92 protein-coding genes and 2 riboswitches (1 of these 94 running past the window's edge) are annotated in these 115,343 nt (G+C 72.1%); of the genes, 62 read left to right on the forward strand and 30 right to left on the reverse strand.

Features of this window, described 5'->3' with window-relative positions; all coding sequences use genetic code 11:
- Positions 1-91: 91 nt before the first annotated feature.
- Both ACZ4VK_RS30040 and ACZ4VK_RS30045 read right to left on the reverse strand, forming a co-directional pair.
- Positions 92-1,039, reverse strand: a complete 948-nt coding sequence (locus ACZ4VK_RS30040; protein WP_468358856.1) for an aldo/keto reductase — start codon at positions 1,037-1,039, stop codon at positions 92-94.
- Positions 1,039-1,935, reverse strand: coding sequence for an NAD-dependent epimerase/dehydratase family protein (locus tag ACZ4VK_RS30045; RefSeq protein ID WP_468359497.1), 897 nt, complete (start codon positions 1,933-1,935; stop codon positions 1,039-1,041). Before ACZ4VK_RS30045 ends, ACZ4VK_RS30040 begins: the two co-directional genes overlap by 1 nt.
- 67 nt (positions 1,936-2,002) lie before the next feature.
- Here ACZ4VK_RS30045 and ACZ4VK_RS30050 point away from each other — a divergent pair, with 67 nt between their 5' ends.
- The 4 genes from ACZ4VK_RS30050 (at position 2,003) to ACZ4VK_RS30065 (ending at position 5,736) form a co-directional block, all read left to right on the forward strand.
- Positions 2,003-2,521, forward strand: a complete 519-nt coding sequence (locus tag ACZ4VK_RS30050; RefSeq protein WP_468358859.1) for an Lrp/AsnC family transcriptional regulator — start codon at positions 2,003-2,005, stop codon at positions 2,519-2,521.
- A gap of 56 nt (positions 2,522-2,577) precedes the next feature.
- A complete protein-coding gene (locus ACZ4VK_RS30055; RefSeq protein WP_468358862.1) occupies positions 2,578-2,988 on the forward strand; it encodes a MerR family transcriptional regulator in 411 nt (136 codons plus the stop codon).
- A gap of 5 nt (positions 2,989-2,993) precedes the next feature.
- Complete coding sequence (locus ACZ4VK_RS30060; RefSeq protein WP_468358865.1) at positions 2,994-3,332, forward strand: thioredoxin family protein; 339 nt, start codon at positions 2,994-2,996, stop codon at positions 3,330-3,332.
- A 154-nt stretch (positions 3,333-3,486) separates the two neighbouring features.
- Positions 3,487-5,736 carry a HelD family protein gene (locus tag ACZ4VK_RS30065; protein WP_468358867.1) on the forward strand — a complete coding sequence of 750 codons (2,250 nt, stop codon included), beginning with the start codon at positions 3,487-3,489 and terminating at the stop codon, positions 5,734-5,736.
- A gap of 58 nt (positions 5,737-5,794) precedes the next feature.
- On the opposite strand, the gene glgB is transcribed toward ACZ4VK_RS30065, so the two are convergent.
- The 5 genes from glgB to ACZ4VK_RS30090 form a co-directional block, all read right to left on the reverse strand.
- The gene (gene glgB, locus ACZ4VK_RS30070; RefSeq protein WP_468358870.1) at positions 5,795-8,044 is read right to left on the reverse strand and encodes a 1,4-alpha-glucan branching enzyme; all 2,250 of its coding nucleotides are present in this window, start codon (positions 8,042-8,044) and stop codon (positions 5,795-5,797) included.
- Positions 8,045-8,649: 605 nt separating this feature from the next.
- Positions 8,650-9,999, reverse strand: coding sequence for a maltokinase N-terminal cap-like domain-containing protein (locus tag ACZ4VK_RS30075; protein WP_468358873.1), 1,350 nt, complete (start codon positions 9,997-9,999; stop codon positions 8,650-8,652).
- A 245-nt stretch (positions 10,000-10,244) separates the two neighbouring features.
- Complete coding sequence (treS, locus tag ACZ4VK_RS30080; protein ID WP_468358876.1) at positions 10,245-11,939, reverse strand: maltose alpha-D-glucosyltransferase; 1,695 nt, start codon at positions 11,937-11,939, stop codon at positions 10,245-10,247.
- Positions 11,936-13,930, reverse strand: coding sequence for an alpha-1,4-glucan--maltose-1-phosphate maltosyltransferase (locus tag ACZ4VK_RS30085; protein ID WP_468358879.1), 1,995 nt, complete (start codon positions 13,928-13,930; stop codon positions 11,936-11,938). The genes treS and ACZ4VK_RS30085 overlap by 4 nt, the downstream gene beginning before the upstream one ends.
- Before the next feature lie 313 nt (positions 13,931-14,243).
- The gene (locus ACZ4VK_RS30090; RefSeq protein ID WP_468358882.1) at positions 14,244-15,185 is read right to left on the reverse strand and encodes an SDR family oxidoreductase; all 942 of its coding nucleotides are present in this window, start codon (positions 15,183-15,185) and stop codon (positions 14,244-14,246) included.
- Between the two features lie 117 nt (positions 15,186-15,302).
- Between ACZ4VK_RS30090 and ACZ4VK_RS30095 the strand changes: the two genes are divergently transcribed.
- The 6 genes from ACZ4VK_RS30095 to glgP all read left to right on the forward strand — a co-directional run bounded on the left by ACZ4VK_RS30095 (position 15,303) and on the right by glgP (position 24,635).
- A complete protein-coding gene (locus tag ACZ4VK_RS30095) occupies positions 15,303-16,313 on the forward strand; it encodes an AraC family transcriptional regulator (RefSeq protein ID WP_468358885.1) in 1,011 nt (336 codons plus the stop codon).
- A gap of 172 nt (positions 16,314-16,485) precedes the next feature.
- Positions 16,486-17,916: a 4-hydroxyphenylacetate 3-hydroxylase family protein gene (locus ACZ4VK_RS30100; protein ID WP_468358888.1), complete on the forward strand. Its 1,431-nt coding sequence runs from the start codon at positions 16,486-16,488 to the stop codon at positions 17,914-17,916.
- Positions 17,913-19,343 (forward strand): MFS transporter, encoded by a 1,431-nt coding sequence (locus ACZ4VK_RS30105; protein WP_468358891.1) that lies wholly within the window; start codon positions 17,913-17,915, stop codon positions 19,341-19,343. Before ACZ4VK_RS30100 ends, ACZ4VK_RS30105 begins: the two co-directional genes overlap by 4 nt.
- 94 nt (positions 19,344-19,437) lie before the next feature.
- Positions 19,438-20,544, forward strand: a complete 1,107-nt coding sequence (locus tag ACZ4VK_RS30110; protein WP_468358894.1) for a monodechloroaminopyrrolnitrin synthase PrnB family protein — start codon at positions 19,438-19,440, stop codon at positions 20,542-20,544.
- Positions 20,545-20,566: 22 nt separating this feature from the next.
- Positions 20,567-21,940 carry an FAD-dependent monooxygenase gene (locus ACZ4VK_RS30115; RefSeq protein ID WP_468358897.1) on the forward strand — a complete coding sequence of 458 codons (1,374 nt, stop codon included), beginning with the start codon at positions 20,567-20,569 and terminating at the stop codon, positions 21,938-21,940.
- Between the two features lie 133 nt (positions 21,941-22,073).
- Positions 22,074-24,635, forward strand: coding sequence for an alpha-glucan family phosphorylase (gene glgP, locus ACZ4VK_RS30120; protein WP_468358900.1), 2,562 nt, complete (start codon positions 22,074-22,076; stop codon positions 24,633-24,635).
- A 15-nt stretch (positions 24,636-24,650) separates the two neighbouring features.
- Here glgP and ACZ4VK_RS30125 read toward each other — a convergent pair whose 3' ends face one another.
- The 4 genes from ACZ4VK_RS30125 to ACZ4VK_RS30140 form a co-directional block, all read right to left on the reverse strand.
- A complete protein-coding gene (locus tag ACZ4VK_RS30125; protein ID WP_468358902.1) occupies positions 24,651-26,156 on the reverse strand; it encodes a sensor histidine kinase in 1,506 nt (501 codons plus the stop codon).
- Complete coding sequence (locus ACZ4VK_RS30130) at positions 26,149-26,805, reverse strand: response regulator (RefSeq protein ID WP_468358905.1); 657 nt, start codon at positions 26,803-26,805, stop codon at positions 26,149-26,151. The genes ACZ4VK_RS30125 and ACZ4VK_RS30130 overlap by 8 nt, the downstream gene beginning before the upstream one ends.
- Before the next feature lie 86 nt (positions 26,806-26,891).
- Positions 26,892-28,922, reverse strand: a complete 2,031-nt coding sequence (locus ACZ4VK_RS30135) for a M4 family metallopeptidase (RefSeq protein WP_468358909.1) — start codon at positions 28,920-28,922, stop codon at positions 26,892-26,894.
- 224 nt (positions 28,923-29,146) lie between these two features.
- Entirely contained in the window at positions 29,147-30,043 is an 897-nt protein-coding gene (locus ACZ4VK_RS30140; protein ID WP_468358912.1) for a TetR/AcrR family transcriptional regulator C-terminal domain-containing protein, read from the reverse strand.
- A gap of 126 nt (positions 30,044-30,169) precedes the next feature.
- Between ACZ4VK_RS30140 and ACZ4VK_RS30145 the strand changes: the two genes are divergently transcribed.
- Entirely contained in the window at positions 30,170-31,687 is a 1,518-nt protein-coding gene (locus tag ACZ4VK_RS30145; protein ID WP_468358915.1) for an MFS transporter, read from the forward strand.
- A gap of 17 nt (positions 31,688-31,704) precedes the next feature.
- Here ACZ4VK_RS30145 and ACZ4VK_RS30150 read toward each other — a convergent pair whose 3' ends face one another.
- From ACZ4VK_RS30150 to glgX, 3 genes are all read right to left on the reverse strand, one after another.
- Positions 31,705-33,558 carry an ABC transporter ATP-binding protein gene (locus ACZ4VK_RS30150; RefSeq protein WP_468358918.1) on the reverse strand — a complete coding sequence of 618 codons (1,854 nt, stop codon included), beginning with the start codon at positions 33,556-33,558 and terminating at the stop codon, positions 31,705-31,707.
- Positions 33,555-35,366 carry an ABC transporter ATP-binding protein gene (locus tag ACZ4VK_RS30155; RefSeq protein ID WP_468358921.1) on the reverse strand — a complete coding sequence of 604 codons (1,812 nt, stop codon included), beginning with the start codon at positions 35,364-35,366 and terminating at the stop codon, positions 33,555-33,557. Before ACZ4VK_RS30155 ends, ACZ4VK_RS30150 begins: the two co-directional genes overlap by 4 nt.
- 103 nt (positions 35,367-35,469) lie before the next feature.
- Positions 35,470-37,671: a glycogen debranching protein GlgX gene (gene glgX / locus ACZ4VK_RS30160; RefSeq protein WP_468358924.1), complete on the reverse strand. Its 2,202-nt coding sequence runs from the start codon at positions 37,669-37,671 to the stop codon at positions 35,470-35,472.
- A 214-nt stretch (positions 37,672-37,885) separates the two neighbouring features.
- On the opposite strand from glgX, the gene ACZ4VK_RS30165 reads away from it, so the two are divergent.
- The 8 genes from ACZ4VK_RS30165 (at position 37,886) to ACZ4VK_RS30200 (ending at position 45,658) form a co-directional block, all read left to right on the forward strand.
- Positions 37,886-39,052, forward strand: coding sequence for a L,D-transpeptidase (locus tag ACZ4VK_RS30165; protein WP_468359500.1), 1,167 nt, complete (start codon positions 37,886-37,888; stop codon positions 39,050-39,052).
- 221 nt (positions 39,053-39,273) lie between these two features.
- On the forward strand, positions 39,274-40,542 hold the full coding sequence (locus ACZ4VK_RS30170; RefSeq protein WP_468358927.1) for a L,D-transpeptidase: 1,269 nt from the start codon (positions 39,274-39,276) through the stop codon (positions 40,540-40,542).
- A gap of 110 nt (positions 40,543-40,652) precedes the next feature.
- On the forward strand, positions 40,653-41,420 hold the full coding sequence (locus ACZ4VK_RS30175; RefSeq protein WP_468358930.1) for an enoyl-CoA hydratase/isomerase family protein: 768 nt from the start codon (positions 40,653-40,655) through the stop codon (positions 41,418-41,420).
- A 70-nt stretch (positions 41,421-41,490) separates the two neighbouring features.
- On the forward strand, positions 41,491-41,994 hold the full coding sequence (locus ACZ4VK_RS30180) for an ATP-binding protein (RefSeq protein ID WP_468358933.1): 504 nt from the start codon (positions 41,491-41,493) through the stop codon (positions 41,992-41,994).
- A 390-nt stretch (positions 41,995-42,384) separates the two neighbouring features.
- A complete protein-coding gene (locus ACZ4VK_RS30185; RefSeq protein WP_468358936.1) occupies positions 42,385-43,173 on the forward strand; it encodes a polysaccharide deacetylase family protein in 789 nt (262 codons plus the stop codon).
- On the forward strand, positions 43,173-44,363 hold the full coding sequence (locus tag ACZ4VK_RS30190; protein WP_468358939.1) for a YncE family protein: 1,191 nt from the start codon (positions 43,173-43,175) through the stop codon (positions 44,361-44,363). Before ACZ4VK_RS30185 ends, ACZ4VK_RS30190 begins: the two co-directional genes overlap by 1 nt.
- 102 nt (positions 44,364-44,465) lie before the next feature.
- Positions 44,466-44,681, forward strand: a complete 216-nt coding sequence (locus ACZ4VK_RS30195) for an EF-hand domain-containing protein (RefSeq protein WP_468358941.1) — start codon at positions 44,466-44,468, stop codon at positions 44,679-44,681.
- A 68-nt stretch (positions 44,682-44,749) separates the two neighbouring features.
- On the forward strand, positions 44,750-45,658 hold the full coding sequence (locus tag ACZ4VK_RS30200) for a CopD family protein (protein ID WP_468358944.1): 909 nt from the start codon (positions 44,750-44,752) through the stop codon (positions 45,656-45,658).
- A gap of 186 nt (positions 45,659-45,844) precedes the next feature.
- Here ACZ4VK_RS30200 and ACZ4VK_RS30205 read toward each other — a convergent pair whose 3' ends face one another.
- The 4 genes from ACZ4VK_RS30205 to gcvT form a co-directional block, all read right to left on the reverse strand.
- Complete coding sequence (locus ACZ4VK_RS30205; protein WP_468358947.1) at positions 45,845-47,215, reverse strand: L-serine ammonia-lyase; 1,371 nt, start codon at positions 47,213-47,215, stop codon at positions 45,845-45,847.
- Positions 47,216-47,373: 158 nt separating this feature from the next.
- Positions 47,374-48,642, reverse strand: coding sequence for a serine hydroxymethyltransferase (locus ACZ4VK_RS30210; RefSeq protein ID WP_468358950.1), 1,269 nt, complete (start codon positions 48,640-48,642; stop codon positions 47,374-47,376).
- Between the two features lie 31 nt (positions 48,643-48,673).
- Complete coding sequence (gene gcvH, locus ACZ4VK_RS30215) at positions 48,674-49,051, reverse strand: glycine cleavage system protein GcvH (RefSeq protein WP_468358953.1); 378 nt, start codon at positions 49,049-49,051, stop codon at positions 48,674-48,676.
- A 77-nt stretch (positions 49,052-49,128) separates the two neighbouring features.
- Positions 49,129-50,262: a glycine cleavage system aminomethyltransferase GcvT gene (gene gcvT, locus ACZ4VK_RS30220; protein WP_468358956.1), complete on the reverse strand. Its 1,134-nt coding sequence runs from the start codon at positions 50,260-50,262 to the stop codon at positions 49,129-49,131.
- A gap of 59 nt (positions 50,263-50,321) precedes the next feature.
- A riboswitch (glycine riboswitch) is annotated at positions 50,322-50,433 on the reverse strand.
- A 1-nt stretch (position 50,434) separates the two neighbouring features.
- A riboswitch (glycine riboswitch) is annotated at positions 50,435-50,534 on the reverse strand.
- A 151-nt stretch (positions 50,535-50,685) separates the two neighbouring features.
- Between gcvT and ACZ4VK_RS30225 the strand changes: the two genes are divergently transcribed.
- From ACZ4VK_RS30225 to ACZ4VK_RS30275, 11 genes are all read left to right on the forward strand, one after another.
- Complete coding sequence (locus ACZ4VK_RS30225) at positions 50,686-51,348, forward strand: AAA family ATPase (protein ID WP_468358959.1); 663 nt, start codon at positions 50,686-50,688, stop codon at positions 51,346-51,348.
- A gap of 124 nt (positions 51,349-51,472) precedes the next feature.
- Positions 51,473-52,213, forward strand: coding sequence for an enhanced serine sensitivity protein SseB (locus ACZ4VK_RS30230; RefSeq protein ID WP_468358962.1), 741 nt, complete (start codon positions 51,473-51,475; stop codon positions 52,211-52,213).
- Between the two features lie 74 nt (positions 52,214-52,287).
- Positions 52,288-53,079 carry an enhanced serine sensitivity protein SseB C-terminal domain-containing protein gene (locus ACZ4VK_RS30235; RefSeq protein WP_468358965.1) on the forward strand — a complete coding sequence of 264 codons (792 nt, stop codon included), beginning with the start codon at positions 52,288-52,290 and terminating at the stop codon, positions 53,077-53,079.
- Positions 53,080-53,441: 362 nt separating this feature from the next.
- Entirely contained in the window at positions 53,442-54,470 is a 1,029-nt protein-coding gene (locus ACZ4VK_RS30240; RefSeq protein WP_468358968.1) for an ABC transporter permease, read from the forward strand.
- Positions 54,471-54,578: 108 nt separating this feature from the next.
- A complete protein-coding gene (locus ACZ4VK_RS30245; RefSeq protein WP_468358970.1) occupies positions 54,579-56,348 on the forward strand; it encodes an ABC transporter substrate-binding protein in 1,770 nt (589 codons plus the stop codon).
- Positions 56,349-56,462: 114 nt separating this feature from the next.
- Positions 56,463-57,461: an ABC transporter permease gene (locus ACZ4VK_RS30250; protein WP_468358972.1), complete on the forward strand. Its 999-nt coding sequence runs from the start codon at positions 56,463-56,465 to the stop codon at positions 57,459-57,461.
- Entirely contained in the window at positions 57,458-58,576 is a 1,119-nt protein-coding gene (locus ACZ4VK_RS30255; protein ID WP_468358974.1) for an ABC transporter ATP-binding protein, read from the forward strand. The genes ACZ4VK_RS30250 and ACZ4VK_RS30255 overlap by 4 nt, the downstream gene beginning before the upstream one ends.
- A gap of 8 nt (positions 58,577-58,584) precedes the next feature.
- The gene (locus tag ACZ4VK_RS30260) at positions 58,585-59,703 is read left to right on the forward strand and encodes an ABC transporter ATP-binding protein (protein ID WP_468358976.1); all 1,119 of its coding nucleotides are present in this window, start codon (positions 58,585-58,587) and stop codon (positions 59,701-59,703) included.
- A 268-nt stretch (positions 59,704-59,971) separates the two neighbouring features.
- Positions 59,972-60,646, forward strand: coding sequence for a trimeric intracellular cation channel family protein (locus ACZ4VK_RS30265; protein WP_468358978.1), 675 nt, complete (start codon positions 59,972-59,974; stop codon positions 60,644-60,646).
- A 26-nt stretch (positions 60,647-60,672) separates the two neighbouring features.
- On the forward strand, positions 60,673-61,530 hold the full coding sequence (locus tag ACZ4VK_RS30270; protein WP_468358981.1) for a thioesterase family protein: 858 nt from the start codon (positions 60,673-60,675) through the stop codon (positions 61,528-61,530).
- 117 nt (positions 61,531-61,647) lie between these two features.
- The gene (locus tag ACZ4VK_RS30275; protein ID WP_468358984.1) at positions 61,648-62,811 is read left to right on the forward strand and encodes a cysteine desulfurase family protein; all 1,164 of its coding nucleotides are present in this window, start codon (positions 61,648-61,650) and stop codon (positions 62,809-62,811) included.
- Between the two features lie 67 nt (positions 62,812-62,878).
- On the opposite strand, the gene ACZ4VK_RS30280 is transcribed toward ACZ4VK_RS30275, so the two are convergent.
- Positions 62,879-63,538: an N-acetylmuramoyl-L-alanine amidase gene (locus tag ACZ4VK_RS30280; RefSeq protein ID WP_468358987.1), complete on the reverse strand. Its 660-nt coding sequence runs from the start codon at positions 63,536-63,538 to the stop codon at positions 62,879-62,881.
- A 64-nt stretch (positions 63,539-63,602) separates the two neighbouring features.
- Here ACZ4VK_RS30280 and mnmA point away from each other — a divergent pair, with 64 nt between their 5' ends.
- The gene (mnmA, locus tag ACZ4VK_RS30285) at positions 63,603-64,754 is read left to right on the forward strand and encodes a tRNA 2-thiouridine(34) synthase MnmA (RefSeq protein WP_468358990.1); all 1,152 of its coding nucleotides are present in this window, start codon (positions 63,603-63,605) and stop codon (positions 64,752-64,754) included.
- 56 nt (positions 64,755-64,810) lie between these two features.
- On the opposite strand, the gene ACZ4VK_RS30290 is transcribed toward mnmA, so the two are convergent.
- The gene (locus ACZ4VK_RS30290) at positions 64,811-65,593 is read right to left on the reverse strand and encodes an alpha/beta fold hydrolase (RefSeq protein WP_468358993.1); all 783 of its coding nucleotides are present in this window, start codon (positions 65,591-65,593) and stop codon (positions 64,811-64,813) included.
- Between the two features lie 97 nt (positions 65,594-65,690).
- Here ACZ4VK_RS30290 and ACZ4VK_RS30295 point away from each other — a divergent pair, with 97 nt between their 5' ends.
- From ACZ4VK_RS30295 to ACZ4VK_RS30365, 15 genes are all read left to right on the forward strand, one after another.
- The gene (locus tag ACZ4VK_RS30295; RefSeq protein WP_468359503.1) at positions 65,691-66,230 is read left to right on the forward strand and encodes an LOG family protein; all 540 of its coding nucleotides are present in this window, start codon (positions 65,691-65,693) and stop codon (positions 66,228-66,230) included.
- Between the two features lie 7 nt (positions 66,231-66,237).
- Entirely contained in the window at positions 66,238-66,936 is a 699-nt protein-coding gene (locus ACZ4VK_RS30300; RefSeq protein WP_468358996.1) for an SDR family oxidoreductase, read from the forward strand.
- A gap of 2 nt (positions 66,937-66,938) precedes the next feature.
- Positions 66,939-67,946, forward strand: coding sequence for a methionine synthase (locus ACZ4VK_RS30305; RefSeq protein WP_468358999.1), 1,008 nt, complete (start codon positions 66,939-66,941; stop codon positions 67,944-67,946).
- Between the two features lie 32 nt (positions 67,947-67,978).
- Positions 67,979-70,159 carry an NAD-dependent DNA ligase LigA gene (gene ligA, locus ACZ4VK_RS30310; RefSeq protein WP_468359002.1) on the forward strand — a complete coding sequence of 727 codons (2,181 nt, stop codon included), beginning with the start codon at positions 67,979-67,981 and terminating at the stop codon, positions 70,157-70,159.
- Positions 70,160-70,480: 321 nt separating this feature from the next.
- Complete coding sequence (locus ACZ4VK_RS30315) at positions 70,481-72,649, forward strand: putative bifunctional diguanylate cyclase/phosphodiesterase (protein WP_468359005.1); 2,169 nt, start codon at positions 70,481-70,483, stop codon at positions 72,647-72,649.
- Between the two features lie 198 nt (positions 72,650-72,847).
- Complete coding sequence (gene gatC / locus ACZ4VK_RS30320) at positions 72,848-73,144, forward strand: Asp-tRNA(Asn)/Glu-tRNA(Gln) amidotransferase subunit GatC (RefSeq protein WP_188269648.1); 297 nt, start codon at positions 72,848-72,850, stop codon at positions 73,142-73,144.
- A 5-nt stretch (positions 73,145-73,149) separates the two neighbouring features.
- Positions 73,150-74,646: an Asp-tRNA(Asn)/Glu-tRNA(Gln) amidotransferase subunit GatA gene (gene gatA / locus ACZ4VK_RS30325; protein WP_468359009.1), complete on the forward strand. Its 1,497-nt coding sequence runs from the start codon at positions 73,150-73,152 to the stop codon at positions 74,644-74,646.
- A gap of 5 nt (positions 74,647-74,651) precedes the next feature.
- Positions 74,652-74,885, forward strand: a complete 234-nt coding sequence (locus ACZ4VK_RS30330) for a hypothetical protein (protein WP_352076400.1) — start codon at positions 74,652-74,654, stop codon at positions 74,883-74,885.
- 16 nt (positions 74,886-74,901) lie between these two features.
- Positions 74,902-76,413 (forward strand): Asp-tRNA(Asn)/Glu-tRNA(Gln) amidotransferase subunit GatB, encoded by a 1,512-nt coding sequence (gene gatB, locus ACZ4VK_RS30335; RefSeq protein ID WP_468359012.1) that lies wholly within the window; start codon positions 74,902-74,904, stop codon positions 76,411-76,413.
- 578 nt (positions 76,414-76,991) lie between these two features.
- Entirely contained in the window at positions 76,992-79,070 is a 2,079-nt protein-coding gene (locus ACZ4VK_RS30340; RefSeq protein WP_468359015.1) for a phosphocholine-specific phospholipase C, read from the forward strand.
- 187 nt (positions 79,071-79,257) lie between these two features.
- Positions 79,258-81,498: an MMPL family transporter gene (locus ACZ4VK_RS30345; protein ID WP_468359018.1), complete on the forward strand. Its 2,241-nt coding sequence runs from the start codon at positions 79,258-79,260 to the stop codon at positions 81,496-81,498.
- Positions 81,476-82,039, forward strand: a complete 564-nt coding sequence (locus ACZ4VK_RS30350) for a GNAT family N-acetyltransferase (RefSeq protein WP_468359020.1) — start codon at positions 81,476-81,478, stop codon at positions 82,037-82,039. The genes ACZ4VK_RS30345 and ACZ4VK_RS30350 overlap by 23 nt, the downstream gene beginning before the upstream one ends.
- Positions 82,040-82,065: 26 nt before the next feature.
- Positions 82,066-82,716 carry a hypothetical protein gene (locus ACZ4VK_RS30355; protein ID WP_468359023.1) on the forward strand — a complete coding sequence of 217 codons (651 nt, stop codon included), beginning with the start codon at positions 82,066-82,068 and terminating at the stop codon, positions 82,714-82,716.
- 146 nt (positions 82,717-82,862) lie between these two features.
- The gene (locus tag ACZ4VK_RS30360) at positions 82,863-83,060 is read left to right on the forward strand and encodes a hypothetical protein (RefSeq protein WP_468359026.1); all 198 of its coding nucleotides are present in this window, start codon (positions 82,863-82,865) and stop codon (positions 83,058-83,060) included.
- A gap of 7 nt (positions 83,061-83,067) precedes the next feature.
- Positions 83,068-86,127 carry a helix-turn-helix transcriptional regulator gene (locus ACZ4VK_RS30365; RefSeq protein ID WP_468359029.1) on the forward strand — a complete coding sequence of 1,020 codons (3,060 nt, stop codon included), beginning with the start codon at positions 83,068-83,070 and terminating at the stop codon, positions 86,125-86,127.
- Here ACZ4VK_RS30365 and ACZ4VK_RS30370 read toward each other — a convergent pair.
- The 3 genes from ACZ4VK_RS30370 to ACZ4VK_RS30380 all read right to left on the reverse strand — a co-directional run bounded on the left by ACZ4VK_RS30370 (position 86,008) and on the right by ACZ4VK_RS30380 (position 88,611).
- Positions 86,008-86,316 (reverse strand): DUF6191 domain-containing protein, encoded by a 309-nt coding sequence (locus tag ACZ4VK_RS30370; protein WP_468359506.1) that lies wholly within the window; start codon positions 86,314-86,316, stop codon positions 86,008-86,010. The genes ACZ4VK_RS30365 and ACZ4VK_RS30370 overlap by 120 nt on opposite strands.
- Positions 86,317-86,342: 26 nt before the next feature.
- On the reverse strand, positions 86,343-87,473 hold the full coding sequence (locus ACZ4VK_RS30375) for a PQQ-dependent sugar dehydrogenase (protein ID WP_468359032.1): 1,131 nt from the start codon (positions 87,471-87,473) through the stop codon (positions 86,343-86,345).
- A gap of 127 nt (positions 87,474-87,600) precedes the next feature.
- Entirely contained in the window at positions 87,601-88,611 is a 1,011-nt protein-coding gene (locus tag ACZ4VK_RS30380) for an aldo/keto reductase (RefSeq protein WP_468359035.1), read from the reverse strand.
- Between the two features lie 75 nt (positions 88,612-88,686).
- Between ACZ4VK_RS30380 and ACZ4VK_RS30385 the strand changes: the two genes are divergently transcribed.
- From ACZ4VK_RS30385 to ACZ4VK_RS30415, 7 genes are all read left to right on the forward strand, one after another.
- Positions 88,687-89,652 (forward strand): 2-hydroxyacid dehydrogenase, encoded by a 966-nt coding sequence (locus ACZ4VK_RS30385; RefSeq protein WP_468359038.1) that lies wholly within the window; start codon positions 88,687-88,689, stop codon positions 89,650-89,652.
- Positions 89,653-90,426: 774 nt separating this feature from the next.
- Positions 90,427-93,270 (forward strand): putative bifunctional diguanylate cyclase/phosphodiesterase, encoded by a 2,844-nt coding sequence (locus ACZ4VK_RS30390; RefSeq protein WP_468359509.1) that lies wholly within the window; start codon positions 90,427-90,429, stop codon positions 93,268-93,270.
- A gap of 228 nt (positions 93,271-93,498) precedes the next feature.
- Positions 93,499-95,349, forward strand: coding sequence for an acetolactate synthase large subunit (locus tag ACZ4VK_RS30395; RefSeq protein ID WP_468359041.1), 1,851 nt, complete (start codon positions 93,499-93,501; stop codon positions 95,347-95,349).
- A gap of 41 nt (positions 95,350-95,390) precedes the next feature.
- The gene (ilvN, locus tag ACZ4VK_RS30400) at positions 95,391-95,918 is read left to right on the forward strand and encodes an acetolactate synthase small subunit (RefSeq protein WP_389681865.1); all 528 of its coding nucleotides are present in this window, start codon (positions 95,391-95,393) and stop codon (positions 95,916-95,918) included.
- A 137-nt stretch (positions 95,919-96,055) separates the two neighbouring features.
- Positions 96,056-97,057, forward strand: a complete 1,002-nt coding sequence (gene ilvC, locus ACZ4VK_RS30405) for a ketol-acid reductoisomerase (RefSeq protein WP_389681864.1) — start codon at positions 96,056-96,058, stop codon at positions 97,055-97,057.
- A 238-nt stretch (positions 97,058-97,295) separates the two neighbouring features.
- A complete protein-coding gene (gene serA, locus ACZ4VK_RS30410) occupies positions 97,296-98,885 on the forward strand; it encodes a phosphoglycerate dehydrogenase (protein WP_468359045.1) in 1,590 nt (529 codons plus the stop codon).
- Positions 98,886-98,964: 79 nt separating this feature from the next.
- Positions 98,965-99,546: a TetR/AcrR family transcriptional regulator gene (locus ACZ4VK_RS30415; protein WP_468359048.1), complete on the forward strand. Its 582-nt coding sequence runs from the start codon at positions 98,965-98,967 to the stop codon at positions 99,544-99,546.
- A gap of 16 nt (positions 99,547-99,562) precedes the next feature.
- Here the strand turns inward: ACZ4VK_RS30415 and ACZ4VK_RS30420 are convergent, their stop codons facing one another.
- The 3 genes from ACZ4VK_RS30420 to ACZ4VK_RS30430 form a co-directional block, all read right to left on the reverse strand.
- Positions 99,563-100,735 carry a DUF1266 domain-containing protein gene (locus ACZ4VK_RS30420; RefSeq protein ID WP_468359051.1) on the reverse strand — a complete coding sequence of 391 codons (1,173 nt, stop codon included), beginning with the start codon at positions 100,733-100,735 and terminating at the stop codon, positions 99,563-99,565.
- The gene (locus ACZ4VK_RS30425; RefSeq protein ID WP_468359054.1) at positions 100,732-101,883 is read right to left on the reverse strand and encodes a DUF1266 domain-containing protein; all 1,152 of its coding nucleotides are present in this window, start codon (positions 101,881-101,883) and stop codon (positions 100,732-100,734) included. The genes ACZ4VK_RS30420 and ACZ4VK_RS30425 overlap by 4 nt, the downstream gene beginning before the upstream one ends.
- A 68-nt stretch (positions 101,884-101,951) precedes the next feature.
- The gene (locus ACZ4VK_RS30430; protein ID WP_468359057.1) at positions 101,952-103,064 is read right to left on the reverse strand and encodes a PucR family transcriptional regulator; all 1,113 of its coding nucleotides are present in this window, start codon (positions 103,062-103,064) and stop codon (positions 101,952-101,954) included.
- A gap of 182 nt (positions 103,065-103,246) precedes the next feature.
- Between ACZ4VK_RS30430 and ACZ4VK_RS30435 the strand changes: the two genes are divergently transcribed.
- From ACZ4VK_RS30435 to pruA, 3 genes are read left to right on the forward strand one after another with little or no spacing between them, the layout of a single operon-like run.
- Entirely contained in the window at positions 103,247-104,173 is a 927-nt protein-coding gene (locus ACZ4VK_RS30435; protein ID WP_468359060.1) for a proline dehydrogenase family protein, read from the forward strand.
- Between the two features lie 3 nt (positions 104,174-104,176).
- On the forward strand, positions 104,177-104,305 hold the full coding sequence (locus tag ACZ4VK_RS30440; RefSeq protein WP_468359536.1) for a hypothetical protein: 129 nt from the start codon (positions 104,177-104,179) through the stop codon (positions 104,303-104,305).
- A 33-nt stretch (positions 104,306-104,338) separates the two neighbouring features.
- Positions 104,339-105,970: an L-glutamate gamma-semialdehyde dehydrogenase gene (gene pruA, locus ACZ4VK_RS30445; protein WP_468359063.1), complete on the forward strand. Its 1,632-nt coding sequence runs from the start codon at positions 104,339-104,341 to the stop codon at positions 105,968-105,970.
- A gap of 67 nt (positions 105,971-106,037) precedes the next feature.
- Here pruA and ACZ4VK_RS30450 read toward each other — a convergent pair whose 3' ends face one another.
- Positions 106,038-106,919, reverse strand: coding sequence for an alpha/beta fold hydrolase (locus ACZ4VK_RS30450; protein ID WP_468359066.1), 882 nt, complete (start codon positions 106,917-106,919; stop codon positions 106,038-106,040).
- A gap of 118 nt (positions 106,920-107,037) precedes the next feature.
- Between ACZ4VK_RS30450 and ACZ4VK_RS30455 the strand changes: the two genes are divergently transcribed.
- Entirely contained in the window at positions 107,038-107,574 is a 537-nt protein-coding gene (locus ACZ4VK_RS30455) for a GNAT family N-acetyltransferase (protein WP_468359068.1), read from the forward strand.
- A gap of 7 nt (positions 107,575-107,581) precedes the next feature.
- Here the strand turns inward: ACZ4VK_RS30455 and ACZ4VK_RS30460 are convergent, their stop codons facing one another.
- Together ACZ4VK_RS30460 and ACZ4VK_RS30465 are read right to left on the reverse strand one after the other, a co-directional pair.
- Positions 107,582-108,316 (reverse strand): hypothetical protein, encoded by a 735-nt coding sequence (locus ACZ4VK_RS30460; protein WP_468359071.1) that lies wholly within the window; start codon positions 108,314-108,316, stop codon positions 107,582-107,584.
- A complete protein-coding gene (locus ACZ4VK_RS30465) occupies positions 108,313-108,654 on the reverse strand; it encodes a PadR family transcriptional regulator (protein WP_468359074.1) in 342 nt (113 codons plus the stop codon). The genes ACZ4VK_RS30460 and ACZ4VK_RS30465 overlap by 4 nt, the downstream gene beginning before the upstream one ends.
- A 331-nt stretch (positions 108,655-108,985) precedes the next feature.
- Here ACZ4VK_RS30465 and ACZ4VK_RS30470 point away from each other — a divergent pair, with 331 nt between their 5' ends.
- The 3 genes from ACZ4VK_RS30470 to ACZ4VK_RS30480 all read left to right on the forward strand — a co-directional run bounded on the left by ACZ4VK_RS30470 (position 108,986) and on the right by ACZ4VK_RS30480 (position 111,585).
- The gene (locus ACZ4VK_RS30470; RefSeq protein WP_468359077.1) at positions 108,986-109,117 is read left to right on the forward strand and encodes a hypothetical protein; all 132 of its coding nucleotides are present in this window, start codon (positions 108,986-108,988) and stop codon (positions 109,115-109,117) included.
- An 82-nt stretch (positions 109,118-109,199) separates the two neighbouring features.
- The gene (locus tag ACZ4VK_RS30475) at positions 109,200-110,240 is read left to right on the forward strand and encodes a 3-isopropylmalate dehydrogenase (protein WP_468359080.1); all 1,041 of its coding nucleotides are present in this window, start codon (positions 109,200-109,202) and stop codon (positions 110,238-110,240) included.
- Between the two features lie 256 nt (positions 110,241-110,496).
- The gene (locus ACZ4VK_RS30480; RefSeq protein ID WP_389681853.1) at positions 110,497-111,585 is read left to right on the forward strand and encodes a branched-chain amino acid aminotransferase; all 1,089 of its coding nucleotides are present in this window, start codon (positions 110,497-110,499) and stop codon (positions 111,583-111,585) included.
- A 3-nt stretch (positions 111,586-111,588) separates the two neighbouring features.
- On the opposite strand, the gene ACZ4VK_RS30485 is transcribed toward ACZ4VK_RS30480, so the two are convergent.
- Entirely contained in the window at positions 111,589-113,010 is a 1,422-nt protein-coding gene (locus ACZ4VK_RS30485) for a cytosine permease (protein WP_468359083.1), read from the reverse strand.
- Between the two features lie 133 nt (positions 113,011-113,143).
- Between ACZ4VK_RS30485 and ureA the strand changes: the two genes are divergently transcribed.
- Positions 113,144-113,830, forward strand: a complete 687-nt coding sequence (gene ureA, locus ACZ4VK_RS30490; RefSeq protein WP_468359087.1) for an urease subunit gamma — start codon at positions 113,144-113,146, stop codon at positions 113,828-113,830.
- Positions 113,830-115,343, forward strand: the 5' portion of a protein-coding gene (locus ACZ4VK_RS30495; protein WP_468359090.1) for an urease subunit alpha. Its footprint extends 169 nt past the window's final position; the window shows 1,514 of its 1,683 coding nt (coding positions 1-1,514); the start codon lies at positions 113,830-113,832; its stop codon lies off the right edge, out of view. The genes ureA and ACZ4VK_RS30495 overlap by 1 nt, the downstream gene beginning before the upstream one ends.

The following is a 115,343-nucleotide window of genomic DNA, read 5'->3' on the forward strand; positions in this document are numbered from 1 at the left end:
GGTGCCCCCACCGCGTTGCCTCCCTCCTCCGCCTTGCGAGGCACGGCACCAGACGCCGCTCCCTGATCCGGCCTGATCGACAAGACACCCCCTAGCGCCCCACGCGCACCCCCAGGCGCCACGCCCGGCCACCGCGTACCCCGGCGGCCGGCCGAGCTGACCGGCCGTTCAACTCCTCCAACTCCTCCGCCCCCAGGTCGAGATCGGCCGCCGCGGCCGAGTCCCGTACCGACGCGGGTCGGCTTGCCCCCGGGATCGGGACGACCGTCTTCGAGCGGGTCAGCAGCCAGGCGAGTGCCACCTGCTGCGGGCTGACCCCGCGGGACCGTGCCACCCGATGGAAGGCCCCGAAGTCGGGGTCCTCCTCCTGGCCGGAGGCGCCGTCCAGAGAGCTGCGCGAGATCCCGCCCAGGGGGCTCCACGGCAGGAAGGCGAGGCCCAGTTCGGCGCAGAGCCGTAGTTCGGGCTCGCTCTCCCGGACGGCGGGCGAGTAGCGGTTCTGTACGGAGACCAGCCGGTCGCCCAGGATCTCGCGGGCAAGGAGGATCTGCGTCGTGGAGACGTTGGAGATCCCGGCGAGCCGGACCGTGCCCGCGTCCAGCAACTCCCGTACCGCGCCCAGGGATTCGGCGTACGGGACGGCCGGGTCCGGCTTGTGCAGCTGGTACAGGCCGATCGGGGTCGACCCGAGCCGTCGCGCCGAGGCCTCCGCCGCCCGCCGCAGGTGCGCGGGCCGCCCGTCCACGGTCCAGCCGCCGTCCGCCGTACGGCCGCGCCCGCCCTTCGTGGCCACCAGGACGTCGTCCGTACGGCCGCCGTACGAGGCGAGGGCCCCGGCCACGAGCAGTTCGCCCTCGCCGGGCGCGCCGCCCGGCGGATGGTACGAGTCGGCGGTGTCGAGCAGGGTCACCCCCGCGTCGAGGGCGGCGTGCACGGTGGCGACGGCCCGTGCCGCGTCCGGCCGGCCCTCGATGGACAGCGGCATCGTGCCGAAGCCGACCGCCCCGACCCGTACGTCACCCAGCGTCCTGAACCGCATCAGCGCACCTCTCCGACCGTCTCGGCCACGGCCCGCGCGAGCCACTCGGAGGAGTGCGAGAAGGAGTAACCAAGGCTGGTGGCACGGGAGTTGTTCATCCCGTACGAGCGGGCGAAGGAGAGCGGCGAGACCTCGCCGACCTCCACCTCGTGGAAGACCGTCCGGCCGCCCACCCGCTTCTCGATCTCCGCGCAGAGGTCGGCGGTGGTGAGCGGGCCGTGGGAGTGGGCGTTCACCGGCCCGGTGAACGCGCCCTCGACCGCCCAGGCGAGGAACGCGGCGATCTCCTCCACGTACACATAGGTCGCCGGGCGGTTCCCCACGGGGACGGCGATCGGTTCGCCCGCCCGGACGCGCCGCGCGTAGTGGTCGAGCCGGCCGGTGAAGTCGTCCTCGCCGCCCAGGACATGGGCCACCCGCACCGACGTCCACGCGAAGGGCGGCTCCGCCGCGAAGACGGCCTCCGCCTGCCGCTTCCCCTCCCCGTAGTGCGTCTCGCGGAACGCGGGGTCGTCCCAGGCGAGGGCCGTGTCGACGGTGACCGCGCCCAGGTCGAGGACGTCCTCGGTGACCGGTGCGGCCGAGTCCTCGTGCTCGTACACCTCGACCGTCGAGGTCATCACATAGCGCCGGGTGCGCGTCCCGAAGACGCGCCGGGCGATCTCCGCCTGACGCGGGGTGTAGCAGACCTGGTCCACGACGACATCGAAGGAACGGCCAGCGAGGACGGATTCCAGAGCGGCCTCGTCGTCGCGGTCGGCGACGAGGTGCTCGATTCCTTCGGGGGCGCCGGAAGAACCCCGGTTGAGCAGGGTGACCCGGTGCCCGGATTCCCTCAGCAGCGCGACGAGCCGCTTTCCGAAATAGCGATTGCCGCCGATGACCAGAACGTCCATCACTTTCCCCTCCCTTGTCCCAGGGCCCCAGTGTTACGTTGATCCGCCGCCGTCTGAAGGGGAGAACATGGGAGTCCGGGCCGTCGCACCGAAGGAACCACGGCCTTCGCGCCCCGCCACCGTCGAAACCTCGGCGGCCGCTTTCGACCCCGTCGACCGGCAGATCCTGGACCTCCTGCAGGGCGACGGCCGGATCAAGCTCAGCGAGCTCGGCCGCCGCGTCCGTCTCAGCCCCGCGGCCGTCACCGAGCGGGTCCGCCGCCTGGAGGCGAGCGGCGCGGTCACCGGCTACGGCGCCCATGTCTCCCCGGCCCGGCTGGGCTACGGCATCCAGGCGTTCATCCGCGTGAACCCCCACGGCGGCTACACCCTGAAGCACCCGAGGACCCTGGAACTGACCGCGCGCCCGGAGATCCTGGAGGTCCACCACGTGGTCGGCGAGGACTGCTGGATCCTCAAGGTCGCCGTCACCGACACCCGCCACCTGGAAGAGATCCTGGAGCAGACCACGGCCCTCGGCAGGACCACGACCTCGATCGTCCTGTCGTCCCCGGTGGAACGGAAGCCCCTGCTGCCGCCCGGCTGAGCACCGCGGGAACGGCCCTTGCCTTGACGTCGGCGTCAAGGCTTACGGTCGTGGACATGCGCATCGGAGAGCTGGCCGAGCGGGCCGGGACCACCACGCGGACCCTGCGGTACTACGAGTCCCGTGGTCTCCTGACCGCCCGGCGTACGGAGCAGGGGTACCGCACGTACGACGAGGACGACCTGCGGCTCCTCCAGCAGATCAGGACCCTGCAGGACTTCGGGTTCGATCTGGAGGAGACGCGGCCGTTCGTCGACTGTCTCCGTGCCGGGCATCCGGCCGGGGACTCCTGCCCCGCGTCGATCGCCGTCTACCGGCGGAAGGTCGCCGAGCTCGACGGCCTGATCGAACAGCTCCAGGCGGTACGCGCCCAGGTGGGCGCCCAGCTGCTGCGGGCCGAGGCGGAGCTGCCGCACGGCCCGGAGCCCCGGTGCGCGCTCGACACGGACACGACGACGGAGGGGTGACGGGGATGACGACGTACACGGAGGGCGTGGCCGAGGTCACGGACGCGGACTTCGGCACGGAGGTGCTGGAGGCCGGGCTGCCGGTCCTGGTGAAGTTCACGGCGGAGTGGTGCGGCCCGTGCCGGCAGCTGAAGCCGGTGCTCGGCGCGATCGCCGCGGAGCAGGCGGGGCGGCTGCGGATCGTCGAGATCGACGTGGACCGCAACCCGGAGACCACGGTGAGGTACGGGGTGCTCGCGACCCCGACCATGATGGTCTTCCGGGACGGGGAGCCGGTGAAGTCGATCGTCGGCGCCCGCCCGAAGCGCCGTCTCCTCCAGGACCTGGAGGACGTACTCGCCTAGCGCGACGGCCGGCCGTTCCGCAGGGCATACGGAAATACCCCGACTAGAATTGACAGTCGGGGTATTTCCTCGCGTATATTGAGGGATTCGTGTCTGGAATCAACACAGGCACAAAGAAGTTCAATAAACGCACTGTATCGCGCCGGGAGTCGAATTGTCAACCGAGGAATTTCGGAACGAACAGCAATTCATCACCGATCTCTACGCACGCCTCGACGACCTGAGGGACGAGGCCGAGGCCGCCGTCGCGCGTGCCCTGCGCACCCCGGGCGTCGGCAGCAACCAGGGCCGGCTCGAACGGGACGTGATGGTCGCCGAACAGTCCGGACTGCTCGCCGCGCTCGACGCGGGCGAGAGCGGCCTCTGCTTCGGCCGTCTCGTCTTCCGCGACGGGCGCGACCACCACATCGGCCGGCTCGGCATCCGCGAGGACGACCCGAACCGCACCCCGCTCGTCGTCGACTGGCGCGCCGAGGTCGCCCGACCCTTCTACCTCGCCACCGGGTACGAGCCGATGGGGCTCTCCCGCCGGCGGCACATCAGCACCCGCGGCCGCACCGTGACCGCCCTCCACGACGAGGTGCTCGACCTCGCCGACGCCACCCGCACCGGCCACGAGAGCCGCGACGCCGACGAGGTGCTGCTCGCCGCGCTCGACGCCGCCCGCACCGGCCGCATGCACGACATCGTGCAGACCATCCAGGCCGAGCAGGACGCCATCATCCGCTCCCCGCACCGGGGCGTCCTCGTCGTCGAGGGCGGCCCCGGCACCGGCAAGACGGCCGTCGCCCTGCACCGCGCCGCGTACCTCCTCTACGCGCACCGCGAGCAGCTGGCCAAACGGGCCGTCCTCATCGTCGGACCCAACCCGGCCTTCCTCGGCTACATCGGCAACGTCCTGCCCTCCCTCGGCGAGACCGGCGTTCTCCTCGCCACCCCGGCCGAGCTCTTCCCCGGCGTCCGCGCCACCGGCACCGACACCGCCCGCGCCGCCGCCGTCAAGGGCTCCGCCGCCATGGCGGACGCCCTCGCCGCCGCCGTACGGGACCGCCAGCAGGTCCCCGAGCGCGGCGAACCGCTGATCGTCCCGCACGAGGACGGCGACCTGGTCATCGACTGGGACATGGCCCTGGAGGCCCGCCACAAGGCCCGCGAGACGGCCCTCCCGCACAACCTGGCCCGCCCCTACTTCGTCTTCCGGATCCTGGACGCGCTCGCCGAACAGCTCGCCGACCGCATCGGCGCCGACCCCTACGGCGGCCCCAACTTCCTCGGCCCCGACGACATCGCCCTGCTCGCCAAGGGCATCGCCGCCAACCCCGAGGTGCACGCCACGATCGAGACCCTCTGGCCCGCCCTCACCCCGCAGGAGTTCCTCGCCGGCTACCTGGCCGAGCCCACCCACCTCCCCGAGGCGGACGCCGCCGCGATCCGGCGCGAGGACGGGCCGTGGACCCCCGCCGACGTGCCCCTGCTCGACGAGGCCGCCGAACTCCTCGGCGAGGACGACTCCGCCGCCCGCGCCGCCGAGGAGGCCGAACGGCAGAAGCAGATCCAGTACGCGCAGGGCGTCCTCGACGTCTCCTACGCCTCCCGCACCTACGAGTTCGAGGACAAGGAGGAGCAGGACAAGGACGCGTCCGAGGTCCTCTCGGCCCACGACATCATCGACGCCGAACGCTTCGCCGAGCGCCACGAGGAGGCCGACCACCGCACCGCCGCCGAACGCGCCGCCGCCGACCGGACCTGGGCCTTCGGGCACATCATCGTCGACGAGGCCCAGGAGCTCTCCGCGATGGCCTGGCGGCTCCTCATGCGCCGCAGTCCCACCCGCTCCATGACCCTGGTCGGCGACCCCGCGCAGACCGGCGACCCGGCGGGCGTCGGCGCCTGGGACCGGATCCTCTCCCCGTACGTGCAGGACCGCTGGGAACTGGTGCGGCTCGGCGTCAACTACCGTACGCCCGCCGAGATCATGGCCGTCGCCGCCGAGGTGCGGCGGGCCGACGACCCCGGGTTCGAACCGCCGAGCTCCGTGCGCTCCACCGGCGTGGAGCCCTGGGACCGGACGGTCGACGACCCGGTCAAGGAGGCCGCCGACGCGGTGGCGGCCGAGCTGCGCGCCGAGGGCAGGATCGCCGTGATCGCCCCGCCGGAGCTGCACCCCGGTCTGATCGCGGCCCTCCCGGACGCCGCCCACGGCCCGGCCCCCGACCTCACCCGGCCGGTGGTCCTGCTCGACCCCCGGCAGGCGAAGGGCCTGGAGTTCGACACGGTCCTGGTCGTCGACCCCGACGCCGTCGTCGCGGGCGCCACACACGGGACCAACGACCTGTACGTGGCGCTCACCCGGGCGACGCAGCGGCTCGGGATCATCCGGACGGACGCGCGGCCCCGCCCGTGACCACGGACGCCCCCGCCCGGGGACGGCGGGGCGGGGGCGTCCGGACGCGGCCGCCGGTTCAGGCCGGCCGCAGCCAGACCGTCGCAAGCGGCGGGAGCGTCATGCGGATGCTCGCCGAGCGCCCGTGGTGCGGCACCGACTCGGTCTTCACCGGGTCGCGCCCCACCACGTCCCCGCCGCCGTACCGGCCGGCGTCCGTGTTCAGGACCTCCGTCCAGGCGACCACCGCGTCCGGCACACCGAGCCGGTAGTCGTGCCGGACGACCGGGGAGAAGTTGCAGACGGCGAGCAGCGGCGAACCGAACGCGTCGAAGCGCAGGAAGGCGAAGACGTTGTCCTCGGTGGCGTCCCCGACCACCCACTGGAAGCCCTCGGGAGCGGTGTCCCGCTCCCAGAGCGCGGGCGTCGCCGTGTACACCGTGTTCAGGTCGCGGACGAGATCCCGCACCCCCCGGTGGTCCGGCTCCGCCCCGTACGCCGGGTCGAGCAGCCACCAGTCCGGCCCGTGGTCCGCCGACCACTCCGCGCCCTGAGCGAACTCCTGCCCCATGTAGAGCAGTTGCTTGCCGGGGTGGGCCCACATGAAGCCGAGGTAGGCGCGGTGGTTGGCGCGCTGCTGCCACCAGTCGCCCGGCATCTTCGACACCAGGGCCCGCTTGCCGTGCACCACCTCGTCGTGGGAGATCGGCAGGATGTAGTTCTCGCTGTACGCGTACACCATCGAGAAGGTCATCTCGTGGTGGTGGTACTTGCGGTGCACCGGCTCCTTCCGCATGTACTCGAGCGAGTCGTGCATCCAGCCCATGTTCCACTTCATGCCGAAGCCCAGACCGCCGAAGCCGCCGGGACCCACCTGGTCCGTAGCCCGCGTCACCCCGTCCCAGGCCGTCGACTCCTCGGCGAACGTGATGATCCCCGGGCAGCGCCGGTACACGGTCGCGTTCATCTCCTGGAGGAACGCCACCGCGTCCAGGTTCTCCCGGCCGCCGAACTCGTTCGGCACCCACTCGCCGTGCTCCCGCGAGTAGTCCAGGTAGAGCATCGACGCCACCGCGTCCACCCGCAGACCGTCGATGTGGAACTCCTGGCACCAGTACACGGCGTTCGCCACCAGGAAGTTCCGCACCTCCTTGCGCCCGTAGTCGAACTCCAGGGTCCCCCAGTCCGGGTGGTGCGAGCGGCGCGGGTCCTCGTGCTCGTACAGCGGACGCCCGTCGAACTCCGCGAGGGCCCAGTCGTCCTTCGGGAAGTGCGCCGGGACCCAGTCCATCAGGACCCCGATCCCGGCCCGGTGCAGCGCGTCGACCAGGAACCGGAAGTCGTCGGGGGTGCCCATCCGGGCCGTCGGCGCGTAGAAGCCGGTGACCTGGTAGCCCCAGGAACCGCCGAAGGGGTGCTCGGTGACCGGCATCAGCTCCACATGCGTGAAACCGAGGTCGCGGACGTACGCCGGCAGCTGCTCGGCCAGCTGGCGGTACGTGAGCCCCGGCCGCCACGACGGCAGGTGCACCTCGTAGACCGAAAGCGGCGCCTCGTGGTGCGGGCGCGCCCCGCGCCGCGCCATCCACTCCGCGTCGTCCCAGGTGTAGTGCGAGGCCGTGACGATCGACGCGGTGTTCGGCGGGCACTCGGTACGGCGGGCCATCGGGTCCGCCCGGAGGGTGTGCGTCCCGTCGGGCCGCGTGATGTCGTACTTGTAGACCGCGCCCTCCCCGATCCCCGGCACGAACAGCTCCCACACGCCCGTCGCACCGAGCGAGCGCATCGGGAGCCCCGTGCCGTCCCAGTGCGTGAAGTCGCCGGTGACCCGCACCCCGCGCGCGTTCGGCGCCCAGACCGCGAAACGGGTGCCGGCCACGCCCTCGTGGGTCATCGGATGGGAGCCGAGCGCCGTCCACAGCTCCTCGTGCCGGCCCTCGCCGATGAGATGCAGGTCGAGCTCGCCCAGGGAGGGCAGGAAGCGGTACGGGTCCTGGACGGCGATCTCGTCCCCGTCGTAGCGGACCCGCAGCTCGTACGCGGGCACCTTGCGGAGCAGCGGAAGGAGCCCTGTGAAGAGGCCGTCGCCCTCGTCGTGCAGCGGGACGCGCTTGCCCTTGGCGAGGACGGTGACCTCCTTCGCCCACGGGCGCAACACCCGTACCACCACCCCGCCGCGCACCGGATGCGCGCCGAGCACGCCGTGCGGGTCGTGGTGCTCACCGGCGAGCAGCCGGGCCCGGTCACCCGGATGGAGCGGTGGCGCCTTGCGGGGCGCGGGGGACTTGGTGGTGCTGCGGGCCGTCTTGCCTGCGGGGCGGGCGGTCACCGGGGGTGCCTCCTAAGGGGTACGGGGTACGGATGCGCAACGGTGGGGTAGGGGGGCGGGACACTCGGCCGAACGGGGGCGGGGGGATTCGCCCAGGCGAGACGCCGCGCGCGCGGCCCCCGGATTGCTCCGAACGTGTCGCCCAACGGGCCAGCCCCCCGCGTTGTGGGCATTCGTTCCGCTGGGGCGGAACGGGTGGGCACAACGGACGGCGCCCCTTGCCGGGCCCAGGCTTCCGGGCCTGAACCCGCACCCGTTGTGCGGCGCGACTGGTGGTGCGGGTCCAGGCACAAGGGGCGGAGGCGCCGCCAAGGGCGCCGTCCCGTGTGCCCACCCGTCCCGCCCCAGCGGGACGATTGCCCACACGGGGGTGGGCGGCGGGAGCCGACGGGTCCCGTTCCGGTGGGACCGGCGACCACGTGGAAGCGGCAGCCACGCGGCGCCGGCAGCCAGGCGGCGCCGGCGGCCGCGCGGGCGGCGGCCGAGGCCCCGGAGCGGTGGGGGTGCCGGCCACGCGGGGGGCCCGGGCCGCGGTGGGGGTGGCGGACGCGCGGGGGGCCCGGGCCGCTGAGGTGGTGGGGCGCGGCGGGGCGGCGGGTGGCCGGTCATCGCGGGGTTGCCAGGCGTTCGATCGCGGACATCGGGACCGGCAGCCAGTCCGGCCGGTGCCGCGCCTCGTACACGACCTCGTACACCGCCTTGTCCGTCTCGTACGCGTGCAGCAGCGCCGGATCCGCACGGGGATCCGCCCCCGCCACCTCCGCGTACCCCGTGCAGTACGCCGCCCGGCACCGCGCCGCCCACTCCGCGTTCCACGGCCGGTGCGTGCGGGCCGCGTAGTCGAAGGAGCGGAGCATCCCGGCCACGTCGCGGACCGTCGGCTGGGGGCTGCGCCGTTCGTCCAGCGGCTTCGCCGGCTCGCCCTCGAAGTCGATGACGGCCCAGCCGCCGTCGGCCCCCCGCAGGGTCTGCCCCAGGTGCAGGTCGCCGTGGATGCGCTGGACCGTGTCGCCGCCGGCCGCGCCGCTCGCCGCCGCGAAGACGGCCCGCAGGCCCGGCACGTGCGGCAGGAGCGCGGGCACGGCCTGCGCCGCCGCGTGCAGCCGCCGGTCCATCGCGGCCGCCAGCTGCTCGGTCTCGGCACGGTCGAGCCGCCGGGTCGGCAGGGCCTGGGCGAGCGCGAGGTGCACCTCGGCGGTGGCCCGGCCGAGGTCGTGCGCCTCGGCGGTGAACTCCCGCCCGTCGGCGAGCGCGTCGAGCGCGAGCCGCCAGCCGTCCCGGGAGTCCCGCAGATAGGGCTGGAGGACTCCGAGGGTCGCGGCCCCCGACTCGAACCAGGCGACCGGCGCCGGGACCCGCGCGCAGCCGGCCCCGGCGAGGGCGAGCGGCAGCTCCAGGTCGGGGTTGGCGCCGGGACTGACCCGGCGGAAGATCTTGAGGATGAACGAATCTCCGTAGACGAGAGACGAGTTGGACTGCTCGGCGTCGAGGACTCGGGGTGCGAGCGCGGCGGGCAGGGCGGTGGTGGCGTGGAAGCGCAGGGGGCCGGTCCGGCCCGGGGTGCGCAGCCGCTCGTAGAGGAGGCCGGCGAGCCGCGGGTCGCGCAGCCCTTCGTAGACCGCGCGGCCGGCGAGCGGTCCCTGCCGGATCCGCCCGATCAGGGCGGGGGCGAGACGGGGCGGGAGCTGGCTCCGTACGCCCAGGAGCAGTTGGTAGCAGTCGGTGGGTGTGCCGGGCGGGCGGCTCGGCTGCTCGACCCGTACAAGCAGATGCAGAAGGCCGGGTCCCGCGCCGTCCAGGGGCAGCAGCTCGGTGGCCGCTTCCAGCGTGAATCCGGTGACCCGGCGGCCCTTGCCCGCGAACCAGCGCTGCCGTGGCAGCCATTCGTGGAGCAGGGGGGCGAGGGACGGAAGGAGGGCGTCCGGGGCCCGGGTGGTGGATGCGGTCTCCAGCATGGCATCGCGTCCTTTCCCCGGGGCGCGCAGTTGGCTGTCGTATGCGTTCAAATGCGCAGAGTGTCCCGGATGGCGGCTAGAGCTGTCCGGATGTGCGGGACGTGTCGGAGGGGAAGATCCGTATGGGCCCGGCAAGAAGGCCCGTATGGACCTGAATCGTGACGATGAACGTGTGTGGGTCACAGTGCCCAGAGTGGGACGGGGGAAACCGTCCCACGCCGGACGAGAACCGAACTGACCGGCGGTCAGCCCTTCTTGAGACGGAACCAGTAGAAGCCGTGTCCCGCAAGGGTCAGGAGGTACGGCAGCTGTCCGATGGCCGGGAACTTCACGCCGCCGATGAGTTCCACCGGGTGCGTGCCGTCGAAGCGGCGCAGGTCGAGTTCGGTCGGCTGCGCGAACCGCGAGAAGTTGTTCACGCAGAGGACCTGATCGTCGCCGTCCTCGCGGAGGAAGGCGAGCACCGCCGGGTTGGACGCCGGGAGTTCGGTGTACCGGCCGGTGCCGAACGCCCGGTACTGCTTACGGATCTCGATCATCCGCTTCGTCCAGTGCAGCAGCGAGGACGGTGAGGCCATGCCCGCCTCGACGTTGGTCACCTGGTAGCCGTGGACGGGGTCCATGATGGCCGGAAGGTAGAGCCGCCCCGGGTCGCAGGAGGAGAAGCCCGCGTTCCGGTCGGGCGTCCACTGCATCGGGGTGCGGACGCCGTCCCGGTCGCCCAGCCAGATGTTGTCGCCCATGCCGATCTCGTCGCCGTAGTACAGCACCGGCGAGCCGGGCAGCGAGAAGAGCAGGGCGGTGAAGAGCTCCATCTGGTTGCGGTCGTTGTCGAGGAGCGGGGCGAGCCGGCGCCGGATGCCGATGTTGGCCCGCATGCGCGGGTCCTTGGCGTACTCGGCGTACATGTAGTCGCGTTCCTCGTCCGTGACCATCTCGAGCGTGAGCTCGTCGTGGTTGCGCAGGAAGATGCCCCACTGGCAGCCGGAGGGGATCGCCGGGGTCTTGGCGAGGATCTCCGAGACCGGGTACCGCGACTCCCGCCGTACGGCCATGAAGATGCGCGGCATGACCGGGAAGTGGAACGCCATGTGGCACTCGTCGCCGCCCGAGCCGAAGTCGCCGAAGTAGTCGACGACGTCCTCCGGCCACTGGTTGGCCTCGGCGAGCAGCACCGTGTCCGGGTAGTGGTCGTCGATCTCCTTGCGGACCCGCTTGAGGAAGGCGTGGGTGGCGGGGAGGTTCTCGCAGTTGGTGCCCTCCTGCTGGTACAGGTACGGCACCGCGTCGAGCCGGAAGCCGTCGATCCCCAGGTCGAGCCAGAACTTCAGCGCGGAGAGGATCTCCTCCTGCACGGCCGGGTTCTCGTAGTTGAGGTCGGGCTGGTGCGAGAAGAACCGGTGCCAGTAGTACTGCTTGCGGACCGGGTCGAAGGTCCAGTTGGAGGACTCGGTGTCGACGAAGATGATCCGGGCGTCCGCGTACTGCTTGTCGTCGTCCGCCCAGACGTAGTAGTCGCCGTACGGTCCTTCCGGGTCGCGCCGCGACTCCTGGAACCAGGGGTGCTGGTCGCTCGTGTGGTTCATGACGAAGTCGATGACCACGCGCATTCCGCGCTGGTGGGCCGAGTCGACGAACTCGACGAAGTCGGCCAGGTCGCCGAACTCGGGCAGCACCGACGTGTAGTCGGCGACGTCGTAGCCGCCGTCCCGCAGCGGGGACTTGAAGAACGGCGGCAGCCAGAGGCAGTCCACGCCCAGCCACTGGAGGTAGTCCAGTTTGGACGTGATGCCCTTCAGGTCGCCGACGCCGTCCCCGTTGCTGTCCTGGAAGGACCGGACGAGGACCTCGTAGAAGACGGCCCGCTTGAACCAGTCGGGATCACGGTCCTTGGCGGGGGTGTCCTCGAAGGTGTCGGGGACGGGCTCGTTGACAGTCATGATGTGGGTGACCCTCCGGTCTGCGGGGACGGTCGCAGGACGAGGACGTGCGCGGGTGTGACACCCGGCTCTAGGCGCACGTAACTGGCCCTGCCCCAGTGATAGGTCTCGCCGGTGAGCTCGTCGCGCACCGGCACGGTCTCGTGCCAGTCGAGGCCGAGTACCGGCATGTTCAACGAGACCGTCGCCTCCTGGGTGTGGTGCGGGTCGAGGTTGACGACCACCAGAACGGTGTTCGAACCGGAGCGCTTGCTGTACGCGATCACCTGCGGGTTGTCGGTGTCGTGGAAGCTCAGGTTCCGCAGCCGGCGCAGGGCCGGGTGACGGCGCCTGATCCGGTTCAGGGCCGTGATCAGAGGGGTGATCGTCGCGCCCGACCGCTCCGCCGACTCCCAGTCGCGCGGCTTCAGTTGGTACTTCTCCGAGTCCAGGTACTCCTCGCTGCCGTCCCGCAGCGGGGTGTTCTCGCACAGCTCGTACCCGGCGTACACGCCCCAGGTCGGCGAGAGCGTCGCGGCCAGCACCGCCCGCACCTCGAACGCCGGACGCCCGCCCTCCTGGAGGTAGGCGTGCAGGATGTCCGGGGTGTTCACGAAGAAGTTCGGCCGCATCTGCGCCGCCGTCTCCCCGGACAGCTCCGTCAGGTACTCGGTGAGCTCCTCCTTCGTGTTCCGCCAGGTGAAGTACGTGTACGACTGCTGGAAGCCGATCGCGCCGAGCGTGCGCATCATCGCCGGCCGGGTGAAGGCCTCCGCCAGGAAGATCACGTCCGGGTCGGCCCGGTTGATCTCGCCGATCACCCGCTCCCAGAACACCACCGGCTTGGTGTGCGGGTTGTCGACGCGGAAGATCCGGATCCCGTGGTCCATCCAGTGCCGGAGGACCCGCACGGTCTCCGCGACGATCCCGTCCATGTTGTCGGGGGCCCTGTCGAACGCGATCGGATAGATGTCCTGGTACTTCTTCGGCGGGTTCTCCGCGTACGCGATCGAACCGTCCGGACGGTGGTGGAACCACTCCGGGTGCTTCTCCACCCACGGATGGTCCGGGGAGCACTGGAGCGCGAAGTCCAGGGCGATCTCCAGACGCAGCTCCCGCGCCCGCGCCACGAAGGCGTCGAAGTCCTCGAAGGTGCCCAGGTCCGGGTGGAGCGCGTCGTGCCCGCCCTCCGGGGAGCCGATCGCCCACGGCACGCCCACGTCGTTCGGCGACGCCGAGAGCGAGTTGTTGGGGCCCTTGCGGTGGGTCTCGCCGATCGGGTGCACCGGCGGCAGGTACACCACGTCGAAGCCCATCGCCGCGATCGCCGGAAGCCGCTCGGCCGCGGTACGGAAGTTCCCGGGAACCGTACGCCCCTTGACCTTCCGCACGCCCTCCGAGCGCGGGAAGAACTCGTACCACGAGCCGAACAGGGCACGCTCCCGCTCCACCCGCAGCGGCAACGCCGGGGACGAGGAGAGGAGTTCGCGCAGCGGATGGCGGTCGAGGGCCTCGACGACCCGGGGGCTGAGCGCCGCCGCGAGCCGCGCGGCGGCCGGCCGGGACACATCGCGCAGCGCGTCCGCGGCGGCGAGCACGGACTCCCGGCCGCCGCCCTTCTTCGGGACGCCCTTCGCGGCCCGCTCATGCAGCTCGGCGCCCTCGGCGAGGACCAGTTCGGAGTCGATCCCGGCCGGGATCTTGATCCTCGCCGTATGGCGCCAGGTGGCCACCGGATCGCTCCACGCCTCGACGGTGTACGTCCAGAGGCCCTCGGCGTTCGGGGTGACCTCGGCACCCCACCGGTCGGTGCCCGGCGCCAGTTCGCGCATCGGGGTCCAGGGGCCGGGGCGGCCCGAGGGGCCGCGCAGCACGACATTGGCGGCGACCGCGTCGTGGCCCTCGCGGAAGACGGTCGCCGTCACCTCGAAGGTCTCTCCGGCCACCGCCTTCGCGGGGCGCCGACCGCAGTCGACCAGCGGGCGGACGTCCAGTACGGGAATGCGTCCCATGAGCGGATTCACAGCATCACCTGACGGGTTACGGGGGTGCGGGTGGTGGTGCGCTCTTTCTAGCTCCGACGACGGCCGGCGGGTTGCGGGCATGGCCGCTCCTGTCCGCGTTCACTCGGATGGCGGGTCCACAGGGATGAAGAGGGGTACGGGCAGACGGGTTCGGGGGACGTACCGGAGGAGCCTTCCCCAGGTCCCCGGGTGGGCAATCCAGACGCTTTGTTAACTACTAGGGCGTAGCCCCACCGGCAAGCGCGGGACCCGGACAAGAAGACGGCCCCGCCCTTGTGGGGCGAGGCCTGATTCCGGTCCGTCAGGGGCGTGGCATGGCGTCCGGTTCGTCCGCGTCCGTCGACCAGATCTGCCACGGCTGGCGGGCCACCCACTCCTCCACGGGGGCCGGTTCGAGGGCCAGGACCTCCGTCGACACCCCGTCGTCGTCCGCCATCAGGAGCGGGTCGGCGCCGCTCGCCATGTAGTGGTAGATCCCGGCCACCCCGGCCGCCGTCTCCGGGCCGAGGAGCTGGGCGAGCCCGCGCTCGAAAGCGGCCGGATCCAGCTCCTCGTACCGCACCGCCCGGCCCAGACCCCGGCCGAACGCCGCCGCCAGCTCGCCGCCCGTCAGGGAGCGTTCGCCGCCGATGTCGAAGGTCCGCCCCTCCAGGCCCTCCCCGGTGAGCGCCGCGAGCGCCGCCTCCGCCAGACCCCGGTGCGAGAGCCACGCCGTCCGCGCGGACGCCGGCAGCGGATAGGCGAGCACGCCCTCCTCGACCAGGGCCGGGCCGTTCCACGGCGAGAACAGGTTGTCCAGGTACACCGGCGGCCGGATCACCACCAGCGGCACCCCGCTCTCCCGCAGCACGCTCTCCACGAGCCGCCGCGTCTCGAACGCGGCGACGTCCGTCGGGCCCAGCGGGATCCGGGTGTTGGCGTTGAAGACCAGACGGACCGTCCCCGCCTCCAGGGCCGCCTCCGCCACGTTCCGCGCGTACGCCTCGACCAGCTCGGCCTCGTACACCAGCGGCATCGTCACGAACGCGTGCGTCGTCCCCTCGAAGAGCCGCCGCACGTCCTCCGGCCGCCCCAGCTCACCGGCGAGGAAGTGGGCACCGGGCAGCGGCGGCCGGTCGGCCGCGGCGCGCCGGGTCAGGGCCCGCACCCGGTGGTGCCGCTCGGCGAGCAGGCGGGAGACCGCGCCGCCCTGGAACCCGGTCGCGCCCACGACCGCCACCCTCATCGGAATCTCATTGGACATGTCTCTCTGAGGCCCTTCGATAGACTTCGGCCGCTGCCGTGCCGGCGTCATCAAGGCTCGCCGCGGCGGCTTCGGCCGTTCAATTAACAAACCGGGGCGGAAGTTGAAGGATCGTCCATGGACACCGTGGGAACCGACCGTCACGCACATCTCGCCGTCCAGCACGGCACACCGCACGGCGAGCAGGAAGACGAGCAGGACGACCTGCTGAGCGAACTGCTCAAACCCCTCCGTCTCACCGGCGTCTTCGACAGCCGCTGGCACGTCCGCGCCCCCTGGGCCATCGAGGGCGACGCCGAGCGCAGCTGCGCCGTCCTCCACTACGTCGTCGAGGGCGAGTGCTGGATCACCACCGACGAGGAGACCCCCGTCGAACTGCACGCCGGAGACCTCGTCGTCTTCCCCACCGGCGCCGCACACCGCCTCTCCGACCGGCCCGAACGCCAGGGCGTCCCCCTCAAGGCCGTCCTGCCCGAACGGCAGCCCGGCACCTCCGGCGAGATCGTCATCGACGGCAGCGGGCCCGCGAGCCGGCTGCTCTGCGCCGGACTCCACTACGACGCCAGCGCCGCCACCGGCCTCTACACCTCGCTGCCCTGGGCGCTCGTCCTCGACGGCGCCCAGGTCGACCGCGAGCCGCTGCTCCGCGACACGCTCCGGCTGCTCGCCGCCCCCGACCGGCCCGTCGGCCCCGGCGACCGGCTCATCACCCTGCGCGCCTTCGAGATGGCCCTGGTCCTCGCGCTCCGCCCGCTGCTCCGCGAACTCGCCGTGAACCCGGCCTCCCTGCCGCTGCTCGGGCACCCGGCGATCAGCCGGGCCGTCGTCATGATGGCGACCCGCTTCGCCGAACCGTGGACCATCGACTCCCTCGCCCGGGAGGTCGGCATGTCCCGCTCCGCGTTCACCGCCGCCTTCCGCGACCTGGTCGGCGAGTCACCGGCCCGGTACCTCGCCGCCCGCCGGATGCAGGAGGCCGGCCGGCTGCTCACCGAGACCTCGCTCCCGCAGTCGGCCGTCCCCGCCCGCGTCGGCTACCAGAGCGCCGTCGGCTTCCACCTCGCCTTCCGCAAATGGTTCGGGGTGACCCCGGGGGAGTACCGCTCGGGAGTCGTCCGGGCGGCCTGAGCGGCGGTGGCCCGACCGGTCCGCACCCCGGCGGACCCGCCGACCTGACATCTTCGGGGGCCCCTGGACGGTTCTTAAGGACCCCTGGCCGGACGTTCATTGTCCGGCCGGGCCGCCCCGGACAGGCTCGGGACCGGCAGAGCCGTGACACCCGAGGAGAGGCGACACACCGGTGACGAGGTCCGGGCAGGAGTATCTGGAGGGGCTGCGCGACGGGCGCGCGATCTGGCTCGACGGGGAACGGGTCAAGGACGTCACCGCCCACCCCGCCTTCCGGTCCACCGCGGCCTCCTTCGCCGGGCTCTACGACCTCGCCGACGACCCCGTGCACCACCCCGTCCTCGTCCAGGGCGGGGTGCGCCGCGCCTACGCCGTGCCCCGCTCCTACGAGGACCTCGTCGCCCGCCGCCGCGCCTTCCGGACGACGGCCGAGGCGAGTTACGGCTTCCTCGGCCGCACCCCCGACTACATGGCCGCCGGAGCGGCCGGGTTCGCCGCCGCGCCCGCCGTCTTCACCGGCGAGACCTTCGACGGCGCCGAGCACGCCCTGGCCTTTCACCGCAGGCTCGCCGAGGGCGACCTGCACACCGCGTTCACCCTCACGAACCCCGGCCCCGGCCACGACGGCGACGACCTCACCCTGCGGGTCGTCGCCGAACGCGACGGCGGGATCGTCGTCAGCGGCGCCAAGACCATCGGCACCGGCGCGGTCTTCGCCGACGAGATCCTCGTCGGCACCATCGAACCGCTCGCGGCCGACGACACCGAGCACGCCCTGACCTTCTCCTTACGGCCCGACACCCCCGGCCTGAGACTGATCTCCCGCACCTCCTACGAGGAACGCTCCCGCTCCGTCTTCGACCATCCGCTCTCCAGCCGGTACGACGAGAACGACGCGATGCTCGTCTGCGAGGACGTCTTCGTGCCCTGGGAACGCGTCCTCACCTACCGCGACCCGGCCACCACCGGCGCCGTCTGGTGGCGGACCCCCGCCTATCTGAACTTCGTCCACCAGTCCGCGACCCGCTTCTGGACCAAGCTGGAGTTCCTCACCGGACTCGCGATCCTCATCACCCGCTCCCACGGCACCGAGAAGCTGCCGCCCGTCACCCAGGCCGTCGGCCGCCTCCTCGGCATGGTCGCCCAGGCCAAGGCCTTCGTCCTCGCCGCCGAGGCCTCGTACGAGGAGGTCGACGGCGGGCGCGGCGGCGTACGCCCCGGGCAGGACATCTCCTTCGCCCAGCGGATCATGGCCGGCGAGCTCTACCCGCGCGCCGTCCAGGACATCAAGCTCCTCGCCGGCGGCGCGCTCGTCCAGCTCCCCGCGAGCGGCCGGGACCTCCTCCACCCCGAACTCGGGCCGCTGGTCAGCCGTTACTTCGGGACCCCGGGGCACCCCGCCGAGGACCGCGTCAAACTCCTCAAACTCGCCTGGGACGCCCTCGGTTCGGAGTTCGCCGGCCGCCACGAGCAGTACGAGCGCTTCTACCACGGAGCCCCGCACGTCTACCTGACCATGCAGACCTGGGCCGGGGCCGCCGAGCGGTGCGAAAGCCTCGCCCAGGCCTGTCTCGACGGCTACGGCCTGGGGACGGCCCGGTGACGGCACCACCACCGGGGCCCCGCCGTGGGGCGCTCGCGCTGCTCGCCTCCACCCAGCTGCTGCTCATCATGGACACCGCGATCGTCAACGTCGCCTTGCCCTCCGTCGGCGAGGACCTCGGCTCCGGTTCCGCGGGCCTCTCCTGGGTCGCCAACGCCTACCTCATCACCTTCGGCGGACTGCTCCTCCTCGGCGGCCGGGTCGCCGACCTCCTCGGCCACCGGCGGGTCTTCCTCGGCGGCCTCGGCCTGCTCGCCGCCGCCTCCGCGCTCGGCGGCCTCGCCCCGGGCGCCGACGCCCTCGTCGCCGCCCGCGCCGTCCAGGGCGTCGGCGCCGCCCTCGCCGCGGCCGCCGCCTTCGCCCTGCTGCTCCTGCTCTTCCCCGACGGCCCCGCACGGCACAGGGCGCTCGGCGCGTTCGCCGCGATGGGCGGCCTCGGCGGAGTCCTCGGCACGGTCCTCGGCGGCGTCCTCACCGACCTCCTCGGCTGGCGCTCCACGTTCTGGCTGAACGTGCTGCTCGCCGCGGTGCTCGCCGTCCTCGCCCTCCGGGTCCTCGACGACCGCACCGGCCGCCTCCGCCACGCCGGATTCGACCTCGCCGGGGCGCTCACCGCGACCGCGGGACTCGGGCTCGTCGCCTACGCGCTCGTCGGCGCCGCGGAGGCCGGGTGGCTGTCCGCCCGCACCCTCGTCGCCGGGGGAGCGGGCGCCGTGCTGCTGCTCGCCTTCGCCGCCGTCGAGACCCGGGCCGCCGCGCCGCTCGTCCCGCTCACGGTGCTCGCCCGGCCGGCGCTCCGCCTGGCCAACGTCCTGGCCGCGCTCGCCCAGACGACGCTGTTCCCGATGTTCTTCCTGGTCAGCCTCCACCTCCAGAGCGTCCTCGGGTACGAACCGCTCGGCGGCGGCCTCGGACTGCTTCCGCTGTCGCTCGTCGTCGTCGCGGTCGCTCCGCAGACCGGCCGGATCATCTACCGGATCGGCCTGCACCGGACCATGACCCTCGGCTTCGTCCTGCTCTGTGCCGGCACCCTGTGGCTCGGCCTGGCGCTCAGCCCGGACGGCACGTTCGCGAGCACCGTCCTCGCCCCCAGCCTCCTGATCGGCGCCGCCCTGCCCCTCGTCATGGTCACCACCAACGTGGCGGCCACCGCGGAGGCCACGGCCGAGGAGACCGGCCTCGCCTCCGGACTCGTCAACACCAGCCAGCAGTTCGGCTCCGTCCTCGGCCTCGCCGTCCTGGTGGCCGTCGCCACCACCCGCACCGGGGCCATGGACGCGGCCCGCGCCGCCGCCGAGACGGCGGGCCACCGCGCCGCCCTGCTCACGGGCGCGGCCTTCGCCGCCGCGGCCGCCCTCCTCTCCCTCCGCCTCCACCTGCCGAGACAGGCCCCCGCCGCGGGCGACCGGGTCGCGCACCCGCTCTGACGCCCGGCCGGCACACCTCCCCACGATGCCCACCACCCCCGGCGAGCGAGCTGCGTCTCCGGCGCACCGAGCCCCGAACGAAAGGAGTGCCGTCGTGTTCGGCGACCGGCGCCATCGGACCGAAGAGATACGCGCCGCCGACCCGCTCGGCGCCGACGCCGTGCTCGCCGCGGTGCCCGCGATGAACGCGGCCGGCGACGTGGCCGCGCTGACCGTCGCCCTGCGCGCCCTGGTGCCCGACCTGGACCGGGCGGCCGAGTGGTGCGTCGGCGGCGCCCTCGCGGCGATGCGGGACCTCGGCATCCTCCTCGGTTCGCTGAAACGGCACGGCGTGCAGCCGCTCACCGTCGTACCCGAGGCGCTCCCCGTCCTCGAACTCCTGGGCCGCCGCACCGACATGGTGCCCCGCGACACCGTCCACCACTACACGACCTGGAACCCCGTCGGCGCCCGCCGCCGCTCGTACACCGGCCATCCGACGGAGGCGGTGCTCCAGGAAGCCGTACGGATGGTGTTCCCCGGCCTGGTCGCGGCACTCGACGACTGCGGCCGCGTCGCCCGCCTCGAACCGTACGACCCGGGCTTCGCCGCCGCCCTCGACCGGGTGGCCCGCCATGTGGCGGCGATCGTCGAATCGATCGACCTCACCGTGGCGCGGGTGTCACCCGAGTACTTCGCCGTGACCCTGCGTCCGTACTTCGAGGAGATCGAGGTCGGCGGCCGTGACTACCTCGGCCCGGCCGCCGCGCAGGTGCCGCTCTGGCTGGTCGACCTGACGCTCTGGCAGTGCGACCGCCCCGACCCCGCCTACGACGCCTTCCTCGACGAGTCGGTGCCGTACGCCCTGCCGTCCTGGCGCGCCTTCCGCGACCGGCACCGGGGCGGGGTGTCGGCGGTGAGCAAGCTGTCGGCCGCGGTGAGCTGGGAGGGCGCGGACCGGCTGCCGCCCTCGCTCACCGCCTCCGCGGAGGCGCTGGGCCGGGTGCTGCGCCTCCTCAAGACCTTCCGGGCCCGGCACCTCGGCATCGCCCGCAAGGCGTACAGCGAGGACGTGCGCCTGTACGAGGAGGGCAGCGGCGGGGCCCCCGTCGCGCTGCTGCGCTCGATCCTGGACCTGACCAGGGAGAACGAGACCATGGTGCGCCGCGCGACCGTGCGGCGCCGTCCCGCAGTGGCCCCTGTCGGGCCGTCGGCCGCGTAGCGGCGCCGAAGGAGCAGTCGAGATGTTCGCCCGCACCCCGTCCCCCCGTACCACCAGCCCGTACGGACCGGGCTTCACGCCCGGCTACGGGCAGAGCCCGCACGTGGTGATCGCCGGCGGCGGCATCGCCGGCCTCACCGCCGCCCTCGCCCTGCACGCCGCCGGATTCGAGCGGGTGACCGTCGTCGAGGCGGCACCCGCGATCCGCCCGGCGGGCGCCGGGCTCAACCTGATGCCGAACGCGGTCCGCGAACTGGACGCGCTCGGCCTGCTCGACGCCCTGGAGGCGGGCGCCCTGCGCACCCGCGAGCTGCGCTACTACCACCGCTCGGGCGGGCTGATATCGAGGGAGCCGCGCGGGATCGCCGCGGGCTACCGCTGGCCGCAGCTCTCGGTCCACCGCGGGCACCTCCAGCAGGTCCTCGCGGGGGCGGTACGGGCCAGGCTCGGTCCCGCGGCCCTCGTCACCGGGGTCCGGGTGACCGGTGTGGAGCCGCTGCCCGACGGGCGGCCGCGGCTCCGTCTCGAACACCGTGCGGGCGCCGTCCGCGGCCGGGCCTCGCTCGAACCGGACGTCCTCGTGGGCGCGGACGGCATCCGCTCGGTCGTGCGGGCGGCCCTCTCCCCGGGGGAGGGCGGGCCTCCGTGGAACGGGATGCTGGTGTGGCGGGGGGTGTCCCGGATGCCCGCGCGGGCGGTGGGCTCGTTCATGCTCATCGCGGGCGACGACCGGCAGAAGGCCGTCGTGTACCCGATGAGCCGGCCGACCGGCCAGAGCCGGGAGGTCCTGGTGAACTGGGCGCTCGCCCGGCCCGCGGAACCCACGTGCGCATCGCCGGAGGAGCGGCTCCGGGGCGACTGGGACCGGGCCGTCCCCGTGGAGACGTTCCTCCCGTTCTACGAGGGCTGGGAGTTCGACGGCGTCAGCGTCCCCGACGTCCTGCGCGCCGCCGACACCGCCCATGTGTACCCGATGGTCGACCGCGACCCCCTGGACCGCTGGACCCACGGCCGCACCACCCTCATCGGCGACGCCGCCCACGCCATGTACCCCATCGGCTCCAACGGGGCCACCCAGTCGATCGTCGACGCGCGCGCCCTCGCCCACGCCCTCGCCCGGCACCCCGACCCCGCCGAGGGCCTCGCCGCGTACGAGAGCGAACGCCGACCCGTCACCACCGCGCTCCAGCGCGCCAACCGGGAGCTCGGCCCCGAGGTCGTCATCGAACTCGCGCACGCGCGCGCCCCCCAGGGCTTCACCGACATCCACGAGGTCATCCCCGCAGAGGAACTCGCCGCCATCTCCGGCCGGTACGCCGCCACGGGCGCCTTCGACCCGACGACCGTCAACCAGGGCTCCCCGTACGAGGTGCCCCTCCCCGCCGTACCCCGGTGACGGCCCGCGCACCACGCCGCCCCCCGCGCGCCGTGGCCGCGCCGAGTCCCCTGCCCTAACGTCGGTGCGGAACGACGGACGCACAGCGTGGTGCGTCCACTCCGCTCCGTACTCGCCTGCCAAGGTGGACAGCGTGAAGGCAATCCGTCGATTCACCGTGCGTCCCGTCCTCCCCGACACCCTCCGACCCCTCGCCGACCTCGCGCACAACCTGCGCTGGTCCTGGCACGAGCCCACCCGAGCCCTCTTCGCCTCCCTCGAACCGGCCGGCCCGTCGGCGGCGGCCGGCACCGACCCCGTGCGGATCCTCGGCACCCTCGAAGCCTCCCGGCTCGCCGCGCTCGCCGCCGACCAGGAGTTCCTGGCCCGGCTGCGGGCCGCCGCCGACGACCTCGACACCTATCTGCACGCCCCCCGCTGGTACCAGCGGCAGTCCGGCGCCCCCGCGGCCCTCGCCTACTTCTCGCCCGAGTTCGGCGTCACCGCCGCCCTGCCCCAGTACTCCGGCGGCCTCGGCATCCTCGCCGGCGACCACCTCAAGTCCGCGAGCGACCTCGGCGTCCCCCTCATCGGCGTCGGCCTGCTCTACCGGCACGGCTACTTCCGGCAGTCCCTCGGCCGGGACGGCTGGCAGCAGGAGCAGTACCCCGTCCTCGACCCCGGCGAGCTGCCGGTCACCCTGCTCCGCGAGGCCGACGGCACCCCCGCCCGGATCACCCTCGCCCTGCCCGGCGGCCGCAGCCTCCACGCCCACCTCTGGATCGCCCGGGTCGGCCGGGTCCCGCTCCTCATGCTCGACTCCGACGTCGAGGAGAACGCCCCCGGCGAACGGAGCGTCACCGACCGGCTGTACGGCGGCGGCAGCGAGCACCGGCTCCTCCAGGAGATGCTGCTCGGCATCGGCGGCGTCCGCGCCGTCCGTACGTACACCCGGCTCACCGGCACCCCGGACCCCGAGGTCTTCCACACCAACGAGGGCCACGCCGGCTTCCTCGGCCTCGAACGCATCCGCGAACTCCAGCGCGAGGGGCTGGACTTCGACAGCGCCCTGGAGACCGTCAGGGCCGGGACGGTCTTCACCACCCACACCCCCGTCCCCGCCGGCATCGACCGCTTCGACCGGAGCCTGGTCGCCCGCCACCTCGGCGAGGACGGCGAACTCCCCGGCGTCGACATCGCGCGGATCCTCGCCCTCGGCGACGAGACCCCGCTCGGCGGCGAACCCGGCCTCTTCAACATGGCCGCCATGGGCCTGCGCCTCGCCCAGCGCGCCAACGGCGTCTCCACCCTCCACGGGGCCGTCAGCCGGGCCATGTTCGCCGGCCTCTGGCCGGGCTTCGACGCCGAGGAGGTGCCGATCACCTCGATCACCAACGGCGTCCACGCCCCCACCTGGGTCGCCCCCGAGGTCGGCCGGCTCGGCCCCGACGCCACCGACCGGGAGCTGTGGGAGCTGCGCCGCACCCTCCGCGAACGGCTCGTGACCGACGTACGGGAGAGGCTCCGGGCCTCCTGGCGGCAGCGCGGGGCCGCCGCCGCGGAACTCGGCTGGACCGAGTCCGTCCTCGACCCCGACGTCCTCACCATCGGCTTCGCCCGCCGGGTCCCCTCGTACAAGCGGCTCACCCTCATGCTCCGCGACAAGGACCGGCTGCGGGCCCTCCTCCTCCACCCCGAGCGGCCCGTGCAGCTCGTCGTGGCCGGCAAGGCCCACCCCGCCGACGACGGCGGGAAGCGGCTCGTGCGGGAACTCGTCCGCTTCGCCGACGACCCCCGGGTCCGGCACCGGATCGTCTTCCTGCCCGACTACGGCATGGCGATGGCCCGCGGCCTCTACCCCGGCTGCGACGTCTGGCTCAACAACCCCCTCCGCCCCCTGGAGGCCTGCGGCACCAGCGGCATGAAGGCGGCGCTCAACGGCTGCCTCAACCTCTCCGTCCTCGACGGCTGGTGGGACGAGTGGTTCGAGCCCGACTTCGGCTGGGCCATCCCCACCGCCGACGGTGCGGCCGCCGAGGACGAGGACCGCCGCGACGACCTGGAGGCCTCGGCCCTCTACGAGCTGATCGAACGCCGGGTCGCCCCCCGCTTCTACGACCGGGGCCCCGACGGCGTGCCCGCCGACTGGACGGCGATGGTCCGGCGCACCCTCGCCGACCTCGGCCCGAAGGTGCTCGCCGACCGGATGGTCCGCGAATACGTCGAACGGCTCTACGTGCCCGCCGCCACCGCCCGCAGGGCGCTCACCCCGGACCGCGCCAGGGACCTCGCCGCCTGGAAGGCCCGGGTCCGGGAGGCCTGGCCCAAGGTGACCGTCGACCACGTGGAGATCGGCGACGGGCTCGCGGACGACCTCGCGGACGCGGAGCTCGGCGCGACGCCGGTCGTCCGGGTCCGGGTGGCGCTCGGCGCCCTCGGCCCCGACGACGTCGAGGTACGGGCCGTCACCGGCCGGGTCGACGCCGACGACACCCTCACCGACACCCGTACCGTCCCGCTGAAGCCGGCGGGCGGCGCGGACCTGGAGGGCAGGCTGACCTACGCGGGCACCCTGGAACTCGACCGCACCGGCACCTTCGGCTGCACGGTCCGCGTCCGCCCCGCCCACCCGCTGCTCGCCCACCCGGCCGAACTCGGTCTGGTGGCCGTGCCGGAGGAGTCGACGGGGGAGGGGGCGGGGGTGCTCCTCAGATAGGGGCTCCCGGGTCCGTCACGGCACCTCGGCCTTGTCGGCGAGGTGCCCGTCGACGAAGCAGAGCCGGTACACCGGGATCGCGGCGAGCAGCGTCGACCGGTAGTACCGGCACTCGTCCATGCCGGGCGGCTCCGCCGGTACCGCCTGCGGGGGGCCGTCGAGCGGGTGGTCGGGCCAGTCCTCGGCGGCCTCGTCGATCTCCGTGAGCGTCTGCCCGACGCGGATCCGGTCGTAGTCCGCCGGCTCCAGGTACGACCGGGCCTGCGTCCACAGGGCGACCCCCGCCATCAGCAGGCCGAGCGCCGCGAGCAGCGCGAGCGGGATCCAGATCGCCCGCGCCAGGCCCTTGCGGACCTCGCGGCGGGCCCGGTCCAGTTCCCGGGCCGAGGTGGGCGCGGCGGGCGGCGGCGGCGCGGGAGGGTGGCGGGGGAGGTCGGCGGTCAGGGCGAACCCGCCGTCCTCGGTGGCCCGGTGGGCGAGGGTGCCGCCCGCGAGCCGCACCCGTTCGTCGAGCCCGACGAGACCCGTGCCGCCGCCGGTGCCGCTCCCGCCGGTGCCCGGTCCGCTGATCACCCGGACCCGGACGTTCGCCGCGTCCTGGACGACGGTCACCGAGACGGCGGCGCCGGGCGCGTGCTTGGCCGCGTTGGTGAGCCCCTCCTGGACGACCCGGTGCAGCGCGAGCCCCGACATCCCCGGCAGGGTGGGCACGGGGGTCGGGTCGAGCGTGACGGCGAGGCCCGACGCGCGGGCGCGGGCCGCGAGCTCCTCGACCGTCTCGCCGGGCGGGCTCGTCGGGGCGGCGGCGTCGTCCTCGCGCAGCACGCCGATGATGTCCCGCAGCCGGGCCGTCGCGTCCGCCGCCGCCCGGCGCAGCTCGCCCGCCGCCCGCTGCTGGTCGGGGCCGAGGTCGGGGGAGACCTCCAGGGCGCCCGCGCGGATCGCGATGAGGGCCAGGTCGTGGCCGAGGGAGTCGTGCATGTCACCGGCGATCCGTGAGCGTTCCCGCAGCCGCTCCCGGTCGGCGACGGCGGCCTGTTCGCGCTCCATCCGGTCGGCCAGCTCCCAGCCACTGCGCACGAGCCGGTCGTACTGGCGGACGTAACGGCCGATCAGCCAGGGCGCGACGACGGCGAGGGCGAGCGCGAGCAGCAGCGTGAACCACTGACCGAACGAGGTGTGGGTGACCGCGGTGAGGACCAGACCCGTCGCCGCGATCGCGCCGAACAGCCAGAGCGCCGCGCGGGTGTGCTCCTGGCGCCGCCCCGCGAGATAACCGAAGGCGACGAGCGCCAGGCTGTACGAGGGGGTGAAGAGTTCCAGGGTGGTGGGCAGGCTCGCCGCGACCGTGACCGCGACGGGGACGAGCGGCCACCGGCGGCTGACCGCGACGCAGCCCGCGAGCACCACGAGCCCCACGGCGACCTGGGTCCAGCTGCCGCCGTCGTTCGGGTCCGACCTCAGCAGGACGGGTACGCAGAGCAGCAGCCACAGCACGAGGTCGAAGACGCGCTCACGCATCGGGGACCAGGCCCGCCTCGTACGCGAGGACGGCGAGCTGGACCCGGTTGCGCAGGCCGAGGCGGGCGAGGACGGCGCTCACATGGGCCTTGACGGTGCCCTCGACGACGTAGAGGCGGTCGGCGATCTCCTGGTTGGAGAGCCCCGCGCCGAGGAGGGCGACGACCTCCCGCTCGCGGCCGGTGAGCGGTTCGAGGCGGGTCCGTGCCTCGTCGGCGCGGGTCAGGCGTTCGCCGCCGAGGGTGTCGATGACCCGGCGGGCGACGGTGGGGGAGAGGGCGGCGCCGCCCCCGGCCACGGCCCGGACCCCGGCGATGAGTTCGCGCGGGTCCCCGGACTTCAGCAGGAAGCCGCTGACCCCGCTGCCGAGCGCACGGGCGATGTAGCTGTCCTCGGAGAAGGTGGTGAGCATGACGACGGCCGCGTCGGGCACGGTCCTGCGCAGCTCCCCGGCCGCGCCGAGTCCGTCGAGCCGCGGCATCCGGATGTCCAGGAGGACGACGTCGGGCCGGTGCTCGCGGGCGAGTTCGACGGCCTCGTGGCCGTCGCCGGCCTCGGCGACCACCTCGATCCCGGGGTCGGTGGCGAGGATGGCCCGCACCCCGGCCCTGATCATCGTCTCGTCGTCGGCCAGCAGCACCCTGATCATGCGGTCCAGCCTACGGAGGGGCACGGACGCGCGGGCGCCCGGAGGGAGAAGATCCCTCCGGGCGCCCGCCCCCGCGTACCTCCCGGTTACGGGAAGGTCAGCTTGAAGTTGTTGATGTAGCCGGTGTCGATCGAGGCCTTGTCCTGGGCGCGGAGCTTCCAGGCGCCGTTGGCGACCTCCGAGGAGGCGTTCACGGTGAAGGTCTGGAGGATGTTGTCGGCGCTGCCGCCGGAGCGGTTGCTCAGGCTGTAGACGGAGCCGTCGGGGGCGACGAGGTCGACGACGAGGTCACCGCGGTAGGTGTGGACGATGTCCACGTCGACCTTGAGGGTGGAGGGGGCGTTGCCGGCGATGCCGGTGACGTTGACCGTGGAGGTCACCGCGACGCCGTTGTCCGGGATGGACACGTCGGCCGCGTTCTCGAAGACCTTGCCCACGGGCGGCTCGGTGCCGCCGGGGCGGGTACCGACGTTGACGCCGGCCCAGGCGTGCTGGACCGCGAGCACCTCGGGGCTGCCGGCGCCGTACAGCTCCGTGGCCACCGCGACGGTGCCCGTGCGGGCGCCGGCGTAGTTGGTGGAGGAGTTGAACTTGGTGGTGAGCGCCTTGAACCAGATCAGCGAGGCCTTGTCGCGGCCTATGCCGGTGACGGGCAGGCCGTCGGAGGTCGGCGAGTCGTAGGTCACGCCGTTGACCGTCTTGGTGCCGCTGCCCTCGGAGAGCAGGTAGTACCAGTGGTTGGCCGGGCCCGAGGAGTAGTGGACGTCGACGCCGCCGATGCCGGAGTACCAGTAGTCCTTGGACGAGCCGTCCTTGCTGGGCTTGTCCATGTAGCGCAGCGGGGTGCCGTTGCCGCGGATGTCGATCTTCTCGCCGACGAGGTAGTCGCCCTGGTCCTGGGCGTTGTTGGCGTAGAACTCGACGGCCGCCGCGAAGATGTCCGAGGTGGCCTCGTTGAGGCCGCCGGACTCGCCGCTGTAGACCAGACCGGCGGTGACGGAGGTCAGGCCGTGCGTCATCTCGTGCGCGGCCACGTCGATCGAGGTGAGCGGCTTGGCGTTGTTCGCGCCGTCGCCGTACGTCATGCAGAAGCAGGAGTCCTGCCAGAAGGCGTTGACGTACGCGTTGCCGTAGTGGACCCGGGAGTACGCGCCGACGCCGTCGCCGCGGATGCCGGAGCGGCCGTGCACGTTCTTGTAGTAGTCCCAGGTGAGCGCGGCGCCGTAGTGGGCGTCGGCGCCCGCCGTCTCCAGGTTCGACGGGGTGCCGTTGCCCCAGACGTCGTCGGGGCCGGAGAAGAGCGTCCCGGTGCCGGACGTACCCCGGTTGAGGTTGTACGTCTTGTGGTTGCCGCGGGTCGTGTCGGTGAGCGTGTACGAGGGCGCGGTGCCGAGGGTGACCGTGCCGCTGTACTGGGTGTTGCCGGTGCCGGTGTGGACACCCTCCCACTCGTACAGCTTCGCGCCGGTCCTGGCGTCCGTCACGACGTGCAGCTCGCTCGGGGTGCCGTCGTGCTGGATGCCGCCGACGACGGTCTCGTACGCGAGGACGGGGGCGCCCGAGGCCATCCAGACGACCTTGCGCGGGGCGCGCTCGGCGGCCGTCTCCTTCGAGCCCTCCGCCTTGGCGAGGCCGACGGCCTGCTTCTCGGCGGCGGCCGGGGTGACGGTCGCGGTGAGGTCGACGTTCTTCAGCTCCGCGCGGGAGGACTTGGTCACCGCGGTGGTCGCGCCGGCCTTGGACTCGGCGACGATCAGGTCACCGCCGAGGACGGGCAGCCCGGCGTAGGTGCGCTCGTAGCGCGTGTGGGTCGTGCCGTCGCGGTCCTGCACGACGTCGCGGACGACCAGCTTCTCCTGGGCGCCGAGGCCGAGGGACCTGGCCGTGGCGGCCTTGTCGGCGTCGGCCGCCTTGATGAGCGCGGTGCGCTCGGCGGGGGTGAGGTCGGCGGGGAGCTTGCCGGGGTTCGCCGAGGTGCCCTGCTGGGCCTTGGGGGCGATGGTCCAGGGATCGTCGGCCGCGGTGGCGGATCCGGTCTGGACGCTCACGGCGAGCATGGCGGCGGCAGCGATCAGAGCGCCGGTCGCGGTGGCGCGGCGGCTGGGCGTGGATCTCACGCGGACTCCTTCTTGCGAGGGGGGTACCGGCGGACTGGGTGGGCCCGTCCGGGCGGAGCAAGCAGAGCTGTGGAGCACGTGCGGATGACGCGTTACTCGTTCGGGTGAAGCGGCGAACGGTGATGCGAAGAGCCGGGGAGAGAGTGACAGGGATGACGGGGACCTGTCAGGAGGGTGGCCGGAAGTTGGCCGGAATTCGTTCGCTGCCCGTACGTCGGTGTTCGTTAACCGGACGTTTCGTCGATCATGGACGCGATGCCGTCCAGCGTTCGCCGGAGACCGAATTCGAAGAGCGCGTCCAGGTCCAGATCGAAGTCGGCGTCCCCGGTCACCGAGTTCAGCTCGGGGTACGAGCCGCTCGCCTGGATCGCGTCGAGCCGTGGCTCGTTCTGTTCCATCCACTCGCTGCCGGAGATCCCCGTGTCCTGGCGCGCCTGCTCCTCCAGGTCGTCGGCCATCGACAGGCCCTGGACGTAGGCGAAGATCAGCAGATGCGTGTGGAGCTTCTCCGTGTACGTCAGCGGAGTCCCCCGCAGCGACCGCAGCATCCACTCCAGGTACGCCATCGCGTGCGGCGTCGCGACCGGCCGCGTGAACGAGGCCATCGCGTGCGCCATCCACCGGTGCCGCGCGTACACCCCCCGCAGCCAGCGGGCCCCCCGCTCCAGACCCACCCGCCACTCCGCCGGAACCGGCCCCAGCGGAACCTCCGCACAGGCCGCGTCCGTCATCAGCCGCACCAGCTCCGCCTTGCCCGGCACATGGCGGTAAAGGGTCATCGTCGACACCCCGAGCACCGTCGCCACCCGGCGCATCGTCAGCGCGTGCAGCCCCTCGGAGTCGGCGAGTTCGAGCGCGGCTTCCACAAGGCGCTCCCGCGACAGGGGCTCCGCGTCCGGACCCGCCGGGGCGACGACCACCGTGCCCACGCCCGGCTCGGCCCGCACCAGACCCTCCTGGCGCAGCACCCCCAGCGCCTTCGTGGCCGTCGCCATCGCCACGCCCCACTCCCGGGTGATCGCCCGCGTCGACGGCACCCGGTCGCCCGGTGCGAACTCCCCCGACCGGACGCGGCGGCGGAGTTCGGCGGCGATCGCGAGATAGGGCGGCTGGCTCGTCACGGCGGTGAGCGTACTAGTGCACCTGGACGCCGTACACGTCGGTGACATGGGTCTTCGCGGGCGTGCGGCCCAGGCGTACTAGGGCACGCGTGGCGGTGTACGCGTACGCCCTGCTTCCCTCCCCGCATGACACTCACGACGAACCCCGGCGGCCCGCTCGAACCTGGCCCCGGCGGCCGGTCAGAGGCCGCACCCGCCCGCGCCGGCCGCCGCGAATGGGCCGCCCTCGGCGTCCTGATGCTGCCCCTCCTCCTCGTCTCCATGGACGTCTCCGTCCTCTACTTCGCGATCCCCTCCATCGCCGCGGACCTGCGCCCCGGCGCCACCGGGCAGCTGTGGATCCTCGACATGTACGGCTTCGTCCTCGCCGGACTCCTCGTCACCATGGGCGCCCTCGGCGACCGCGTCGGCCGCCGCAGGCTCCTCCTCGGCGGCGCCGCCCTCTTCGGCCTCGCCTCCGTCGCCGCCGCCTACGCCCACAGCCCCGGCACCCTCATCGCCGCCCGCGCCCTCCTCGGCGTCGCGGGCGCCTGCCTCATGCCGTCCACGCTCGCCCTCATCCGCACCCTGTTCCACGACCCGGCCCAGCGCGCCAGGGCCGTCACCCTCTGGACCACCGTCATGGCGAGCGGCATCTCGATCGGACCCATCGTCAGCGGAGCGCTCCTCGAACACTTCTGGTGGGGCTCCGTCTTCCTGATCAACCTCCCCGCCATGGCCCTGCTCCTGATCCTCGGCCCGATGCTGCTCCCCGAGTCCAAGGGCACCACCGGCGGCCGCTTCGACCTCGCGAGTGCCGCCCTCTCCCTGGCCGCGCTGCTGCCGCTCATCCACGGCGTCAAGGAGCTCGCCGAGGACGGCTGGGCGCCCCTGCCCGCCCTCGGCATCACCACGGGCCTGCTCCTCGCCGTCGTCTTCGTCCGCAGGCAGGCCCGTCTCGCCCACCCCATGGTCGACCTCGACCTCCTGCGCCGGCGGGCCTACGGCGGCTCGGTCCTCGTCAACATGCTCGCCATGGTCGCGACCGTCGGCTTCGCCGTCTTCCTCACCCAGTACCTGCAGTCCGTCCTCGGCCAGAGCCCCTTCGAGGCCGCTCTCTGGAGCCTCGTCCCCGCCGGCGGCGTCCTCGTCGCCGCGCCGGCGGCCGCCGCGCTCGCCCGGCGGGTCGACCGGGGATACGTCATGGGCGGCGGGTTCCTCGTCGCCGCCACGGGCTTCGCCTGCCTCGCCGGGGTCGACCGCGCCACGCCCCTGTGGATCGTGATGGTCGGCGGCGGGGTCTACGCCGCCGGGCTCGTCTCCGCGATGACCCTCGCCAACGAACTCGCCCTCGGCGCCGCCCCACCCGAACGCGCCGGATCCGCCGCCGCCGTCCTCGAATCGGGGCAGGAGCTGGGCGGGGCGCTCGGGATGGCGGTCCTCGGATCGGTCGGCGCCGCCGTCTACACGGCCGCGATGCCCTCCTCGGCCCCGGCCGCCGCCCGGGAGACCCTCGGAGGCGCGCTGGGCTTCCCCGGGCCGGTCCTGGAGGCGGCCAGGGACGCCTTCGTGGACGCGATGGCGGGGGCCGCCGTCGCCGCGGCGGTACTGATGGCGGGCGCGGCCGCCCTGTCGGTGGTCCTGTTGCGGGGTGCGCGGGACTGAGGCGCCGTCGGCGGCCGTCAGCCCACCAGGCTCTCCCGCCACGCCCGGTGCAGGCCCGCGTAGCGGCCCTCGCCCGTGACCAGGTCCGACGGCGTGCCGTCCTCGACGATCCGGCCCGACTCCATCACCAGGACCCGGTCCGCCACCTCGACCGTGGACAGGCGGTGGGCGATGACCACCGCCGTACGGCCCGCGAGGACCGTGTCCATGGCCCGCTGCACCGCCCGCTCGCCCGGTACGTCGAGGGAGCTGGTCGCCTCGTCGAGGATCAGGACCGCCGGGTCCGCCAGGAGGGCGCGGGCGAAGGCCACCAACTGCCGCTGGCCCGCCGAGATCCGGCCGCCCCGCTTGCGTACGTCCGTGTCGTAGCCGTCCGGGAGGCCGGCGATGAACTCGTGTGCCCCGATGGCGCGGGCGGCCCGCTCGATCTCCTCGCGGGTCGCTTCCGGGCGGCCGATCGCGATGTTCTCGGCGACCGTGCCCGAGAAGAGGAACGCCTCCTGCGTCACCATGACGACACCTCGGCGGAGCTCTGGTGTCGCCAGGTCGCGGAGGTCCACGCCGTCGAGCCGTACCGCCCCGTCGGTGGGGTCGTAGAAGCGGGCCAGGAGCTTGGCCAGCGTCGACTTGCCCGCGCCCGTCGCCCCCACGACCGCCACCGTCTGGCCGGGCGGGATCGTCAGGTCGAAGGCGGGGAGGACCTCGCCGCCCGTGCGGTAGGCGAAGCGGACCTGGTCGAAGACGACTTCGCGGCCCGGGCCGCCGGAGCGGGCGGGGAGTTCCCTGGGCGCGGCCGTCTCCGGTACGCCCGGCTCCTGGGCGAGCAGGCCCGCGATCTTCGTGAGGGACGCGGCGGCCGACTCGTAGGAGTTGAGGAACATGCCCAGGCGGTCGATCGGGTCGTACAGGCGCCGCATGTAGAGGACCGCCGCCGCGAGGACGCCCAGTTCCAGGGAGCCCGAGGCCACCCGGTAGGCGCCCCACAGGCACATGCCGGCGACGGCCGTGTTGGCCACGAGCCGTGAGCCGACGACATAGCGGGCCATCTCCAGGAGCGCGTCGCCGTTGCTGCGTTCGTGCCGGACGTTGAGCGCCGCGAACTCGGCGTCGTTGGCCCGCTCCCGGCGGAACGCCCGTACCGGACGGATGCCGTTCATCGTCTCGGCGAACTTCACGATCACGCCCGCGATGGCCGTGGACCGCTCGGCGTAGACCGCTCCCGCGCGCTTCCGGTAGAGGCGCACGAGGAGGTACAGGGGGAGGAAGGAGGCGACGGCCACCGCGCCGATGCCGAGATCGAGCCAGAGCAGCAGGACGGAGATCGACAGGAAGGAGAGGACGACGCCGATCAGTTCCTGGAGGCCCTCGGAGAGCAGTTCCTGGAGCGACTCGACGTCCGTGGTCGAGCGGGAGATGAGACGGCCCGAGGTGTAGCGCTCGTGGAAGTCGACGCTGAGGACCTGGGCGTGGCGGAAGATCCGGCCGCGCAGGTCCAGGAGGACGTCCTGGTTGACGCGGGCCGCTCCACGGACGAAGACGTACTGGAGGAGCCCGGACAGCGCGGCGCAGAGGAGATAGCCGAGCGCCACCGCGACGACCGGGCCGTGGTTCCCGTCCCGGAAGGCCGGGACACCCCGGTCGATGGCGTACGCCACGAGCAGCGGGCCCGCCTGGATCGCCGCCTCCTTGACGAGGAGGACGAGCGCGGCGACAGCGACCCGCGCGCGGTGCGTGGCGAGCAGCGAACGGAGGAGCGCGCCCGTCGCCCCGGGCGGGGCGGGCAGGTCGTCGCGGTCGAAGGGGTCCCCGGCGGGGGCCGGTCCCGCGGGGTTCTTCCGCTCGGTCGGCGGGGTGAGCATCGTGTCCGTCATCGGTCCTCCTCCTTGCCCGCGCCGGACATCAGCCAGGCGTACTCCTCGCTGGTCCGCAGCAGCTCCCGGTGGGTGCCCACGGCCGTGATCCGGCCCCGCGAGAGGAGCGCGACCCGGTCGGCGAGCATCACCGTCGACGGGCGGTGCGCCACGACCAGGGCCGTCGTCTCCCGCAACACCTCCCGCAGGGCCGCCTCGACCCGCGCCTCCGTGTGCACGTCGAGCGCCGACAGCGGGTCGTCGAGGACCAGGAAGCGGGGGCGGCCGACGACCGCGCGGGCGAGCGCGAGCCGCTGCCGCTGACCGCCGGAGAGGCTCAGGCCCTGCTCGCCGACCTGGGTCGCGGTGCCCTCGGGCAGCCGGTCCACGAAGCCGTCCGCCTGCGCCACGCCGAGCGCGCGCCGCAGCTCCGGCTCGCCGGCCCCGTCACCGGCGCCCATCAGGACGTTCTCGCCGACGCTCGCCGAGAACAGCGTCGGCTCCTCGAAGGCCATCGACACCAGGGACCGCAGCCGGTCCCGTTCCATCAGGGCGATGTCCTCGCCGTCGAGGAGGATCCGGCCGCCGGTCGCCTCGTGCAGCCTCGGGACGAGCGCGGTGAGCGTGGTCTTGCCGGAGCCCGTGCCGCCCACGAGGGCGAGGGTCTCGCCGGGGCGGATGTGCAGGTCGATCCCGTCCAGGACGGGCGGGGAGTCCGCGGGGGCGTCCGGGTAGCGGAACGACACCCCCTCGAAGCGCACCCCGCCGGGGCCGTCCGCCGGCGCGCCCGTCCCGGCGGTGTCCGGTTCCACCTCGGCGTCCATCACCTCGAAGTACCGTTCCGTCGCGGTCGCCGCCTCCTGGCTCATCGCGAGCAGGAAGCCGATCGACTCCACGGGCCAGCGCAGCGCCAGGGCCGTCGAGAGGAACGCGACGAGCGTGCCCGCCGACAGGTCCCCGTCCGCGACCCGCACCGTGCCGAGCACCAGGGCCGCCCCGATGGCCAGTTCCGGTACGAAGGTGATGACCGCCCAGATCATGGCGAGCAGCCGGGCCTTGACCAGCTCCGTGCCGCGCAGCTCGCCCGCGAGCTCCCGGAAGGCGCGGGCCTGGCTGCGGTGCCGGCCGAAGCCCTTCACGATCCGGATGCCGAGGACGCTCTCCTCCACGACCGTCGTCAGATCGCCCACCTGGTCCTGGGCGCGGCGCGCGACCACCCCGTACCGGCGCTCGAAGTACGAGCAGACGACCACCAGCGGAACGACCGGGGTGAGGAGCACCAGGCCGAGCGACCAGTCCTGGGCGAGCAGCAGGACGTAACCCGCGAGGATCGTCACGCCGTTGACCAGGAGGAACGTCAGGGGAAAGGCCAGGAACATCCGGACCAGCATCAGATCGGTCGTGCCCCGCGAGAGCAGCTGCCCGGACGCCCACCGGTCATGGAAGGCGATCGGCAGCCGCTGGAGCCTGCCGTACAGATCGGCCCGCATCCGCGCCTCGACGCCCGACAGCGGCCGCGCCACCAGCCACCGCCGGTACCCGAAGAGCACGGCCTCGGCGATGCCGAGCAGCAGGAGGTAGAGCGCCCCCAGCCACACGCCTCCCGGGTCCCGGTCCGCGACCGGTCCGTCCACCATCCACTTCAGGACGAGCGGGATGACGAGCGACAGACAGGACGCGACGATCGCGACGAACGCGGCCGTGAACAACCGCGCCCGCACGGGCCGCACGTACGGCCAGAGCCGGAGCAGCGTCCGCACCGCGGAGCGGTCGTGAGCGTCGGGGGAGTCGGAGGCGGCGGGCTCTGGGGCGACAGGTTTCTCGGGCATCAGGGCCGACCCTACGGTTCACCACTGACACCCCTCATCCGGTTTTCCGGCCGCCCTTCCGGACCGGTGGTCGTACCCGCCGTCAACCGATCGGTTGACGGCCTCACGCCGCCACCCGCAGCAGCACCACCGACCGGCCCCCCACCGTGAGCGTCCCGCCGCCCCGGTGGAGCGTGCCCGGGGGGCCGGACTGGTCCTCGTGGGACGTGTCGACGACCAGTTCGTACGACTCCGCCCAGGGCGGGCCCGGGAGGTGGAAGTCCAGGGGGTGCGGGCCCGCGTGGAGGACGGCGAGGAAGCTGTCGTCGGTGATCTGCTCGCCTCGGCCGTCCCGGCCCGGTATGTCGCGGCCCGACAGGTAGAGGGCGAGCGTGGCCGTGGGGGCGTACCAGTCGCCCTCGGTCATCTCCGTGCCGTCGGCGCCGAACCAGGCCAGGTCCCGCAGCCCGTCCGTGCCCTGCGGCCGGCCGGAGAAGAAGGCCCGGCGGCGCAGCACCGGGTGGCGGTGGCGCAGGTCGAGCAGCCGCTGGGTGAGGGCGAGGAGCTGGGCGCGGCCGGGGTCGTCGGGCAGCGACCAGTCGAGCCAGCCGGTCTCGTTGTCCTGGCAGTAGGCGTTGTTGTTGCCGCCCTGGGTGCGGCCCATCTCGTCGCCCGCGACGAGCATCGGGACGCCGGTGGAGAGGAGGAGGGTGGTGAGGAGGTTGCGCAGCTGGCGCAGGCGGAGGGCGTTGACCCCGGGGTCGTCGGTCTCGCCCTCGACCCCGCAGTTCCAGGACCGGTTGTCGTGGGTGCCGTCCCTGTTGCCCTCGCCGTTGGCCTCGTTGCGCTTGCGCTCGTACGTCACCAGGTCGCGGAGGGTGAAGCCGTCGTGCGCCGTGACGAAGTTGACCGAGGCGTACGGGCGGCGCCCGCCCCAGGCGTACAGGTCGCTGGAGCCGGAGAGCCGGTAGCCGAGGTCCCGCACATCGGGCAGCGCCCCGCGCCAGAAGTCCCGTACGGCGTCCCGGTAGCGGTCGTTCCACTCGGTCCAGAGGGGAGGGAAGGCGCCCACCTGGTAGCCGCCGTTGCCCACGTCCCACGGTTCGGCGATCAGCTTGACCCGGCGCAGGACCGGGTCCTGGGCGATGACCGCGAGGAAGGGCGAGAGCATGTCGACGTCGTGGAAGGAGCGGGCGAGGGCCGCCGCCAGGTCGAAGCGGAAGCCGTCCACGCCCATCTCCGTGACCCAGTAGCGCAGGGAGTCGGTGATGAGCCGCAGCACCTGCGGCTGCACGACGTGCAGCGTGTTGCCGCAGCCCGTGTAGTCGGCGTACCGGCGCGCGTCGGACTGGAGGCGGTAGTAGCCGCGGTTGTCGATGCCCTTGAGGGAGAGGGTCGGGCCGAGTTCGCCCGCCTCCGCCGTGTGGTTGTAGACGACGTCGAGGATGACCTCGATCCCGGCCTCGTGCAGGGCCCGCACCATCCGCTTGAACTCGCCGACCTGCTGCCCGGTCGTCCCCGAGGACGAGTAGCCGGCGTGCGGGGCGAAGTAGCCGATCGAGTTGTAGCCCCAGTGGTTGCGCAGGCCGCGCCGGAGCAGATGGTCCTCGTGCGCGAACTGGTGCACCGGCAGCAGCTCCACCGCCGTCACCCCGAGCCGTACGAGGTGCTCGATCGCCGCCGGGTGGGCAAGGCCCGCGTAGGTGCCCCGCAGGTGCTCGGGGATGCCCGGGTGGAGTTTCGTGAAGCCCTTGACGTGCAGTTCGTAGATGACCGAGTCCTGCCAGGGCGTCTTGGGCCTGCGGTCGTCGGACCAGTCGTCGTCGTCCAGGACGACGACCCCCTTGGGGACGAACGGGGCGGAGTCCCGCTCGTCGCGCACGGTGTCGGCGATGTGCTGCTGCGGCCAGTCCCGGACGTGCCCGTACACCTCGGGCGGCAGCGTGAAGTCCCCGTCGACGGCCCGCGCGTACGGGTCGAGGAGCAGTTTCGCCGGGTTCCACCGGGCGCCCGTCCACGGGTCCCAGCGGCCGTGCACCCGGTAGCCGTACCGCTGCCCGGCCCCGACCCCGGGCACGAAACCGTGCCAGATCTCATGGGTCAGCTCGGTCAGCGGCAGGCGCCGCTCCCTGCCGTCCGGGGCGAAGAGGCACAGCTCCACGGCCTCCGCCCCGCCCGCCCACAGGGCGAAGTTCGTGCCCGCCACCCCGTCGGGGCCGACCCGGCAGCGTGCGCCGAGGGGCGTCGGCGCACCCGGCCACACCGGGGGTCCGGCCCGCTCCGGGGCATGCTCGGATACCGCCTCCTGCTCGGCTGCGCTCGCCACCGTCCCGGCCTCCCGCGGCTCGTCGGGCCCCACGTCCGGGGAGCGACGGCGTCCCGGCCGCCGCTCCCGCGCGTGTCCTCCTCCTGTTCTGCCCGCACCGCCCCGCTCCCAACATGACCCGCACGCACGTTTCCCCTGGAGGGTGGCCGTCGTTGGGCCGAGCGTGACACTTGTATGGAAGCGGGCGAGGTACGCCCTCGCGGTGGCGGGACTGATGGCGGGCCTCGTGGGCTGCACGGGAAACGGCGGCGAACGGGGCATCGACCTGTCCCTGCCAGGCAAGGCGAGGGCCCCCGGTGACGTCATCCGCGTCAGCCCGGAGGACGGCAGCCGCGGGGTGAAGACCGACGGGCCGGTCGAGGTCAGGGTGGACAGCGGACGGCTCGAACGGGTGACCGTCGTCCAGGTGGAGGACGCCCAGCGGACCGAGGTGGCGGGGGAGATCTCCGCCGACGGGCTGCGCTGGCGGCCCCGGCCGGGGGCCCGGCTCGCGCTGGCCGCGAAGTACAGCGTGGACGCGGTCGCGCTCGACGCGCACGGCCGCCGCTCGGCCCGGCACACCACCTTCACCACCGCCGTCCCGGAGAGCCGCTTCATCGGCTACTTCAAACCGGAGAACCGTTCCACTGTCGGCACCGGCATGATCGTTTCCTTCGGCTTCAACAGGCCGATCGAGAACCGCGCCCAGGTCGAGCGGGCCATCCGGATCACCTCGGTGCCGCCGGTGGAGGTCGCCGGCCACTGGTTCGGCAAGGAACGGCTCGACTTCCGCCCCGCCGCGTACTGGCAGCCGGGCACGAAGGTCACCGTCGAGCTCGGACTGCGGGACGTCGAGGGGGCTCCCGGCGTGTACGGCATCCAGCGCAAGACGGTCGGCTTCACCGTCGGCCGCTCCCAGGTCTCCCTGGTGGACGCCGCCGCGCACACCATGGAGGTCAGGAGGGACGGCGAGGTCCTGGCGACGCTGCCGATCACCGCGGGGGCGCCCAAGACCACCACGTACAACGGGAAGATGGTCGTCACCGAGCTGTACGACGTGACGCGGATGGACGGACGCACGGTCGGCTTCGGCGGCGAGTACGACATCAAGGACGTGCCGCACGCGATGCGGCTCACCGAATCGGGGACCTTCCTGCACGGCAACTACTGGGCCTCGCCCGAGACGTTCGGCTCCGCCAACGTCAGCCACGGCTGCGTCGGACTGCGGGACGAGAAGGGCGGCAGCGCGGAGTCGCCGGCGGGCTGGTTCTTCGAGCGGACGCTCATCGGCGACGTGGTGGAAGTGGTCAACTCGCGTGACCGAAAGGTCGCTCCCGACAACGGCCTCGGAGGCTGGAACATGGAGTGGAACCGGTGGAAGGCCGGCTCCGCTCTGCACTGACCCCGTGCCGCCCTCGCACCGCGGTTCAGGAACCCGACCCTCGCCGCTCCCGCACCACCCGGCACGTCCGTGCCCTTAGCAGGTCGATCGGGACGGAACGGTGACATTCATGAGGATCTTTCGTGTCCTGCGGTGTGATTATCTAGCGCCGTGTGCGCGAGTGAATGCGCACGGGGGTGGGGCCCTGGCGGTGCCGGGCCGTGCGAGGGGAGAGAACCACAGTGAACGGGCAGCCGATATCGGGGACATCGGTAGGGGCGAAGGGGCGGCGCGGCCGACGACGCGGGGGCGTCAGGCTCGCGGCACTCGCGACGGGAGCGATGCTCCTGGTGCTCACCGCCTGCGGCGGCGGTGAGACGCCCGGATCGGGCGGTACGGGGGGACAGGGACCGGCGGCCCAGGGCGGCGGCAAGCAGGAGAACGCGGCCTCTCAGGCGGTCGTGACGATCCTTCCGAAGGACGGCGCCGAATCGGTCGCCACCAGCGGGGCCCTCAAGGTCACCGCGGCCCAGGGCAAGCTGACCACGGTCACGGTCGCCGACTCCAAGGGCACGGCGGTCGAGGGCGAGATCGCGGCGGACGGCTCCAGCTGGTCGCCGACCGCCCATCTGGCGGCGGCCACCCAGTACAAGGTCCACGCGATCGCGAAGGACGCGGAGGGTCGCGAGTCGGCGAAGGACACCACCTTCACCACCCTGGTCCCGAAGAACACCTTCATCGGCCACTACACGCCGGAGGACGGTTCGACCGTCGGCGTCGGCATGCCGGTGTCCATCAACTTCACCCGGGGCATCACCGACCCCGACGCCGTCGAGAAGGCCATCAAGGTGACGGCCGAGCCGGCCGTGCGGATCGAGGGCCACTGGTTCGGCAACGACCGCCTCGACTTCCGCCCGGAGAACTACTGGGCCGCGGGCACCAAGGTGACCGTCGAGCTCAACCTGGACGGCGTCGAGGGCCGCCCGGGCGTCTACGGCAAGCAGAAGAAGAAGGTCTCCTTCACCATCGGCCGCCGTCAGGTCTCCACGGTCGACGCGAGCGCCAAGACGATGAAGATCGAGCGCGACGGCAAGATCATCAAGACGATCCCGATCACCGCGGGCGCCCCGTCCACGACCACGTACAACGGTCAGATGGTCATCAGCGAGAAGTACAAGGTGACCCGCATGAACGGAGCCACGGTCGGCTTCGGCGGCGAGTACGACATCAAGGACGTGCCGCACGCGATGCGTCTGTCCACCTCGGGCACCTTCGTGCACGGCAACTACTGGGCCTCGGCGGGCACCTTCGGCTCCGCCAACGTCAGCCATGGCTGCGTCGGTCTCCAGGACGCCCGGGGCGCGGGCGACGGCTCGATGCCGGCGGCCTGGTTCTACGACCGCTCGATCATCGGTGACGTGGTCGTCGTGAAGAACTCCAAGGACAAGCAGATCAAGCCGGACAACGGCCTCAACGGCTGGAACATGGACTGGTCGGAGTGGATCGCGTAGCCGTACGCGGCTAGCCGTACATGGCCGGCCCTACGCGGCCGAAGAGGGGCCCGGTGCTGTGAGCAACAGCACCGGGCCCCTTCGCGTTAACGGACACTAACCTTCCTCCCATGACTGTGAACCTCGAAGTCGCCGAAGGCGTCGGCACGATCCGCCTCGACCGCCCCCCGATGAACGCCCTGGACGTCGCCACCCAGGACCGGCTGCGCGAGCTGGCCCAGGAGGCGACCGACCGCGACGACGTGCGGGCCGTGATCCTCTACGGCGGCGAGAAGGTGTTCGCGGCCGGCGCGGACATCAAGGAGATGCAGGTCATGGACCACGTGGCCATGGTCAAGCGCTCCCGCGCCCTCCAGGACGCCTTCACCGCCGTCGCCCGCATCCCCAAGCCGGTCGTCGCCGCGATCACCGGATACGCCCTCGGTGGCGGCTGCGAGCTCGCGCTCTGCGCCGACTACCGGATCGCCGCCGACAACGCGAAGCTGGGCCAGCCGGAGATCCTGCTCGGCCTGATCCCGGGCGCGGGCGGCACCCAGCGCCTGTCCCGCCTGGTCGGCCCCTCCAAGGCCAAGGACCTCATCTTCACCGGCCGGATGGTCAGGGCCGACGAGGCCCTGACGCTCGGTCTGGTCGACCGGGTCGTCCCGGCCGCCGAGGTGTACGAGCAGGCGCACGCCTGGGCCGCGAAGCTGGCGCAGGGCCCGGCGGTCGCCCTGCGGGCCGCGAAGGAGGCGATCGACCAGGGCCTCGAGGCCGACATCGACACCGGTCTCGCGATCGAGCGCACCTGGTTCGCGGGCCTGTTCGCGACCGAGGACCGTGAGCGCGGGATGCGCAGCTTCGTCGAGGAGGGCCCCGGGAAGGCGAAGTTCGCCTGACGGAATGTCCCGGGGGCCGATCCGTCGGAACGGCCCCCGCGGACGGCTCCGTACGGCCATGATGGGGGGCATGGCGGGCCTGGAACGTAGGGAACAGCCGTGGCAGCGCGGCAGCGCGGCAGCGGCGCGGTGGTCACCGGCCGCGGACGACGAACAGGCCGCCGGCGCAGTGGAGTTGTACGGCAATCCGGCGGACGAGGACGTCCGGCTGCCGTCCCGCCCCGAATCCGCGTGGGTGGCCCGCAGGCTCACCCATCACGTCGTGCTGCGGCAGTGGGGCCTCGGCCCGCAGATCGCCGAGCACGCCGTGCTCCTGGTCTCCGAGCTCGTGGGGAACGCGGTCCGGCACACCGGCGCCAGGGTCTTCGCGCTGCGGTTACAGCGGCGGCGGGGCTGGATCCGGGTCGAGGTGAGGGACCCCTCGCGCGGACTGCCCTGCCTGATGCCGGTGCACGAGCTCGACACGAGCGGGCGGGGGCTCTTCCTCGTCGACAAGCTCTCGGACCGCTGGGGTGTGGACCTGGCGCCGCGCGGCAAGACGACCTGGTTCGAGATGCGGGTCTCCGACCGCTGAGGGCGCCCCTCCCCGCACGCACGGAAGCCCCCGTGCGCCGTGGTGGGGTGCGTGGGGGCTTCCGTGTGGTGCGCCGTGAACGGGGGGGGGTGTATCCACGGCGGCCTATGTCGACCTGGCCCGGGTCAATGGGGGTCGTGTCTCCGACTATGGCAGACAGGGGGCCTTGTCACCAAAAGGCCCTACTGGGGCAATGCAGGGCAAACACGGACAGTTGCATGATGAATCCTTGGTGACATGCAGCACTCGCCTTGCAAACAATGAATGACTATGCGGTTCGTCGGTTGTTTCTGGGGCTCGTCCGCATGGTGGACATACCTCCGGGGTCCGCAAACGTCCTGAATCGGCGTAATCGTCATAAACCGGGCGCTTCCGCCTTTAAATGGTCGCGTGAAGCCGACCGACCGCCGCGGAGCCCTCCGCGCGGGAGCGGCCGCCGCCCTCGCGGGAGCCCTCGCCACCGCCTGCGGCCCGGCCCCCCGACCCGCCGCTCCCGTCCCACGGGGTCCCGCCGCGCCCACCCCACGGCGCCCCGCCCCCGCGGCCCACGTTGCCCCCGCGCCGCGGCGCCTCCCCGGACAGCCCGCCGAGATCACCCACGGTCCCCGCGACCGGCCCCGGGTCGCCCTCACCTTCCACGGCGAGGGCGACCCCGCCCTCGCCCGGACACTCCTCACGCAGGCCGAGGACGCCGGCGCCCGCGTCACCGTCCTCGCCGTCGGCAGCTGGCTCGACGCCCACCCCGGCCTGGCCCGACGGATCCTCGACGGCGGACACGACCTCGGCAACCACACCCAGCACCACAGCGACGTCAACGCCCTGACCGAAGCCGGGGCCCTCGCCGAGATCGAGGCCTGCGCCACCCGGCTGCGCCGGCTCACCGGCTCCATCGGCACCTGGTTCCGGCCCTCCCGCACCCAGCACGCCGCCCCCGCCGTCCTGCGTGCCGCCCATCGCGCCGGATACCCGCACGTCCTCTCGTACGACGTCGACTCCCTCGACCACACCTCGCCCGGCGCCGCCGCCGTCGTCCGCAACGTCACAGGCGCCGCCCGCGCCGGATCCGTCGTCAGCCTGCACTTCGGCTACCCCGGCACCGCCGCCGCCCTGCCCCTCCTCCTCACCGAACTCGACCGCCGCGGGCTCCGCGCGGTCACCACCACGGAGCTGCTGACCTGATGGCACACCCCACACGGAGACACGTCCCGAAGCGCACCCGGACCCTCCTCGCCGCCGCCGTCCTCGCCCTCCTCGCCGCCTGCGGAACCGGAGACCCGGGTGACGGAGCCGCCGCCGCGAAGAAGGCCGCGCCCGTGAAGAAGGCACCCGCCGCCCCCGCCGGACTCCCCGGGATGCCGCCGGTCCTCGACCCGAAGGACGTCTACGCCGCCGACCGGCCCGGCCGGCTCTCCCCGGTCGTCAAGGACTTCCCCTCCCGCGTCTACGTCCCGAACACCAACTCCAACACCGTCTCCGTCATCGACCCGGCCACCTACCAGGTCATCGAGACGATCCCCGTCGGCATCCAGCCCCAGCACGTCGTGCCCTCCTGGGACATGAAGACGCTCTGGGTCAACAACAACCGGGGCCACACCCTCACGCCCATCGACCCCGCCACCGGTGTCGCCGGCAAGCCCGTCGAGGTCCACGACCCGTACAACCTCTACTTCACGCCCAACGGCAAGTACGCCATCGTGATGGCCTCGCTCGACCGCGAACTCGTCTTCCGCGACCCGCACACCATGGAACGGAAGAAGACCGTCCCGGTCAGCTGCTACGGCGTCAACCACGCCGACTTCTCCGCCGACGGACGGTACTTCGTCGTCTCCTGCGAGTTCTCCGGCGAACTGCTCAAGGTCGACACGGAGAAGATGGAGGTCATCGGCCAGCAGAAACTGCCCTTCGAGGGCGCCATGCCGCAGGACGTGAAGATCTCCCCCGACGGCAGGACCTTCTACGTCGCCGACATGATGGCCCACGGCATGTGGGTCCTGGACGGCGAGAAGTTCACCACGCCCCAGCTCCTCCCCACCGGCAAGGGCTGCCACGGGCTCTACATCAGCCGGGACTCGCGCGAGATGTACGTGCCCAACCGCGGCGAGGGCTCGATCTCCGTCTTCGACTTCGCCAAGGACAGGCTCACCAAGAAGTGGTGGCTCCCGGACGGCGGCTCCCCCGACATGGGAGGCGTCTCCGCCGACGGCAAGGTCCTGTGGCTCTCCGGCCGCTACGATTCCGAGGTCTACGCCATCGACACCACCACCGGAAAGCAGCTCGCCCGCATCCCGGTCGGCGGCGGTCCCCACGGCCTCGCGGTGTACCCCCAGCCGGGCCGCTACTCCCTGGGCCACACGGGCATCTTCCGGTAGCTCGGTGGGCCACGAGCAGCGCCGGGTGGCCCCGCTCATCAGGCACCGCCGGGCCAGCTAATCTGACCACCGTCAGAGAAGCACCAAGAAGGGGCGGAAGCAGTGGCGGACATCGAGTCGGCACGCACGGCATTCAACCGGTACGACGTGGACGGGGACGGCTTCATCACCGCCGCGGAGTACAAGAGCGTCATGGCGCAGCTGGGCGACTTCAACGTCACCGAGACGGTGGCCGAGGTCCTCATCAAGCAGCGCGACGCCAACGGCGACGGCGTTCTGTCCTGGGACGAGTTCTGGGCGCACCTCAGCAAGGCCTGACCCGCGGCCCGGGCGGGGCCGGGCAACCCTGAGTTGCCGCCCGCCCGGGGCTCGGTGACGATCGTCCGGTGACGCTTCCCGGACCCCTAGGTACCCCGAGCCGTCTGACAGCGGCGGTCCTCGCCGTTGTCGCCGTCCTCGTCGTCGCCCTGCTGGGCGGTGGCATAGCCCAGACGGGCACGGGCGAGCTCCGGATACCCGCCGCCGGCACCACCACGCTGCTGCGGCTCCTCGTCCTCACCGGTCTGGCCGTACACGTCGGTGAACTCGCCGGCAGCCGGCTCGCCGGCCCGGGGTTACGGCCCCGCGCCTGGTCCGCACCCGCCGCCCTCCTCGCCGCGGCCGCGTCGGCCGGGCTCCTGATGCTCTTCACCGCCGTCAGCGGACTGAGCCCGACCGTCGTCTACGGACTGCGTGAGGGCCGTCTCCTGCTGGTCACGGCCAATGCCTTCGTCCTGGCCGCCCTCTGCGCCGCCTCCCGGCGCCCCGCGCTCGCCGTCCTGCCGCTCGCCGTCGCCGTCGGCGCCGAGGCGATGCGCGCCCACCCCGAGACGCACCAGCCCCTCCTCGGGGCCGGCCTCACCCTCGTCCACCTCACCGCCGCCTCCCTCTGGGCCGGCACCCTCCTGTACGTGCTCCGCACCATGAGGCTGCGCGGCGGCGGGCGGGACGTCCTCGTCCGGTACGCCCGGATGGCCGCGTGGGTGTACGCCGCCCTCGCGGTGACCGGCACCGTCTCGACCCTGCGCAAGCTGCCCCTGGACGCCGTCCTGAGCACCGGTTACGGCAGGGTGCTGCTCGTGAAGCTGGTGCTGTTCGGCGGGGCGAGCCTGCTGGCGCTCGCCGCCCGGGGGCGGATGCTCTCCGGCGGGAACGCCCAGGCACCCGCGCGCGTGGAGGTGTCCGTACTCGCGGCGATCATGGTCGTATCGGCGCTCCTGACCGTGGTGCCGGACCCGGGCGGCCTCGGGCCCTGACCACCGGCCGGGCGACCGTGCCGCCCTCCGGCCCTTTGGCCGGAACGCATGGGTCCATTCGGAGTGCGAGACGGGCCGGAGCGTGGTGCCGGCCCTGGCGTGACGCATGGACGCCGGAACTCCGAAAGGGGCCCGTGTCGGGCGGCGCGCGCCGCCCGACACGGGCCCCTCACGTGAACAACCGATTCAGCACTCGATGATGTTCACCGCGAGCCCGCCCCGCGCGGTCTCCTTGTACTTGACGCTCATGTCCGCGCCGGTCTCCTTCATGGTCTTGATGACCTTGTCGAGGGAGACCAGGTGGCTGCCGTCGCCGCGCATCGACATCTTCGCCGCCGTGACGGCCTTGACCGCCGCCATGCCGTTGCGCTCGATGCACGGGATCTGGACCAGGCCGCCGACCGGGTCGCAGGTCAGGCCCAGGTTGTGCTCCATGCCGATCTCGGCCGCGTTCTCCACCTGCTCGGGGCTGCCGCCGAGGACCTCGGCGAGCGCGCCCGCCGCCATCGAGCAGGCCGAGCCGACCTCGCCCTGGCAGCCGACCTCGGCGCCGGAGATGGAGGCGTTCTCCTTGAAGAGCATGCCGACCGCGCCGGCGGCGAGCAGGAAGCGGACGACGCCGTCGTCGTCGGCGCCGGGCACGAAGTTCATGTAGTAGTGCAGGACCGCGGGGATGATGCCGGCCGCGCCGTTCGTCGGAGCGGTGACCACCCGGCCGCCCGCAGCGTTCTCCTCGTTCACGGCCATCGCGTAGAGGGTGATCCACTCCATCGAGTGCGCCGCCGGGTTGCCCTCGGAGCGCAGCTTGCGGGCGGAGTTCGCGGCGCGGCGGCGCACCTTGAGACCGCCCGGCAGGATGCCCTCGCGGGACATGCCGCGCGAGACGCAGGACTGCATGACCCGCCAGATCTCCAGGAGGCCCGCGCGGATCTCGTCCTCGGTGCGCCAGGCCTTCTCGTTCTCCAGCATCAGCGCGGAGATCGAGAGACCGGTCTCCTTGGCGAGACGGAGCAGCTCGTCACCGGTGCGGAAGGGGTACTTCAGGACGGTGTCGTCGGGGACGATCGGGTTCTCGCCCGCGACGGCGTCCTCGTCGACGACGAAGCCGCCGCCCACCGAGTAGTACGTCTTCTCCAGGACGAGGCCGCCCTCCGCGTCGTACGCGAAGATCGTCATCCCGTTGGCGTGGTACGGGAGCGCCTTGCGCCGGTGCAGGATCAGGTCGGCGTCGAAGTCGAAGGGGATCTCGTGCGCGCCGAGGAGGTTGAGCCGGCCGCTCGACTTGATCCGCTCGACCTCGTCGTCGGCGGTCTCCACGTTCACCGTGCGGGGCGAGCTGCCCTCCAGGCCGAGGAGGACCGCCTTCGGGGTGCCGTGGCCGTGGCCGGTGGCGCCGAGCGAGCCGTACAGCTCCGCCCGTACCTTCGCGGTGCCGGCGAGCAGGCCCTCGTTCTTCAGCCGGCGGGCGAACATCCGGGCCGCGCGCATCGGTCCCACCGTGTGGGAGCTGGACGGGCCGATGCCGATCGAGAACAGGTCGAAGACCGAGATGGCCACGGGGGGACTCCTTGTGGGGGCTAGACGCCGTTGTCTGCCGGGGTGGTGCAGAACGGAGCGGGAAGATCAGGAACGGGCGCGACATGGGGTGGGGCACCGCGCTCACCTTTCAGTGTGCGCGATGCCCCAAACGTCCGTACGAACAAAAGGGTACGAAACTACTTCAGGCCGGGGTACAGCGGGTGCTTGTCGGCGAGCGCCGTCACCCGGGCCTTCAGCGAGGCGGCCTTCTCGGCGTCGAAGCCGGGCTTCAGGGTCTCCGCGATGATGTCGCCGACCTCGGTGAAGTCCTCGGCCTGGAAGCCGCGGGTCGCGAGCGCCGGCGTACCGATGCGCAGACCCGAGGTGACCATCGGCGGGCGCGGGTCGTTCGGAACGGCGTTCCGGTTGACCGTGATGCCGACCTCGTGGAGACGGTCCTCGGCCTGCTGGCCGTCCAGCTCGCTGTCGCGCAGGTCGACGAGGAGCAGGTGGACGTCGGTGCCGCCGGACAGGACGGAGACACCGTGGGCGGTGACGTCGTCCTGGACCAGGCGCTCGGCGATGATGCGGGCGCCGTCCAGGGTGCGCTGCTGGCGCTCCTTGAACTCCTCCGAGGCCGCGACCTTGAAGGAGACGGCCTTGGCCGCGATCACGTGCTCCAGCGGGCCGCCCTGGAAACCGGGGAAGACCGAGGAGTTCAGCTTCTTGGCGAACGCCTTCTTCGCCAGGATGATGCCGCCGCGGGGGCCGCCGAGCGTCTTGTGCGTGGTGGAGGTCACCACGTCCGCGTACTCGACCGGGTTCGGGTGCAGACCGGCGGCGACCAGGCCCGCGAAGTGGGCCATGTCGACCCACAGGTAGGCCTCGACCTCGTCGGCGATCCGGCGGAACTCGGCGAAGTCCAGCTGGCGCGGGTAGGCGGACCAGCCCGCGATGATCACCTTGGGGCGGTGCTCCTTGGCGAGGCGCTCGACCTCGGCCATGTCGACGAGACCGGCGTCGTCCACGTGGTACGCGACCACGTTGAACTGCTTGCCCGAGAAGTTCAGGCGCATGCCGTGGGTGAGGTGACCGCCGTGCGCCAGGTCGAGACCCAGGATCGTGTCGCCGGGCTGGGCGATGGCGAAGAGGGCGGCCTGGTTCGCGGAGGCGCCGGAGTGCGGCTGGACGTTGGCGTACTCGGCGCCGAACAGGTCCTTGATCCGGTCGATCGCGATCTGCTCGGCGACGTCGACGTGCTCGCAGCCGCCGTAGTAGCGGCGGCCGGGGTAGCCCTCGGCGTACTTGTTGGTGAGGACGGAGCCCTGCGCCTCCATGACGGCGACCGGAGCGAAGTTCTCCGAGGCGATCATCTCGAGGGTGGACTGCTGACGGCGGAGCTCGGCGTCGACGGCGGCGGCGACGTCCGGGTCCAGCTCGTGGAGGGGAGTGTTCAGAAGCGACATGAATCGATCCCTAAGGGTCTCGGGCCCGGTCTCAGCCGGCGGAGAACGCGGTGTACTCGTCGGCGGTGAGCAGCTCTTCCGGCTCGCCCGTGACGCGCACCTTGAACAGCCAGCCACCCGCGAACGGAGCCGTGTTCACCAGCGACGGGTCGTCCACCACGTCCTGGTTGGCGGCGACGACCTCACCCGTGACCGGGGAGTACAGGTCGCTCACCGACTTCGTCGACTCCAGCTCACCGCAGGTCTCGCCCGCGGTGACGGTGTCGCCGACGGCCGGGAGCTGGGCGTAGACGACGTCACCGAGCGCGTTGGCGGCGAACTCCGTGATGCCGACGGTCGAGACGCCCTCCTCGGCGTCCGACAGCCACTCGTGCTCCTTGGTGTACCGCAGCTGCTGGGGGTTGCTCATGACCTGATTCTCCTGGATCGGGGGAGTGCTGATGAACGTGGGTCTCGCGGGATGAGACCCGGGATGAGACGACTGCGTCACTTCTGGCGCTTGTAGAACGGGAGCGCCACGACCTCGTACGGCTCGTGGGTGCCGCGGATGTCCACACCTACACCCTGGGTGCCGGGCTCGGCGTGCGCCGCGTCCACGTACGCCATCGCGATCGGCTTTCCGAGCGTCGGCGACGGCGCGCCCGACGTGACCTCGCCGATGACCTCGCCGTCCTTGACGACGGAGAAGCCCGCGCGGGGGACCCGGCGGCCCTCGGCGACCAGGCCGACGAGCTTGCGCGGCGGGTTGGTCGCCGCGCGCTCGGCGGCGGCCTCCAGCGCCTTGCGGCCGACGAAGTCGCCGCCGTTGGTCGTCTTCTCGAACTTCACGACCCGGCCGAGGCCGGCGTCGAAGGGGGTGAGGGCGGTGGTCAGCTCGTGGCCGTAGAGCGGCATGCCGGCCTCCAGGCGGAGGGTGTCACGGCAGGACAGACCACAGGGGATGAGGCCGACGCCCTCGCCCGCCTCGGTGAGCGCCTTCCACACGCCCTCGGCGTGCTCGGGCTTCAGGAACAGCTCGAAGCCGTCCTCGCCGGTGTAGCCGGTACGGGCGATCAGCGCGGGCACGCCCGCGACCGTGCCGGGCAGGCCGGCGTAGTACTTCAGACCGTCCAGGTCGGCGTCGGTGATCGACTTCAGGATGCCGGGGGACTCCGGGCCCTGGACGGCGATGAGGGCGTACGCGTCGCGGTCGTCGCGGACCTCGGCGTCGAAACCCCCATGAGCCGCGGAGCGGGCCACCAGGGCGTCCAGGACGATCTGCGCGTTGGAGGCGTTGGCGACGACCATGTACTCCGTCTCGCCGAGGCGGTAGACGATCAGGTCGTCGAGGATGCCGCCGTCCTCCTGGCAGATCATCGTGTAACGGGCGCGGCCGTTGCCCACCGTGGAGATGTTGCCGACGAGGGCGAAGTCGAGCAGGTCGACGGCCTGCGGGCCCGTCACCGTGATCTCGCCCATGTGGGAGAGGTCGAAGAGGCCGGCGGCCGTGCGGACGGCGTTGTGCTCGTCGCGCTCGCTGGCGTAGCGGAGCGGCATGTCCCAGCCCGCGAAGTCGGTCATGGTCGCGCCCAGCGAGCGGTGCAGGGCGTCGAGGGCGGTCAGACGGGGGGCAGTGCTCATGGGGTGGCTCCCGGGTCCCAAGGGCGTGATCGGTGACGAAACACATGACGGCGAGGACGTCCTCCCCATCTGTCATGGAACCTGAGAGGTTCACCGAGAGCATCTCGTCACCGAGAGATCGGCTTGCACCTTGGGTGGGGACACGGCAGGGTGTCCCGCTTTTCAGATCTGCCTCATCCGCGCGGTACGGGGCCTGAGAGATTCAAGGGAGGGTCTTGCTCCTTCGGCGTCCGGACACGCGGTGCGGTCCGGAACTCTCCCGCGCGGATTCGAGCGGCCGGTATGCGATTGTGTGGCGACTGTGCGCGCCTGGCGGGCACATCATTGCACGCGAGCTCGGCGGGGCATATCGCTTGTGTCCCATTACCGTTTCTTTACACTTTGTGGGCAAGGGTCTCCCAAGGCCCGGCAGGGGGAGAAGCGATGAGGATCCAGCACAGCGGCGCGTGCGCGCCGAGTACCGGCATACCGTCACAGCGCGCCCGCGCCAGGACCCGCGGCCGCGGCCGTCTCCTGCGCGACCTGCGCGAGCGCGGCGGCCGGGCCCCCCGCGCCCTCACCTTCGCGGCCGGCGACCTCGTGGTCGTCTCCGGGCTCCCCGGCAGCGGCAAGTCGACCCTCATGAAGCGCGCCGCCGAGGGCACCGGCATCGACTCCCAGGACGCCCGCGAGCGCTGGGAGGCCCGGATGCCCCCCTTCCTGCCGTACGCCGTCTACCGCCCCCTGGTCCGGCTCGCGCACTACGCGGGACTGCGCCGCGCCCTGCGCTCCGGCGCCGGAGTGGTCGTGCACGACTGCGGCACCCAGTCCTGGGTGCGCGGCTGGCTTGCCCGCGAGGCCCGCCGCCGCGGCCGGTCCCTCCACCTGCTCCTCCTCGATGTCTCCCCCGACACCGCACGCGAGGGCCAGCGCGCCCGCGGCCGGGGCGTCTCCGCCTACGCCTTCGCCCGGCACCGGCGGGCCGTCGGCAGGCTCGTCGAGGCCGCCGAGTCCGGGCGCCTCCCGCACGGCTGCGCCTCGGCCACCCTGCTCGACCGGGACGCGGCGGACGCCCTGCGGAAGATCGGCTTCCGGGAGACCGGCTGACGGACCCCCCGGCCCCGGTGCGCTTTCGTTCCGTACCCTTTGGGCCACGACGCCCCCGGGGCGGCGTTAGGGTGCTGCCGGGGCGGCCGGTGCGGCAGGCCGTGCGAGAAGGGGAAACGGGACCGTGGACGTGACGTGGCCGGGTAATGAGCTGGAAGAGGTCCTTGCCGCATCCCTCGGCAATCCCGCGGCCGGCGGCCGCCTTGTCGAGGTGCTCGGCCGCAGCCCGATCTGGGTGCCCCTGCCCAACGGCGGCGGACCCGACAGCCCCGACCTCGACCTCCCCACCATGGAGCTCGACGGCGCGGCCTACGTCCCCGTCTTCAGCTCCGAGCAGCAGTTCCTCGCCTGTGTCGGCGGTCACATGTCCTTCACCGTCGCTCCCGCCCGCGACTTCGCCCGCGGCCTGCCCCCGCAGCTCGGCATCGCCGTGAACCCCGGCGGCACCGTCGGTGTCCCGCTGCCCCCGCCGGCCGTCGCCGAGCTCTGCCGCGTCGGCCGCACCCCGCTCGACGGCCCCGCCACCGGCGGCCGCGTCCGCCTCTTCGAGCCCGACTGGCAGGACGATCCCGTCGACTTCCTCGCCGCCGCCTCCGCCGAGTTCGAGGCCACCGGCGTCGTGATCACCGCCCGCCGTGCCCTCGCCAGCGTCGAGGGCACCGAACCCGCCCTCTTCATCGGCGTCCAGCTCGCCGCCTGGGACGGCGTCGACCGCAACGCGCCCCTGGACGCCCTGGGCCGCGCCCTCGGCCGGGTCGAGGTCGCCTGGCCCGTCAACCTGATCCTGCTCGACATGGCCCAGGACCCGGTCGGCGACTGGATGCTGGAGCGGGTACGCCCCTTCTACCAGCGCGCCGCCGTGTGACCGGCCCCCTGCTTAAGCTGAACTGAATCGGTAGCTGGACGAACGTGGTGAACGGAAGAGGGGCGGGACCCAGGGTGAGCGCGTCAGGCACCGCTGCGCCAGGACAGGTCGAGCACATGCTGCGCCAGGTGGCACCCGGACGCTACGACGCGTACGAGCAGCTCCTGCACGCCCTCGCCGACGGCGAGCTCTGGATGCTGCTCTGGGACGGCGCTCCCGGCTCGTCCGACGCCCAGTACGGGAACATGGAGGTCGACGGCTTCGGCTACGCGCCCTGCGTCACCTCCGCCCAGGAACTCTCCGCCTCCGGCTGGAACCGCGCCCACGAGCTCGTCACCGGCCGGGAGATCGCCCGGGCCCTCTACCCCGACCGCTGGGGCGTCTGGCTGAACCCGCACGCCCCCGGCGGCGGCGTCGGCATCCCCTGGGCCGATCTGCGGCGGATCGCCACCGGCCTCGACCGGATGCCCGCGGGGCCGCTGCGGGTCACCGAGCCCACCCTGGAGATCCCGCAGTTCTACGCCCTGCTGACGCAGAACGCGCACCGCACCCCCGCCGTCCGGGCGCTGCGCCGCGGCTGGGTGCAGCCCGCGCTCGGCACCCCGTACCTCGTCATCGGTCTCGATCTGTACGACACCTCCGCGGCGGCCGTCGACACGGTCCGCGCGATGATGCGCCAGTCGATCGGCGCCGTCCCCGACGGCCTGCCCGTCTCGACGGTCGCCCTCTCCGACGCGTACGACCCGGTGGCGCTCTGGCTGCGGGCGAACGGACGGCCCTTCTACGACCGTGAGGCGCACGCCGGCCGCGGCTCCGCGCCCGTCCCCGGATACGGCTACCCGCCCCCGATGCCGTCCGGATACTGAGACGCCACCCTTCTCGGATCGCACCCCACCGGCCTCCGGAGTTCGCTCCGGAGGCCGTCGTTCGCCCTGATTAACCACCCCGAACGCCTAGTTGCGCGACATGTCCGATTGAGGGGAAGAGGCCCCGAGATGGTCCGCTCACGTGATCACGACGTCCGGATAACGGAAGTCGCAGCACCGCATCACGTTTGAGCAAACATTCCCCGTCAGGGCTGGCGGGTGATCACAAACGCATTGAAGACTCCCCGGAACACCGGGCGTTCGGCTCCTTTCGAGCAGGTGCCCAGCAGGTTGTTCCACCGAGCCGCTACCCGCGGCGGGCAAGGGCCGGCTACCGGCGGCCGAGAGGGGTCCTCACCACGATGACGGCACCACTGCGTAAGACGAGTGCGGGCGAGTCGACCGCCACCGTCGACGCCACGCCCGACGCACCCGGCACCCCGGACACCTCCGGCGCCTCCGGCAAGGCGATCGAGGGCCGCTCGCCCTGGAAGATCGCCTGGACCCGCCTCAAGCGCGACAAGCTGGCCCTCGCGGGCGCCTTCGTCGTTCTCTTCCTCGTCCTGGTCGCGGTCTTCGCGCCGGTCATCGTCGGCCTCCTCGGCCACCCGCCGGACGAGTTCCACGAGGACCAGATCGACCCGCTCTTCGGCACCCCGATCGGTTCCTGGGGCGGCGTCAGCTCCGAGTTCCTCTTCGGCGTCGAGCCCGTCAACGGCCGCGACGTCTTCAGCCGCATCGTCTACGGCACCCGGATCTCGCTGCTCGTCGCCGTCGCGGCGGCGGCCTTCGCCGTCGTCCTCGGCACCGTCCTCGGCATCGTCGCGGGCTACTTCGGCGGCTGGATCGACGCGGCCCTCAGCCGGGTCATGGACGTCATGCTCGCCTTCCCCCAGCTGCTCTTCACGATCGCCCTGGTCTCCGTCCTGCCGAACTCGCTCCTCGGCCTCGACGGCTCGGGCGTCCGCATCGCCGCCCTGATCGTGGTCATCGGCTTCTTCGGCTGGCCGTACGTGGGCCGCATCGTCCGCGGTCAGACGCTCTCGCTGCGCAACCGCGAGTACGTCGAGGCCGCCCAGAGCCTGGGCGCCGGCCGGCTCTACATCCTGCGCCGCGAGCTGCTGCCCAACCTGATCGCCCCGATCACGGTCTACGCGACGCTCATGATCCCCACCAACATCCTCACCGAAGCGGCCCTCAGCTTCCTCGGCGCGGGCGTGAAGCCCCCCACCGCTTCCTGGGGGCAGATGCTGTCGACGGCCATCACCACGTACGAGGCGGACCCGCTCTTCATGGTGATCCCCGGCCTCGCGATCTTCATCACCGTTCTGGCGTTCAACCTCTTCGGCGACGGCGTGCGTGACGCGCTCGACCCGAAGGGCTCCCGCTGACCGTTCGCCGACGACACGCAAGACCCGCCCCTGCCGCTGGCGACAGGAGGCTCAACCCAATCGGCGGACCGCCGTATCGGCCGCCACTACCCGGAGGTTGCGAGACCCATGAGTCTGATGAGCTCTCAGAGGCGCAGAATCGCCGCAGGCGCGCTGCTCGCGGCGGCCACGATGGTCGTCACCACCGCCTGCGGCGGCGGCACCGGCAACGACGGTGAGAAGAGCAAGGGCGCCGCGGCCGGCTTCAACGCCGCGGTGAACAAGGTCGCCAACCCCTCCGACAAGAAGGGTGGCGAGCTGAAGTTCATCGGCTCGCAGGAGGCCGACTCGTGGGACCCGCAGCGCGGCTACTACGGCTTCGTGTGGGACTTCGCCCGCTACTACACCCGCCAGCTGGTCACCTTCAAGGCCGAGCCGGGCGCCGCCTCCACCGAGCTCGTCCCGGACCTCGCCACCGACGCCGGCAAGGTCTCGGCCGACGGCCTCACCTACACCTTCACGCTGAAGGACGGGGTGACCTGGGAGGACGGCAAGCCGATCACCTCCAAGGACATCAAGTACGGCATCGAGCGCATCTGGGCCCAGGACGTCATCTCCGGCGGCCCGATCTACCTCCAGCAGGTCCTCGACCCCAAGGGCGAGTACAAGGGTCCCTACAAGGACACCTCCGCGGACAAGCTCGGCCTGAAGGCGATCGAGACCCCGGACGACAAGACCATCATCTTCAAGCTGCCGGTCGCCAACGGTGACTTCCTGCAGATGCTGGCCATGCCCGCCGCCTCCCCGGTCCGCCAGGACAAGGACACCAAGGCCAAGTACGGCTTGAACCCCTTCTCCTCCGGCCCGTACAAGTGGGAGTCGTACACGCCGAACAAGTCCATCAAGCTCGTCCGCAACGACAAGTGGGACGCGAAGACGGACACCATCCGCAAGGCGCTCCCGGACAAGATCAGCGTCACGTTCACCACGAACGCCGACGACATGGACAACCGTCTGATCGAGGGCGAGTACGACCTCGACATCAACGCCACGGGCATCGGCTCCGCCGCCCGCCAGAAGGCGCTCCAGCAGCACAAGGGCAACGTCGACAACCCGCAGACGGGCTTCATCCGCTACGCGGTCTTCCCGCAGACGGTCATCCCCAACGTCGAGTGCCGCAAGGCCATCATCTACGCGGCCGACTCGAAGTCCCTCCAGACCGCCCGTGGCGGCCCGCAGGCCGGTGGCGACATCGCCTCCAACATGCTGCCGCCGGCGATCAAGGGCGCCGACCCGAAGGCCGACCCGTACGGCAAGCTCGCCGGCGCGCCGGACCTCGCCAAGGCGAAGGAAGCGCTGAAGAAGTGCGGTAAGCCGAACGGCTTCAAGACCACCATCGCGGTCCGCAACAACAAGAAGATCGAGATCGCGACCGCCGAGTCCCTCCAGCAGTCGCTGAAGGCCGTCGGCATCGACGCCCAGATCGACCAGTTCGACGGCGCCCAGACCTCCGGCATCATCGGTTCGCCGAAGGTCGTCAAGGACAAGGGCTACGGCATCATCATCATGGGCTGGGGCGCCGACTTCCCGACCGGCCAGGGCTTCCTGCAGCCGCTCGTCGACGGCCGCTTCATCCTGCAGAGCGGCAACAACAACTTCTCCGAGCTGAACGACAAGTCCATCAACGGCCTGTTCGACCAGGCGCTGAAGGAGACCGACCCGGAGAAGGCCGGCGAGCTCTACAAGCAGATCAACACGAAGGTCTCGGAGGCCGCGGTCTACCTGCCCTTCACCCACGAGAAGAACATCATCTGGCGCAGCTCCCGGCTGACCAACGTCTACACGGCCGACGCGTACAACGGCCGTTACGACTACGCGTCGCTCGGCGTCGTCAAGTAATCCGACCCGCTCCACCGGCGCACCACCCGCCGCCAGGTCCGAAGGGCAGGTGATGGCCGAGGGCGGCGGCCGGGGGACCCGATCGGGTCCCCCGGCCGCCGACCGGCCGACCGCATGCTTGCATACATAGTCCGACGGCTCTTCGCAGTCGTCGCGATGCTGCTCGTCGTCACCCTGGTGACGCTCAGCATCTTCTTCCTCATCCCCAAGATGACCGGCAGCGACCCTGCCGCGATGTTCGTCGGCAAGCAGGCGGATCCGGCTTCCATCGAGGCCGTCCGGCAGAAGCTGGGTCTGGACGAGCCGATCCTGGTGCAGTTCTGGCACTTCGTCTCCGGCATCTTCGTCGGCCGCGACTACACGGGCGGTGGCGACACCATCCACTGTGCCGCGCCGTGCTTCGGCTACTCGTTCCGCACCGAGCAGGACGTCTGGTCGATGCTGGTCGACGCCTTCCCGGTGACGCTGTCCATGGTGCTCGGCGCGGCCGTCCTCTGGCTGGTCCTCGGCGTGTCCACGGGTGTCGTCTCCGCGCTCAAGCGGGGCACGATCATCGACCGCGCGGCCATGATCACCGCGCTCGCCGGCGTCTCGCTGCCCATCTTCTTCACCGCCATGCTGGCGATGCTGGTCTTCCGTACGCAGCTGGGCTGGGTCAACGCCTCGTACACGCCGATCACCGAGTCCTTCGGTGGCTGGTTCGGCGGCCTGCTCCTGCCCTGGGTGACCCTCGCCTTCCTGTACGCCGCGATGTACGCGCGGCTCACCCGCGCCACCATGCTGGAGGTCCTGGGCGAGGACTACATCCGCACCGCACGGGCCAAGGGCCTCCCGGAGCCCGTCGTGCTCGGCAAGCACGCCATGCGCTCCACCATGACCCCCATCCTGACCATCTTCGGCATGGACCTCGGCGCCCTCGTCGGCGGCGCGATCCTGACCGAGACCGCGTTCAGCCTCCACGGCCTCGGCGGCCTCGCCATCAAGGGCGTGAGCGAGCGTGACCTGCCCCTGATCCTGGCCGTCACCCTCATCACCGCCGCCTGCGTCGTCATCGCGAACCTCGTGGTGGACCTTCTGTACGCGGTGATCGACCCCCGAGTGAGGCTCGCATGACGGACAAGCTGACGAAGACCGGCGCGGCGGTGGGAGAACCCGTCGCCACCGGGAAGTCGGCGGGGAGGTCCGCCCCCTCCGACGCCTTCCTCGACGTGCGCGACCTGAAGATCCACTTCCCGACCGACGACGGTCTGGTCAAGTCGGTCGACGGTCTCAGCTTCCAGCTGGAGAAGGGCAGGACCCTCGGCATCGTGGGCGAGTCCGGCTCCGGCAAGTCGGTCACCTCGCTCGGCATCATGGGCCTGCACACGGTCGGCCAGTACGGCCGGCAGAAGGCCCGTATCTCCGGTGAGATCTGGCTGAACGGGCGCGAGCTGCTCACCGCCGACCCGGACGAGGTCCGGCGGATGCGCGGCCGCGACATGGCGATGATCTTCCAGGACCCGCTGTCCGCGATGCACCCGTACTACACGGTCGGCCACCAGATCGTGGAGGCGTACCGCGTCCACAACGACGTCGACAAGAAGACCGCGCGCAAGCGGGCCGTCGAACTCCTCGACCGGGTCGGCATCCCCGAGCCGGCCAAGCGGTTCGACAACTACCCGCACGAGTTCTCCGGCGGCATGCGCCAGCGCGCCATGATCGCCATGTCACTCGTCAACAACCCGGCGCTGCTCATCGCCGACGAGCCGACCACCGCGCTCGACGTCACCGTGCAGGCCCAGATCCTGGACCTGATGCGGGACCTCCAGAAGGAGTTCGGCTCCGCGGTCGTCATCATCACCCACGACCTCGGCGTCGTCGCCGAGCTCGCCGACGACATCCTCGTCATGTACGGCGGACGCTGTGTCGAACGCGGACCGGCCGAGTCCGTCTTCTACGAGCCGCAGCACCCCTACACCTGGGGCCTGCTCGGCTCGATGCCGAGGATCGACCGCGAGCAGACCGAGCGGCTCATCCCGGTCAAGGGCAACCCGCCCAGCCTCATCAACATCCCGAGCGGCTGCGCCTTCAACCCCCGCTGCCCGTACGCGGACGTCCCCAAGGGCGGCATCACGCGCACCCAGCGGCCGGAGCTCGCGCCGGCCGGGGACCGCCACTTCTCGGCGTGCCACATGCCGCAGGAGGAGCGGACCCGCATCTGGACCGAAGAGATTGCGCCGAAACTGTGAGCGACAACATGGAACCTCTGCTCAAGGTCACCGGCCTGAAGAAGCACTTCCCCATCAAGAAGGGGCTGCTCCAGCGCCAGACCGGCGCCGTCAAGGCGGTCGACGGGATCGACTTCGAGGTCCTGCCCGGTGAGACCCTCGGCGTCGTCGGCGAGTCCGGCTGCGGCAAGTCCACGATGGGCCGGCTCATCACCCGGCTCCTCGAACCGACCGACGGGACGGTCGAGTTCCAGGGCAAGGACATCTCGCACCTCGGGGTGTCGGGCATGCGCCCGTTCCGCCGCGACATCCAGATGATCTTCCAGGACCCGTACGGCTCCCTGAACCCGCGCCACACCGTGGGAACGATCGTCTCGGCGCCCTTCAAGCTCCAGGGCGTCGAGCCCGAGGGCGGCGTCAAGAAGGAGGTCCAGCGGCTCCTCGGCCTCGTGGGCCTCAACCCCGAGCACTACAACCGCTACCCGCACGAGTTCTCCGGCGGCCAGCGCCAGCGCATCGGCATCGCCCGCGCGCTGGCCCTGAAGCCGAAGCTGGTCGTCGCGGACGAGCCCGTCTCCGCCCTGGACGTCTCCATCCAGGCGCAGGTGGTCAACCTCCTGGACGACCTCCAGCAGGAGCTCGGCCTCACGTACGTGATCATCGCGCACGACCTGTCGGTCATCCGGCACGTCTCGGACCGCATCGCGGTCATGTACCTGGGCAAGATCGTCGAACTCGCGGACCGCAAGTCGCTCTACGAGAACCCGATGCACCCGTACACCCGGGCCCTGATGTCCGCGGTCCCGATCCCGGACCCGCGCCGCCGGGGCGCCAAGAGCGACCGCATCCTCCTGACCGGCGACGTCCCGTCCCCGATCGCCCCGCCGCCGGGCTGCCGCTTCCACACCCGCTGCTGGAAGGCCACGGACCTCTGCAAGACCCAGGAGCCCCCGCTCCTGGAACTCCGCCCGGGCCAGCGCGTGGCCTGCCACCACCCGGAGAACGCGGATTCCCTGACGGTGCCGGGGGCGAGGGAGTCGGTGGAGATCGCGAAGACCCCGGCGAAGACGGAGACGCCGACCGAGGCCGAGGTTTCGGCCGAGGCCGAGCCCGAGCCAGCGGCGAAGGACGACGCGCCCAAGGGCTGACGCCCGGAGCGGAGGCCCCTGCCGAGGGGCCTCCGCCCACCCCCGTTGTGGGCATTCGTTCCGCTGGGGCGGAACGGGTGGGCACAACGGAACGGCGCCCCTTGCCGGGCCGAGGCTTCCGCGCCTGAACCCGCACCCGTTGTGCGGCGCGACTGTGGTGCGGGTCCAGGCACAGGGGGCGGAGGCGCCGCCAAGGGGCGCCGTCCCGTGTGCCCACCCGTCCCGCCCTGCGGGACGATTGCCCACACGGCGGCTGGACAATAGGGCGGTGCTCCACGACCTGTTCAGCCCCGACGTCCAGCACGCCCTGGACCTCGTCGGCATCTTCGTCTTCGCCATCTCCGGCGCCCTCCTCGCCGTCCGGAAGAACTTCGACGTCTTCGGCATCGCCGTCCTCGCCGAGGTGACCGCCCTCGGCGGCGGTCTCTTCCGGGACCTGATGATCGGCGCCGTACCCCCCGCCGCCTTCACCGATCTCGGCTACTTCCTCATGCCCCTGATCGCGACGGTCCTCGTCTTCTTCCTCCACCCGCAGGTCGAACGCACCCAGCGCGCGGTGAACGTCTTCGACGCCGCAGGCCTCGGCCTCTTCTGTGTGACCGGGACGACGAAGGCGTACGACTACGGCCTCGGCCTCACCTCCTCCGCCGCGCTCGGTCTCGCGACGGCCGTCGGCGGCGGTGTCCTGCGCGACGTGCTCGCCAACGAGGTGCCGTCGCTGCTGCGCTGGGACCGGGACCTGTACGCCGTCCCGGCGATCGTCGGGTCCGCGATGGTCGTGCTGTGCATCCGCTTCGACATGCTCAACGCGTTCACCAGCGGCACCGCCGTCGTCACCGCCTTCCTGCTCCGTCTGCTCGCGATGCGCTACCACTGGCGGGCTCCCCGTGCCTGGAACCGGCGCTCCTCCGCCCGTGAGGAGCCGGAGAAAGCTACCGCTTAGTAGGTAGCTGCGGTACTGTCGAACGCATGAGCACGAGCACCGAGACGAGCACCCTCGCGTCCCTGACGAGCGAGTTCGACCGCGACACCGCCCTCGCCCTCCGTGAGCCCGGCGTCTACGACGCCGAACTCTCCGCCGGCTGGACGATCATCCACGCGGTCAACGGCGGCTACCTCCTCGCTCTGCTCGGCCGCGCCCTCGGCGACCACCTCCCGCACCCCGACCCCTTCACGATCTCGGCGCACTACCTCACGCCGTCCGTTCCGGGCCCCGCGGTGATCAGGACGGAGACGGTCCGTACGGGCAGGACGCTGTCCACGGGACAGGCCTCCCTGTTCCAGTTCGCCGAGGACGGCACCGAGGTCGAGCGCATCCGCGTCCTCGCCTCGTACGGGGATCTCGACGCCCTCCCCGACGACGTCCGCACCACCGCGACGCCCCCGGCGATGGCCCCGATCGAGCACTGCTTCAGCGCCGCCGACAACCCGGCCCCCAGGATCCCCGGTTCCTCGGCCATCGCCGACCGGCTGGACCTCCGCCTCGACCCGGCCTGTGTGGGCTGGGCGATCGGCGCGCCTTCCGGCAAGGGGGAGATGCGGGCCTGGTTCGGTCTCGCCGACGGCCGCGAGCCCGACGCGCTCTCCCTCCTCCTCGCGGTCGACGCCCTGCCGCCGACCTCCTTCGAGCTGGGCCTGAAGGGCTGGACGCCGACCGTGGAGCTCACGACCCACGTCCGCTGCCGCCCGGCCCCCGGCCCGCTGCGGATCTCGATCACGACCCGCAACCTCGCCGGCGGCTTCCTGGAGGAGGACGCGGAGGTCTGGGACAGCGCCGACCGCCTGGTGGCCCAGTCCCGCCAACTGGCCCGCGCACCGCGCGCCTGAACCCGGCGCCCGGCTGACCGGGGCGAGCCGCCCGATCCGCTCCGCAGCCGGGCGTCGGGCGGCGTAATCCGGCCACCCGCCAGGGCCGCCGTCGCGGGCTCGTAGAATCGATCCACCATGGCTTACCTCGACCACGCCGCGACCACGCCCATGCTGCCCGAGGCGATCGAGGCGATGACCGCCCAGCTCGCCGTCACGGGCAACGCCTCCTCCCTGCACGCCCCCGGACGGCGGGCCCGGCGGACCGTCGAGGAGGGGCGCGAGACGCTCGCCGCCGCGCTCGGCGCGCGGCCGAGCGAGGTCGTCTTCACCTCCGGCGGCACCGAGGCCGACAACCTCGCCGTGAAGGGCCTCTACTGGGCCCGGCGCGACGCCGACCCCCGCCGTACCCGCGTCCTGGCCAGCCCGGTGGAGCACCACGCCGTGCTCGACGCCGTCGACTGGCTCGCCACCCACGAGGGCGCGGACGTCGAGTACCTGCCGGTGGACCGGTACGGCCGGGTGCACCCGGAGGCGCTGCGGGAGGCGATCGCCCGGGACCCCGAATCCGTGGCCCTCGCCACCGTCATGTGGGCCAACAACGAGATCGGCACGGTCATGCCGGTCCGTGAACTCGCGGACGTCGCCGCCGAGTTCGGCGTACCGCTGCACGCCGACGCCGTGCAGGCGATCGGCCAGGTCCCGGTCGACTTCGCCGCGTCCGGGCTCGCCGCCATGACCGTCTCCGGCCACAAGATCGGCGGCCCCTACGGCATCGGCGCCCTGCTCCTGGGCCGCGAGCACACCCCCGTACCCGTGCTGCACGGCGGAGGCCAGGAGCGGCACGTCCGCTCCGGCACCCTCGACGTGCCGGCCGTCGCCGCGTTCGCCGTCGCCGCGCGGCTCGCCACCGAGCGGCGCGAGGAGTTCGCCCGCGAGGTCGGCGCGCTGCGCGACGAGCTCGTGAGCGCCGTCCGTACGGTCGTCCCGGACGCGATCCTCGGCGGTGACCCCGTCGAGCGGCTCCCGGCCAACGCCCACTTCACCTTCCCCGGCTGCGAGGGCGACTCCCTGCTCCTGCTGCTCGACGCGGCGGGGATCGCCTGCTCCACCGGCTCCGCCTGCACCGCGGGCATCGCACAGCCGAGCCACGTCCTGCTCGCCACCGGCACGGATCCGGACCTGGCCAGGGGGACCCTGCGCTTCTCCCTGGGGCACACCTCCACGAAGGAGGACGTCGCGGCGGTGGCGGACGCGATCGGCCCGGCCGTGGAACGGGCGAGGACGGCCGGCCTCACCTGAGTGCCCCCGACGTCGCCCTCACACGCCCCCGGACGCGGCCCTCACACGCCCCCCCGGACGCCACCCCTCACGTGAGCTTCTTGGACGCCTCCCGCACCAGCTTCAGATAACGGTCCCAGTCCCAGTGCGGGCCGGGGTCGGTGTGGTCGGTGCCCTCGACCTCCACGTGCCCGATGAGGTGCTCCCGGTCCACGGGTATGCCGTACCGGGCGCATATGTCGGCCGCCAGCCGCGCCGACCCCGCGTACATCGCCGCCGTGAAGTCCTGCGGCCGGTCGACGAAGCCCTCGTGCTCGATGCCGATGCTCCGCTCGTTCATGTCGCGGTTCCCGGCGTGGAAGCCCACGTCGAGCTCCCGGATCATCTGCGCCACGTGCCCGTCCTTGCGGACGACGTAGTGCGCGGCGGCCCCGTGCCCCGGGTTCTTGAAGACCTTCAGGGCGGTCGCGTAGCTGCCCTGGACGACATGGATCACGATCCGGTCGATCGTGTAGTCGTCCGGCCGGTCGGCGCGCCGCCAGTTCGCCCGCGCCGCCGACGTCCACACGGCGGCCTTGTGATCGAGCTCGCCCTCGACCCGCTTCCTCTCCATTCCCGGCAGCCGCCACCAGGCGCGCGCCAGCTCGTCCCTGGCAAGCGCGGCCGTGCCCAGCACGGCCACGCCGCCACCGAGCAGCACCGCACGCCGCCCCACCCGTCTTCCCGAACCGTTCGCCTTGCTCCCCATGCCCGACAGAACGCCCGGCACCGCGACCGTGGTTCCCGGCGCCGACCCGTACCCTGGTAGGGCTATGACTCAGACTCCGCCCCAGCGCCCCCGCACCCGCCCCCTCCGGGTACTTGCCGCCATGTCCGGCGGAGTGGACTCCGCCGTCGCCGCCGCCCGTGCCGCAGAGGCGGGTCACGACGTCACCGGCGTGCACCTCGCCCTCTCCGCGAACCCGCAGTCCTTCCGTACGGGCGCGCGTGGCTGCTGCACGATCGAGGACTCCCGTGACGCACGCCGGGCGGCCGACGTCATCGGCATCCCGTTCTACGTGTGGGACCTCGCCGAGCGGTTCCGTGAGGACGTCGTCGACGACTTCGTCGCGGAGTACGAGGCGGGCCGCACTCCCAACCCGTGCCTCCGCTGCAACGAGAAGATCAAGTTCGCGGCGCTGCTCGACAAGGCGCTCGCCCTCGGCTTCGACGCGGTCTGCACCGGGCACTACGCGACGGTCGTCCTGAACGAGGACGGCACGCGTGAGCTGCACCGTGCCTCCGACATGGCCAAGGACCAGTCGTACGTGCTCGGGGTGCTCGACGAGAAGCAGCTCGCGCACGCGATGTTCCCGCTCGGCGACACCCTCACGACCAAGGACGAGATCCGGGCGGAGGCGGAGCGGCGCGGGCTCGCGGTCGCGAAGAAGCCCGACAGCCACGACATCTGCTTCATCGCCGACGGCGACACCCAGGGCTTCCTCGCCTCCCGCCTGGGCAAGGCGGAGGGCGACATCGTCGACGAGGCCGGTACGAAGGTCGGCACGCACGAGGGCGCGTACGGCTTCACGATCGGCCAGCGCAAGGGCCTGCGGATCGGCCACCCGGCCGCGGACGGCAAGCCGCGCTACGTCCTCGACATCTCGCCCGTGAACAACACGGTCACCGTCGGCCCCGTCGAGGCCCTCGACGTGACCGGCCTGACGGCGATCAAGCCCCGCTGGTGCGGCACCGCACCGGAGGGCGAGGGCCGCTACACCGCCCAGCTCCGCGCCCACGGCGGCGAGACGGAGGTGACGGCGACCCTGACGGCCGGCGAACTCACGGTCGCCTTCGCCGAGCCGGTCCGCGGGGTGGCCCCGGGCCAGGCGATCGTCCTGTACGACGGCACGCGCGTGGTGGGCTCGGCCACGATCGCGACGACGACCCGCCGCACGACGGCGGAGGAGCCGACGAGGGCGTAGTCGGCGCGCGCGTACCCAGGCGGTACGCGGCGTAGGCGCGCCCTCCAAGGCGCCCCTCAGACCGCCCCCACCGTCTCCCGCTCCTCCGCCAGGAACTCCTCCAGGACCGGGGCGATCACGTGCGGGGCCACCTCGTGCGTCTGGCCCGTCAGGGTGCGGTGGCGGGCCCGGGGGAGGGCCGCCGTCAGGGCGCGGGCCGCCTGCCGGGTTCCCGCCGGGCTCGCGCCCCCGTCGATCACCAGTACGCGCGCGTGGACCCCGGCGAACTCCGGTACGGTCCCGTCGCCGAGGACGGCGAGGTCGTACGCGAGGGTGTGGGCCAGGTCCGCCACTCCCGGCCGCAGCTCCGCAGGTACGCCCGAGTCCGCGAGGAACAGCGTGAGCGCCGCTCCCCGCCGCCCCTGGGCGAGCAGCGCGGCGACCCGCCGCCGGCGCTGGGCGGCCTCCGCCGAGTACGGCGGCTCGTACACCGACACCTGGCCCACCGGAAGCCCCGCGGCCACCGCGGCGAGCGCCAGCGCGCCGCCGGTGCCCACGCCGTGCAGGGCGGCCCCGGCGCCGGCCGCCGCGACCACCGCCGCGAGGTCCTCGATCTCGCGCTCCACCGCGTACGGCGAGGTGTCGCCGCTGCCGCCGCGCCCCCTCCGGTCGTACGCCACCACCGAGAAGCGCCGGGCCAGCAGCAGGCCGAGCGGCCGCTCTGCCGCGGCCGCCCCGAGCGCGCCGCTCACCAGGACGAGCGGCGGCCCGTCCCCGTACCGCTCGTACGCGATCGGCGTCCCGTCCCGTGACGTGACCCGTCCCCGGAGCCTGCTCAGCGCGGTGTTCACCTCATCCATGGCAGGACAGACCCGGGCCGTCACCGGAACTCATCGCCGCGCGGCGGGATTTCCCGAAGAATCTTGGAAGCCGCTGGTCACGGCCTACGGTGAGGCCATGAACATCTGCGTCTTCCTCTCCGCGGCCGACCTCGACGAGCGCTACACGGCCCCCGCCCGCGACTTCGCCCGCCTCCTCGGCAAGGCAGGCCACACCCTGGTCTGGGGCGGCTCCGACACCGGCCTGATGAAGGTGGTCGCGGACGGCGTGCAGGAGGCCGGCGGCCGGCTCGTCGGCGTCTCCGTCGACTTCCTCGCCCACAAGGCCCGCCCCAACGCCGACGAGATGGTCGTCACCGAGGATCTGGCGGCGCGCAAGGCGCTCCTCCTCGCCAAGTCCGACGCGATCGTGATCATGGTCGGCGGCACCGGAACCCTCGACGAGGCCACCGAGATCCTGGAGCTGAAGAAGCACGGCAAGCACACCAAGCCGGTGGTCCTCCTCAACACGGCCGGCTTCTACGACGGCCTGAAGACCCAGTTCCGCCGCATGAACGAGGAGGGCTTCCTCCCGCTTCCCCTCACCGACCTCGTCTTCTTCGCCGACGACGCCCCGACGGCCCTGGCCCACCTGGAGGAGAACATCGGCTCCCGCTGATGCGAGCATGGCTCCCATGGCTACTCATGTGATCACCGGAGCCGGTTCCGGCATCGGCGCGGCCGTCGCGCGGCGCCTTCACGCGCGCGGGGACGAGCTCGTACTGCACGCGCGCGACGCGGGGCGGGCCAAGGAGCTCGCCGCGCGGTTCCCGGGTGCTCGGACGCTCGTCGGGGACCTCGCCGACCCGGACCGGCTCTCCTGGGCGTTCTCCCACCAGAGCATGCCCGAGCGGGTCGACAGCCTGCTGCACATCGCCGGGGTCGTGGACCTCGGTCCGATCGGCGACCTCACCCCGAAGACCTGGCACCACCAGCTCAACGTCAACCTGGTCGCCCCGGCCGAACTGACCCGGCACCTGCTGCCGCAGCTCCGCGTCTCCCAGGGGCACGTCGTCTTCGTGAACTCGGGCGCCGGTCTCAACGCGCACGCCGAGTGGGGGGCGTACGCCGCCTCGAAGCACGGCCTCAAGGCCCTCGCCGACGCCCTGCGCCACGAGGAGCACGCCCACGGGGTGCGGGTGACCTCGGTCTACCCGGGCCGTACCGCGAGCCCCATGCAGGCGAAGGTCCACGCCCAGGAGGGCAAGGAGTACGACGCCTCCCGGTGGATCGACCCCGACTCGGTCGCGACGGCGATCCTCACGGCGATCGACCTGCCGCGCGACGCCGAGATCAACGACCTCACCGTCAGGCCGGGACGCTGACCATGAGCGACTCGGACGACACGAAGATCTGGGGCCCCGCGACCGGCGTCGGCTCCCTGCCCGGCGGAGACGCCCGTGAGGCGGCGAGGGCCGCCACGGGGTCCTTCGAGGACTTCCCGTTCCTGGCCGAGCTGCCCGCCCGCGGCCCCGGCGCCGACATGATCGGCCGGACGATCGGGATGCTCGTCGACCTCCACGCGCACGTGGAGCCGAGCGGCTGGCGGATCAGCGACCGGCCCGGCCGGGACACCAAGCGGGCCCGTTCCTGGTTGGGCGAGGACCTGGACGCCCTGGAGGAGTTCACCCAGGGGTACGAGGGTCCCCTCAAGGTGCAGGCCGTGGGCCCGTGGACGCTCGCCGCGGCCCTGGAGCTGCGCGGCGGCGAGGCGGCGCTCGGGGACGCGGGCGCCTGCCGGGACCTGGTGGGCTCGCTCGCCGAGGGCCTCCACGGCCACCTCGCGGAGCTCCGCAAGCGGATCCCGGGGGCCAGGGTCGTCCTCCAGCTCGACGAGCCCTCGCTCACCGCGGTCCTGCGCGGCCACGTCCGCACCGCCAGCGGCTACCGCACCTACCGGGCCGTCGACCGGCAGGTCGTGGAGAGCGCCCTGCGGGAGGTCATCGCCGTCCACGACGGGCCGGTGGTCGTCCACTCCTGCGCCCCGGACGTGCCGTTCGCGCTGCTGCGGAGGGCGGGGGTCGCCGGTGTCTCGTTCGACTTCGGGCTGCTCACCGAGCGTGACGAGGAGACGATCGGGGAGGCCGTGGAGGCCGGTACGAAGCTGTTCGCCGGTGTGGTGGCGTCCACCGACGGCCCGTTGTCGGACCCGGGCGGTAGCGTCATGGGTGTCAGGACGCTGTGGCGCAGGCTGGGGCTGAATCCGGGGACTCTCGCGGAGTCCGTGGTCATCACTCCGACGTGCGGGCTCGCGGGCGCTTCGCCTGCCTACGCCCGTGCGGCGCTCGCCCACTGCGCCCGGGCGGCGAGATCGCTCGCGGACAACCCAGAGTGACCGGGTTTCGAGGCACGGGAGGACGGACGAAGGTGGCAGTCGAACAGGGGGCCCTGCCCGCCGAGGTACGGGAGAAGCACGCCGACCTCGCCGAACAGGTCGAGGAGCACCGCTTCCGGTACTACGTGAAGGACCAGCCGGTCATCAGCGACGGCGAGTTCGACAAGCTCCTGCGTGCCCTGGAGGCGCTGGAGGAGGAGTACCCGGAGCTGCGGACGCCCGACTCCCCGACCCAGAAGGTCGCGGGACAGTACGAGACCGAGTTCACCTCCGTCGAGCACCGCGAGCGGATGCTCTCCCTCGACAACGCCTTCGACGACGAGGAACTGGCCACCTGGGCCGAGCGGGTCGCGCGGGACGTCGGCACCCCCGACTTCCACTTCCTGTGCGAGCTGAAGGTCGACGGCCTCGCGGTCAACCTGACGTACGAGCACGGGCGGCTGACCCGGGCCGCGACCCGGGGCGACGGCCGTGCGGGCGAGGACATCACGCCCAACGTGCGGACGATCGCCGACATCCCGGAGCGGCTGCGCGGCGACCGGATCCCGGACCTGGTGGAGATCCGCGGCGAGGTCTACTTCCCGATGGAGGCCTTCGAGGGGCTCAACGCCCGCCTGGTCGAGGCCGGCGACAAGCCCTTCGCCAACCCGCGGAACGCGGCGGCGGGTTCGCTCCGCCAGAAGGACCCCAAGGTCACCGCCTCCCGCCCGCTCCACATGGTGGTCCACGGCATCGGCGCGCGCGAGGGCTTCGACATCTCCCGGCTCTCGGAGACGTACGACCTGCTGCGCGAGTGGGGCCTGCCCACCGCCCGGCACAACAAGGTGGTCGGCTCGCTCGACGAGGTGCGGGAGTTCATCGCGTACTTCGGGGAGAACCGCCACTCCGTGGAGCACGAGATCGACGGCGTCGTCGTCAAGCTCGACGAGATCCCGCTCCAGGGCCGGCTCGGCTCCACCGCGCGCGCCCCGCGCTGGGCCATCGCCTGGAAGTACGCGCCGGAGGAGGTCAACACCAAGCTGATCGACATCAAGGTCGGCGTCGGCAGGACCGGGCGCGTCACCCCGTACGCCCAGGTGGAGCCGGTCACGGTCGCGGGCTCCGAGGTCGAGTTCGCCACCCTCCACAACCAGGAGGTGGTGAAGGCCAAGGGCGTCCTCATCGGTGACACGGTCGTGCTGCGCAAGGCCGGCGACGTCATCCCGGAGATCCTCGGCCCGGTCGCCGATCTGCGGGACGGCGGCGAGCGGGAGTTCGTCATGCCGGCGGAGTGCCCCGAGTGCGGGACTCCGCTGAAGCCGATGAAGGAGGGCGACATCGACCTCCGCTGCCCGAACGCCCGGACCTGCCCGGCCCAGCTGCGTGAGCGCCTCTTCTTCCTCGCCGGGCGCCAGTGCCTCGACATCGAGAACTTCGGCGCGGTGGCGGCGGCCGCCCTGACCCGCCCCCTGGAGCCGTCCGAGCCCCCGCTGGTCGACGAGGGCGACCTCTTCGACCTCACCATCGAGCAGCTCCTGCCGATCAAGGCGTACGTCCTCGACCCGGACAGCGGACTGCCCAGGCGGGACCCGAAGACCGGCGAGGAGAAGATCGTCACGGTCTTCGCCAACCAGAAGGGCGAGCCGAAGAAGAACGCCCTGGCGATGCTGGAGAACATCGCGGCGGCGAAGACCCGGCCGCTCGCCCGTTTCATCAACGGTCTCTCGATCCGGCACGTGGGGCCGGTCGCGGCCGAGGCGCTGGCCCGCGAGTTCCGTTCCCTGGAGCGGATCGAGCAGGCGAGCGAGGAGGAGCTGGCCGCCGTCGACGGGGTCGGCGGGATCATCGCGGCCGCGGTGAAGCAGTGGTTCTCCGAGGAGTGGCACCGGGAGATCGTGCGCAAGTGGCGTGCGGCCGGGGTCAGCCTGGAGGACGAGGGCGCCGGGGAGGACGAGGGGCCGCGTCCGCTGGAAGGTCTGACGGTCGTGGTGACCGGCACCCTGGAGAAGTTCACCAGGGATGGCGCAAAAGAGTCCCTGCAGAGGCTCGGAGCGAAGGTTGCCGGTTCCGTTTCGAAGAAGACCTCCTTTGTGGTGGTCGGTGAAAACCCTGGTTCGAAGTACGACAAGGCAATGCAGCTGAAGGTTCCGGTTCTGAACGAGGAGGGCTTCGCGGTCCTGCTCGAACAGGGGCCCGACGCCGCAAGAGAGGCCGCGGTCCCGGTCGTCGAGTAGCGCCCCGGACTCCCTCGAAGGGCCCCCCGAAGCTCACCCGTTCGGCGCATACCAGATCGTTACGGGTGGCCCGGTCGCATTCGGGCAAGAGAGGGAGAGCGCTGCCCGTCGAAGCCCTCGGCGGCCTAGTGTGGTGACCGTGCGTCTCGTCCTGCACGGCCGCGCGAGGGCTCTGCCGGTCGTGGCGTCAGGACGACGGCCCCGTCGAACACGAGACACGACCGCCCGACGGCGGCCGTGCGACGGACGGCCGGACGACGGACGGCCGCGTGAGCGCGGCCGTCTCACACCGACGGCACCGCGCCTGTGAGAGGGACGGGAATGGAACCGACCGAGAGCGCCGCCCCGGTCCCACGGCCGCACGGCCGTGTGGTCCCCCCGGGCTTCACCTCCCGGCTGCCCGCAGCCGTGGTGGGCATCGCCGCCGTCGTGCTGGCCGCCGGCCTCCAGCGAGCCGTGAGCACCGGCCACGGGCTCTTCCCCGGAGGGGTCGTCGGCTGGTCCCTCGCCGTCCTCACCGGGCTCATCGTCGGCCATCTGGTCGCCCTCGGCCGCGACCGCTGGTGGGGCGGCACCGGCTCCGGCGCCGCCCTCACCCTCGCCGTCCTCCTCCTGTACGGCTGGGTGCCCGCCGGGCTCGTCTCGCTGACCGTCGTCGCCCTCGTCGGCGCCGCCCGCCGGCACCGCTGGCGGCAGGGCCTGCTGCACGGCGCCGCCGACGTCATCGGGGTCGCCGCCGCCGCCCTCGTCCTCGCCCTCTTCGGAGACGTACCCAGCGTCGAACGGCCCTGGCAGCCCCTCGACTGGACCATCGGGGACCTCCCGGAAGTCGTGCTCGCCGCGGCCGCCTATCTCGTGGTGACCCGCATCCTCCTGTGGTACACGCTCGCCCCCCAGGGCCGCGGACTGCCCACGGTCGCCCGCACCGCCCTCCTCCGGCAGGGCCTCGTCGCCGTCGCCCTGCTCGGCATCACCCCGCTGATCTGCGTCGTCGCCGTCAGCAGGCCGGTCCTGCTGCCCCTCTTCGCCGTCCCCCTCATCGCCCTCGACTCCACCCTCTGGATCGCCCGCGCCCGCGCCGAGGAACAGCTGCGCGACCCGCTGACCGGGCTCCCCAACCGCCAGTGGCTCCTGGAGCGCGCCTGGACCGCCCTGGAGGAGGCCGAGGGCGAGGGAGCGCGCGCCGCCCTCGTCCTGATCGACCTCGACCGCTTCCGATCGGTCAACGACACCCTCGGACACCTCGCGGGCGACCGGCTGCTCCTCCAGATCGCCGACAGGCTCCGCCTCGCCCTGCCCCGCGGCGCCGAGGCCGCCCGGCTCGGCGGCGACGAGTTCGCCGTCCTGCTGCCCACCGCCGACTCCACCACCAGCGCCCAGCGCGTCGCCCGCCACCTCGTCGCCGAGCTGTCCTCCCCGCTCGACCTCGACGGACTCACCCTCGTCCTGGAGGCCAGCGCCGGCGTCGCCGTCTTCCCCGACCACGCGCTCGACGCCGAGGGCCTGCTGCGCCGCGCCGACGTGGCCATGTACCAGGCCAAGCGCGACCGCACCGGCGTCGAGGTCTACGAGTCCAAGCGCGACTCCAACACGCCCGACCGGCTCGGCCTCCTCGGCGACCTGCGCCGCGCCCTCGACGCCGGCGAGGTCGAACTCCACTACCAGCCCAAGGTCCGCTTCGACGGCCAGGTCGCCGGCCTCGAAGCGCTCGTCCGCTGGGTCCACCCCGAGCGCGGAAAGGTCCCGCCGGACGAGTTCATCGCCATCGCCGAGTCCTCCGGCCTGATGCCGCACCTCACCGAGTACGTCCTGGAGACCGCACTCGCCCAGGTCGCCCGCTGGCGTGCCCAGGGCCTCCACGTCCCGGTCGCCGTCAACGTCTCGCCGCGCGATGTGCACACCCCCGGCTTCGCGGGCGCCGTCGCCGCCCGGCTGGCCCGCCACGGCGTCCCGGCCGGAGCGCTCCAGCTGGAGATAACGGAACACGTGCTCCTCGAGGACCCCCAGCGGGCCGCCGACACGCTGAACGGCCTCACCGGCCACGGCGTGAAGATGTCCCTCGACGACTTCGGCACCGGGTACTCCTCCCTCGTCCATCTGCGCCGGCTCCCCGTCAGCGAGCTGAAGATCGACCGCTCCTTCGTCGCCCGGCTCGCCGTCGACACCGAGGACGCCGAGATCGTCCGCTGCACCGTCGACCTCGCCCACTCCCTCGGCCTCCTCGTCGTCGCCGAGGGCGTGGAGGACGACGAGACCTGGGAGCGCCTCCGTGACCTGGGCTGCGACGCCGTCCAGGGCTGGCTGGTCGCCGCCGCGATGCCGCCGGGCGAGGCGACCGCCTGGCTCCTGGCCCGCGGCGAGCACGGCTGGCGCCGCCCCGCGGACATCGCGGCCCAGGCGGAGCTCGACCGCCACGCGGCCCAGGTCGAGCTCGGCCACCACCCCGCCGAGGCCGAGCTCGAGCACCCCTCGGGCCAGGTCGTACAGTGACGTTTTTCCCGTGGTCAGGGCCGTCCCGGCGAGGAACCCTCCCCTTGCCGGGCGCCGTCCCGGCCGAGGAACCCGACCACTTCGCCGGGCCACTCACGCCCCCGCGCCGGCGGGGATGAATGGGCGTGTTCGTGACGGTGGCCCGCGCCCCATAGGATTGCGGTACATCCCACAAGACTCACCCCTGAGGATCGCTGCATGCCTGGCATCACGCGCGAGGAGGTCGCCCACCTCGCCCGGCTGACGCGTCTGGAGCTGTCCGGTGAAGAGCAAGACCACTTCGCCGAACAGCTCGACGTGATCATCGGCGCGGTCGCCCGCGTCTCCGAGGTCGCCGACCAAGACGTACCGCCGACCTCCCACCCGCTGCCGCTGACCAATGTCATGCGCGCGGACGAGGTCCGTCCGTCGCTCACCCCCGAGCAGGCGCTCTCCGGCGCCCCGGCCCAGGAGCAGCAGCGTTTCAAGGTGCCGCAGATCCTGGGGGAGGACTAACACCCATGACGGACAACATCATCAAGCTCACCGCGGCCGAGATCGCGCGGAAGATCGCCGCCGGCGAGCTGACCGCCGTCGAGGTCGCCGAGGCGCACCTCGCCCGCATCGAGGCCGTCGACGAGAAGGTCCACGCCTTCCTGCACGTCGACCGTGAGGGCGCGCTCGCCCAGGCCCGCGCCGTCGACGAGAAGCGCGCCCGCGGCGAGAAGCTCGGCCCGCTCGCCGGTGTGCCGCTCGCGCTCAAGGACATCTTCACCACCGTCGGCATGCCGACGACCGTGGGCTCGAAGATCCTGGAGGGCTGGATCCCGCCGTACGACGCGACGCTGGTCAAGAACCTCAAGGCCGCCGACGTCGTCATCCTCGGCAAGACCAACATGGACGAGTTCGCCATGGGCTCCTCCACGGAGAACAGCGCGTACGGTCCGACCGGCAACCCCTGGGACCTGACCCGCATCCCCGGCGGCTCCGGCGGTGGTTCCTCCGCCGCCCTCGCCGCGTACGAGGCCCCCCTCGCCATCGGCACGGACACCGGCGGCTCCATCCGCCAGCCCGCCGCGGTCACCGGCACGGTCGGCGTCAAGCCCACCTACGGCGGGGTCTCCCGCTACGGCATGGTGGCCTTCTCGTCCTCCCTCGACCAGGGCGGCCCCTGCGCCCGTACGGTCCTGGACGCGGCCCTCCTCCACGAGGCCATCGCCGGGCACGACCCGCTCGACTCGACCTCCATCGACGCCCCGGTCCCGCCGGTCGTCGAGGCGGCCCTGAGCGGCTCCGTCGGCGGCATGCGCGTCGGCGTCGTCAAGCAGTTCCGCGGCGAGGGCTACCAGGCCGGTGTCGTGCAGCGCTTCGACGAGTCCGTCGAGCTCCTCAAGGAGCTGGGCGCCGAGATCGTCGAGCTGGACTGCCCGACCTTCGACCTCGCCCTCTCGGCGTACTACCTGATCGCGCCGTCCGAGTGCTCCTCGAACCTGGCCCGCTTCGACGCCATGCGCTACGGCCTGCGGGTCGGCGACGACGGCACCCGGTCCGCCGAGGACGTCACCGCCCTCACCCGTGAGGCCGGCTTCGGCGACGAGGTCAAGCGCCGCATCATCCTCGGTACGTACGCCCTGAGCTCCGGCTACTACGACGCGTACTACGGCTCGGCCCAGAAGGTCCGGACGCTCATCACCCGCGAGTTCGAGAAGGCCTTCGAGGAGGTGGACGTGATCGTCTCCCCGACGACCCCCACCACCGCCTTCCCGATCGGCGAGCGCGCCGACGACCCGATGGCCATGTACCTCGCGGACCTCTGCACCATCCCGACCAACCTCGCCGGCAACGCCGCGATGTCGCTGCCCTGCGGCCTCGCGCCCGAGGACGGCCTCCCGGTCGGGCTGCAGATCATCGCCCCCGCCATGAAGGACGACCGGCTCTACAAGGTCGGAGCCGCCGTCGAGGCCGCCTTCGTGGAAAAGTGGGGTCACCCGCTGCTTGAGGAGGCTCCGTCGCTGTGAGTGCCATGGCAAAGAAGGCCAAGAACTTCAAGAAGTCGAAGACCGGCGTCTACGTGTCGCTGGCCACCACCGCGTTCGGCGCCGTGAGCGTCGCCAAGCAGGCCAAGCTGGCCCGCAACGACGGCGACATGCTGCGGCTCGTCGACGCCGCGGTCTCCGCCGCCGCCATCGTTACCGGCCTGGCGATCCTCTACCGGGAGCTGAAGCGCCTGGGCGACGACGACGTCCTGCTGGGCTGAGAGGGAAAGTCTCACCGTGACTGTCACTGAACTGCTGTCGTACGAAGCGGCGCTCGCCGAGTACGACCCCGTCATGGGCCTTGAGGTCCATGTCGAGCTCGGCACCCGGACGAAGATGTTCTGCGGCTGCTCGACCGAGCTGGGCGCGGACGCCAACTCGCAGACCTGCCCCACCTGCCTCGGCCTGCCCGGCTCGCTGCCGGTCGTCAACGAGATCGGCGTCGAGTCCGCCATCAAGATCGGCCTCGCGCTGCACTGCGAGATCGCCGAGTGGTGCCGCTTCGCCCGGAAGAACTACTTCTATCCGGACATGCCGAAGAACTTCCAGACCTCCCAGTACGACGAGCCGATCGCCTTCAACGGCTACCTGGACGTCCAGCTGGAGGACGGCGAGGTCTTCCGCGTGGAGATCGAGCGCGCCCACATGGAGGAGGACACCGGCAAGTCCACCCACATCGGTGGCGCGACCGGCCGCATCCACGGCGCCTCGCACTCGCTGCTCGACTACAACCGGGCCGGCATCCCGCTCATCGAGATCGTCACCAAGCCGATCGAGGGCGCGGGCGAGCGGGCCCCCGAGGTCGCCAAGGCGTACGTCGCCGAGCTGCGCGAGCTGATCCGCGCCCTCGGCGTCTCCGACGCGCGCATGGACAAGGGCCAGATGCGCTGCGACGTGAACCTGTCGCTGCGCCGCCACGGCACCAAGACCTTCGGCACCCGCTCGGAGACGAAGAACGTCAACTCGCTCCGCTCCGTGGAGCGCGCGGCGCGCTTCGAGATCCAGCGCCACGCGGCCGTGCTCACCTCCGGTGGCACGATCGTGCAGGAGACCCGTCACTTCCACGAGGACGACGGCTCCACCACCTCCGGCCGCATCAAGGACAACGCCGAGGACTACCGGTACTTCCCGGAGCCCGACCTGGTGCCGGTGGCCCCGTCCCGCGAGTGGGTCGAGGAGCTCCGCAAGGGCCTTCCCGAGCTGCCGCGGGTGCGCCGCAACCGGCTGCGCGAGGAGTGGGGCGTGTCCGAGCTGGACATGCAGTCCATCCTCAACGCGGGCGCGGTCGACGCGATCGTCGCCACGATCGAGGCGGGCGCGGACGCGGCCTCGGCCCGCAAGTGGTGGATGGGCGAGCTCGCCCGGAACGCCAACGAGCAGGGCGTCTCCCTCGAGGAGCTGGCCATCACCCCGGCCGACGTGGCCCGGGTCTCGGCCCTGGTCGCCGCCGGTGACCTCAACGACAAGCTGGCCCGTCAGGTCATCGAGGGCGTCCTCGCCGGCGAGGGCACCCCGGACGAGGTCGTCGAGAAGCGCGGTCTGAAGGTCGTCTCCGACGACGGCGCGCTCGGCGCGGCGGTCGAGGAGGCCATCGCGGGCAACGCGGCCATCGCCGACAAGATCCGCGGCGGCAAGGTCGCGGCGGTCGGCGCGCTGGTCGGCGCGGTCATGAAGGCCACCCGCGGCCAGGCGGACGCGGCGAAGGTCAAGGACCTGATCCTGGAGAAGCTGGGCGTCAGCGAGGGCTGAGCCCTTTCTCGTACGGCCGCGAGGGCGGCGTCCCGGGTGTACGCACCGGGGACGCCGCCCTCGCCGTTTCCCGGTTCCGGCGCGCGCCGCCCGGGCATCATGGGGGCATGGAGGGGAGAGCGACACACACCTGTGTTGACTGCGCGCACCCGCGGGGCGTCCATGTGCCGTCCCTGGGGCGCTGCTTGGGGGAAGTGCCGGGCGCGGGGTGCTTCTGCACCCTGTTCACGCGAGCGGGCGAGGCGGAGGCCTCGGAGCGGGCCGAACCGTCGTCCCCGTCCCGCGACTCGTGGTGGGCGAAGGAGGAGGACCACAGGACCTCGTGCGGCGGCTGCGGCGGGGGCGGGGGAGGCGGCTGCGGGGGCTGCGGGGAGTGACGCCCTCCGGATGGTCCGCGATGGCCTGAACTCGCTTGGACTCCTGTCTCGTTCCCTTGGACGTTCACAGGCACGTCCCCGTCGGGTCTTCTCGTCGTCACCCCGTCTCACTACCGTCCTCGGCGTACCACCCAATGGCTCGAAGGCGAACCATTGGCCGTCGACTGGAGGTCGGTCTTGTCCCCCGAGAAGTCATCCGAGATGTCCCGCAGAAGGCTCCTCGCGCTGGGTGGAGGCGCCCTCGGTGTCGCCGCCGCCGGCTCGCTGCTGCCGCCGTCGCTGCAGGCCGCGATGGCCGCGGAGCCCCCGGCCGGGGGGATGTCGGCGGTCCGGCACGTGGTGATCCTGATGCAGGAGAACCGTTCCTTCGACCACTACTTCGGCACCCTCCGCGGCGTCCGCGGCTTCGGCGACCGCAACGCCGTCGAACTCCCCTCCGGCAGGCCGGTCTTCGAGCAGCCCGCCGCCCTCGGCCGGACCGTGCTGCCCTTCCCGATCCGCGGCGCCGCCGAGACCCAGAAGAAGGACCTCCAGTACATCGGCGACCTCGACCACTCCTGGAGCGGCGGCGGCAAGGCCTGGCGCGGCGGCTGGATGGACGGATGGGTCTCGGCCAAGACCGCCGCCACCATGGCGTACTACGACCGGCAGGACCTCCCCCTGCACTACGAGCTCGCCGACACCTTCACCGTCTGTGACGCGTACCACTCGTCCGTCCACACCTCGACGAGCCCCAACCGCAACCACCTCTGGTCCGGCTGGACCGGCTTCGAGGCCGACGGCAGCCGGGCCGTCACCAACGCCGCGTACGCCGAGGGCACCCACCCGGGCTACGGCTGGTCCACCTACGCCGAGCGCCTGGAGGCCGCCGGGCGCAGCTGGAAGACGTACACCGAGTGGGAGAACTTCACCGACAACAACATCGAGTTCTTCACCACCTTCAAGAAGATCGCCCGCAAGGCCCTCGCCAGGACCGGCGGGCACACCTTCATGGAGTCCTTCTACGCCGCCGTCCGCGACACCGGCGACGCCGCCGAGCGCACCCGTCTCCTCGGACTCCTGGAGGAGGGCGTCGCCGAGCTCACCGAGGCCGAGCGCTCCCTCTTCGAGCGCGGACTGCGCCGGGTCGAGAGCGGCACCCTCGCCGACGCCTTCCGCGCCGACGTCGCCGCCGGCACCCTCCCCGAGGTCTCCTACCTCGTGCCCTCCGCGATCGACTCCGAGCACCCCGGCTCCTCCTCGCCGATCGCCTCCGCCACCCTCGTCTACAAGGTGCTCGACGCCCTCGGCGCGCACCCGGACGTCTGGCGCCACACCGTCGTCCTGATCAACTACGACGAGAACGACGGTTTCTTCGACCATGTGCCGCCGCCCGTCCCGCCCGCCGGCGACACGGACGAGCGCTGGAAGGGCCAGCCCACCGGCCTCGGCATCCGCGTCCCGCTGCTCGTCGTCTCCCCCTGGTCGGTCGGCGGCTACGTCTGCTCCGAGACCTTCGACCACACCTCGGTGATCCGCTTCCTGGAGCGGCTCACGGGCATCGAGGAGCCCAACATCACCCCCTGGCGCCGGGCCGTCACGGGTGACCTCACCTCGGCCTTCGATTTCAAGCGGGGCCGCCGGCAGCCCGACGTCGAGCAGCCCGGGCCGATCCCGCCGTTCAGCGGCCGCTGGCGGCCCCAGCCGCCGGCCGTGCAGCGGATGCCGGTGCAGGAGCCCGGCGTCCGCCCCGCCCGCCCGCTGCCGTACCAGCCGGACGCCGCCGCGACCACCGGCGCGGGTTCGGTGACGGTCGCGCTGAGCAACCGGGGGAAGGCGAGCGCCCACTTCGCGCTCTATCCGTACGCGGGCGAGTTCGCCGTCCCGCAGCACCAGGACGTCAGGGGTACGGGGGAGTGGACCGTCCCCGTCACGGGTGATCGTTACCGCTTCACGATCACCGGCCCCAACGGCTTCCGCCGGGAGTTCGAGGGCCCCGCGACGGGCGGCGCCGAGGTCGCCTCGCGGATCGACCACCACGACCGTGACCTGCACCTCACCGTACGGAACACCGGATCGGCACCGCTCGCCTTCACGGTGAGGCCGCTCGGGTACGTGGACGAGGCCGACCTCGCCGACTGGACCCGTACGGTCACGGTGAAGCCGGGGAAGACCCGTACCGTCGTGCACTCGGCCTCCGACGCGCACGGCTGGTACGACATCGAGGTGACCACGGCCGACGGCTTCCGCCGCCGGCTCATGGGGCACATCGAGAACGGCCGCGCCAGCGTCTCCGGCTGATCACCACCGCGAACCGCCGTGCCCGGGGGTTCGGGAGCCGGGTCCCGAACCCCCGCCACACCTGTGAGTATCGACACGAAACGGTCAAACGATCACGTTTGGCTGCCAGAGTGGGTCCACGTAGGTGATGCGTTCTTCTCGGGCTGCTCCCGTGCAAGATCCACGAACCACCCAGGGAGCACGTCCTTTGGCAGCCATCGCACGGTGGTGCATCAAGCACCGCCTCGTCGCCGTCCTCCTCTGGCTCCTCGCCCTCGGCGGGGTCGGCACCGCGGCGGTCGTCGCCGGCGGCGCCTACTCCAACGACTACGAGGTCCCCGGAACCGAGTCCGGCAGGGCCACCGCCCTCCTCGACCGGGGCTTCGACGGCCTCGGCGGCGACAGCGACACCATCGTCTGGCACACCGACCGGGGCAGCGTCCGCGCCGACGCCGTCGAGCGGCGCATGACCGCGATGCTCGACGAGGTCGCCGAACTGCCCGGCATCGCGGCCGTGAGCTCGCCCTACGGCGACACACGCGGCCAGGTCAGCGAGGACGGGCACACCGCCTACGCCGCCGTCGTCTTCCACGAGCTGGCCGACGACATCCCCGAGGAGCAGGCCCGCGCGCTCGTCGACACGGCGAAGGCAGCGGCCGGGGACGGTCTCGAGGTCGAGCTCGGCGGCAGTGCGGTCGCCCTCACCGAGGCCCCCGGCGGGCACATCGCCGAAGTCGTCGGCGTCGCCGTCGCCGGTGTCGTCCTCTTCCTCGCCTTCGGCTCCCTCGCCGCCTCCCTGCTCCCCCTGGCGACGGCGCTCGTCAGCGTCGGCATCGCGTACTCCGGGATCGTCCTCCTGGGCCATCTGATGACCGTCGCCGACTTCGCCCCGATGCTCGGCATGCTCGTCGGCCTCGGCGTCGGCATCGACTACGCCCTCTTCATCGTCACCCGGCACCGCAGAGGCCTGAAACGCGGCCTCTCCGTCGCGGAGGCCGCCGAGACCGCCGTCGCCACCACAGGCCGCGCCGTCGTCTTCGCCGGAGCCACCGTCTGCATCGCGCTGCTCGGCATGCTCATCCTGCGGCTCGGCTTCCTCAACGGCGTCGCCATCGCCGCCTCCCTCACCGTCGTCCTCACGGTCGCCGCCTCCGTCACCTTCCTCCCGGCGCTGCTCTCCTTCATCGGCATGCGCGCCCTCTCCCGGCGCGAACGCCGGGCCCTCGCCGAGCACGGGCCGAAGCCCGAGCTGCCCACCGGCTTCGCCGCCCGCTGGTCCGTCTTCGTCGAGCGGCACCCCAAGCTCCTCGGGCTTGTCGCCGCCGTCGTCATGGGCGTCCTCGCCCTGCCCACGCTCTCGCTCCACCTCGGCACCTCCGACCAGGGCAACGGTCCGGCCACCGCCACCACACGGAAGGCGTACGACCTGATCGCCGAGGGCTTCGGGCCGGGCGTCAACGGCCCGCTCACCCTCGTCGCGGGGCTCGACGGCGCCGACGACCGGATCGCCCTCGACCAGTTGTCGGCCGCGCTCTCCGCCACCCGCGGCGTGGCCTCCGTCTCCCCGGTGACCTACAACAGCTCCGGCGACACCGCCGTCCTCGTCGTCGTCCCCGATTCCTCGCCCCAGTCCAAGGCCACCAGCGAGCTCGTCGACAGGCTCCGCACGGACGTCCTGCCCCGGGCCGAGACCGGCACCTCCCTCGACGTCCACGTCGGCGGTGTCACCGCCTCGTACGACGACTTCGCCGAGATCATCGTCGGGAAGCTGCCGCTCTTCGTCGGTGTCGTCATCGCCCTCGGCTCCCTGCTGCTCCTGCTCGCCTTCCGCTCGATCGGCATCCCGCTCAAGGCCGCCGTCATGAACGTCGCGGCCGTCGCCGCCGCCTTCGGCGTCGTCGTGGCGATCTTCCAGTGGGGCTGGGGGAGCGAACTCCTCGGACTCGGCAGCGCGGGGCCGATCGAACCCTTCCTGCCCGTGATCATGGTCTCCGTCCTCTTCGGGCTGTCCATGGACTACCAGGTCTTCCTGGTCAGCCGGATGTACGAGGAGTGGCTGGAGACCGGCGACAACCGGCGGGCGGTCCGGGTCGGCCTCGCCGAGACCAGCCGCGTGATCAACTCCGCCGCCGTCATCATGATCTCCGTCTTCCTCGCCTTCGTCCTCTCCGGCGACCGGGTCATCGCGATGTTCGGCATCGCGCTCGCGGCGGCCGTCGCCCTCGACGCCTTCGTGCTCCGCACCCTCCTCGTCCCCGCCCTCATGCACATGCTCGGCGGGGCGAACTGGTGGCTGCCCCGGGGACTCGACCGTCTGCTGCCCCGGATCAGCATCGAACCGCCCGAGTGCCGCGAGGCCGCCGACGAGCGTGCGAAGATCCCCACGATGCGGGTGACGATCCCGGCCGTGGAGGAGAGGAACGAGGATGTTCGCGATATCGCTGGGTGACGACGGCGCCGAGCTGAGGCCCCTGGAACCCTGGCAGGCCGAGGAGTTCCTGGCCCACATGGACCGGGGGCGGGAGTTCGTCGGAGAGCACATCGCCCTGCCGGACTTCGTCGCCGACCTGGACTCCGCCCGCTCCTTCCTCCGCTCGTACGCCGAGAAGGCCGCGAGCGACACCGGCCGCATCTACGGCATCTGGACCGGCGGCACGCTCGTCGGAGGCGTCCTCTTCCGGACCATGAGCGTGACCCACGGGACCGCCGAGGCGGGCTGCTGGCTGGAGCCCTCCGCCGCGGGCAAGGGTCTGATCACCCGGGCCTGCCGGGTCATCATCGACTGGGCGGTCGAGGAGCGGGGCATCCACCGTGTCGAATGGCACGCCTCCGTGAAGAACGGGCCGAGCACCGCCGTCGCCCGGCGTCTCGGCATGACGCGGGAGGGCGTCCTGCGGGAGAACTACCCGCACCGCGGCACCCGCACCGACACCGAGGTCTGGGCCGTACTCGCCCCCGAGTGGCGTGCCGCGAAGGCCGAGGCGTCTTAAGACGGCTCTCATGTGCGGCGCCTAGCGTGCGCCGCATGGACACCAAGACGACGACAGAGAAGCCCGACGAGAGCGCGGCGAGCGCCGAGGCGGCCGAGCAGGCCGACGGTACGGAGAGCGCCCCGGCCGCCGAGACCGCGCCGGCCCGTGACACCGCGGCGGAGGCGCTCGAAGGGAAGGCCGGGGGGAAGGCCGACGGGCCGGTCGTCGCGGACCTGGACGCCGAGGACGGCTTCGAGGACGAGGCCGACGACGATGCCGACGACGAGGCGCTGTTCGCGGAGGCGGCCCCCGCGCCCGCCACGGGCATCGGCGGCGCCGCCGCCGCCGTGGTCTCCGCCGCCCTCGGAGCCGTCGCGCTCACCGGCACCTGGACCGGCAAGGTCGTCGCCGAGCGCGAGACGCTCATCGGCCAGATCAAGACCTCGGGGGCCGGCACCCCGGCCCAGCAGATCTCCGAGATCTACGGCGACGCCTGGCACAGCACCGCCCTGGTGAACGGTGTCTTCGCGCTCGTCGCCCTGCTCGTCGCCGTCCTCGTGCTGATCCTCCCCGGGCGCCCCGCATGGGTCCGCGCGGTCGCCGTCGCCGGTGCCGTCCTGGGCGGCCTCGGACTGCTCCTGTCGGCCGGTACCTACTTCGACCTGTTCCTGAGCCTCCCCACCGCCGGATCCTGAGAACGCCTAAGGCCCCCCCAGGACCCGCCTAAGGCCCCCCGTACGCCGAACATGCGGCACTCGCCCGATGTGGCCGCACCCCCTGGGAGACGAAGGTTGAGGCATCGCAAGGAGCGATACCGGAACCGAGAAACCAGGAGCACCCGATGTTCGAGTACGAACTCCACCGCATGAACCACGCCCAGCTCGTCCGTGAGGCCGCCGCCCAGCGTCTGTCCCACGAGGCCGCCGAGTCGGTCGCCTCCCCGCGGGGCCTGCGCCGCTTCGGCCGCCGGAGCGGCGGCCAGGATGCGGAGGGGCGGGTGAGCACCGACGGGCGCGGCCGCTTCGTCCGGGCCGCGTGACCCCCGTATGAGCGACGGCACGGACCTCTGTGCGATGCTCGGCGCCGTGGAGACCAGGTCAGTCAGCCCCGTCTTCGTCGGCCGCGCCGGCGAACTCACCGCCCTCACCGAGGCGCTCTCCCGCGCGACCGCGGGAGAGCCCCAGGCCCTGCTCATCGGCGGCGAGGCGGGCGTCGGCAAGACCCGGCTCATCGAGGAGTTCCTCGACACGGCCTGCGGCAGGGGCGCCGTCGTCGCGCTCGGCGGCTGCGTCGAACTCGGCGCCGACGGACTGCCCTTCGCCCCCTTCGCCACCGCACTGCGCTCGCTGCGCCGCCGGCTCCCCGACGAACTCACCGCCGCCGCCGACGGCCAGGAGAGCGAACTCGCCCGTCTGCTGCCCGAACTGGGCGACCCCGGCGGCCACGACTCCTCCGACGAGGACTCCACCGCCCGCCTCTTCGAGCTGACCGTACGGCTCCTGGAACGGCTCGCCGCCGACCGTACGATCGTGCTCGTCCTGGAGGACCTGCACTGGGCCGACGCCTCCACCCGGCACCTCCTCACCTACCTCCTGCGCACCCTCCGCCGCGGCCGGATCGTGGTCGTCGCCAGCTACCGGGCCGACGACATCCACCGCCGCCACCCGCTGCGCCCCCTCCTCGCCGAACTCGACCGGCTCCGCACCATCCGCCGCATCGAACTGGCCCGCTTCACCCGCACCGAGGTCCACCGCCAGCTCACCGGCATCCTCGCCGCCGAACCCGACCCCGGACTCGTCGAAGAGGTCTTCGAACGCTCCGACGGCAACGCCTTCTTCGTCGAGGAACTCGTCGTCTCCCACGAGGCCGGCTGCGCCGCGGGCCAGCTCAGCGACTCCCTGCGCGACCTGCTGCTCGTCCGGGTCGAGGCGCTCCCCGAGGACGCCCAGCGGGTCGCCAGGATCGTCGCCGAGGGCGGCTCCACCGTCGAGTACGGGCTGCTCGCCGCCGTCGCCCGCCTCACCGAGGACGAACTCATCGAGGCGCTACGGGCCGCCGTCGGCGCCAACCTCCTGCTCGCCGTCCCCGACGGCGACGGCTACCGCTTCCGTCACTCCCTCGTCCGCGAGGCCGTCAGCGACGACCTGCTCCCCGGCGAACGCTCCCGGCTCAACCGCCGTTACGCCGAGGCCCTGGAGGCCGACCCCGGGCTCGTCCGGGCCGACGAGCGCGCCACCAGGCTCGCCACCTACTGGTACCACGCGCACGACCCGGCCAAGGCCCTGCCCGCCGTCCTCCGCGCCTCCGTCGAGACCCGCAAGCGCCACGCCTACGCCGAACAGCTCCGGCTCCTGGAACGGGCCATGGAACTCTGGGACGAGGCCCCCGCCGAGGTCCGCCGCTCGCTCCGGCCCATGGACTACGCCGAGGCCTACCCGCCCTGCGGCTGCGACCCCGAGACCACCCCCCTCAGCCACCTCGACCTCCTCGCCGAGGCCGCCGTCGCCGCCCGGCTCAGCGGCGACCGCGAACGCGCCCTCAAGATCGGCAAGATGGCGCTGCGCCTCCTCGATGGCGCCGAGGAGAACGACCCCCTCCGCGCCGCCTGGTTCTGGACCGAGAAGGCCCGCCTCCAGTCCAACCTCGGCCGCGGCGACGGCTGGGAGGAGATCGCCCGCGCCCAGGAACTCGTCAAGGGCCTGCCGCCCTCCGCCGTCCACGCCGTGGTCCTCGTCGGCGCCGCCGGCTGGGGCATGCTCCGCAACCCGGGCCACGAGGCCATCACCGCCGCCGAACGCGCCGTCGAGTACGCCCGGCACGTCAAGGCCGAGTCCATCGAACTCAACGCCCGGCTCACCCTCGGCACCCTGATGGTCTCGGCGGGAGACGTCGAGCGCGGCCTCGCCGAGATGCACGAGGTACGGGAACGGACCGCGGCCCTCGGCCAGTTCACCGAGACGGCCCGCGCCCACATCAACCTCTCCTCCTCCCTGGAATCCCTCGGCCGCTCCCGCGAGGCCGTCGAACTCTCCGAGGCCGGCGTCCGCCTGGCCCGCGCGTACGGACTCGTCGACAGCGTCGGCTGGGTCGAGGCCAACCGGGCCGAGTCCCTCTTCTCCCTCGGCCGCTGGGACGAGGCCCAGGAGGCCGCCGAACGGCTGCTCCGCTCCACGACCAGCAGCAAGCCCCGCGGCTCGGCCTCCCTCCGCCTCGCCCAACTCGCCGCCGCCCGGGGCGAACTCGCCGCCGCCGCCCGCCACCTCGCCGACGCCCGCGCCGTCTACGGCACCCGCGACCCGATCCCGCAGTACACCCTGCTCATGGGCCAGGTCGAGATCGCCGTGGCCGCCGCCGAGGGCCGCGTCGCGGACGTACGGACCCAGCTCGCCGCCGCCGAACAGGCCGGCTTCCCACCCGGCACCCACCGCTACGGCTGGCCGCTCGTCCTCACCGCGGCCACCGCCGAGGCCGAAAGCCGTGGGCTGCCCGCCGCCGACGAGGGCCGCGCGGAGGCACTCGACGCGATCCGCCGCTGCGTCCGTCACCTCGCCACCCCGGCCCCCGTCTGGGCCGCCTACGCCCGGCAGGTCTCCGACGAACTCGCCCTGGCCGAGGGCCGTGAGACCGCCGCCCGCAGGGCCGAGACCGTCGCCGCCTACGAGCCGCTGGAACGCCCCGCCGAGCTGGCACGGGCCCGTCACCGCCTCGCCGACGCCCTGCTCGTCGAGGGCGGCCACCGCGAGGAGGCCACGGCCCTGCTCCGCGAGGCCCACGCCACGGCCGTTCGGCTCGGCGCCCGACCGCTCCGCGAGGACGTGGAGCTCCTCGCCGCCCGCGCCCGTCTCTCCCTGACCCCGGAGAAGCAGCCGCAGGCACCGGCGGGGCCCGGAGACGACACCTTCGGCCTGACCCCCCGCGAGCAGGACGTCCTGGGTCTCGTCGCCGCCGGCCGCACCAACCGTCAGATCGCCGAGGAGCTGTTCATCTCACCCAAGACGGCCAGCGTCCACGTCTCCAACATCCTCGCCAAGCTCGGCGTCGCCGGCCGCGGCGAGGCCGCCGCCCTGGCCCACCGCCTCCACCTCCTCGACGCGCCTCTCCTCTGACCGACCGGGCCCGCCTGCGGCCATCCCGTCCCCCGCCGCCCGGCCGGGGCCCCGTATCGTCACGCGGCCCGATGTGAGGTCTATCGGCCCGCGCGACGGATCGGCGTCGCCCGGATCCTCCCTGGTCAGCGCCTGCCTGCGCAGCTCCTCCTCGGTGTGCCTGCGGCCGGGCGCGAACAGCTCCGCCATCGGGTCGAACACGGTCACCGCCTCCTTCAGCTCACCTCCAGCCGGAGGATCCTGTCGTCCCCTGGCCCGGGAGTGCCCCGGGTGTCGGTTTCGCTGGTCACCAGCCAGAGCCGCCCGCCGCCCCCCGCGAGGACCGTGCGCAGGCGTCCGTACTCCTCCGTGAGGAACGCCTCGGGGTCCCCCGAGCGTTCCGCGCCGGAGAGCGGGACCCGCCACAGCCGCTCGCCTCTGAGCCCCGCCATCCAGATCGCACCCCGCGCGTACGCGATGCCGCTGGGGGAGGCCTCCGAGGTCGGCCACTGGGCCACCGGGTCCACGAACCCGGACCGCCCGGCCCGTCCCTCGGCCTCCGGCCAGCCGTAGTTCTTCCCGGCCTCCACCAGGTTCAGCTCGTCCCAGGTGTTCTGCCCGAACTCGGCCGCCCACAGGCGCCCCTCCGCGTCCCAGGCGATTCCCTGCACATTGCGGTGCCCGTACGAATAGACCACCGATCCGGCGAAGGGATTGCCCGGCGCCGGCCGGCCCTCCGGTGTCATCCGCAGGATCTTCCCGCCGAGCGACTCCCGGTCCTGGGCCAGACCCGTCCGGCCCGTCTCGCCCGTCCCCGCGTACAGCATCCCGTCCGGTCCGAACGCGATCCGCCCGCCGTTGTGCACGACCCCCTTCGGGATGCCGGTCAGCACCGGCTCCGGCGCGCCGAGCCGGTCCCCGGCCCCGCCCCCGTACCGCATGCGCACGATGCGGTTGTCCGGCTCCGCCGTCAGATACGCGTACACCCAGCCGTCCCGCACCGCGAGGCCCATGAGCCCGCCCTCGCCGCCCGGGACGACCCCCGGCACCTCGCCGAGCGAGGTCTTCGCCCCGGTCCGCCCGTCGACGCGGGTGACCGTCCGCTCGTCCCGTGAGGAGACCAGGAGATCCCCGCCGGGCAGCTCAGCGAGCCCCCAGGGCGACTTCAGCCCCTCGGTGAGCGTGCCCGTCACCGCCGCCCGGCCACCGGCGGACGAGGGCGGGGGAGAGGAGCCGGACGGAGACGCGGAGACGGACGTCGGCGGAGCCGTACCCGGGCGGTCCTCCGTATCACCCGAGGAGCAGCCCGCCACCAGAACCAGCACGGCGGCGCCCCACAGGGCCTTCACAACAGCAGGACGGCTCATGGCACGGTCCCCTTCGACGAGTCGAGCGGCATCCCTTCACTCTTCATACACCGCTCGACCCGATCAGGTTCCCGCCCGCCGCCGAAGATCCCGCGAGCCGCTCGGTCCCGAGATCCCCGCGAGTCGCTCAGTCCCAGGACCCCCGTGGCGCCGGAAGCGCCGCGATCTCCGCCAGGTCCTCCGCCGTCAGCCGCAGCCCCGCCGCCCGGGCGTTCTCCACCACCCACCGCTCCCGCTTCGCCCCCGGCACCGGCACGACGTGCGGCCCCCGGCCGAGCACCCACGCGAGGGCCACCTGCGCCGGGGTGACGTCCGCCCCGTGCCGCGCGGCCACCCGCCGCAGACCCACCACCAGCGGCTGGTTCGCCGCCATCATCTCGGCCGTGAACCGGGGGTGTCTGGCCCGTGGGTCGTCCGGCTCGAAGCCGCCGCCCGGGGTGAGCGTCCCGGTCAGGAAACCGTTCCCCAGCGGCATCGCCGCCAGGAATCCCACCCCCCGCGTCGCACACCACGGCAACAGCCGCACCAGCGCCTCCTGCGACCACACCGACAGCTCGGCCTCCACCGCGGCAACCGGGAAGACCTGCTGGATCCGCTCCAGTTGGCGGATCGTTCCCTCGTAACCGTCACGGCGCACGCCCGTCGCACCCCGGCGGGCGGACCGGGCACCGACCGCGCACAGGCCGAGTGCCCGCACCTTGCCGGCGGAGACCAGCTCGGCCATCGCGCCCCAGGTCTCCTCGACCGGCACCTCGGGGTCCGCGCGGTGCAGCTGGTACAGGTCGATCACATCGGTCTGGAGCCTCCGGAGGGACGCGTCGCAGGCCCGACGCACGTACCCCGGCCTGCCGTTGGCGACCACGTGCTGGTCGCCGACGAGCAGTCCGCACTTCGTCGAGACGAAGGCCTCCGCCCGCCGCTCCTTCAACACCCGCCCCAGCAGAAGCTCGTTGGTGAACGGCCCGTACATGTCGGCGGTGTCGAGCAGGCTCACCCCGGCGTCAAGTGCCGCGTGCACGGTCCGCAGCGAGCGGTCCCCCCGCTGTTCCGAACGGCTGTACGCCCAGTTCATCGGCATGCACCCCAGGCCGATCGCCCCCACGTCGAGCGCCGTCGCCCCGATACTCCTGCGCTCCACCTGCCGGTACCCCTCCCTGTGCCGTCCCCCAAAGTAACCAATGGAGCACGCGATTCTTCGCATAGCCTCCCGCTCATGAGATGCGAAGACACGACCGCTGACGTGTGGCTTCCGATTCCCGCGGACGAGATCGAAGGACTCCCCGAACCGGGCGCGTCGGGCCTGAACTACCGTTTCTGGGACGGCGGACCGGAGTTCCCGGCCGACCCGGCGCACTGCGCCTTCTACGTCGTCCCGTACATGAAGGGCACCGAGATCGCCGTCCGGCCCCTGGCCGCGATGGCCTCTCTCCGGGCCGTCCAGACGCTGTCCGCGGGCATCGACCACGTCACCCCCGGCATCCCCTCGCTGCCGCCCGGCGTCGCCCTCTGCAACGCGAAGGGCGTCCACGAGGCCAGCACCGCCGAACTCACGCTCGCCCTGATCCTGGCCTCGCTGCGCGGCATCCCCGGCTTCGTACGCGGCCAGGAGGCCGAGGAGTGGCGGGCCGGCTTCTACCCGGCGCTCGCCGACAAGTCCGTCCTGATCGTCGGGTACGGGTCGATCGGCGCCGCCATCGAGGACCGGCTCGCGCCCTTCGAGTGCGCGCGGGTGGCGCGCGTCGCGCGCTCCGCGCGCACCACAGCGCGCGGCCAGGTCCACCCATTGACCGAACTGCCCTCGCTGCTGCCCGAGGCGGACGTGGTCGTGCTCTCCACGCCGCTCACGCCCGCGACCAGGCATCTCGCCGATGCCGGGTTCCTGGCCCGGATGAAGGACGGGGCGCTCCTCGTGAACGTCGCCCGTGGGCCCGTCGTGGACACGGCCGCCCTGCTCAAGGAGGTCGAGAGCGGACGGATCACGGCGGCGCTCGACGTCACCGACCCGGAACCGCTTCCGGCGGGGCATCCGTTGTGGCACGCTCCCGGTGTCCTGATCAGTCCCCATGTGGGCGGTTCCACCTCCGCCTTCATGCCGCGCGCGAAGCGGCTGATCGCGGGACAGCTGCGGCGGTTCGCGGCGGGCGAGGAGCTGGCCAACGTCCTCCTGACCACGGACTGAACCACGGACTGAACCACGGGCTGAGCACGGCCTGAGCACGGACCGAGCCACGGTCGGCCGCCCGGCGGGGAGCGGGCCCGCGTTGGGCCGGTCGGGTGGCCGACCGCCCGGCCGGGAGGTGCCGCGCTGGGCCGGTCGGGTGGTGCGCGCCCCCGACACGCGCTGCGTACGAGCCCTTGGCCGTCACGGAGAGTACTGCGACCCTGTCCCTGAGTGACCATCCTGGTGTATCGTCCCGGAGCGGGGGACTGCGTCGAGTACGGGCTGACGCTGGGGAGCGAAGTGACGGGACATCAGATTCCGAGGGGGGCGACGGGTGAAGCACGGCCGGAGGACCGACGATCCGACGTGGCGACGCCACCGCCGGCGAGCCTTCCGCGCCTCGCCACCGGCCTCGCGCATTCCGTGCCGGACCAGGCCGCGCCACACCGCGCGCCCCGCACCACCGAGCCACCGGACGGTGGTTCCAGCGCCGGACCGCTCGCCCCGCCGGGTCCCGGAGCCGACGGCCGGGAAGCCGACGGCCGCGGAGTCGACGGCCGCGATGCCGAACCACCGGGCCCCGGTCATGTCACCGCCCCCGTCACCCGAGCCCTCGCGCCCCACGGTGCCTGTGCGGCCTGTGGTGTCGCCGTACCGGGGTCGGTCGCGCCTGTCGCGGGAGACCCCGCCGGCCCCCACGCCTGCGACGGGCACGCCGCCGGGCGCGCCGACGAGCCGACGGCGCGCCCGCACGACGCGGCCGGGTGCGGCGGTGCCGTACCGGAGGACGCGGTGAACGCCCCCGGGGCGGTTCTCGTGCGCCGCCCCGCGACCGGTGGCGGCGGTGACTCCGGCCGCCCCGACCCCGGGCGTCCCGGCGCCGGAGGGCTCGTCGCCCAGATCGCCCTGGGTCTCATCTGCGCGGGCTACACGACCGGCGCCTCGCTCGGTTGGGGATCACCGGAACTGGCCCTCTTCATGGGTGACTTCGGGCTCAGCGCCGCCGCCCTCGCCGCCGCGGTCTCCTGCTTCCTCTACGGCCGCACCCACCGGGGCAGCGCCCGCCCGGCCTGGCTGCTCTTCGCCTTCTCCTCGTTCATGGCCGCCGCGGGCAACGCCGTGTGGGGGTGGTACGAGGTGGTGCTCCGCACGGAGGTCCCCGACTCCTCCGTCGCCGACCTCTTCTTCTTACTCTTCGCTCCGCCGGCCATCGTCGGCCTCCTCGTCCTGGCCAAGAAGCCCGTCACCCGGGCCGGCTGGGTCTGCCTGGCGCTCGACGCCTGGCTCATCGGGGGCTCCCTGCTCACGCTCTCCTGGAGCCTCGCCCTCGCCCGCACCGCCCACTTCCAGGAGGAGTCCGTCGCCCAGGCGGCGCTGTCGCTCGCGTACCCGCTGCTCGACATCGTCCTCGTGAGCATGGTCCTGGTCCTGCACTTCCGGCGCTCGCAGGCGAACCGCTCGGCGACCAACACCGCCATCGCCGCCCTCGCGCTGACCGTGCTCTGCGACGCCCTGTTCACCTCGCCGCTGCTCCGCGAGAACTACGCCTCGGGCCAGCTGCTCGACGCCGGCTGGTTCGCCGGCTCCCTGCTGCTCGCCTACGCGCCCTGGGGAGTGCGCAGACTTCCGGACAGCGCCGCCACCGCGACGCGCGGTCCCTGGCTGCACAGCCGCCCGGTCGCCGGCTCGCTCGCCGCCCTCACCCCGTACCTCGCCGCGGCGGTCTGCACCCTCGGCATCCTCTACAACGTCGTCGAGGGCCGCAGGGTCGACCGCGTCGTCGTCCTCACCGGTTGCACGGTCGTCCTCGCCCTCGTCGTACGGCAGGGCATCATGCTCCTCGACAACATCGCCCTCACCCATGAACTGGCCCAGAAGGAGAACCACTTCAGGTCACTGGTGCAGGGTTCGAGCGATGTCATCATGATCGCCGCGCCGAACGGGATCCTCCGTTACGTCAGCCCCGCCGCCTCCGGTGTGTACGGACGCGACGCCGAGGAGCTGATCGGCTCCGAGCTGGCCTCGATGATCCACCCCGAGGACCTCGGTGCCGTCGTCCACGAGCTACGGCGCTTTCTGGCCGCTTCGCCCGCCGAGGAGCCCACCACCCGGATCGAGTGCCGCTTCCGCTCGGGCCGCGGGGACTGGCTCAACGTCGAGTCGACCGTCAACCGTCACCAGGGCGGCCTGATCTTCAACAGCCGGGACGTCACCGAACGCGTCCGGCTCCAGGCCCAGCTGCAGCACAACGCCGAGCACGACCCGCTCACCGACCTGCCCAATCGGGCGCTCTTCACCCGGCGGGTCCGGCAGGCGCTCGGCGGCCGCCGCGCCACCGACCCCGGCACCGCCGTGCTCTTCATCGACCTCGACGGCTTCAAGGGCGTCAACGACCGGCTCGGCCACCAGGCGGGGGACGACCTCCTCGTCCAGGCCGCCCGCCGGCTCCACGACTCCGTACGGGCCGGGGACACGGCCGCCCGGCTCGGCGGCGACGAGTTCGCCGCCCTCATCCTCGGCGACGGCGGCCACGACCAGGCGGCCCGCCGACTCCAGGTCCAGGAGATCGCCGACCGGCTCCGGCTCACCCTCTCCCGGCCGTACCGCGTCGACGGCGGCACCGAGGCGCGGGTCGCCGCCTCCATCGGCGTGGCCTTCGCCGAGCCCGGCATCGAGGCCGGCGACCTCCTGCGCAACGCGGACCTGGCCATGTACCGGGCCAAGGCGGCCGGCAAGGACCGCGTCGAGCTCTACGCGCCCCAGATGCAGGCCGAGGTGGTGCGCAGGACGGAACTGGCCGCCCGGCTGCGCACCGCCCTCCACGACGGCGAGTTCGCCCTCCTCCACCAGCCGGTCGTCGACCTCACCACCGGACGGATCTCCGCCGTCAGCGCCCAGGCCCGCTGGCGCTCCGCCCAGGGCATCCTCTTCACCCCCGCCGAGTACCTCCGAGTCACCGACGACGGCGAGCGCACCGCCGAGCTCGGCCGCTGGCTGCTCGAGGAGGCCGTGGAGCAAGCCGCCGAGCGGGCGGGAATCGGCCACCGCACACCCGTGTCCATCCGGCTCTCCGCCCGCCGTCTCCTGGACCGCTCGCTGCCGCTCGGTTCGATCGAGTCCCTGCTCACCCGGCACGGGCTGCCGTCCGGCTCGCTGATCGTCGAGCTCGCCGACAGCGACCCCCGGACCTCGCTCGACGAGCTCGAGCAGCGCCTGATCACCCTGCGCCGCCTCGGGGTGCGGATCGCGCTCGACGGATTCGGCAGCGGACATGTGGCGATCAACGCCCTGCGACGGCTTCCCGTCGACATACTGAAGCTGGACCGGGGCCTCGTCGAGGGCGTGGTCGAGTCGGCGCGGCTCCGCAAGATCACCCGCGGGGTGCTCCGTATCGCAAGCGAGCTCGGGATGCAGACCGTCGCCGAGGGCGTCGACGTCCCGGAGCAGGTGATCGCCCTGCGGGCGATGGGCTGCAGCCACGCCCAGGGGATGGCCTTCTCGGGCCCGCTCGACGAGTACCGGCTGCGCAGAGCCCTGGTCCGGGACGAGTACCCGCTGCCCGGAGCGGTCCCGCTCCGTGTCGGAAACCGTCCCCCGTTCCGCTCAAATACTGAGACGCCTGTCCCACCTACTTGACAGTGGTGAGGCCGGAGAGGGAGGGTCATTGCCATGCGCACCCGAATTCTCGTACTTGGAAAGCGCGTCGGCTGAAGCGGGGCCATCGAAGGCCCGGCTGAGAAAGCACCCGACGCGCTCCCCTCGCTTGCCTCACGGCACGAGGGGTTTTTTGTTGCACCGGCTCACCCCGAAGTCGACGCAAACCCTCACAAAACACTTCGCATAAACCCTCTGCTTCGAGAAGAGATGCTGATGACCGACCAGGCCACCGGGCACCATCCGCAGCCGCGGCCCCGCGGCGGCGCGCAGCCCGCCACCACCGTCGAGCACGTCACGGGCGCGCAGGCCCTCATCCGTTCTCTCGAGGAAGTGGGCGCCGACACCGTCTTCGGCATCCCCGGCGGCTGCATCCTCCCGGCCTACGACCCGATGATGGACTCGAAGCGAGTGCGTCACATCCTGGTCCGCCACGAGCAGGGCGCGGGCCACGCCGCCACCGGCTACGCCCAGGCGACCGGGAAGGTCGGCGTCTGCATGGCGACCTCGGGGCCCGGTGCGACCAACCTCGTCACCCCGATCGCCGACGCGCACATGGACTCCGTCCCGCTCGTCGCGATCACCGGCCAGGTCGCCTCGAAGGCGATCGGCACGGACGCCTTCCAGGAGGCGGACATCTGCGGCATCACGATGCCGATCACCAAGCACAACTTCCTGGTCACCAAGGCCGAGGACATCCCGCGGACGATCGCCGAGGCCTTCCACATCGCCTCCACCGGCCGTCCGGGCCCGGTCCTGGTCGACATCGCCAAGGACGCCCTCCAGGCGAAGACCACCTTCAGCTGGCCGCCGCAGACCGACCTGCCCGGCTACCGTCCGGTGACCAAGCCGCACGCCAAGCAGATCCGTGAGGCCGCGAAGCTGATCAGCGCGGCGAAGCGCCCGGTCCTGTATGTCGGTGGCGGTGTGATCAAGGCCGGTGCCACCGGCGAGCTGAAGATCCTCGCCGAGCTGACCGGCGCTCCGGTGACGACCACGCTGATGGCGCTCGGTGCGTTCCCGGACAGTCACCCGCTGCACGTGGGCATGCCGGGCATGCATGGTGCGGTCACCGCTGTCACCGCGCTGCAGAAGGCCGATCTGATCGTCGCGCTCGGCGCCCGCTTCGACGACCGCGTCACCGGCAAGCTCGACAGCTTCGCCCCGTACGCGAAGATCGTCCACGCGGACATCGACCCCGCCGAGATCGGCAAGAACCGCGCCGCCGACGTCCCGATCGTCGGGGATGCCCGCGAGGTCATCGCCGACCTGGTCCAGGCCGTCCAGGCCGAGCACAGCGAGGGCAACAAGGGCGACTACACCGCATGGTGGAGCGACCTGAACCGCTGGCGCGAGACCTACCCGCTCGGCTACGACCTGCCGGAGGACGGCAGCCTCTCGCCGCAGCAGGTCATCCAGCGCATCGGGCAGCTCGCCCCCGAGGGCACGATCTTCACCGCGGGTGTCGGCCAGCACCAGATGTGGGCCGCCCACTTCATCGACTACGAGCAGCCGGCCACCTGGCTGAACTCGGGCGGCCTTGGGACGATGGGGTACGCGGTCCCCGCCGCGATGGGCGCCAAGGCCGGTCTGCCCGACCGCCCGGTCTGGGCGATCGACGGCGACGGCTGCTTCCAGATGACCAACCAGGAGCTCACGACCTGCGCCCTGAACAACATCCCGATCAAGGTCGCCATCATCAACAACGGCGCCCTCGGGATGGTCCGCCAGTGGCAGTCCCTCTTCTACAACCAGCGCTACTCGAACACCGTCCTGCACTCGGGCCCGGACGACGTCCAGGCGAACAAGGGCACCCGCGTCCCCGACTTCGTCAAGCTCTCCGAGGCCATGGGCTGTGTCGCCCTGCGGTGTGAGGACCCGGCCGACCTGGACAAGGTCATCGCCGAGGCCAACGCCATCAACGACCGTCCGGTCGTCGTCGACTTCATCGTCCACGAGGACGCCCAGGTCTGGCCGATGGTCGCCGCCGGCACCTCCAACGACGAGGTCATGGCCGCCCGGGGCGTCCGCCCCGACTTCGGCGACGGCGAAGACGACTGAACCGCGGAACGCAGCAGAGCGAAAAGGAAGAGACCCAGACCATGTCCACCAAGCACACGCTCTCCGTTCTCGTCGAGAACACGCCCGGCATCCTCGCCCGGATCGCCGCGCTGTTCTCCCGCCGCGGCTTCAACATCGACTCCCTCGCCGTCGGCGTCACCGAGCACCCCGACATCTCCCGCATCACCATCGTGGTCGGTGTCGAGGACCTGCCCCTCGAGCAGGTGACCAAGCAGCTCAACAAGCTGGTCAACGTCCTGAAGATCGTCGAACTCGAGCCCAGCGCCGCGATCCAGCGCGAGCTCGTCCTGGTGAAGGTCCGCGCCGACAACGAGACCCGCTCCCAGATCGTCGAGATCGTCCAGCTGTTCCGCGCCAAGACCGTGGACGTCTCCCCCGAGGCGGTCACCATCGAGGCCACCGGTTCGAGTGACAAGCTCGAGGCGATGCTCAAGATGCTGGAGCAGTTCGGCGTCAAGGAGCTCGTGCAGTCGGGCACGATCGCCATAGGGCGTGGTTCCCGGTCCATCACGGACCGGTCCCTGCGGGCCCTCGACCGCAGCGCCTGAGACTCAACAGCACCCCGAGAGTCATCGGAGGTCAACGGCCGGTCCATCCGGCGGTCCGACTGACGAGACCCGAAAACTTTCCTCCCGCTCCCCGCCGTACGGTGGGACGCAACACCAGCACCTCAAGGAGATACCCAGTGGCCGAGCTGTTCTACGACGACGACGCCGACCTGTCCATCATCCAGGGCCGCAAGGTCGCGGTGATCGGTTACGGCAGCCAGGGCCACGCCCACGCGCTGTCGCTCCGTGACTCCGGTGTCGACGTCCGCGTCGGTCTGCAGGAGGGCTCGAAGTCCAAGGCCAAGGCCGAGGAGCAGGGCCTGCGCGTCGTCTCCGTGGCCGAGGCCGCGGCCGAGGCCGACCTCATCATGATCCTGACGCCGGACCCGATCCAGGCCCAGGTCTACGAGGAGTCCATCAAGGACCACCTGAAGGAGGGCGACGCGCTCTTCTTCGGCCACGGCCTCAACGTCCGCTACGGCTTCATCAAGGTGCCCGAGGGCATCGACGTCGCCCTGGTCGCCCCCAAGGGCCCGGGCCACCTGGTCCGCCGTCAGTACGAGGAGGGCCGCGGCGTTCCGTGCATCGCCGCCGTCGAGCAGGACGCGACGGGCAACGCCTTCGCGCTGGCGCTCTCGTACGCCAAGGGCATCGGCGGCACCCGCGCCGGCGTCATCAAGACGACCTTCACCGAGGAGACCGAGACCGACCTCTTCGGCGAGCAGGCCGTTCTCTGCGGTGGCACCGCGGCGCTGGTCAAGGCGGGCTTCGAGGTCCTGACCGAGGCCGGCTACCAGCCGGAGATCGCCTACTTCGAGTGCCTCCACGAGCTGAAGCTCATCGTCGACCTCATGTACGAGGGCGGCCTGGAGAAGATGCGCTGGTCGGTCTCCGAGACCGCCGAGTGGGGCGACTACGTCACCGGCCCGCGGATCATCACGGACGCCACCAAGGCCGAGATGAAGAAGGTCCTCGCGGAGATCCAGGACGGCACCTTCGCCAAGGAGTGGATGGCCGAGTACCACGGCGGTCTGAAGAAGTACAACGAGTACAAGACCCAGGACGAGAACCACCTCCTGGAGACCACCGGCAAGGAGCTGCGCAAGCTCATGAGCTGGGTGAACGACGAGGAGGCGTAAGCCTTCGGGGAAGGGGCCGGACAGCGTGTCCGGCCCCTCCCCACATCGTTGGACACCCCGTCCAACCACGGACGGGTGATCCTTCCAACGAGGCGCATGAACCGCGCCGGTGCACCACTACACTTCTCAACACCATTCGCGTTCAGGCCCACAGCGTCGTGCGCTTTCACGCGGCAAGCCCCCTCCACCGCCTGCGGCCGTCGGGACGGCCGTCCGCACTGGATCTGTGAGGACTCACGTGAGCTCGAAACCTGTCGTACTCATCGCTGAAGAGCTGTCGCCCGCCACCGTCGACGCGCTGGGCCCGGACTTCGAGATCCGGCACTGCAACGGCGCGGACCGCGCCGAGCTGATCCCCGCCATCGCCGACGTGGACGCGATCCTGGTCCGTTCCGCGACCAAGGTCGACGCCGAGGCCATCGCCGCCGCGCGCAAGCTGCGGGTCGTCGCCCGTGCCGGCGTCGGTCTGGACAACGTGGACGTCTCCGCCGCCACCAAGGCCGGCGTGATGGTCGTCAACGCGCCGACGTCGAACATCGTCACCGCCGCCGAGCTCGCCTGCGGTCTGCTCGTCGCCACCGCGCGCAACATCCCGCAGGCCAACACCGCGCTGAAGAACGGCGAGTGGAAGCGCTCCAAGTACACGGGCGTCGAGCTGAGCGAGAAGACCCTCGGTGTCGTCGGCCTCGGCCGCATCGGCGTCCTGGTCGCCCAGCGCATGTCCGCCTTCGGCATGAAGATCGTCGCGTACGACCCCTACGTGCAGCCCGCCCGCGCCGCCCAGATGGGGGTGAAGCTGCTGGCCCTCGACGAGCTCCTCGAGGTCGCCGACTTCATCACCGTCCACCTGCCGAAGACCCCGGAGACCCTCGGTCTCATCGGCGACGAGGCGCTGCACAAGGTCAAGCCGTCGGTCCGCATCGTCAACGCCGCGCGCGGCGGGATCGTCGACGAGGCGGCGCTGTACACCGCCCTCAAGGAGGGCCGGGTCGCCGGCGCGGGCCTCGACGTGTACGCGAAGGAGCCCTGCACGGACTCCCCGCTCTTCGAGCTCGACCAGGTCGTCTGCACCCCGCACCTCGGCGCGTCCACGGACGAGGCCCAGGAGAAGGCCGGCATCGCCGTCGCCCGCTCGGTGCGCCTGGCACTCGCCGGTGAGCTCGTCCCGGACGCGGTCAACGTCCAGGGCGGTGTCATCGCGGAGGACGTCAAGCCGGGTCTGCCGCTCGCCGAGAAGCTCGGCCGGATCTTCACCGCGCTCGCGGGCGAGGTCGCGGCCCGTCTCGACGTCGAGGTGTACGGCGAGATCACCCAGCACGATGTGAAGGTGCTCGAACTCTCCGCCCTCAAGGGCGTGTTCGAGGACGTGGTCGACGAGACCGTGTCGTACGTCAACGCCCCGCTGTTCGCGCAGGAGCGCGGCGTCGAGGTGCGGCTGACCACGAGCTCCGAGTCGCCCGACCACCGCAACATGGTCACCGTGCGCGGCACGCTCGCGAGCGGCGAGGAGGTCGCGGTCTCCGGCACGCTGGCCGGCCCGAAGCACCTGCAGAAGATCGTCGCGGTCGGTGACTACGACGTGGACCTGGCCCTGGCCGACCACATGGTCGTGCTGCGGTACGAGGACCGCCCGGGTGTCGTCGGCACCGTCGGCCGGATCCTCGGCGAGGCCGGTCTGAACATCGCCGGCATGCAGGTCTCCCGCGCGGAGGAGGGCGGCGAGGCGCTCGTCGTGCTCACCGTGGACGACACGCTCCCGGCTCCGGTGCTCGCGGAGATCGCCGAGGAGATCGGCGCCGCCTCGGCCCGCTCCGTCAACCTGATCTGACGGACGGCCCCAGGGCCTCGTACCCGGTCATTAGACGCTCGTCTTACACAAGCGTCTAGCGGCCGGGTACAGTGCTGTCATGGGACACAAGGAAGACCTCCTCGAAGGCGCCAAGCGCTGCCTCCTGGAGAAGGGGTACGGGCGCACCACGGCCCGCGACATCGTCGCCGCGTCGGGCACCAACCTCGCCTCCATCGGCTATCACTACGGCTCCAAGGACGCTCTGCTCCAGCAGGCCTTCCTGGCGCTCACGGAGGAGTGGGGCAACGAGGTCGGCCCCGCGGGCACCGGCGAGCGGAAGCGGGAGCTGCCGGCCGACCCGTACGCGCGCTTCCACGCCGTCTGGGAGCAGGTGATCGCCGCCGCCGGGACGAGCCGGCCCGTCTGGAAGCTCCAGACGGAGGTCGTCACCCGGCTCGACGACGACGAGAGGCTGCGCGACGCGATCAAGGAACCGCAGCGGGAGGGCCGGCTCGGCATGGCCGAGGGCTTCCTCGGCCTCGACCCGGAGGCGGACCCGGAGAAGGCCCGGGTGGCGGGGCTGCTCTGCCAGGCCCTGGTGACCGGGGTGATGATCCAGTGGATGGTCGACCCGGAGACCGCTCCGAGCGCCGACGACCTCACGGCGGGGCTCAAGGTCCTGATGGGCGACTCCGGCTGACGGCACGTCCGGTGCCTCAGCGCCACGGGAGGTTCCGCCAGGGGCTGCCCGCGTGCTCCGTCAGGGTGCGGTGCGCGGCCACGTTCCCCTCGTGGTACCCGCCGTACTCCTCGCCGTCGAAACGCAGCACCCGCCCCAGCGCGTAACCCGCCGAGTAGTCCTGCCACGATCCGTAGGCCGAGCGGGCGAGCGCCCCCGCGTGGACGATCGCCTGTTCGGCCTCCGGCGGCGCGCAGAAGCGGGCCGTCAGGCCCCAGCGGGCGACGTTCACCGCACGTCCGTAGTCGTACGCGATCGTCTTGAGCACCCGGCCCTGCGGCGGCAACAGCCCGTCGGCGCGGAACCGGGCCTCGTAGCGCAGGATGCGGCGTACCAGCTCCTCGATGTGCCGCACCGACGACGGGCTCGCGCCCAGGTCCTGGGCGTGCCCGGCGGCCGTCTCGCGCCACTCGTCGGCCGACGGCACCGCGCCCCGCGCCACGCGCAGCTCCTCACGGACCCGGAGGGCGAAGTCCGGCTCCGGCGGGCTGTTGCGGCCGTCGAGCAGCGCGTCCAGCTGCTTGCGCCAGCCCGCCCGGTCGGTGACGCCCCAGCCGTCGCGGAGGGTGTCGAGGATGATGGTGTACCCCATGTAGGCCGAACCGACGTCGTTCCACGGGACGCCGTTGACGAACGCCAGATGGGCGCCGCAGGCGAGGCCGAAGGCGAGCGGGCCGTGCAGCGGCCCGTGGCGGAGGGCCGCGAAACGGTTCTTCGTACTCCGTTCGTTCTCGCTGTACGCGCGCAGCCACCACGCGCGGTGCTCGGGCGTGGCGGGCAGCAGGAACTGCCCGGGGGTGCCGCCGTTCACGGCGAGAAGCACCCGGGGGTCGCTCCACCCGAACTCGGCGGCCCATCGGAGAGTGATCTGGTGGAACACCCAGTCCGGATGCCACGGCGGCAGCATCCCGCGAGTGAGGACCTGCCGGACGACGGGCCCCTTCGCCACCTGCTGGGGCCGCCAGTAGACCGTGTCGGGTTCGGCGTCCACCTCGGCCCGAGGGGCGGCGATGAACAGCTCGGCCCCGGCGAGGACACGGACCTGTTCGGCCGTGTCGCCGCGCAGCCCCGCCTCGTGCAGCAGCTGCTCGGTCTCGGACGGCGGGATCCACGGCGTGCCGGGGGTGACGGGGCGGTTGCGGGACTTCATGACCACGGGATGTTCCGGTAGGGGCTCGAAGGGTCCTGGGTGAGGATGCGGTGGACGGCCACGGACTCCCGGTACAGCGGCTCGGGATCGCCCTCGTCGAAGTGGATGAGCCGGGCCAGCAGATAGCCGAGCGAGAACGCCTCCCAGGAGTCGTACGCCTGCCTGGCGGGTTCGAGCACCCTGAGTACGGACTGCTCCGCCTCCTCCGGATCGCAGTACCGCGCGCCGAGCGCGAGCCGTACGACGTTCACGGCACGGCCGTGGTCGAAGGCGGCGAGGGTGTCGATCCGGCCGGCCGGCGCGAGCAGGCCGTCGGCGCGGAACCGCTCCTCGTAGCGGCTGATCCGGCGCAGGAACTCCACGGCCTCGGCCGCGTCGTTCCCGTAGGGGTTGTCCCGCTCGACATTCACGGTGACCATCGAGGCCCACTGCTCGTCGGTCGGCGGGTGGCCGAGGCGTGCGGTGAGACGGCGCCGCATCCCCAGGACGGCCTCGGGGACCCGGCCGACGAGCCGGGTGGCGATCAGGGTCCGCAGCTTCTCCCGGAACTCCGCCCGGTGGTGGACGACCCAGGGGCGGCGGAGCCGGGCGACATCGGTGGGGTAGTCCTCGTACTGGGCGCCGAGTCCGTTCCACACCAGGCCGTTGAGGACGGCGAGGTGCGCGCCGAGCGCGAGGGCCTGGGCGACCGGTCCGTGCAGCGGCCCGCCGGCGTGGGTGAGCAGGCGGAGCCGCGCCGGTCCGCCGCCCCGGGTGCCGGCCTCCTCCCAGGCCCGCCGGTCGGCGGCCCGGGCGGGGAGCGCGGCCTCGAACGGCGTGTCCGGGTTGACCGCGAGCCACCACCGGTCGTTCGGCCAGGCCGCGGCGAGCCGGGCGAGGGTGGTCTGCTTGAACACCCAGTCCGGGTGCCACGCCGGCAGCATGCCCTCGGTCAGCACCGGGACGACGGTGCGCCGGGCGGACTTGTCGCGGTGGGAGGGGAGGGGTGGGGTGAAGCCGGGCAGGTCCGCGTGCACCCGCGCCTGCAGTACGTAGAGCCGTGTCCGTCCGAGGACGTCGAGGACGGCGCCCCGGTCGCCGCGCGCCCCGGCCTCGTACAGCAGCTGCTCGGTGTGCGTCGGTGGTGCCGGCCAGTTCCCCGTGGTCATGGGGAGATCCTATAAACCGGCGCCGAGGGGGCAGGGCCCGAGGCAACCGGGCCCCGACGGACGGCTGTTCAGAGCCGGGCCGACTTCAGGGACATGTGGAGCAGCAGGCGGTCCTCGCCGTCGTCCAGGTCCAGGCCCGTGAGCTGCTCGACCCGGGACAGCCGGTAGTACAGCGTCTGGCGGTGGATGCCCAGGGCCGCCGCCGTGCGGCCCGCCTGTCCGGCGTTGTCGAGGAACACCTCGGCGGTGCGGGCCAGTTCGGCGTGGGCCGGGGCGAGCAGCGGGGCGACGACCGGGTCGATCTCGGGGTGGTAGAGCGCTGCGAGCAGCCGGTACGGGCCGATCCCGGCCCACTCCGCGACGGGGCCGAGCTTCGGCTGGGCCGTGGCGGCGCGGGCCGCCGTGTTGGCCTCGCGCCAGGCCGACGCGAGCTCCGCGAGACCCCGGCGGGGGGACGCGATGCCGGCCGGGGCGGCGGCGCGCAGCCGGTCGGCCGCCGTGTGGGCGGGGGAGAGGTCCTCGGCCGTGCGCAGCCGTACGAGGACGGCGAGGGACTCTCCCTCGGGGACCGTGGCGACCGCCGCCGCGCCGGGGACCGCCCGGATCGACGGGGTCTCGCCCTGCCAGGGCGTCACGCAGACGACGGTGTGCAGGCCGTCCGCGCTGGGGCCGAGGGCCGCCCGGAGCGCCGCGACGGCCATGTCGCTCTGCCAGCCGCGCCCGGCGGTCAGGACCGAGGCGAATTCGCGCGAGAGGTCGGCGTCCGCGCGGTCCTCGTCGGCGAGGAGGTCGCCGATCCGGGTGGCGACCTCCATCGCGGCCGCGAGCTGGGCGGGCGCGGGTCCGGGCTCGGCGTCGAGCAGCCATACGTACCCGAGGACGACGCCCCGGTGGCGTACGGGCAGACAGAGGCGGTCCCGGAACACGCCGGCGTCGGGGGCGGCCGGGATGCGGACCGGGCCGGTCGCCCGGGTGATGCCGAAGCCCTCGAACCAGGCGCGGACGGCGGGCGTGGACTTCCGGGTCAGGATCGAGCGGGTCCTGACCGGGTCCATGGCGCTGTCGTCGTCGCTGTCGTGGGCGCCGAAGGCGATCAGACCGAAATCGCGGTTCTCCAGCGTCGCCGGGGCGCCGAGCAGCGCCGAGATCTCGTCCACCAGTTCTTGGTAATCGCCCTTCACGGCGCCATTCTCGCACCCTCTCAGACATATGTATGAGCCGCCGTGCACGGATGCGTGACAGCTGTAGATGGCGGACGATCGGAGCGATCCATAGGTTTCACGGTGGTTATCCGTGCTGTTCCCGGTTCGTTCCTTTGATCCGGCTACGGCCCCGTTCTACCTTTGCCTTCTGGAGGTGCCCCGTGCTGGGTCCCGTGATCCTCGCCGCGTCGCGCAGCGACAAGATGCGCCGCTTCGTGTCGGCCGCCCCCGGGACCAAGCAGGTCGTCGCCCGCTTCATCGCCGGCGAGACGGTCGACGACGTCGTCCCGATCGTCCGGGAGCTGAGCGACCGCGGCCTGGAGGTCACCCTCGACGTCGTCGGCGAGGACATCACACGCGTCGAGCAGTCGTACGCCGCCCGGGACGCCTACCTGGAGCTCATCGGCCGCCTCAAGGAGCTCGGCCTCGGCGAGCGCGCCGAGATGTCCGTCAAGCTGTCGATGTTCGGGCAGTCCCTGGAGGACGGCCACGAGCTGGCCCTCGCGAACGTCCGGCCCGTCGTCGCGGCCGCCGCCGAGATCGGCACCACGGTCACCCTGGACGCCGAGGACCACACCACCCTCGACTCGATGTTCGCCATCCACGAGGAGCTGCGGAAGGACTTCCCGCAGACCGGCTGCGTCATCCAGGCGTACCTCTTCCGCACCGAGGACGACGCCCGCCGCCTCGCCGAGAACGGCTCCCGCGTCCGGATCGTGAAGGGCGCCTACAAGGAGCCCGCCTCCGTCGCCATCCAGGACAAGCCCGAGATCGACAAGGCGTACGTCCGGATCATGAAGATCCTGATGGACGGCGAGGGCTACCCGATGATCGGCTCCCACGACCCGCGCCTGATCGCCGTCGGCCAGGAGCTCGCCCGCCGCGCCGGGCGCAAGCTGGACGAGTACGAGTTCCAGATGCTGTACGGCATCCGCAGCGAGGAGCAGCACCGCCTCGCCGCCGAGGGACACCGCATGCGCGTCTACACCGCGTACGGCACCGACTGGTACGGCTACTTCATGCGCCGCCTCGCGGAGAAGCCGGCCAACCTGCTGTTCTTCGTCCGCTCGATGCTGACCAAGGGCTGAGAAATGACGCTCACCGACGGATTCTGCCGGGGGTCCGGGGGTCGTCCCCCGGGTAGGCGCAGCATGCGCCGCCTCGCGGAGAAGCCGGCCAACCTCCTCTTCTTCGTCCGCTCCATCCTCACCAAGGGCTGAGCCCCCCACCTCTCACAAGGAGTTTCGAGACCCATGGACGCTGTCACCCAGGTCCCCGCTCCGGTCAACGAGCCGGTGCACAGCTACGCCCCCGGCTCTCCCGAGCGCCTCCGTCTGGAGACCAAGCTCAAGGAGCTGGCCGAGAACCCGCGCGAGCTGCCGATGACCATCGGCGGCGTGAAGCGCCTCGGCGGCGGCGAGGAGTTCAAGGTCGTCCAGCCGCACAACCACAAGGCCGTCATCGGCACCTTCCGCGGTGCCACCGAGCAGGACGCCCAGGACGCGATCGACGCGGCCCTTGCCGCCGCCCCGGCCTGGCGCGCCATGTCCTTCGACGACCGCGCCGCGATCATCCTGCGCGCCGCCGAGCTGCTCGCGGGACCGTGGCGCGAGACGCTGGCCGCGTCCACGATGCTCGGCCAGTCGAAGACCGCCCAGCAGGCCGAGATCGACACCCCGTGCGAGCTCGTCGACTTCTGGCGCTTCAACGTGGCGTACGCCCGGCAGATCCTGGCCGAGCAGCCGCCGGCGAACTCCCCGGGTGTGTGGAACCGTCTGGACCACCGCCCGCTCGAGGGCTTCGTCTACGCGATCACGCCGTTCAACTTCACGGCCATCGCGGGCAACCTGCCCACCGCCCCCGCCCTCATGGGCAACGTGGTGGTCTGGAAGCCCTCCCCCACGCAGACCCACTCCGCCGTGCTCCTCATGGAGCTCCTGGAGGAGGCCGGCCTGCCGAAGGGCGTCATCAACCTGGTGACCGGCGACGGCATCGCCGTCTCCGAGGTGGCCCTGAACCACCGCGACCTGGCCGGCATCCACTTCACCGGCTCGACCAAGACCTTCCAGCACCTGTGGAAGACGGTCGGCAACAACATCGAGAAGTACCGCGCGTACCCGCGGATCGTCGGCGAGACCGGCGGCAAGGACTTCGTCGTCGCCCACCCCAGCGCCGACCGCGCCATCCTGAAGACCGCCCTGACCCGTGGCTCCTTCGAGTTCCAGGGCCAGAAGTGCTCCGCTTCCTCCCGCGCCTACATCCCGGCGTCGATCTGGAACGACGGCTTCAAGGAGGAGTTCGCGGCCGAGGTCGACGGCATCACGATGGGTGACGTCACCGACCTGTCGAACTTCATCGGCGCCGTCATCGACGAGCGCTCGTTCGCCAAGAACAAGGCCGCGATCGACCGCGCCGCGGCCGACCCGAGCTGCACGATCGTCGCCGGCGGCACGTACGACGACTCGGTGGGCTACTTCGTCCGCCCGACCGTCATCGCCTGCACCGACCCTTCGAGCGAGGTCTTCAAGGCCGAGTACTTCGGCCCGATCCTCGCCGTCCACGTCTACGAGGACGAGAAGTACGACGAGATGCTGACCCAGATGGAGTCGGTCTCGGACTACGCCCTCACCGGCTCCGTCATCTCCGGTGACCGCGCCGCCACCGCGTACACGATGGAGAAGCTCCGCTTCGCCGCGGGCAACTTCTACATCAACGACAAGTCGACCGGCGCCGTCGTCGGCCAGCAGCCCTTCGGCGGCGGCCGCGCCTCGGGTACGAACGACAAGGCCGGCGCCCCGCAGAACCTGATGCGCTGGACGCTGACCCGCGCCATCAAGGAGACGCTGGTCCCGCCGACCGAGTACGGCTACCCGCACATGGGCTGACCCGCCCGTACCTCCCCCTGATCACCGCCCCCCTCCTCGGTCCCCCAACTGAGGACGGGGGCGGTTCTCATGCGTGGACCCGGCGCTTCATGAAGTCCGCGATCAGGTCGGCGATCGCCGGCGCGTGGGTCTCCAGGGCGAAGTGGCCCGTGGGGAGGAGGTGGATCTCGGCGTCCGGGAGGTCGCGGCGGAAGGCTTCCGCGCCCGCCGGGACGAAGACCTGGTCGCCTTCGCCCCAGACCGCGAGCAGGGGGACCCGGCTCGTGCGGAAGTACTCCTGGAAGTCGGGGTAGAGCGCGAGGTTGGAGCCGTAGTCGGCGATGAGGTCCAGCTGGATGGCGTCCTGGCCCGCGCGGGCCATCAGGGTGGCGTCGTGGTGCCAGGCGTCGGGGCTGAGGAGCTCGCGGTACTCGGCGGGGACGCCCGTCTCGTACTGCCACCGGATGCCGTCGAGGGAGCGGATGGCGCGGACCGGGGCCTCGGTCGCGGGGGTGCGGTGCGCGATCAGGGCGAGGACGGGGGCCCAGGCCTCGGCGCCGAGCCCCTCCTCGTAGGCGTTGCCGTTCTGGGTGATGATCGCGGTGACGCGCTCGGGGTGGGCGAGGGCGAGGCGGAGGCCGATGGGGGCGCCGTAGTCCTGGACGTAGAGGGCGTACCGGTCGAGGCCGATGGTCTCCGTGAACTCGGCCGTGAGGGAGGCCAGTTCGGCGAAGGTGTAGTCGAACGCGGTGGCCGAGGGGGCGGCGCTGCGGCCGAAGCCGAGGTGGTCGGGGGCGATCAGGCGGTAGCTCCCGGCGAGCAGCGGGATGAGGTCGCGGAACATGTGCGAGCTGGTGGGGAAGCCGTGGAGCAGCAGGAGGACGGGGGCGTCGGCGGGGCCCGCCTCGCGATAGGCGATCTCGTGCCCGCGGACGGTGACGGTGCGGTGGCGGGTCGGCAGCACGGACATGGTTCTAACCCCTTGGGTGTGCGTCACTGGTTATGGATCGGCGAGGTCGACGGAACCAGCTTTTCGCTAACCTGTCAATGCCCGTTAGGGGGTTAGGTGGGTGTGCGAGTCTGGGGCCATGACCGTGAGGATCGCGCCCACCCATGAACTCGGGGCCGACCGGCTCCGCTCCGTACGGGAGCTGCTCGACGCCGCCTTCGACGGCGACTTCTCCGATGACGACTGGGACCACACCCTCGGCGGCGTGCACGCCTGGACCGAGGACGAGCGGGGCATCACGGCGCACGGCGCCGTGGTGATGCGCCGCGCCCTCCATCGCGGCCGCTCGTACCGCGTCGGGTACGTCGAGGGGGTCGCCGTCCGTGCCGACCGCAGGCGTCAGGGGCTCGGCGGGGCAGTGATGGCCGACCTTGAGCGGGTCGTCGACGGCGCGTTCGCCTTCGGGGCCCTGAGCGCCTCGGACGACGGCGCCGCGCTCTACCGGGCACGCGGCTGGCAGGTCTGGGAGGGGCGCCTTGAGGTCATGGGACCCCGAGGGGTCGTCCGGCTCCCGGAGGAGGAGGGGTCCGTGTATCTGCGCCCGGCGGCCGGCCGGGAGCTGCCCGATCCCGCCGCCGCCCTCGTCTTCGACTGGCGTGACGGCGACGTGATGTGAGGACGCGTCAGGAGGCCGGAGGGCTCTGCGCCTCGCGGCCCTTGGTCGTCTCCAGGTGGGAGGTGTACACGGCGGAGAACATGGAGACGAGGGCGATGGAGATCGCGAGGCCGCCCATGCCGAGCGTCCCCATGAAGCACGCCGTCATCGCGCCGCCGACCACGACGAGCCACACCGCGAGCGCCGCCTTGCCGCGGCGGCTCAGGAACAGCCACCGGTGCGGGGCGGCCGGCCGGGTCTCCAGGCCGCCCGCCGGGCCCGCCGTCGCCGCGCGCGGCCGCTTGAAGTAGCCGTACACCAGCCACTCGCCGCACAGTTCCCAGCCCTCGGGCTCAAGCTCGGCCAGGACCTTCGCCCGGCGCCCGGCGCCGATGACCTCGCGGCGGTACTCCCACCGGAGGGTGGCCGTCGTGGAGCGGCGGCAGACGAACCGGCCGAGCGTGTCGAGCGATTCGACCTCCCAGCCCTGGTCGCCGTGGACGGCGAGCATCCGGCGGTCGTTGAAGAGGTCGGCGGTCCAGGTCCAGGACTCCGCGCGCTCGTCCGGCTCGCCGGGCGCCGGGGCGAGCCCGCCGAGCCGCGCCGCGAACGCGTCGGCCGGTCCGAACTCCTCCTCCGGGTCCGTCCCGGTCTCCGCGAGGTGGGCCCGCAGGTCCTCGACGGTGGCGGCGATCTGCGCGTCCGGTACGCCGGCGGCCCGCAGCGCGCCGGAGAGCCCCGTGAAGTAGGCGTCGGTGGTCATGGTGTCGTTCCCCCTGGGCTGAGCATGGTCCGTACGGTGTGGTGGAAGTCCGTCCAGGCGCCGCTCTCGGCGGCGAGCAGCTCGCGACCGGCCTCGGTGAGCCGGTAGTAGCGGCGCCCCGGGCCGCGCTCGGCGGCGCGGAACTCGGCGACCACCAGGCCGCCCTCCTCCAGGCGGTTCAGTACGGGATAGAGCGTCCCGCCCTTGATCTCGCCCAGGCCCGCGTCGGCGAGCGCCTTGGCGATCTCGTACCCGTAGCTCTCCCCGTCGGTCAGGCGGGAGAGGACGAGCAGGTCGAGGACTCCCTTGAGCCAGCTGGATCTGCGGTCTGCGGCCATGACCGCATTGGATCACCACCTAGGTAGGAATGCAAACTAGTTAGGGATGTCGGATGCCTTCGCCGAGTGACGCTCGGTGGCACCCCGTCTCAGATAGTAGGAAGTCCGAGTAATTGTGGAGACAGATGCGGCGACCTGTCCTAGCTTTGTAGGAGCCGAACGTCTCGCTTCATCAGCGAATGGCGGTCGAGAGCGCGACGCCCTTCATGCAGGCAACCCCTGCGGCGGCGCTCCCCGCCCCTGCCGGCACCTTCGATCATCACTGATCTCCGCACCTGCGGATCCCCGCTGATCCCGTGGATCACCACTGATCTCAAGGAGTCGATCCCTCATGGCCGCTCAGACCGCCCGCCGCGTCCGCCACTCCGCCGGCCGCCCCAGCGACGAGGCCCGCCAGAACGCCGCCGCCGCCCTCCAGCGCGCCCTCGACCGCCGTGACAACGGCGGCTCCACCGGGCACTGAGAGCCGCCTTCCCCGGCCTGGCGGTTCGTCCACATGGTGGACGTAACGTGTCAGACGATGGGACGAAGAGTAGGGTGCCGACATGTCTCACAGCATCAATCTCGCAGTCATTCCCGGCGACGGCATCGGCCAGGAGGTCGTGGCCCAGGGCCTCAAGATCCTCTCGGCCGTCCTTCCCCAGGACGTGAAGCTGGAGACCGAGGAGTACGACTTCGGCGCCAAGCGCTACCACGCCACCGGTGAGACCCTCACCGACGCCGACCTCGACTCCCTCAAGAAGCACGACGCCATCCTGCTCGGCGCCATCGGCGACCCGTCGGTGCCCTCCGGCGTCCTGGAGCGCGGCTTCCTCCTGAAGCTCCGCTTCGCCTTCGACCACCACGTGAACCTGCGTCCCTCGAAGCTGCTCCCCGGCGTCGCCACCCCGCTCGCAGGACAGCCCGAGATCGACTTCGTCGTGGTCCGCGAGGGCACCGAGGGCCCGTACACGGGCAACGGCGGCACCATCCGCAAGGGCACGCCGCACGAGGTCGCCACCGAGGTCTCGGTCAACACCGCCTTCGGTGTCGAGCGCGTGGTCCGTGACGCCTTCGCCCGCGCCCAGGCCCGCCCGCGCAAGAAGCTGACGCTGGTCCACAAGAACAACGTGCTGACCTTCGCCGGCCACCTCTGGACGAACATCTTCGAGAGGGTCGCCCGGGAGTTCCCCGAGGTCACCACCGACTACCTGCACGTCGACGCCGCGACGATCTTCCTCGTCACCGACCCGGCCCGCTTCGACGTGATCGTCACCGACAACCTCTTCGGCGACATCATCACCGACCTCGCCGCGGCCGTCTCCGGCGGCATCGGCGTCGCCGCCTCGGGCAACATCAACCCGAGCGGCGAGTTCCCGTCCATGTTCGAGCCGGTCCACGGCTCCGCGCCGGACATCGCGGGCCAGGGCAAGGCCGACCCCACGGCCACCGTCCTCTCCGTCGCCCTCCTGCTGCGCCACCTCGGTTACGAGACCGAGGCCGCCCGGGTCGAGGCGGCCGTCGCCGCCGACCTCACCGAGCGGGGCGCCACCGTCCGTACGACGGACGAGATCGGCGACGCGCTCGCCGCGCGAGTAGCGAGCTGACCCGCGCCTCCTGTCCATGACAGCAGCCGCCGGGTCACACTGTGCCCCGGCGGCTGTACCTGTGCGGTCGCCGGGTGCCACCATCGAACCCTGGACCGCGTTCACCCGTTTCGTGCACCGGTTCCCGCGAGCGATAATCGGACGTGGGGCCGCGGCATGCGGGCATGCTGGGACGTCCATACGGTCATGTGACTTCGGTCGCCGACCGAGGCGTGAGCGCGGTCCTCCCCACACAACCGGTGAAGGACACGCACTCATGACGACGCCCACGATCGAGCTCAAGCCCTCCTCCAGCCCGCTGTCCGACGCGGAGCGCGAAGCGATCCTGGCCAACCCGGGATTCGGCCGCCACTTCACCGACCACATGGTCACCATCCGGTGGACCGAGGGCCGGGGCTGGCACGACGGTCAGCTCGTGCCCTACGGCCCGCTGCACCTGGACCCGGCGACGAACGTCCTGCACTACGCGCAGGAGATCTTCGAGGGCCTCAAGGCCTACCGCCGCCCCGACGGCTCGGTCGCCAGCTTCCGCCCCGACGCCAACGCGCGCCGCTTCCAGGCCTCCGCCCACCGGCTCGCCATGCCGGAGCTGCCGGTTGAGACCTTCATCGAGGCCTGTGACGCCCTCGTCCAGCAGGACAAGGCGTGGGTCCCGGCGCACGGCGGCGAGGCCTCGCTGTACCTGCGTCCGTTCATGATCGCGACCGAGGTCGGTCTGGGCGTCCGCCCGGCCAACGAGTACCTGTTCGTGGTCATCGCCTCCCCGGCGGGCCCGTACTTCCCCGGCGGCGTGAAGCCCGTCTCCATCTGGCTCTCCGAGAACCGCGTCCGCGCCGTCCCCGGCGGCATGGGCGACGCCAAGACCGGCGGCAACTACGCGGCCTCCCTGCTCGCCCAGGCCGAGGCCATCGAGAAGGGCTGCGACCAGGTCGCCTACCTCGACGCGGTGGAGCACAAGTGGGTCGAGGAGCTCGGCGGCATGAACCTGTACTTCGTGTACGGGAACAAGCTCATCACCCCCACCCTCACCGGTTCGCTGCTCGCCGGCATCACCCGTGACTCGCTGCTCAAGCTGGCGGCGGACCTCGGTCTCGAGCCGGAGGAGGGCCGCGTCTCCATCGACCAGTGGCAGGCCGACTCCGCGGACGGCACCCTGACCGAGGTCTTCGCCTGCGGCACCGCCGCCGTGATCACCCCGGTCGGCACCGTCAAGTGCGAGCGGGGTGAGTGGCAGCAGTCGGGCGGCGAGCCCGGCGAGGTCACGATGAAGCTGCGCGACGCGCTGCTCGCCATCCAGACGGGCAAGTCCGAGGACGTCCACGGCTGGATGCACGAGCTCGGCTAGTCGCTACTCCGCCTGTGCCAGGGCTTCCGGGGCCGTCACGGTCGCGGGAGCCCTGTTCGGCGTCAGTACGGCGTACAGCGCGCCGCCCACGATCCCCGACACCACGAAGCTGCAGTCGATCCCGCCCGTGAGGGCGAGCAGCGGCCCCTCGTACAGGGGCGTCGACACCGAGGCGAGGCCGGCCGCCGCGCCGATCGCCCAGGACGCGGTCGCGCGCGGGTGCCAGCCCGCCGAGAACCAGTAGATCCCGCCCCGCGCACGGCGGTTGTAGACCTGGAGGGCCTCCGGGTCGTACGCACCCCCGCACCGCGCGTGCCCGATGAGGGTGATCACCGCCCACGGTGTGCCGATGGCCGTGAGCAGCAGGACGAACGAGGTCATCGCCGTCTGCGCGTCCGAGGCGAAGTGGCCGAGGAAGACGAAGGCGGTCGCCACCACCGCGACCACGAGGGTGGCGCGTGCCCGGGTGGCCTTCGGCAGGATCGCGTCCAGGTCGAGCCCCATCGAGTACAGCATCAGACCCGCGTTGCCGACGGAGCCCGCCGTGGCCGCGACGAGCAGCGGGACCAGGTACCAGGCGGGGGAGGCCTCGACGAGCGGGCCCGCGTAGTCGAGCGCCCCGCGGGCCGCGAGCGCCGTGTACGTGCCGAAGAGCTGGGGGACGAGCAGGCCGACCACCAGGCCGAGACAGGTGGCCCGCCAGACCTTCCCGGTGCCGTACCGCTGGGGGGAGACGTACCGGGTGTAGTCGCCGAGCAGGGTGATGAAGGCGACCGGCCCGCTGAGGCCCGCGGCCACCGCGGAGAGCAGCCAGGTCGGCCAGAACGAGCCGAGGAGGTACGGGGTGTCCGGCACCGCCGCCGTGGTGAAGTCCCCGGCGTAGGCGACGATTCCGAGCGCGAGGAGCACGGTCATGCCGACGGCGAGGGCCTTGCTCAGCTTGAGCAGCAGCCGGTAGCCGTACACCGCCGCGACCACCGTGCAGGCGGCGAGCAGCGCGTACACGGTGGCGTGCGCCGCGCCGCCGGTCGGCAGGCCGGTCAGTCGGGCGAGCGTCCCCACCATGACGTCGCCGCCGATCCAGAGGGTCAGCGCGGTGTAGCCGAGCGACAGCAGCAGTCCGACCACCGAGCCGACGAGCCGGCCGCGGACGCCGAAGAAGGCGCCGGAGGAGGTGGAGAGGTTGGTGGCGGTACGGAGCGAGACCAGCGCGAGCGGCGCGGTGACGGCGACACCGACGAGGGTGCCGGCGACGACGGAGGTCACCGAACCCCAGAGGCCGAGGCCGAAGGAGACCGGCAGCCAGCCGAAGACGATCACCCCCAGGCAGAGGTTGGATCCCAGCAGGATCGCGACGAGGTCGCGGGGGCCGCTGGTGCGTTCGGCCTCGGGGATGGTGTCGACGCCGTGCTGTTCTATCGGCATGGGGACTCCTGGGGACGGGAGCGGCGGGATTTAGAGTGACACTCAATGTGACCTGAGCCGTGAGGGCGAGTCAATGCTTGGATCCCTGCGTCTCAACATTTAGAGTGTCGCTCAAACAGGAGGTGTTTCGGACGTGCGACTGACCCCCACGGAACGCGACCGGCTGCTGCTCTTCGGCGCCGCCGAGCTCGCCCGCGCCCGCCGGGCCCGGGGCCTGCGGCTCAATGTCCCCGAGGCGACCGCGCTCATCGCGGACACGGTCTGCGAGGCGGCCCGCGACGGCAAGCGACTCGCCGAGGCGATCGAGGCGGCCCGCTCGGTCCTCGGCCCCGACGACGTCCTCCCCGGCGTCGCCGACGTGGTCACCGAGATCCATGTCGAGGCCGTCTTCGACGACGGCTCGCGGCTCGCGGTCGTCTCCGACCCGATCGGTGGCGGCGGCCTGGGGGAGGCGGCGCCCGGCGCGCTGCTGCCCGGCCCCGGACACCCGGAGTCCGAGCCGGTGCTCACCCTGCCCGTACGGAACACGGCGACCGTCCCCGTGAGCGTCACCTCGCACTTCCACTTCTTCGAGGTCAACCCGCGCCTCGACTTCGACCGGGCCGCCGCCTACGGCATGCGGCTCGCCATCCCGGCCGGCGCCTCCTTCCGCTTCGACCCGGGCGGCGAGGCCGAGGTCGGGCTCGTGCCGATCGGCGGCGCCCGCGTCGCCGTCGGCTTCGCGGGCCTGGTCGACGGCCCGCTCGACGCGCCCGGCGCGAGGGAAGAGGCGCTGCGCAGGGCGCGGGCATGCGGCTACCTGGGAATCGAGGACAACTGATGGACCCGTACGAGTACGCATCCGTGCACGGCCCGCGCGCCGGCGACCGTGTCGTCCTGGGCGACTCCGGGCTCGTCGTCCGCGTCGAGTCGGACTCCCAGAAGCCGGGCGACGAGTTCCTGGCGGGCTTCGGCAAGACGGCCCGCGACGGACTGCACCTGAAGGCCGCCGCCGTCCGTGAGACCTGCGACGTCGTCATCAGCAACGTCCTGGTGATCGACGCCGTCCTCGGCATCCGCAAGGTGTCCATCGGCATCCGCGAGGGGCGCATCCACGCCATCGGCCGGGCCGGGAACCCCGACACCCTCGACGGCGTCGACGTCGTCGTCGGCACCGGTACCTCGATCGTCTCCGGCGAGGGCCTCATCGCCACCGCCGGAGCCGTCGACACCCATGTCCACCTGCTCTCGCCCCGGATCATGGAGGCCTCGCTCGCCAGCGGCGTCACCACCGTCATCGGGCAGGAGTTCGGCCCCGTCTGGGGCGTCGGCGTCAACTCACCCTGGGCCCTGCGTCACGCGTTCAACTCCTTCGACGCCTGGCCCGTCAACATCGGGTTCCTCGCCCGCGGTTCGTCCTCCGACCCGGCCCCGCTGGTCGAGGCGCTCGCCGAGGGCGGGGCGTCCGGCTTCAAGGTCCACGAGGACATGGGCGCCCACACCCGCGCCCTCGACACCGCGCTCCGGGTGGCCGAGGAGCACGACGTGCAGGTCGCCCTGCACAGTGACGGCCTCAACGAGTGCCTGTCCGTGGAGGACACCCTCCGCGTCCTCGACGGCCGTACGATCCACGCCTTCCACATCGAGGGCTGCGGCGGCGGGCACGTACCCAACGTCCTGAAGATGGCGGGCGTGCCGAACGTCATCGGCTCCTCCACCAACCCCACCCTGCCCTTCGGCCGCGACGCGGTCGCCGAGCACTACGGGATGATCGTCTCCGTCCACGACCTGAAGACCGACCTCCCCGGCGACGCCGCCATGGCGCGCGACCGGATCCGGGCCGGGACGATGGGCGCGGAGGACGTCCTGCACGACCTCGGCGCGATCGGGATCACCTCCTCCGACGCGCAGGGGATGGGAAGGGCCGGCGAGACCGTACGCCGGACCTTCGCCATGGCCGGGAAGATGAAGGCCGAGCTCGGACCCATGGAGGGCGACGGCGCGCACGACGACAACGCGCGCGTGCTCCGCTACCTGGCCAAGCTCACCATCAACCCGGCGATCGCCCACGGCCTCGCCCACGAGATCGGCTCGATCGAGACCGGGAAGCTCGCCGACATCGTGCTGTGGCGGCCCGAGTACTTCGGTGCCAAGCCGCAGCTGGTGCTCAAGTCCGGCTTCCCCGCGTGGGGGGTCGTGGGCGATCCCAACGCCGCCACCGACACCTGTGAACCGCTCGTCCTCGGACCGCTGTTCGGCGGGCACGGCGCCACGGCCGCCGACCTCTCGGTCGCGTTCGTCGCCCAGGCCGCCGTCGACCTCGGCGCCGACCACATGCCGACCCGGCGCCGCCG

Source organism: Streptomyces sp. NPDC028711 (assembly GCF_055565415.1).

Bases quoted from the DNA above. Each gene is read 5' to 3' on its own strand.
- ACZ4VK_RS30270 (WP_468358981.1), top strand. From the start codon at position 60,673: ATGAGCACGAGCACCGAGACGAGCACCCTCGCGTCCCTGACGAGCGAG.
- ACZ4VK_RS30330 (WP_352076400.1), top strand. From the start codon at position 74,652: ATGGCAAAGAAGGCCAAGAACTTCAAGAAGTCGAAGACCGGCGTCTAC.
- ACZ4VK_RS30180 (WP_468358933.1), top strand. From the start codon at position 41,491: ATGGCGGGCCTGGAACGTAGGGAACAGCCGTGGCAGCGCGGCAGCGCG.
- ACZ4VK_RS30485 (WP_468359083.1), bottom strand. From the start codon at position 113,010: ATGCCGATAGAACAGCACGGCGTCGACACCATCCCCGAGGCCGAACGC.
- ACZ4VK_RS30045 (WP_468359497.1), bottom strand. From the start codon at position 1,935: ATGGACGTTCTGGTCATCGGCGGCAATCGCTATTTCGGAAAGCGGCTC.
- ACZ4VK_RS30475 (WP_468359080.1), top strand. From the start codon at position 109,200: ATGTCTCACAGCATCAATCTCGCAGTCATTCCCGGCGACGGCATCGGC.
- ACZ4VK_RS30365 (WP_468359029.1), top strand. From the start codon at position 83,068: ATGAGCGACGGCACGGACCTCTGTGCGATGCTCGGCGCCGTGGAGACC.
- ACZ4VK_RS30370 (WP_468359506.1), bottom strand. From the start codon at position 86,316: ATGGCGGAGCTGTTCGCGCCCGGCCGCAGGCACACCGAGGAGGAGCTG.
- ACZ4VK_RS30190 (WP_468358939.1), top strand. From the start codon at position 43,173: ATGGCACACCCCACACGGAGACACGTCCCGAAGCGCACCCGGACCCTC.
- ACZ4VK_RS30245 (WP_468358970.1), top strand. From the start codon at position 54,579: ATGAGTCTGATGAGCTCTCAGAGGCGCAGAATCGCCGCAGGCGCGCTG.
- ACZ4VK_RS30480 (WP_389681853.1), top strand. From the start codon at position 110,497: ATGACGACGCCCACGATCGAGCTCAAGCCCTCCTCCAGCCCGCTGTCC.
- ACZ4VK_RS30290 (WP_468358993.1), bottom strand. From the start codon at position 65,593: ATGGATGAGGTGAACACCGCGCTGAGCAGGCTCCGGGGACGGGTCACG.
- ACZ4VK_RS30460 (WP_468359071.1), bottom strand. From the start codon at position 108,316: ATGACCACCGACGCCTACTTCACGGGGCTCTCCGGCGCGCTGCGGGCC.
- ACZ4VK_RS30155 (WP_468358921.1), bottom strand. From the start codon at position 35,366: ATGCCCGAGAAACCTGTCGCCCCAGAGCCCGCCGCCTCCGACTCCCCC.
- ACZ4VK_RS30075 (WP_468358873.1), bottom strand. From the start codon at position 9,999: ATGCTGGAGACCGCATCCACCACCCGGGCCCCGGACGCCCTCCTTCCG.
- ACZ4VK_RS30450 (WP_468359066.1), bottom strand. From the start codon at position 106,919: ATGTCCGTGCTGCCGACCCGCCACCGCACCGTCACCGTCCGCGGGCAC.
- gatA (WP_468359009.1), top strand. From the start codon at position 73,150: ATGACGGACAACATCATCAAGCTCACCGCGGCCGAGATCGCGCGGAAG.
- ACZ4VK_RS30210 (WP_468358950.1), bottom strand. From the start codon at position 48,642: ATGTCGCTTCTGAACACTCCCCTCCACGAGCTGGACCCGGACGTCGCC.
- ACZ4VK_RS30440 (WP_468359536.1), top strand. From the start codon at position 104,177: ATGACGCTCACCGACGGATTCTGCCGGGGGTCCGGGGGTCGTCCCCCG.
- ACZ4VK_RS30420 (WP_468359051.1), bottom strand. From the start codon at position 100,735: ATGAAGTCCCGCAACCGCCCCGTCACCCCCGGCACGCCGTGGATCCCG.
- ACZ4VK_RS30465 (WP_468359074.1), bottom strand. From the start codon at position 108,654: ATGGCCGCAGACCGCAGATCCAGCTGGCTCAAGGGAGTCCTCGACCTG.
- pruA (WP_468359063.1), top strand. From the start codon at position 104,339: ATGGACGCTGTCACCCAGGTCCCCGCTCCGGTCAACGAGCCGGTGCAC.
- ACZ4VK_RS30275 (WP_468358984.1), top strand. From the start codon at position 61,648: ATGGCTTACCTCGACCACGCCGCGACCACGCCCATGCTGCCCGAGGCG.
- ACZ4VK_RS30060 (WP_468358865.1), top strand. From the start codon at position 2,994: ATGACGACGTACACGGAGGGCGTGGCCGAGGTCACGGACGCGGACTTC.
- ACZ4VK_RS30115 (WP_468358897.1), top strand. From the start codon at position 20,567: ATGTTCGCCCGCACCCCGTCCCCCCGTACCACCAGCCCGTACGGACCG.
- ACZ4VK_RS30385 (WP_468359038.1), top strand. From the start codon at position 88,687: ATGAGATGCGAAGACACGACCGCTGACGTGTGGCTTCCGATTCCCGCG.
- ACZ4VK_RS30225 (WP_468358959.1), top strand. From the start codon at position 50,686: ATGAGGATCCAGCACAGCGGCGCGTGCGCGCCGAGTACCGGCATACCG.
- gcvT (WP_468358956.1), bottom strand. From the start codon at position 50,262: ATGAGCACTGCCCCCCGTCTGACCGCCCTCGACGCCCTGCACCGCTCG.
- ACZ4VK_RS30145 (WP_468358915.1), top strand. From the start codon at position 30,170: ATGACACTCACGACGAACCCCGGCGGCCCGCTCGAACCTGGCCCCGGC.
- ACZ4VK_RS30125 (WP_468358902.1), bottom strand. From the start codon at position 26,156: ATGCGTGAGCGCGTCTTCGACCTCGTGCTGTGGCTGCTGCTCTGCGTA.
- ACZ4VK_RS30350 (WP_468359020.1), top strand. From the start codon at position 81,476: ATGTTCGCGATATCGCTGGGTGACGACGGCGCCGAGCTGAGGCCCCTG.
- ACZ4VK_RS30360 (WP_468359026.1), top strand. From the start codon at position 82,863: ATGTTCGAGTACGAACTCCACCGCATGAACCACGCCCAGCTCGTCCGT.
- ACZ4VK_RS30315 (WP_468359005.1), top strand. From the start codon at position 70,481: ATGGAACCGACCGAGAGCGCCGCCCCGGTCCCACGGCCGCACGGCCGT.
- ACZ4VK_RS30150 (WP_468358918.1), bottom strand. From the start codon at position 33,558: ATGACGGACACGATGCTCACCCCGCCGACCGAGCGGAAGAACCCCGCG.
- treS (WP_468358876.1), bottom strand. From the start codon at position 11,939: ATGACTGTCAACGAGCCCGTCCCCGACACCTTCGAGGACACCCCCGCC.
- ACZ4VK_RS30130 (WP_468358905.1), bottom strand. From the start codon at position 26,805: ATGATCAGGGTGCTGCTGGCCGACGACGAGACGATGATCAGGGCCGGG.
- ACZ4VK_RS30175 (WP_468358930.1), top strand. From the start codon at position 40,653: ATGACTGTGAACCTCGAAGTCGCCGAAGGCGTCGGCACGATCCGCCTC.
- ACZ4VK_RS30250 (WP_468358972.1), top strand. From the start codon at position 56,463: ATGCTTGCATACATAGTCCGACGGCTCTTCGCAGTCGTCGCGATGCTG.
- ACZ4VK_RS30165 (WP_468359500.1), top strand. From the start codon at position 37,886: ATGGCGGGCCTCGTGGGCTGCACGGGAAACGGCGGCGAACGGGGCATC.
- gcvH (WP_468358953.1), bottom strand. From the start codon at position 49,051: ATGAGCAACCCCCAGCAGCTGCGGTACACCAAGGAGCACGAGTGGCTG.
- ACZ4VK_RS30085 (WP_468358879.1), bottom strand. From the start codon at position 13,930: ATGGGACGCATTCCCGTACTGGACGTCCGCCCGCTGGTCGACTGCGGT.
- ACZ4VK_RS30425 (WP_468359054.1), bottom strand. From the start codon at position 101,883: ATGACCACGGGGAACTGGCCGGCACCACCGACGCACACCGAGCAGCTG.
- ACZ4VK_RS30240 (WP_468358968.1), top strand. From the start codon at position 53,442: ATGACGGCACCACTGCGTAAGACGAGTGCGGGCGAGTCGACCGCCACC.
- mnmA (WP_468358990.1), top strand. From the start codon at position 63,603: ATGACTCAGACTCCGCCCCAGCGCCCCCGCACCCGCCCCCTCCGGGTA.
- ACZ4VK_RS30300 (WP_468358996.1), top strand. From the start codon at position 66,238: ATGGCTCCCATGGCTACTCATGTGATCACCGGAGCCGGTTCCGGCATC.
- gatC (WP_188269648.1), top strand. From the start codon at position 72,848: ATGCCTGGCATCACGCGCGAGGAGGTCGCCCACCTCGCCCGGCTGACG.
- ACZ4VK_RS30340 (WP_468359015.1), top strand. From the start codon at position 76,992: ATGTCCCGCAGAAGGCTCCTCGCGCTGGGTGGAGGCGCCCTCGGTGTC.
- ACZ4VK_RS30095 (WP_468358885.1), top strand. From the start codon at position 15,303: ATGGACACCGTGGGAACCGACCGTCACGCACATCTCGCCGTCCAGCAC.
- ACZ4VK_RS30305 (WP_468358999.1), top strand. From the start codon at position 66,939: ATGAGCGACTCGGACGACACGAAGATCTGGGGCCCCGCGACCGGCGTC.
- ACZ4VK_RS30415 (WP_468359048.1), top strand. From the start codon at position 98,965: ATGGGACACAAGGAAGACCTCCTCGAAGGCGCCAAGCGCTGCCTCCTG.
- ACZ4VK_RS30055 (WP_468358862.1), top strand. From the start codon at position 2,578: ATGCGCATCGGAGAGCTGGCCGAGCGGGCCGGGACCACCACGCGGACC.
- ACZ4VK_RS30455 (WP_468359068.1), top strand. From the start codon at position 107,038: ATGACCGTGAGGATCGCGCCCACCCATGAACTCGGGGCCGACCGGCTC.
- ACZ4VK_RS30050 (WP_468358859.1), top strand. From the start codon at position 2,003: ATGGGAGTCCGGGCCGTCGCACCGAAGGAACCACGGCCTTCGCGCCCC.
- ACZ4VK_RS30040 (WP_468358856.1), bottom strand. From the start codon at position 1,039: ATGCGGTTCAGGACGCTGGGTGACGTACGGGTCGGGGCGGTCGGCTTC.
- ACZ4VK_RS30375 (WP_468359032.1), bottom strand. From the start codon at position 87,473: ATGAGCCGTCCTGCTGTTGTGAAGGCCCTGTGGGGCGCCGCCGTGCTG.
- ACZ4VK_RS30470 (WP_468359077.1), top strand. From the start codon at position 108,986: ATGGCCGCTCAGACCGCCCGCCGCGTCCGCCACTCCGCCGGCCGCCCC.
- ACZ4VK_RS30295 (WP_468359503.1), top strand. From the start codon at position 65,691: ATGAACATCTGCGTCTTCCTCTCCGCGGCCGACCTCGACGAGCGCTAC.
- ilvN (WP_389681865.1), top strand. From the start codon at position 95,391: ATGTCCACCAAGCACACGCTCTCCGTTCTCGTCGAGAACACGCCCGGC.
- ACZ4VK_RS30255 (WP_468358974.1), top strand. From the start codon at position 57,458: ATGACGGACAAGCTGACGAAGACCGGCGCGGCGGTGGGAGAACCCGTC.
- ACZ4VK_RS30280 (WP_468358987.1), bottom strand. From the start codon at position 63,538: ATGGGGAGCAAGGCGAACGGTTCGGGAAGACGGGTGGGGCGGCGTGCG.
- ACZ4VK_RS30395 (WP_468359041.1), top strand. From the start codon at position 93,499: ATGCTGATGACCGACCAGGCCACCGGGCACCATCCGCAGCCGCGGCCC.
- ACZ4VK_RS30090 (WP_468358882.1), bottom strand. From the start codon at position 15,185: ATGTCCAATGAGATTCCGATGAGGGTGGCGGTCGTGGGCGCGACCGGG.
- ACZ4VK_RS30260 (WP_468358976.1), top strand. From the start codon at position 58,585: ATGGAACCTCTGCTCAAGGTCACCGGCCTGAAGAAGCACTTCCCCATC.